This is a genomic window from Thiobacillus sp., assembly GCF_018780105.1.
Lineage (GTDB): Bacteria > Pseudomonadota > Gammaproteobacteria > Burkholderiales > Thiobacillaceae > Thiobacillus.
Genome location: NZ_JADMKC010000005.1, coordinates 57,257 through 167,702, shown reverse-complemented (window position 1 = coordinate 167,702; position 110,446 = coordinate 57,257). Strand labels below are relative to the sequence as shown.

At 61.4% G+C, this 110,446-nt stretch carries 125 protein-coding genes (2 of these 125 cut by a window edge); 48 read left to right on the top strand and 77 right to left on the bottom strand.

Features of this window, described 5'->3' with window-relative positions; all coding sequences use genetic code 11:
• From folP to IV098_RS05120, 3 genes are all read right to left on the bottom strand, one after another.
• Positions 1-251 carry the beginning of a dihydropteroate synthase gene (folP, locus tag IV098_RS05130; protein WP_296886746.1) on the bottom strand. Its footprint begins 577 nt before the window's first position, so only the first 251 of its 828 coding nucleotides appear in the window; the start codon lies at positions 249-251; its stop codon lies beyond the left edge, outside the window.
• A gap of 56 nt (positions 252-307) precedes the next feature.
• On the bottom strand, positions 308-2,203 hold the full coding sequence (gene ftsH, locus IV098_RS05125) for an ATP-dependent zinc metalloprotease FtsH (protein ID WP_296886745.1): 1,896 nt from the start codon (positions 2,201-2,203) through the stop codon (positions 308-310).
• A 64-nt stretch (positions 2,204-2,267) separates the two neighbouring features.
• The gene (locus IV098_RS05120) at positions 2,268-2,945 is read right to left on the bottom strand and encodes an RlmE family RNA methyltransferase (RefSeq protein ID WP_296886744.1); all 678 of its coding nucleotides are present in this window, start codon (positions 2,943-2,945) and stop codon (positions 2,268-2,270) included.
• Between the two features lie 40 nt (positions 2,946-2,985).
• Here IV098_RS05120 and yhbY point away from each other — a divergent pair, with 40 nt between their 5' ends.
• Entirely contained in the window at positions 2,986-3,282 is a 297-nt protein-coding gene (gene yhbY, locus IV098_RS05115; RefSeq protein WP_296886743.1) for a ribosome assembly RNA-binding protein YhbY, read from the top strand.
• A 16-nt stretch (positions 3,283-3,298) separates the two neighbouring features.
• On the opposite strand, the gene IV098_RS05110 is transcribed toward yhbY, so the two are convergent.
• The 7 genes from IV098_RS05110 to IV098_RS05080 all read right to left on the bottom strand — a co-directional run bounded on the left by IV098_RS05110 (position 3,299) and on the right by IV098_RS05080 (position 10,242).
• Entirely contained in the window at positions 3,299-3,757 is a 459-nt protein-coding gene (locus IV098_RS05110; protein ID WP_296886742.1) for a DUF4149 domain-containing protein, read from the bottom strand.
• Between the two features lie 2 nt (positions 3,758-3,759).
• Positions 3,760-4,236, bottom strand: coding sequence for a transcription elongation factor GreA (gene greA, locus IV098_RS05105; protein WP_296886741.1), 477 nt, complete (start codon positions 4,234-4,236; stop codon positions 3,760-3,762).
• 17 nt (positions 4,237-4,253) lie between these two features.
• A complete protein-coding gene (gene carB, locus IV098_RS05100; protein ID WP_296886740.1) occupies positions 4,254-7,460 on the bottom strand; it encodes a carbamoyl-phosphate synthase large subunit in 3,207 nt (1,068 codons plus the stop codon).
• A 2-nt stretch (positions 7,461-7,462) separates the two neighbouring features.
• Positions 7,463-8,602, bottom strand: coding sequence for a glutamine-hydrolyzing carbamoyl-phosphate synthase small subunit (gene carA, locus IV098_RS05095; protein ID WP_296886739.1), 1,140 nt, complete (start codon positions 8,600-8,602; stop codon positions 7,463-7,465).
• Between the two features lie 155 nt (positions 8,603-8,757).
• Entirely contained in the window at positions 8,758-9,012 is a 255-nt protein-coding gene (locus IV098_RS05090; protein WP_296886738.1) for a glutaredoxin domain-containing protein, read from the bottom strand.
• Between the two features lie 19 nt (positions 9,013-9,031).
• Positions 9,032-9,835 carry a 4-hydroxy-tetrahydrodipicolinate reductase gene (dapB, locus tag IV098_RS05085; protein ID WP_296886737.1) on the bottom strand — a complete coding sequence of 268 codons (804 nt, stop codon included), beginning with the start codon at positions 9,833-9,835 and terminating at the stop codon, positions 9,032-9,034.
• A complete protein-coding gene (locus tag IV098_RS05080) occupies positions 9,832-10,242 on the bottom strand; it encodes an outer membrane protein assembly factor BamE (RefSeq protein ID WP_296886736.1) in 411 nt (136 codons plus the stop codon). The genes dapB and IV098_RS05080 overlap by 4 nt, the downstream gene beginning before the upstream one ends.
• 109 nt (positions 10,243-10,351) lie before the next feature.
• Between IV098_RS05080 and fur the strand changes: the two genes are divergently transcribed.
• Positions 10,352-10,798, top strand: a complete 447-nt coding sequence (fur, locus tag IV098_RS05075; protein WP_296886735.1) for a ferric iron uptake transcriptional regulator — start codon at positions 10,352-10,354, stop codon at positions 10,796-10,798.
• Here the strand turns inward: fur and IV098_RS05070 are convergent.
• Genes IV098_RS05070 through IV098_RS05055 form a run of 4 tightly spaced genes read right to left on the bottom strand, consistent with a single transcriptional unit; the run spans position 10,789 to position 13,875 of the window.
• Complete coding sequence (locus IV098_RS05070) at positions 10,789-11,607, bottom strand: cobalamin-binding protein (protein WP_296886734.1); 819 nt, start codon at positions 11,605-11,607, stop codon at positions 10,789-10,791. The genes fur and IV098_RS05070 overlap by 10 nt on opposite strands.
• A 56-nt stretch (positions 11,608-11,663) precedes the next feature.
• A complete protein-coding gene (locus tag IV098_RS05065) occupies positions 11,664-12,260 on the bottom strand; it encodes a histidine phosphatase family protein (protein WP_296886733.1) in 597 nt (198 codons plus the stop codon).
• A complete protein-coding gene (gene proB / locus IV098_RS05060) occupies positions 12,257-13,381 on the bottom strand; it encodes a glutamate 5-kinase (RefSeq protein ID WP_296886732.1) in 1,125 nt (374 codons plus the stop codon). Before proB ends, IV098_RS05065 begins: the two co-directional genes overlap by 4 nt.
• Positions 13,378-13,875: a CNP1-like family protein gene (locus tag IV098_RS05055; RefSeq protein ID WP_296886731.1), complete on the bottom strand. Its 498-nt coding sequence runs from the start codon at positions 13,873-13,875 to the stop codon at positions 13,378-13,380. The genes proB and IV098_RS05055 overlap by 4 nt, the downstream gene beginning before the upstream one ends.
• Before the next feature lie 262 nt (positions 13,876-14,137).
• Between IV098_RS05055 and IV098_RS05050 the strand changes: the two genes are divergently transcribed.
• Entirely contained in the window at positions 14,138-14,956 is an 819-nt protein-coding gene (locus IV098_RS05050) for a nidogen-like domain-containing protein (RefSeq protein ID WP_296886730.1), read from the top strand.
• 76 nt (positions 14,957-15,032) lie between these two features.
• On the opposite strand, the gene IV098_RS05045 is transcribed toward IV098_RS05050, so the two are convergent.
• From IV098_RS05045 to IV098_RS05030, 4 genes are all read right to left on the bottom strand, one after another.
• Entirely contained in the window at positions 15,033-16,238 is a 1,206-nt protein-coding gene (locus IV098_RS05045; RefSeq protein WP_296886729.1) for a cyclopropane-fatty-acyl-phospholipid synthase family protein, read from the bottom strand.
• Between the two features lie 56 nt (positions 16,239-16,294).
• A complete protein-coding gene (locus IV098_RS05040; protein ID WP_296886728.1) occupies positions 16,295-16,879 on the bottom strand; it encodes a DUF3501 family protein in 585 nt (194 codons plus the stop codon).
• A 22-nt stretch (positions 16,880-16,901) separates the two neighbouring features.
• The gene (locus tag IV098_RS05035; protein ID WP_296886727.1) at positions 16,902-18,233 is read right to left on the bottom strand and encodes a heterodisulfide reductase-related iron-sulfur binding cluster; all 1,332 of its coding nucleotides are present in this window, start codon (positions 18,231-18,233) and stop codon (positions 16,902-16,904) included.
• Positions 18,234-18,324: 91 nt separating this feature from the next.
• Positions 18,325-18,744: a rubrerythrin family protein gene (locus IV098_RS05030; protein ID WP_296886726.1), complete on the bottom strand. Its 420-nt coding sequence runs from the start codon at positions 18,742-18,744 to the stop codon at positions 18,325-18,327.
• Positions 18,745-18,999: 255 nt separating this feature from the next.
• Here IV098_RS05030 and msrB point away from each other — a divergent pair, with 255 nt between their 5' ends.
• From msrB to IV098_RS05015, 3 genes are all read left to right on the top strand, one after another.
• Complete coding sequence (msrB, locus tag IV098_RS05025) at positions 19,000-19,416, top strand: peptide-methionine (R)-S-oxide reductase MsrB (protein WP_296886725.1); 417 nt, start codon at positions 19,000-19,002, stop codon at positions 19,414-19,416.
• 3 nt (positions 19,417-19,419) lie between these two features.
• On the top strand, positions 19,420-20,124 hold the full coding sequence (locus IV098_RS05020; RefSeq protein ID WP_296886724.1) for a ferredoxin--NADP reductase: 705 nt from the start codon (positions 19,420-19,422) through the stop codon (positions 20,122-20,124).
• 86 nt (positions 20,125-20,210) lie between these two features.
• Complete coding sequence (locus tag IV098_RS05015) at positions 20,211-21,146, top strand: MBL fold metallo-hydrolase (protein ID WP_296886723.1); 936 nt, start codon at positions 20,211-20,213, stop codon at positions 21,144-21,146.
• A 6-nt stretch (positions 21,147-21,152) separates the two neighbouring features.
• Here the strand turns inward: IV098_RS05015 and IV098_RS05010 are convergent, their stop codons facing one another.
• Genes IV098_RS05010 through dapA form a run of 5 tightly spaced genes read right to left on the bottom strand, consistent with a single transcriptional unit; the run spans position 21,153 to position 25,724 of the window.
• Complete coding sequence (locus IV098_RS05010; protein ID WP_296886722.1) at positions 21,153-21,497, bottom strand: DUF3301 domain-containing protein; 345 nt, start codon at positions 21,495-21,497, stop codon at positions 21,153-21,155.
• Positions 21,494-22,903, bottom strand: a complete 1,410-nt coding sequence (locus IV098_RS05005) for a DEAD/DEAH box helicase (RefSeq protein ID WP_296886721.1) — start codon at positions 22,901-22,903, stop codon at positions 21,494-21,496. The genes IV098_RS05010 and IV098_RS05005 overlap by 4 nt, the downstream gene beginning before the upstream one ends.
• A gap of 40 nt (positions 22,904-22,943) precedes the next feature.
• Positions 22,944-23,702 (bottom strand): MBL fold metallo-hydrolase, encoded by a 759-nt coding sequence (locus IV098_RS05000; protein WP_296886720.1) that lies wholly within the window; start codon positions 23,700-23,702, stop codon positions 22,944-22,946.
• Between the two features lie 16 nt (positions 23,703-23,718).
• A complete protein-coding gene (bamC, locus tag IV098_RS04995) occupies positions 23,719-24,828 on the bottom strand; it encodes an outer membrane protein assembly factor BamC (protein WP_296886719.1) in 1,110 nt (369 codons plus the stop codon).
• Positions 24,829-24,848: 20 nt separating this feature from the next.
• Positions 24,849-25,724 (bottom strand): 4-hydroxy-tetrahydrodipicolinate synthase, encoded by an 876-nt coding sequence (gene dapA, locus IV098_RS04990; RefSeq protein WP_296886718.1) that lies wholly within the window; start codon positions 25,722-25,724, stop codon positions 24,849-24,851.
• Between the two features lie 278 nt (positions 25,725-26,002).
• Between dapA and IV098_RS04985 the strand changes: the two genes are divergently transcribed.
• The 11 genes from IV098_RS04985 (at position 26,003) to IV098_RS04935 (ending at position 36,097) form a co-directional block, all read left to right on the top strand.
• Positions 26,003-26,665, top strand: a complete 663-nt coding sequence (locus IV098_RS04985; RefSeq protein ID WP_296886717.1) for an HAD family phosphatase — start codon at positions 26,003-26,005, stop codon at positions 26,663-26,665.
• A 20-nt stretch (positions 26,666-26,685) separates the two neighbouring features.
• On the top strand, positions 26,686-27,654 hold the full coding sequence (locus IV098_RS04980; protein ID WP_296886716.1) for a PDC sensor domain-containing protein: 969 nt from the start codon (positions 26,686-26,688) through the stop codon (positions 27,652-27,654).
• Between the two features lie 145 nt (positions 27,655-27,799).
• Positions 27,800-28,375: an electron transport complex subunit RsxA gene (gene rsxA / locus IV098_RS04975; RefSeq protein WP_296886715.1), complete on the top strand. Its 576-nt coding sequence runs from the start codon at positions 27,800-27,802 to the stop codon at positions 28,373-28,375.
• Complete coding sequence (gene rsxB / locus IV098_RS04970) at positions 28,375-28,941, top strand: electron transport complex subunit RsxB (RefSeq protein WP_296886714.1); 567 nt, start codon at positions 28,375-28,377, stop codon at positions 28,939-28,941. The genes rsxA and rsxB overlap by 1 nt, the downstream gene beginning before the upstream one ends.
• Positions 28,938-30,611, top strand: coding sequence for an electron transport complex subunit RsxC (rsxC, locus tag IV098_RS04965; protein ID WP_296886713.1), 1,674 nt, complete (start codon positions 28,938-28,940; stop codon positions 30,609-30,611). Before rsxB ends, rsxC begins: the two co-directional genes overlap by 4 nt.
• Positions 30,611-31,678, top strand: a complete 1,068-nt coding sequence (locus tag IV098_RS04960; RefSeq protein WP_296886712.1) for an RnfABCDGE type electron transport complex subunit D — start codon at positions 30,611-30,613, stop codon at positions 31,676-31,678. Before rsxC ends, IV098_RS04960 begins: the two co-directional genes overlap by 1 nt.
• Positions 31,675-32,322: an electron transport complex subunit RsxG gene (gene rsxG / locus IV098_RS04955; RefSeq protein ID WP_296886711.1), complete on the top strand. Its 648-nt coding sequence runs from the start codon at positions 31,675-31,677 to the stop codon at positions 32,320-32,322. Before IV098_RS04960 ends, rsxG begins: the two co-directional genes overlap by 4 nt.
• Entirely contained in the window at positions 32,319-32,996 is a 678-nt protein-coding gene (locus IV098_RS04950; protein WP_296886710.1) for an electron transport complex subunit E, read from the top strand. The genes rsxG and IV098_RS04950 overlap by 4 nt, the downstream gene beginning before the upstream one ends.
• Before the next feature lie 10 nt (positions 32,997-33,006).
• Positions 33,007-33,645, top strand: a complete 639-nt coding sequence (gene nth, locus IV098_RS04945) for an endonuclease III (RefSeq protein ID WP_296886709.1) — start codon at positions 33,007-33,009, stop codon at positions 33,643-33,645.
• A gap of 24 nt (positions 33,646-33,669) precedes the next feature.
• Positions 33,670-34,107, top strand: coding sequence for a DUF1841 family protein (locus IV098_RS04940; RefSeq protein ID WP_296886708.1), 438 nt, complete (start codon positions 33,670-33,672; stop codon positions 34,105-34,107).
• Positions 34,108-34,222: 115 nt separating this feature from the next.
• Positions 34,223-36,097 (top strand): diguanylate cyclase, encoded by a 1,875-nt coding sequence (locus tag IV098_RS04935; protein ID WP_296886707.1) that lies wholly within the window; start codon positions 34,223-34,225, stop codon positions 36,095-36,097.
• A gap of 76 nt (positions 36,098-36,173) precedes the next feature.
• Here IV098_RS04935 and IV098_RS04930 read toward each other — a convergent pair whose 3' ends face one another.
• From IV098_RS04930 to rpoE, 8 genes are all read right to left on the bottom strand, one after another.
• Positions 36,174-36,497, bottom strand: a complete 324-nt coding sequence (locus IV098_RS04930; RefSeq protein WP_296886706.1) for a cytochrome c — start codon at positions 36,495-36,497, stop codon at positions 36,174-36,176.
• Between the two features lie 14 nt (positions 36,498-36,511).
• Complete coding sequence (locus IV098_RS04925; RefSeq protein WP_296887077.1) at positions 36,512-36,847, bottom strand: cytochrome c; 336 nt, start codon at positions 36,845-36,847, stop codon at positions 36,512-36,514.
• Between the two features lie 138 nt (positions 36,848-36,985).
• The gene (locus tag IV098_RS04920) at positions 36,986-37,264 is read right to left on the bottom strand and encodes a glutaredoxin family protein (RefSeq protein WP_296886705.1); all 279 of its coding nucleotides are present in this window, start codon (positions 37,262-37,264) and stop codon (positions 36,986-36,988) included.
• Positions 37,264-38,655 carry a DegQ family serine endoprotease gene (locus IV098_RS04915; RefSeq protein ID WP_296886704.1) on the bottom strand — a complete coding sequence of 464 codons (1,392 nt, stop codon included), beginning with the start codon at positions 38,653-38,655 and terminating at the stop codon, positions 37,264-37,266. The genes IV098_RS04920 and IV098_RS04915 overlap by 1 nt, the downstream gene beginning before the upstream one ends.
• Before the next feature lie 5 nt (positions 38,656-38,660).
• Positions 38,661-39,101, bottom strand: a complete 441-nt coding sequence (locus tag IV098_RS04910; RefSeq protein WP_296886703.1) for a SoxR reducing system RseC family protein — start codon at positions 39,099-39,101, stop codon at positions 38,661-38,663.
• A complete protein-coding gene (locus IV098_RS04905) occupies positions 39,098-40,072 on the bottom strand; it encodes a MucB/RseB C-terminal domain-containing protein (protein ID WP_296886702.1) in 975 nt (324 codons plus the stop codon). Before IV098_RS04905 ends, IV098_RS04910 begins: the two co-directional genes overlap by 4 nt.
• The gene (locus IV098_RS04900) at positions 40,072-40,605 is read right to left on the bottom strand and encodes a sigma-E factor negative regulatory protein (protein WP_296886701.1); all 534 of its coding nucleotides are present in this window, start codon (positions 40,603-40,605) and stop codon (positions 40,072-40,074) included. Before IV098_RS04900 ends, IV098_RS04905 begins: the two co-directional genes overlap by 1 nt.
• A 2-nt stretch (positions 40,606-40,607) precedes the next feature.
• On the bottom strand, positions 40,608-41,204 hold the full coding sequence (rpoE, locus tag IV098_RS04895) for an RNA polymerase sigma factor RpoE (RefSeq protein ID WP_296886700.1): 597 nt from the start codon (positions 41,202-41,204) through the stop codon (positions 40,608-40,610).
• Positions 41,205-41,343: 139 nt separating this feature from the next.
• On the opposite strand from rpoE, the gene nadB reads away from it, so the two are divergent.
• The gene (gene nadB, locus IV098_RS04890) at positions 41,344-42,969 is read left to right on the top strand and encodes an L-aspartate oxidase (protein ID WP_296886699.1); all 1,626 of its coding nucleotides are present in this window, start codon (positions 41,344-41,346) and stop codon (positions 42,967-42,969) included.
• Here nadB and IV098_RS04885 read toward each other — a convergent pair.
• Positions 42,905-43,348 carry a protein YgfX gene (locus IV098_RS04885; RefSeq protein ID WP_296887075.1) on the bottom strand — a complete coding sequence of 148 codons (444 nt, stop codon included), beginning with the start codon at positions 43,346-43,348 and terminating at the stop codon, positions 42,905-42,907. The genes nadB and IV098_RS04885 overlap by 65 nt on opposite strands.
• Before the next feature lie 31 nt (positions 43,349-43,379).
• Here IV098_RS04885 and IV098_RS04880 point away from each other — a divergent pair, with 31 nt between their 5' ends.
• Genes IV098_RS04880 through IV098_RS04870 form a run of 3 tightly spaced genes read left to right on the top strand, consistent with a single transcriptional unit; the run spans position 43,380 to position 45,111 of the window.
• Complete coding sequence (locus tag IV098_RS04880) at positions 43,380-44,408, top strand: folate-binding protein (RefSeq protein WP_296886698.1); 1,029 nt, start codon at positions 43,380-43,382, stop codon at positions 44,406-44,408.
• Positions 44,409-44,702 carry a DUF4936 family protein gene (locus IV098_RS04875; RefSeq protein WP_296886697.1) on the top strand — a complete coding sequence of 98 codons (294 nt, stop codon included), beginning with the start codon at positions 44,409-44,411 and terminating at the stop codon, positions 44,700-44,702. It begins immediately after the preceding gene.
• A 46-nt stretch (positions 44,703-44,748) separates the two neighbouring features.
• The gene (locus tag IV098_RS04870) at positions 44,749-45,111 is read left to right on the top strand and encodes a TusE/DsrC/DsvC family sulfur relay protein (protein ID WP_296886696.1); all 363 of its coding nucleotides are present in this window, start codon (positions 44,749-44,751) and stop codon (positions 45,109-45,111) included.
• 7 nt (positions 45,112-45,118) lie between these two features.
• On the opposite strand, the gene alr is transcribed toward IV098_RS04870, so the two are convergent.
• The 12 genes from alr to IV098_RS04810 all read right to left on the bottom strand — a co-directional run bounded on the left by alr (position 45,119) and on the right by IV098_RS04810 (position 55,320).
• Positions 45,119-46,186 (bottom strand): alanine racemase, encoded by a 1,068-nt coding sequence (gene alr, locus IV098_RS04865; RefSeq protein ID WP_296886695.1) that lies wholly within the window; start codon positions 46,184-46,186, stop codon positions 45,119-45,121.
• A 4-nt stretch (positions 46,187-46,190) separates the two neighbouring features.
• Positions 46,191-47,591 (bottom strand): replicative DNA helicase, encoded by a 1,401-nt coding sequence (gene dnaB / locus IV098_RS04860; RefSeq protein ID WP_296886694.1) that lies wholly within the window; start codon positions 47,589-47,591, stop codon positions 46,191-46,193.
• Between the two features lie 118 nt (positions 47,592-47,709).
• Entirely contained in the window at positions 47,710-48,159 is a 450-nt protein-coding gene (gene rplI, locus IV098_RS04855; protein ID WP_296886693.1) for a 50S ribosomal protein L9, read from the bottom strand.
• A 10-nt stretch (positions 48,160-48,169) separates the two neighbouring features.
• Entirely contained in the window at positions 48,170-48,460 is a 291-nt protein-coding gene (gene rpsR, locus IV098_RS04850) for a 30S ribosomal protein S18 (protein WP_296886692.1), read from the bottom strand.
• A gap of 2 nt (positions 48,461-48,462) precedes the next feature.
• Positions 48,463-48,753, bottom strand: coding sequence for a primosomal replication protein N (priB, locus tag IV098_RS04845; RefSeq protein ID WP_296886691.1), 291 nt, complete (start codon positions 48,751-48,753; stop codon positions 48,463-48,465).
• Positions 48,754-48,757: 4 nt separating this feature from the next.
• On the bottom strand, positions 48,758-49,156 hold the full coding sequence (gene rpsF, locus IV098_RS04840; protein WP_296886690.1) for a 30S ribosomal protein S6: 399 nt from the start codon (positions 49,154-49,156) through the stop codon (positions 48,758-48,760).
• A 135-nt stretch (positions 49,157-49,291) separates the two neighbouring features.
• Positions 49,292-51,559, bottom strand: a complete 2,268-nt coding sequence (locus IV098_RS04835; protein ID WP_296886689.1) for an arginine/lysine/ornithine decarboxylase — start codon at positions 51,557-51,559, stop codon at positions 49,292-49,294.
• A gap of 69 nt (positions 51,560-51,628) precedes the next feature.
• Entirely contained in the window at positions 51,629-52,195 is a 567-nt protein-coding gene (dcd, locus tag IV098_RS04830; protein ID WP_296886688.1) for a dCTP deaminase, read from the bottom strand.
• A complete protein-coding gene (gene apbC / locus IV098_RS04825; RefSeq protein WP_296886687.1) occupies positions 52,195-53,283 on the bottom strand; it encodes an iron-sulfur cluster carrier protein ApbC in 1,089 nt (362 codons plus the stop codon). The genes dcd and apbC overlap by 1 nt, the downstream gene beginning before the upstream one ends.
• 166 nt (positions 53,284-53,449) lie before the next feature.
• Positions 53,450-53,809, bottom strand: a complete 360-nt coding sequence (locus tag IV098_RS04820) for a hypothetical protein (protein WP_296886686.1) — start codon at positions 53,807-53,809, stop codon at positions 53,450-53,452.
• Between the two features lie 21 nt (positions 53,810-53,830).
• Positions 53,831-54,385, bottom strand: a complete 555-nt coding sequence (locus IV098_RS04815; RefSeq protein ID WP_296886685.1) for an RNA pyrophosphohydrolase — start codon at positions 54,383-54,385, stop codon at positions 53,831-53,833.
• Between the two features lie 164 nt (positions 54,386-54,549).
• Positions 54,550-55,320, bottom strand: coding sequence for a polyamine aminopropyltransferase (locus IV098_RS04810; protein ID WP_296886684.1), 771 nt, complete (start codon positions 55,318-55,320; stop codon positions 54,550-54,552).
• Between the two features lie 87 nt (positions 55,321-55,407).
• Here IV098_RS04810 and IV098_RS04805 point away from each other — a divergent pair, with 87 nt between their 5' ends.
• The 3 genes from IV098_RS04805 (at position 55,408) to IV098_RS04795 (ending at position 58,285) form a co-directional block, all read left to right on the top strand.
• Positions 55,408-57,150: a proline--tRNA ligase gene (locus IV098_RS04805; RefSeq protein WP_296886683.1), complete on the top strand. Its 1,743-nt coding sequence runs from the start codon at positions 55,408-55,410 to the stop codon at positions 57,148-57,150.
• A 1-nt stretch (position 57,151) separates the two neighbouring features.
• The gene (locus tag IV098_RS04800; protein WP_296886682.1) at positions 57,152-57,787 is read left to right on the top strand and encodes a lytic transglycosylase domain-containing protein; all 636 of its coding nucleotides are present in this window, start codon (positions 57,152-57,154) and stop codon (positions 57,785-57,787) included.
• A 279-nt stretch (positions 57,788-58,066) separates the two neighbouring features.
• The gene (locus IV098_RS04795; RefSeq protein ID WP_296886681.1) at positions 58,067-58,285 is read left to right on the top strand and encodes a hypothetical protein; all 219 of its coding nucleotides are present in this window, start codon (positions 58,067-58,069) and stop codon (positions 58,283-58,285) included.
• A 45-nt stretch (positions 58,286-58,330) separates the two neighbouring features.
• On the opposite strand, the gene IV098_RS04790 is transcribed toward IV098_RS04795, so the two are convergent.
• Genes IV098_RS04790 through IV098_RS04775 form a run of 4 tightly spaced genes read right to left on the bottom strand, consistent with a single transcriptional unit; the run spans position 58,331 to position 61,130 of the window.
• Entirely contained in the window at positions 58,331-58,846 is a 516-nt protein-coding gene (locus IV098_RS04790; RefSeq protein ID WP_296886680.1) for an efflux RND transporter periplasmic adaptor subunit, read from the bottom strand.
• The gene (locus IV098_RS04785) at positions 58,843-60,108 is read right to left on the bottom strand and encodes a TolC family protein (RefSeq protein ID WP_296886679.1); all 1,266 of its coding nucleotides are present in this window, start codon (positions 60,106-60,108) and stop codon (positions 58,843-58,845) included. The genes IV098_RS04790 and IV098_RS04785 overlap by 4 nt, the downstream gene beginning before the upstream one ends.
• Positions 60,108-60,614: a thioredoxin family protein gene (locus tag IV098_RS04780; protein WP_296886678.1), complete on the bottom strand. Its 507-nt coding sequence runs from the start codon at positions 60,612-60,614 to the stop codon at positions 60,108-60,110. The genes IV098_RS04785 and IV098_RS04780 overlap by 1 nt, the downstream gene beginning before the upstream one ends.
• 24 nt (positions 60,615-60,638) lie before the next feature.
• On the bottom strand, positions 60,639-61,130 hold the full coding sequence (locus IV098_RS04775) for a TlpA disulfide reductase family protein (RefSeq protein ID WP_296886677.1): 492 nt from the start codon (positions 61,128-61,130) through the stop codon (positions 60,639-60,641).
• 13 nt (positions 61,131-61,143) lie between these two features.
• On the opposite strand from IV098_RS04775, the gene IV098_RS04770 reads away from it, so the two are divergent.
• Positions 61,144-62,544 carry an aspartate ammonia-lyase gene (locus IV098_RS04770; protein ID WP_296886676.1) on the top strand — a complete coding sequence of 467 codons (1,401 nt, stop codon included), beginning with the start codon at positions 61,144-61,146 and terminating at the stop codon, positions 62,542-62,544.
• On the top strand, positions 62,544-63,395 hold the full coding sequence (locus IV098_RS04765) for a PA4780 family RIO1-like protein kinase (RefSeq protein ID WP_296886675.1): 852 nt from the start codon (positions 62,544-62,546) through the stop codon (positions 63,393-63,395). Before IV098_RS04770 ends, IV098_RS04765 begins: the two co-directional genes overlap by 1 nt.
• A gap of 104 nt (positions 63,396-63,499) precedes the next feature.
• On the opposite strand, the gene IV098_RS04760 is transcribed toward IV098_RS04765, so the two are convergent.
• From IV098_RS04760 to IV098_RS04735, 6 genes are all read right to left on the bottom strand, one after another.
• Complete coding sequence (locus IV098_RS04760; protein WP_296886674.1) at positions 63,500-64,717, bottom strand: ABC transporter permease; 1,218 nt, start codon at positions 64,715-64,717, stop codon at positions 63,500-63,502.
• A complete protein-coding gene (locus tag IV098_RS04755; protein ID WP_296886673.1) occupies positions 64,714-65,424 on the bottom strand; it encodes an ABC transporter ATP-binding protein in 711 nt (236 codons plus the stop codon). Before IV098_RS04755 ends, IV098_RS04760 begins: the two co-directional genes overlap by 4 nt.
• Positions 65,421-66,632, bottom strand: coding sequence for an efflux RND transporter periplasmic adaptor subunit (locus IV098_RS04750; RefSeq protein WP_296886672.1), 1,212 nt, complete (start codon positions 66,630-66,632; stop codon positions 65,421-65,423). Before IV098_RS04750 ends, IV098_RS04755 begins: the two co-directional genes overlap by 4 nt.
• The gene (locus tag IV098_RS04745) at positions 66,629-68,056 is read right to left on the bottom strand and encodes an efflux transporter outer membrane subunit (protein ID WP_296886671.1); all 1,428 of its coding nucleotides are present in this window, start codon (positions 68,054-68,056) and stop codon (positions 66,629-66,631) included. The genes IV098_RS04750 and IV098_RS04745 overlap by 4 nt, the downstream gene beginning before the upstream one ends.
• Positions 68,053-68,922, bottom strand: coding sequence for an ATP-binding protein (locus IV098_RS04740; RefSeq protein WP_296886670.1), 870 nt, complete (start codon positions 68,920-68,922; stop codon positions 68,053-68,055). The genes IV098_RS04745 and IV098_RS04740 overlap by 4 nt, the downstream gene beginning before the upstream one ends.
• A 242-nt stretch (positions 68,923-69,164) precedes the next feature.
• Positions 69,165-69,881, bottom strand: coding sequence for a response regulator transcription factor (locus IV098_RS04735; protein WP_296886669.1), 717 nt, complete (start codon positions 69,879-69,881; stop codon positions 69,165-69,167).
• Positions 69,882-70,235: 354 nt separating this feature from the next.
• On the opposite strand from IV098_RS04735, the gene IV098_RS04730 reads away from it, so the two are divergent.
• Positions 70,236-71,021, top strand: a complete 786-nt coding sequence (locus IV098_RS04730; RefSeq protein ID WP_296886668.1) for an EF-hand domain-containing protein — start codon at positions 70,236-70,238, stop codon at positions 71,019-71,021.
• A 77-nt stretch (positions 71,022-71,098) separates the two neighbouring features.
• Here the strand turns inward: IV098_RS04730 and IV098_RS04725 are convergent, their stop codons facing one another.
• Positions 71,099-71,566, bottom strand: a complete 468-nt coding sequence (locus IV098_RS04725) for a nuclear transport factor 2 family protein (protein WP_296886667.1) — start codon at positions 71,564-71,566, stop codon at positions 71,099-71,101.
• A gap of 83 nt (positions 71,567-71,649) precedes the next feature.
• Between IV098_RS04725 and IV098_RS04720 the strand changes: the two genes are divergently transcribed.
• From IV098_RS04720 to IV098_RS04705, 4 genes are all read left to right on the top strand, one after another.
• Positions 71,650-72,213, top strand: coding sequence for a TetR/AcrR family transcriptional regulator (locus IV098_RS04720; protein ID WP_296886666.1), 564 nt, complete (start codon positions 71,650-71,652; stop codon positions 72,211-72,213).
• Positions 72,214-72,421: 208 nt separating this feature from the next.
• Positions 72,422-73,936 (top strand): ATP-dependent RNA helicase DbpA, encoded by a 1,515-nt coding sequence (dbpA, locus tag IV098_RS04715; protein WP_296886665.1) that lies wholly within the window; start codon positions 72,422-72,424, stop codon positions 73,934-73,936.
• A gap of 99 nt (positions 73,937-74,035) precedes the next feature.
• Positions 74,036-74,443 (top strand): MbcA/ParS/Xre antitoxin family protein, encoded by a 408-nt coding sequence (locus IV098_RS04710; protein ID WP_296886664.1) that lies wholly within the window; start codon positions 74,036-74,038, stop codon positions 74,441-74,443.
• The gene (locus IV098_RS04705; RefSeq protein ID WP_296886663.1) at positions 74,440-75,147 is read left to right on the top strand and encodes an RES family NAD+ phosphorylase; all 708 of its coding nucleotides are present in this window, start codon (positions 74,440-74,442) and stop codon (positions 75,145-75,147) included. The genes IV098_RS04710 and IV098_RS04705 overlap by 4 nt, the downstream gene beginning before the upstream one ends.
• 30 nt (positions 75,148-75,177) lie before the next feature.
• On the opposite strand, the gene IV098_RS04700 is transcribed toward IV098_RS04705, so the two are convergent.
• The 4 genes from IV098_RS04700 to IV098_RS04685 are packed head-to-tail and all read right to left on the bottom strand — an operon-like array spanning position 75,178 to position 78,021.
• Positions 75,178-76,422 (bottom strand): hypothetical protein, encoded by a 1,245-nt coding sequence (locus IV098_RS04700; RefSeq protein WP_296886662.1) that lies wholly within the window; start codon positions 76,420-76,422, stop codon positions 75,178-75,180.
• A gap of 14 nt (positions 76,423-76,436) precedes the next feature.
• Positions 76,437-77,180 carry a hypothetical protein gene (locus IV098_RS04695; RefSeq protein ID WP_296886661.1) on the bottom strand — a complete coding sequence of 248 codons (744 nt, stop codon included), beginning with the start codon at positions 77,178-77,180 and terminating at the stop codon, positions 76,437-76,439.
• Between the two features lie 35 nt (positions 77,181-77,215).
• On the bottom strand, positions 77,216-77,746 hold the full coding sequence (locus IV098_RS04690; protein ID WP_296886660.1) for a hypothetical protein: 531 nt from the start codon (positions 77,744-77,746) through the stop codon (positions 77,216-77,218).
• Positions 77,743-78,021 carry a DnaJ domain-containing protein gene (locus IV098_RS04685; protein ID WP_296886659.1) on the bottom strand — a complete coding sequence of 93 codons (279 nt, stop codon included), beginning with the start codon at positions 78,019-78,021 and terminating at the stop codon, positions 77,743-77,745. The genes IV098_RS04690 and IV098_RS04685 overlap by 4 nt, the downstream gene beginning before the upstream one ends.
• A gap of 153 nt (positions 78,022-78,174) precedes the next feature.
• Here IV098_RS04685 and ylqF point away from each other — a divergent pair, with 153 nt between their 5' ends.
• Positions 78,175-79,170 carry a ribosome biogenesis GTPase YlqF gene (gene ylqF / locus IV098_RS04680; RefSeq protein WP_296886658.1) on the top strand — a complete coding sequence of 332 codons (996 nt, stop codon included), beginning with the start codon at positions 78,175-78,177 and terminating at the stop codon, positions 79,168-79,170.
• 233 nt (positions 79,171-79,403) lie between these two features.
• Here ylqF and IV098_RS04675 read toward each other — a convergent pair whose 3' ends face one another.
• The 16 genes from IV098_RS04675 to IV098_RS04600 all read right to left on the bottom strand — a co-directional run bounded on the left by IV098_RS04675 (position 79,404) and on the right by IV098_RS04600 (position 92,820).
• Entirely contained in the window at positions 79,404-79,925 is a 522-nt protein-coding gene (locus IV098_RS04675; RefSeq protein WP_296886657.1) for a hypothetical protein, read from the bottom strand.
• Complete coding sequence (locus IV098_RS04670) at positions 79,915-80,784, bottom strand: hypothetical protein (RefSeq protein ID WP_296886656.1); 870 nt, start codon at positions 80,782-80,784, stop codon at positions 79,915-79,917. Before IV098_RS04670 ends, IV098_RS04675 begins: the two co-directional genes overlap by 11 nt.
• Before the next feature lie 361 nt (positions 80,785-81,145).
• Entirely contained in the window at positions 81,146-81,901 is a 756-nt protein-coding gene (locus IV098_RS04665; RefSeq protein ID WP_296886655.1) for a DUF4197 domain-containing protein, read from the bottom strand.
• Positions 81,902-81,934: 33 nt separating this feature from the next.
• On the bottom strand, positions 81,935-82,699 hold the full coding sequence (locus IV098_RS04660; protein ID WP_296886654.1) for a GAF domain-containing protein: 765 nt from the start codon (positions 82,697-82,699) through the stop codon (positions 81,935-81,937).
• 15 nt (positions 82,700-82,714) lie between these two features.
• Positions 82,715-83,500 carry a flagellar biosynthetic protein FliR gene (locus tag IV098_RS04655; protein WP_296886653.1) on the bottom strand — a complete coding sequence of 262 codons (786 nt, stop codon included), beginning with the start codon at positions 83,498-83,500 and terminating at the stop codon, positions 82,715-82,717.
• 201 nt (positions 83,501-83,701) lie between these two features.
• Positions 83,702-83,956 carry a flagellar biosynthetic protein FliQ gene (locus IV098_RS04650; RefSeq protein WP_296886652.1) on the bottom strand — a complete coding sequence of 85 codons (255 nt, stop codon included), beginning with the start codon at positions 83,954-83,956 and terminating at the stop codon, positions 83,702-83,704.
• Positions 83,956-84,732 (bottom strand): flagellar type III secretion system pore protein FliP, encoded by a 777-nt coding sequence (fliP, locus tag IV098_RS04645; RefSeq protein WP_296886651.1) that lies wholly within the window; start codon positions 84,730-84,732, stop codon positions 83,956-83,958. Before fliP ends, IV098_RS04650 begins: the two co-directional genes overlap by 1 nt.
• The gene (gene fliO / locus IV098_RS04640) at positions 84,729-85,067 is read right to left on the bottom strand and encodes a flagellar biosynthetic protein FliO (protein WP_296886650.1); all 339 of its coding nucleotides are present in this window, start codon (positions 85,065-85,067) and stop codon (positions 84,729-84,731) included. Before fliO ends, fliP begins: the two co-directional genes overlap by 4 nt.
• Positions 85,068-85,101: 34 nt before the next feature.
• The gene (locus IV098_RS04635) at positions 85,102-85,572 is read right to left on the bottom strand and encodes a hypothetical protein (protein WP_296886649.1); all 471 of its coding nucleotides are present in this window, start codon (positions 85,570-85,572) and stop codon (positions 85,102-85,104) included.
• The gene (locus IV098_RS04630) at positions 85,572-86,021 is read right to left on the bottom strand and encodes a flagellar export protein FliJ (RefSeq protein ID WP_296886648.1); all 450 of its coding nucleotides are present in this window, start codon (positions 86,019-86,021) and stop codon (positions 85,572-85,574) included. The genes IV098_RS04635 and IV098_RS04630 overlap by 1 nt, the downstream gene beginning before the upstream one ends.
• Entirely contained in the window at positions 86,018-87,412 is a 1,395-nt protein-coding gene (gene fliI / locus IV098_RS04625) for a flagellar protein export ATPase FliI (RefSeq protein WP_296887073.1), read from the bottom strand. Before fliI ends, IV098_RS04630 begins: the two co-directional genes overlap by 4 nt.
• A gap of 309 nt (positions 87,413-87,721) precedes the next feature.
• Positions 87,722-88,330 carry a flagellar assembly protein FliH gene (locus IV098_RS04620; RefSeq protein WP_296886647.1) on the bottom strand — a complete coding sequence of 203 codons (609 nt, stop codon included), beginning with the start codon at positions 88,328-88,330 and terminating at the stop codon, positions 87,722-87,724.
• The gene (locus tag IV098_RS04615; protein WP_296886646.1) at positions 88,327-89,292 is read right to left on the bottom strand and encodes a FliG C-terminal domain-containing protein; all 966 of its coding nucleotides are present in this window, start codon (positions 89,290-89,292) and stop codon (positions 88,327-88,329) included. The genes IV098_RS04620 and IV098_RS04615 overlap by 4 nt, the downstream gene beginning before the upstream one ends.
• Positions 89,289-90,647 carry a flagellar basal-body MS-ring/collar protein FliF gene (fliF, locus tag IV098_RS04610; RefSeq protein ID WP_296886645.1) on the bottom strand — a complete coding sequence of 453 codons (1,359 nt, stop codon included), beginning with the start codon at positions 90,645-90,647 and terminating at the stop codon, positions 89,289-89,291. Before fliF ends, IV098_RS04615 begins: the two co-directional genes overlap by 4 nt.
• 75 nt (positions 90,648-90,722) lie before the next feature.
• The gene (locus tag IV098_RS04605) at positions 90,723-91,175 is read right to left on the bottom strand and encodes a histidine phosphatase family protein (RefSeq protein ID WP_296886644.1); all 453 of its coding nucleotides are present in this window, start codon (positions 91,173-91,175) and stop codon (positions 90,723-90,725) included.
• Between the two features lie 97 nt (positions 91,176-91,272).
• Positions 91,273-92,820, bottom strand: coding sequence for a CYTH and CHAD domain-containing protein (locus tag IV098_RS04600; protein ID WP_296886643.1), 1,548 nt, complete (start codon positions 92,818-92,820; stop codon positions 91,273-91,275).
• A gap of 64 nt (positions 92,821-92,884) precedes the next feature.
• Here IV098_RS04600 and ppk1 point away from each other — a divergent pair, with 64 nt between their 5' ends.
• The 3 genes from ppk1 to IV098_RS04585 all read left to right on the top strand — a co-directional run bounded on the left by ppk1 (position 92,885) and on the right by IV098_RS04585 (position 96,966).
• The gene (ppk1, locus tag IV098_RS04595) at positions 92,885-94,945 is read left to right on the top strand and encodes a polyphosphate kinase 1 (RefSeq protein ID WP_296886642.1); all 2,061 of its coding nucleotides are present in this window, start codon (positions 92,885-92,887) and stop codon (positions 94,943-94,945) included.
• A 90-nt stretch (positions 94,946-95,035) separates the two neighbouring features.
• A complete protein-coding gene (locus IV098_RS04590; protein ID WP_296886641.1) occupies positions 95,036-95,953 on the top strand; it encodes a UDP-2,3-diacylglucosamine diphosphatase in 918 nt (305 codons plus the stop codon).
• On the top strand, positions 95,950-96,966 hold the full coding sequence (locus IV098_RS04585) for a glycosyltransferase family 1 protein (RefSeq protein ID WP_296886640.1): 1,017 nt from the start codon (positions 95,950-95,952) through the stop codon (positions 96,964-96,966). Before IV098_RS04590 ends, IV098_RS04585 begins: the two co-directional genes overlap by 4 nt.
• Positions 96,967-97,092: 126 nt before the next feature.
• On the opposite strand, the gene IV098_RS04580 is transcribed toward IV098_RS04585, so the two are convergent.
• On the bottom strand, positions 97,093-97,290 hold the full coding sequence (locus tag IV098_RS04580; RefSeq protein ID WP_296886639.1) for a DUF1059 domain-containing protein: 198 nt from the start codon (positions 97,288-97,290) through the stop codon (positions 97,093-97,095).
• 165 nt (positions 97,291-97,455) lie between these two features.
• Between IV098_RS04580 and htpG the strand changes: the two genes are divergently transcribed.
• From htpG to IV098_RS04525, 11 genes are all read left to right on the top strand, one after another.
• The gene (gene htpG / locus IV098_RS04575; protein ID WP_296886638.1) at positions 97,456-99,354 is read left to right on the top strand and encodes a molecular chaperone HtpG; all 1,899 of its coding nucleotides are present in this window, start codon (positions 97,456-97,458) and stop codon (positions 99,352-99,354) included.
• Positions 99,355-99,473: 119 nt separating this feature from the next.
• Entirely contained in the window at positions 99,474-99,773 is a 300-nt protein-coding gene (locus IV098_RS04570) for a type II toxin-antitoxin system RelE/ParE family toxin (RefSeq protein WP_296886637.1), read from the top strand.
• A gap of 3 nt (positions 99,774-99,776) precedes the next feature.
• The gene (locus IV098_RS04565) at positions 99,777-100,064 is read left to right on the top strand and encodes an addiction module antidote protein (protein WP_296886636.1); all 288 of its coding nucleotides are present in this window, start codon (positions 99,777-99,779) and stop codon (positions 100,062-100,064) included.
• 43 nt (positions 100,065-100,107) lie between these two features.
• On the top strand, positions 100,108-101,463 hold the full coding sequence (locus tag IV098_RS04560) for a hypothetical protein (RefSeq protein ID WP_296886635.1): 1,356 nt from the start codon (positions 100,108-100,110) through the stop codon (positions 101,461-101,463).
• 67 nt (positions 101,464-101,530) lie between these two features.
• On the top strand, positions 101,531-101,926 hold the full coding sequence (locus tag IV098_RS04555) for a rhodanese-like domain-containing protein (RefSeq protein ID WP_296886634.1): 396 nt from the start codon (positions 101,531-101,533) through the stop codon (positions 101,924-101,926).
• 190 nt (positions 101,927-102,116) lie between these two features.
• Complete coding sequence (locus IV098_RS04550) at positions 102,117-102,659, top strand: flavin reductase family protein (protein ID WP_296886633.1); 543 nt, start codon at positions 102,117-102,119, stop codon at positions 102,657-102,659.
• 72 nt (positions 102,660-102,731) lie between these two features.
• Positions 102,732-103,118 (top strand): hypothetical protein, encoded by a 387-nt coding sequence (locus IV098_RS04545; RefSeq protein ID WP_296886632.1) that lies wholly within the window; start codon positions 102,732-102,734, stop codon positions 103,116-103,118.
• Positions 103,119-103,385: 267 nt separating this feature from the next.
• Positions 103,386-104,105 (top strand): PEP-CTERM sorting domain-containing protein, encoded by a 720-nt coding sequence (locus IV098_RS04540; protein ID WP_296886631.1) that lies wholly within the window; start codon positions 103,386-103,388, stop codon positions 104,103-104,105.
• A 212-nt stretch (positions 104,106-104,317) separates the two neighbouring features.
• Positions 104,318-105,043: a hypothetical protein gene (locus tag IV098_RS04535; RefSeq protein ID WP_296886630.1), complete on the top strand. Its 726-nt coding sequence runs from the start codon at positions 104,318-104,320 to the stop codon at positions 105,041-105,043.
• A gap of 275 nt (positions 105,044-105,318) precedes the next feature.
• Entirely contained in the window at positions 105,319-105,699 is a 381-nt protein-coding gene (locus IV098_RS04530) for a hypothetical protein (RefSeq protein WP_296886629.1), read from the top strand.
• Positions 105,700-105,905: 206 nt separating this feature from the next.
• Positions 105,906-107,960, top strand: coding sequence for an autotransporter domain-containing protein (locus IV098_RS04525; RefSeq protein WP_296886628.1), 2,055 nt, complete (start codon positions 105,906-105,908; stop codon positions 107,958-107,960).
• Between the two features lie 133 nt (positions 107,961-108,093).
• On the opposite strand, the gene IV098_RS04520 is transcribed toward IV098_RS04525, so the two are convergent.
• Positions 108,094-108,918: a PEP-CTERM sorting domain-containing protein gene (locus tag IV098_RS04520; RefSeq protein ID WP_296886627.1), complete on the bottom strand. Its 825-nt coding sequence runs from the start codon at positions 108,916-108,918 to the stop codon at positions 108,094-108,096.
• A gap of 188 nt (positions 108,919-109,106) precedes the next feature.
• Here IV098_RS04520 and IV098_RS04515 point away from each other — a divergent pair, with 188 nt between their 5' ends.
• Both IV098_RS04515 and IV098_RS04510 read left to right on the top strand, forming a co-directional pair.
• Positions 109,107-109,964 (top strand): putative RNA methyltransferase, encoded by an 858-nt coding sequence (locus tag IV098_RS04515; RefSeq protein ID WP_296886626.1) that lies wholly within the window; start codon positions 109,107-109,109, stop codon positions 109,962-109,964.
• A protein-coding gene (locus IV098_RS04510) for a DNA-deoxyinosine glycosylase (protein ID WP_296886625.1) crosses the window boundary here: on the top strand, positions 109,957-110,446 show its 5' portion. 62 nt of this gene lie beyond the right edge of the window; 490 of the gene's 552 nt are visible here — the first part of the coding sequence; its start codon is at positions 109,957-109,959; its stop codon lies beyond the right edge, outside the window. Before IV098_RS04515 ends, IV098_RS04510 begins: the two co-directional genes overlap by 8 nt.

Below are 110,446 nucleotides of genomic sequence, written 5' to 3'. Positions count from 1 at the left end.
TCGATGACAGGCACCACACGGCTGATTTCTTCGTTCACGGGCACGCGCTCTGCACCCGGGCGGGTGGACTCCCCACCGACGTCGAGGATATCGGCACCTTCGTCACGAAGCTGAAGGGCATGCTGAATGGCAGAACGCGCATCCTGGCAGCGTCCGCCATCCGAAAACGAGTCCGGCGTGGCATTGACGATGCCCATGATGAGCGGCTTGAGCAGGGAAAGGCGGTACGGGCCTGCGTGGAGAACGGACATAAAAATAGAGGAGCCGAAGCCCCTCTATTGTAGTGCGTCAAACCCGATCGCGCCGTTCAGGTTTCCTGTGCCGGCTGAACGGTTGGCGCAGGGGCGCTGGGTTTATCGCCGCCGCTTGCCGGCGGCTGGGGCGTTGCAGAGGAGGGCTTGGGCGGACGCACCGTGCGGCCGGCCATGATATCGCCGATCTGGTCGGCATCGATGGTTTCAAATTCCAGCAGAGCGGCAGTCATCGCCTCAACCTTGTCGCGGCTCTCGGTCAGGATTTTGGTCGCCAACGCATACTGCTCGTCGAGAATGCGGCGAATTTCAGCATCCACCTTCTGCATCGTGGTTTCGCTCATGTTCTTGTGCGTCGTCACCGAACGCCCCAGAAACACTTCGCCTTCATTTTCGCCATACACCATCGGACCCAAGGCAGCCGACATGCCATAACGCGTCACCATGTCACGCGCAATATTGGTTGCGCGCTCGAAGTCGTTGGATGCGCCGGTGGAAATGCTGCCGACAAAAATTTCTTCCGCCACGCGTCCGCCGAACAACATGCTGATCTGCGCCAGCATCTGATCCTGATACAGGCTGAAGCGATCTGTTTCCGGCAGCGACATTGTCACGCCCAACGCACGACCGCGCGGAATCACCGTGACCTTGTGCACCGGATCGCAGCCCGGCAGGGTCATGCCGATCACAGCATGACCCGACTCGTGATAGGCGGTTTTTTTCTTGTCTTCAAGCGTAATCACCATGGACTTGCGCTCGGCGCCCATGAAGATTTTGTCCTTGGCCTGTTCGAAGTCTTCCATATCGACCAGCCGCTTGTTGCCACGCGCGGCAAAGAGGGCAGCTTCATTGACCAGATTGGCGAGGTCCGCACCCGACATGCCCGGCGTACCGCGCGCCAGAATGTCTGCGCGCACATCAGGCGCGACCGGCACCTTGCGCATGTGCACCAGCAGAATCTGCTCGCGGCCACGAATATCCGGTAGCGCAACCACCACTTGGCGGTCAAACCGGCCAGGACGCAACAAGGCCGGGTCAAGCACGTCAGGGCGGTTGGTTGCCGCAATCACAATGACGCCGCTCGCCCCCTCGAAGCCGTCCATTTCGACCAGCAGCTGATTCAATGTCTGCTCGCGTTCGTCATTGCCACCGCCCAAGCCCGCACCGCGCTGGCGACCCACCGCATCAATCTCGTCGATGAAAATAATACAGGGCGCACTCTTTTTAGCCTGCTCAAACATATCGCGCACACGCGATGCGCCCACGCCGACAAACATCTCGACGAAATCGGAACCTGAAATGCTGTAAAACGGCACCTTGGCCTCACCCGCAATCGAACGGGCAAGCAGGGTTTTACCGGTACCGGGCGAACCGACCAGCAGTACGCCGCGCGGAATCCGGCCACCAAGCTTCTGGAATTTTGTGGGGTCTTTCAGAAAATCGACCAGTTCAGCCACATCCTGCTTGGCTTCGTCGCACCCCGCCACATCCGCGAACGTGACCGGATTGGTGTTTTCGTCGAGCAGACGGGCACGGCTCTTGCCGAACGAAAACGCACCGCCTTTGCCGCCGCCCTGCATCTGCCGCATAAAAAAGATCCATACCCCGATCAGCAACAGCATGGGGAACCATGAAATAAACAGGCTCATCAGGAAAGAGGGCTGCTCTTCCGGCTTGGCTTCAACCGACACGCCGTTTTTAAGCAGGTCAGACACCATCCAGGGATCGCTCGGCGCATAACTGGTGAAACGCTGGCCGTCAGCCCGCTCACCCTTCAGCACGTTGCCTTCGATCACCACCTTGGTAATTTCCTGCGAGCGCACCGCCTCGATGAACTGCGAATACGGCATCTGCGTCTGCGCAGTACGCTGAGCACCAAACTGATTGAACACCGTCATCAGGACAACGGCAACGATCAGCCAGATGGCGATGTTTTTAGGCAAATTGTTCAAAATCACTCCTTCGTGCCATGTTCAGCACATCTCATACAAGCAGATATTTAGACTCATTCTAAGCCTACTCCTGCAAATTTGTCACGATCGCTTCATCGACTGCCGCGGCGTTTTCAAGCGGCCCCCGCCCCAGCAAATACACCTCAGTGCTGCGATCGCGCGAGGAATCAGGTTTGCGGATATGCACTTGCCTGAAAGCCTGTCGCATCTGCGTCCGGAAATCTTCAAAGCCAACGCCTTGAAATACTTTGACCAGAAACGCCCCGTCTGGTTTCAACCAGCTTTTCGCAAAATCCAGCGCCAACTCGCACAATTCATAATGCCGCGCCTGATCCCGCAGCATCACTCCGCTGATATTGGGTGCCATGTCACTTAATACAAGGTCAACCCGCCCGGATTTCAACTTGTCTTCCAGCCAACCCAGAGCGGAAGGCTCGGTAAAATCACCCTCCAGACTCTCGACGCCCGGCATCGGCGCTACTGGCAGCAAATCGATCGCCAGCACCCGCCCCTGTTTTTTAAGCTTTTGTACTGCAACCTGGCACCAGCTTCCTGGCGCCGCCCCTAAATCCACCACCGTCATGCCGGCACGCAGCACATGGTCGCGCTTGTCAATTTCCAGCAACTTGTATGCAGCGCGTGAGCGATATCCGTCCTGCTGCGCTTTTTTCACATAGGGATCGGTTACGTGCTCGTGCATCCAGGCGCTGCCCGATTTGGTTCGCTTCGCTTTCTGGCCCATCTCTATCGGCTACAATCCCCGCTCAGTTTAAGGAACATGCATGAAAACGCTTACCACCGAACAAAAGCAGTATCTAAAAGGTCTGGCGCACAATCGCCAACCTGTCGTCATGATAGGAAATCACGGCCTGACCCCTGCCGTTTTAAAGGAAATCGAGCTTGCACTCAATGCGCACGAGCTGATCAAGATCAAGGCGGCTAGCAATGAGCTTGAAACACGCCGTGCATGGATGGCGGAAATCTGTGCCTCAAGCGGGGCTGCGCCGGTACAACAAATCGGCAAAGTTCTGGTGATTTATCGCGCAGGCAGCAAACCCGCGATCACCCTGCCCAAGTAAACACAATCAGAGGGGCTTATCGCGCCAGTCCCGAACGCCAGATCAGCAGCAGTCCCAACGCACTCTGGATCAGATAAAGAATGCTCGACACGCCATGCCAGCGCGCGAAACGGTCGGCAAACACACTCTGCATCACTGCATGCGGCATGGCCTGGTCTTTCAGGCTTTGCATGATTGGCTGAATGCCGAAATGACCTGCCAGGGTCAATGCCAGCATCAGCGCCACCGCCCAGAAAAAAAATGTTTTCAGTGCAGTGCCCCCGTCGCGGACAACCCGATAAATCAACAGGTAGCTCGCTGCCGCAATTGCGATCCACGCCATCAACTCAAACAATTTCCCAGCCAGCAAACCGGCCAGCTGCTTGTCATCCAGGTTGGCAAACAACACCGGCGCAGCAACATAGCCGATCGCCCACATGCCGCCGATCCACAGAACCAGCGCCACCCCGGCCAGGCCATCCCAGAATCGCCGCATGCCTATTTGTAAATGACGTCGAGCACTTCGTACTGACGGATCCCGCCTGGCGCCTGCACATCGACGTTGTCACCGGCATACTTACCGATCAGGGCGCGTGCGATCGGCGATGACACGGAAATCTTGCCTTCCTTGATGTCCGCCTCGTCTTCTCCGACGATCTGGTAAGTCACGGCATTACCGGTATTGACCTCTTCAAGCTCGACCGTTGCACCGAAAACAATCCGGCCTTCCGCATCAAGCAAGGTTGGGTCGATGATCTGGGCGTTGGCCAGCTTGCCTTCCAGATCGGCAATGCGGCCTTCGATGAAACCCTGCTTTTCCTTGGCAGCGTCGTACTCGGCATTTTCCGACAGATCGCCCTGGGCCCGTGCTTCTGCAATTGCCTGAATCACAGCGGGACGTTCGACACTTTTCATGTGCTGCAACTCAACACGGAGCCTTTCCGCGCCGACGACGGTGAGAGGAACTTTATTCACAGGCTTACCTTTTCAGTTCATTGCAGGCGCTGGTGCAGCGCTTGCAGGGAATACACTTCGAGTTCCTTGCCATGTTGCATGCCCATGCAAGCGGCATGAGCCCCCGCAAGGGTGGTGAAATACACCACCCGGCGCACCAGCGCCTCGGCGCGAATGGTGTAGGAGTCCTTCACGGCTTTTTTGTCTTCCACGATATTGACGATGAAGTCGATATCGCCGTTCTTGATCATATCGACGATATGCGGACGGCCTTCCTTGACCTTGTTGACCACCGCAACGGGAATGCCGGCCGCCTCGATGGCCTGCGCAGTACCGCGCGTTGCCACCAGTGAAAAGCCCAAATCCCGCAACGCCCGGGCCAGTTCGATGACCACGGCACGATCGCCCGCGCGTACGCTGACAAATGCCCGGCCACCCGGCTTGGGCAGGTCGGAACTGGCGCCCATCTGCGACTTGACGAAAGCCTCGCCGAAATTGTCGCCTACGCCCATCACTTCGCCGGTCGATTTCATTTCCGGGCCCAGGATGGTATCCACACCCGGAAATTTGCGGAACGGGAAAACGGCCTCTTTCACCGAGAAATACGGCGGAATGATTTCCTTTTCGAAACCCTGCGATTTCAGGGAAATGCCGGCCATCGCCCGCGCGGCAATTTTGGCCAACGGCGCGCCGATGGCCTTGGATACATAGGGTACGGTACGCGATGCGCGTGGATTCACTTCGAGTACATACACCGTGTCACCCTGAATCGCGAACTGCACGTTCATCAGGCCGACCACCTTGAGCGCCTTCGCCATCGCGACCGTCTGCCGCCGCAACTCGTCCTGCACGTCCGCCGACAGGCTGTATGGCGGCAATGAACACGCCGAGTCGCCTGAGTGCACGCCAGCCTGCTCGATGTGCTGCATGATGCCGCCAATGACCACTTGTTCGCCGTCCGACAAGGCGTCGACATCAACCTCGATTGCATCGTTGAGGAAACGGTCAAGCAGAACGGGAGACTTGTTCGAGACCTTCACCGCCTCGGTCATGTAACGACGCAGATCGGCTTCTTCGCGGACGATTTCCATTGCACGACCGCCCAGCACATAGCTTGGGCGCACCACCAGCGGATAGCCAATTTCCTCGGCCATGCGGATCGCACTTTCGGGATCGCGCGCGGTGCGGTTTGGCGGCTGTTTCAACGCCAGTTCGTGCAGCATGTTCTGGAAACGCTCGCGGTCTTCCGCGGCATCGATCATGTCGGGACTGGTGCCGATGATGGGCACGCCATTGCGCTCCAGATCGCGCGCCAGCTTCAGCGGCGTCTGGCCGCCGTATTGCACAATCACGCCAAACGGCTTTTCGATACGCACGATTTCGAGCACGTCTTCAAGCGTCAACGGCTCGAAATAGAGACGGTCGGACGTATCGTAATCGGTTGAAACGGTCTCCGGATTACAGTTGACCATGATGGTTTCGAAACCGTTTTCTCGCAGCGCCAGTGCTGCATGCACGCAGCAGTAATCGAATTCGATACCCTGCCCGATACGGTTCGGTCCGCCACCGAGCACCATGATTTTCTTCGCATTGGAAGGCGCAGACTCGCACTCTTCCTCGTACGTGGAATACATGTATGCAGTCTGAGTGGCGAACTCCGCTGCGCAGGTGTCCACCCGCTTGTAAACCGGATGAATCGCCAGCGCGGCACGGCGCGCACGCACAGCATGCTGGTCGGTATTCAACAGTTTGGCCAGGCGGCGATCGGCGAAGCCGGCGCGCTTCAGTTGCAGCAGTTCATCACGATCAATGTCGGACAAAGCACGGCCGGCAAGCGAGGCCTCCATCTCGATCAGTTGCTGGATCTGATCGAGGAACCAGGGATCGATTTTCGAATGGTCGAATATCTCAGGCCGGCTCATGCCGACGCGAAAGGCATCAGCGACATACCAGATTCGCTCGGGACCTGGCGACATCAACTCCGACTCGATTTCGTCGCGGTCGGTCGTTTTCGGATCGAAGCCATCCACACCCACTTCGAGTCCGCGCAACGCCTTTTGCAGTGACTCCTGGAAGCTGCGGCCGATGGCCATCACTTCGCCCACCGATTTCATCTGGGTAGTCAGGCGGTCGTCGGCCTGCGGGAACTTCTCGAAGGCAAAGCGCGGAATCTTGGTAACAACGTAATCGATCGACGGCTCGAACGAGGCCGGGGTCGCACCCCCCGTGATGTCGTTCTGCAACTCGTCGAGGGTGTAGCCGACCGCCAGCTTGGCAGCCACCTTGGCGATGGGGAAACCCGTCGCCTTCGACGCCAGTGCCGAAGAACGCGATACCCGCGGATTCATCTCAATCACCACCATGCGCCCGTCTACCGGGTTGATGGAGAATTGCACGTTGGAGCCGCCCGTTTCGACGCCAATTTCACGCAGCACTGCCAGCGAGGCATTGCGCATGATCTGGTATTCCTTGTCGGTCAGCGTCTGCGCCGGGGCGACGGTGATCGAGTCGCCGGTATGCACGCCCATCGGGTCGAAGTTCTCGATCGAGCAAATGATGATGCAGTTGTCATTGCGGTCGCGCACCACCTCCATCTCGTACTCTTTCCAGCCGAGCAGCGATTCTTCGATCAGCAGTTCTTTGGTCGGCGAGGCTTCGAGTCCGCGTTCGCAGATGGCGATGAACTCATCGCGGTTGTAAGCAATGCCGCCGCCCGAACCGCCCATGGTGAATGACGGCCGGATGATCGACGGAAAACCCAATGCGGCCTGAACCTGCAAGGCTTCTTCCATGCTGTGCGCAATCGATGAACGCGCCGAGCTCAGGCCGATCTTGGTCATTGCATGCTTGAATTTTTCGCGGTCCTCGGCCTTGTCGATCGCCTCTTTGGAGGCGCCGATCATCTCGACAGCGTATTTCTCCAGCACGCCATGCTTGGCCAGATCAAGCGCACAGTTGAGCGCAGTTTGCCCCCCCATGGTCGGCAGCAGCGCATCGGGGCGCTCCTTGGCGATGATCTTTTCGACGATCTGCCAGGTAATCGGCTCGATATAGGTGACGTCCGCCATGTCTGGGTCGGTCATGATCGTCGCCGGATTGCTGTTGACGAGAATGACTTTGTAACCCTCTTCACGCAGGGCCTTGCAGGCCTGCGCACCGGAGTAGTCGAACTCGCACGCCTGCCCGATGACAATAGGGCCGGCGCCGATGATGAGAATGCTTTTGAGGTCAGTGCGCTTAGGCATGGTCAGGATACCGGGGCGTGGTCGGCCATCAATTGAATAAACCGGTCGAACAGATAACTCACGTCGTGCGGACCGGGGCTGGCTTCAGGGTGGCCCTGAAAGCTGAATGCCGGCGCATCGGTGCGGGCAATGCCCTGCAGCGAACCGTCGAACAGGGAAACGTGGGTGCTGCGCAGATTGGCCGGCAGGGTCGCCGCGTCAACCGCAAAGCCATGGTTCTGGCTGGTGATCGCCACCCGGCCGCTATCGAGATCCTTGACCGGATGGTTCGCGCCGTGGTGGCCGAATTTCATTTTCACGGTCTTGGCGCCCGAAGCGAGCGCGAGCAACTGGTGGCCAAGGCAGATTCCGAAAACGGGGATCTTTGCTGCGACCAGTTCGGCAATCGCACGGATTGCGTAGTCGCAGGGCTCGGGGTCGCCCGGGCCATTGGACAGGAACACACCATCAGGCTTGAGCGCCAGCACGTCGGCCGCAGTCGCGGTGGCAGGCAATACGGTCAGACGACAGCCGCGCTCGGCCAGCATGCGCAGGATGTTGCGTTTGACGCCATAGTCGAACGCGACCACATGAAAACGCGGTGCGTCCTGCTTGCCGTAACCACGCCCCAGACGCCATTCGGTTTCGCTCCACTCGTATGCCGTTGACACGCTGACCACCTTGGCCAGGTCCATGCCGGCAAGCCCGGGAAATCCGCGCGCAGCTTCGAGCGCCGCCGCCTCGTCCAGATTGCCCGCCATGACGCAGCCGCTTTGCGCGCCTTTTTCCCGCAACACACGGGTCAGGCGCCGCGTGTCGATATCGGTAATGGCCACTACATTCTGGCTTTTGAGATATTCCGGCAGCGGCTGGTTTGCACGAAAGTTCGAATGCAGGCGGGGCACGTCGCGCACGACCAGGCCTGCCGCATGGATGCGAACTGCCTCGATGTCTTCGGTATTGATGCCGCTGTTGCCGATATGCGGATAGGTCAGCGTCACGATCTGGCGCGAGTAGGACGGATCCGTGAGGATTTCCTGGTATCCCGTCATGGCCGTGTTGAACACCACCTCGCCGACAGTCATGCCTTCCGCACCGACCGAGTGACCGCGAAATACAGAACCGTCAGCTAGAACAAGGATGGCGGGCTGGGTACGTGGCAAGGGGAGACTCCAGAAAGACGGTGATCGTGGCGCAGGTGACAAAATTCAGGCGGGCCGCTTGCGCAACCCGCCTGAAATTGAATGCCAAAATTATAGCCGATTCGTGAGCCCGCTTCAATCGCCAGTGGCGCCAAAACGGGCATACGGCCGACTATTCAGGGCTGCAGATGATCCAGTTCGCCGTCCATATCGAGTTCGGTCAGCTCGGTAAACCCGCCGATGCACTTGCCCTCGATCACGATCTGCGGGACCGTGCGCGCACCATTGGTGACGACTGCAAACTCTTTCATGGCTTCACGATCGAGGTCGATTCGAACCTCGTCATAACCGATGCCGCGCTTGTCGAGAAACGCTTTGGCTTTGACGCAAATCGGGCACGTTCCTGTGCTGTATACCTTGACGACGTTCATGGGGTTTCCTGGATTTCACTTATTTGAGATTGAGCACATCGCGCATGTCATACAGGCCCGGGGCACGGCCCTGCAGCCATTTGGCCGCACGCAGCGCACCCTGCGCAAAAGTGGCACGACTGCTTGCCTTGTGGGTGAGCTCGACACGTTCGCCGATGCCGGCAAACAGCAGCGTGTGGTCGCCCACGATGTCGCCGCCGCGCACGGTGGCAAAACCGATGGTTTTGGGGTCGCGTTCGCCGGTCATGCCTTCGCGACCGTACACAGCGCACTGCGCCAGATCGCGTTGAAGTGCCCCGGCAACGGCCTGCCCCAAGCCGAGCGCCGTTCCTGAAGGCGCATCAACCTTGTGGCGATGGTGGGCCTCGATGATCTCGATGTCATAGCCATCTTCCAGCACCTGCGCGGCAAGCTCGGCAAGCTTCATCAACAGATTCACGCCCACGCTCATATTGGGTGCAAAAACAATGGGGATCTGCCGCGCTGCTGCGGCAATACGCGCCTTGCCGGCCTCATCGAACCCCGTCGTGCCGATGACCAGCGGCACGCCAGCCGCCGAACAGGCGTCGAGATAGGTAAATGTCGCCTCGGGACGTGTGAAATCAATCAGAACGTGCGCATTGTGCAGCGCAGCCGCGAGCTCGTCGGTTACCCGCACATTGCTGGCCGTGCCCCAGGCCGCACCCGCATCCTGGCCCAGCAAGGGGCTGGCGGGACGATCGATCGCCGCATGCAAAGCGCACCCTGCGTCCGCAGCAACTGCCTCGATCAGGGCACGCCCCATCCGGCCGGACACGCCGGCGATGGCAACCTGCACCGTCACGGCTGTACGCCCGGTGAGGGAGGAACCGGCGTCGCAACGGGAACGGCTGGCGATTGGGGCTCTACCGAAGAAGTTGTGCCCGGCACGTCAGAAGTCGGGGCAGGAGGCGCAGGCATATCCCCTTCGATACGTGCGAGCGTATCGCCCTCAAAAAACAGGCTGATGCGCTTTTGCTCGACCAGGCTGCCCGCTTCATAGTAGACGTACACGTAGTCCCAGCGATCGTTGCGGAAGGGGTCCACCACCAGCGGCGTTCCCAACAAAAAGCGGACTTGCGAACGGCTCATTCCCGGTTTCAGGCGGGCGACGCTTTCGGCATCGAGGGCGTTGCCCTGCTGCACATTGACACGATAGGGTCCAAACTTCTGGACGCGCTCAACCAGCGAACACCCGGCAAGCAGGCTCAAACATATTACGGGAAGCAAAACACGACGCATAGCCAAGTAGCCAGAAGGGATAAGGCGGGGGTGAAAAGACGTATCATAACGTATTCGTGTTCCCATTCTGGAGCCCCCATTGAGCAACCCCTCCGATCTCAAAAACATCGGTCTCAAAGCCACGCTGCCACGGCTGAAAATCCTCGATTTATTTGAGCAAAGCGACAAGCGTCACATGACGGCAGAAGAGGTGTATCGACTGCTGACTGACGATGGCCAGGATATTGGCCTGGCAACGGTGTATCGCGTGCTGACGCAGTTCGAACAGGCAGGTTTGTTGATGCGCCATCATTTCGATAGCGACAAGGCGGTTTTTGAACTCAATCACGGCGACCATCACGACCATCTGGTTTGCATGCAATGCGGCAAGGTCGAGGAATTCATCGACGCCGAAATCGAGAAGCGCCAGCACCGGATCGCCAAGGAACGCGGCTTCGCCATCCACGATCATTCGCTGCAGATCTACGCCGATTGCATCAAGGAAAACTGCCCCAACCGCAAGCCGAGCCCAGCGCGTCAACGCTGACCGGAGTGCCGTATCGCGGGCTGGAGTACATTGCACAGCGCGGCCACCCCCTCAACCAAACGTGGCGTCGGACGGTGCAGACGATCCGCATCAATGCGCACGAAGGCCTGCCTTTTCACTGCAGGCAGCCCCGGAAACCCTTGCCACTGCGCGCGCATGTCCGGCGCATCGCTGCCACTCACGACCACCTCCGGCGCACGCTGCAACACAGCCTCGCGTGACACCACCGGCGACAACCCGGGCAGATCGGCAAACACGTTGAGTGCGCCACACAGCTGCAGCGCATCGCTGATCCAGTGCGCCCCGCCCACCGTCATCAGCGGCCGATCCCACACCTGATAAAACACCTTGAGCGGAGGCTGCCCGGGATTTCTCATTTGCAACGCAGCCAGCCGTGTCCGGTATGCCTTTGCCGCAGCCTCGCCCTGTTCCTCATGGCCGGTCGCCACGCCAAGCATACGCAGCAGGCGTGCAACGTCGTCAAGCCGGGTGGCACGGGTTTGCAAAACCGGCACCCCCATTTTCTTCAGGCCATGAATATCGACGGCGCGATTGCCGTCCAGCCATACAAGCACCAGGTCGGGTTTCAGCGCCAGGACGCGTTCGAAATTCACCCGGCTGAAATCACCGATGCGTGGCAACGCCTGAGCAGCGGGCGGATAATCGCTGGCACTATCGACGCCCACGATCTGCGGGCCCGCGCCAACGGCAAACAGCAGTTCGGTCAGGTGGGGCGTCAGGGAAATAATGCGCTGCGGCGGGCGGGCAAATGCGAGCATCTGTCCGGCATCGTCGCGCACTTCGATCATCGCGGCCTGCGCTGGCCATGCCAGCAACGCGCACAGGCAAACAAACAGGAAGCGGATCACCGCCCGGGCAAGCTTCCGCCGTGGAAGATCAGGCTGGCGAATCCTCTACTGAAGCGCAGACGCGTCATCGATGCGCTTGCCACTTCAATCCGGTAGGCATGCTGCAGCGGGATATGCAGCGCCCAGGCCAGCGCCATGCGCACCACACCGGCATGCCCCACCACCAGCACATGCTGGTCGGGGCTCTGCGACACCACGGCATCGAGGCCGGCGGCCACCCGTGCCTGAAAGTCTGCCAGCGGCTCGGCGCCTTGCGGGCGCGCGTGGACGGGATCACCCTTGAAACGCGCCAGGGTTCCGGGCGCCTCCAGTTCGATTTCGGCAGCGGTCTTGCCTTCCCACACGCCAAACCCCACTTCCTGCAAGCGTGGATCGAACGCAAGCGGCAGCTTGTGACGCTCGGCCAACATTTCTGAAAAGGCGCGGCAACGCGATAAAGGCGACGACACGATCCGCGTCCATGGCGCCTGATCGCCCACTGCCGCATGCATCTGCGCCCAGCCCTTTTCCGATAGTGGATCGTCGATCTGCCCCCGGTATTTGCGTCCACCCACTGGCTCGCCATGACGCATCAAGTCCAGCGTTACGCTCATGCCAGCACCACCAGATTATCGCGATGGATCAGCTCGGGTTCATCCATATAGCCCAGCTCGGACTCGATCGCGCTGCTGGGTTTGCCGGCTATTCGCCGCGCTTCGCTGGCGCTGTAATTGGCCAGCCCGCGCGCAATTTCGCGTCCGTTCATGTCGCTTACGGTAACGACTTCACCGCGCTCGAATTCACCGACAACGCATTTCACCCCAACCGGCAACAGGCTTTTTCCCTCGTCGCGCAAGGCTCGCACGGCCCCCTCGTCCAGCACCACGCCGCCATGCAATTGCAGATGGTCAGCCAGCCACTGGCGTCGTGCCGCGAGCGGCGCCTGGCGCGCCACCAGCTGGCTGCCGATCGTCTCCCCTGCAGCCAGACGCAACAACACGCGTTCTTCACGCCCGCTGCAGATCACGGTATGCGCGCCGCTACGCGCCGCACGTTTGGCGGCAAGAATCTTGGTCAGCATGCCGCCCGTTCCCACGCTGCTGCCTGCCCCGCCTGCCATACGTTCGAGTTCGGGGTCCCCCGCCAGGGCATCGCTCACCAGGGTCGCTGTCACATCGCGGCGCGGGTCGGCGGTATACAAGCCGGTCTGGTCGGTCAGAATGATCAGGCAGTCGGCCTCGATCAGATTGGTGACCAGCGCGCCCAGCGTGTCATTGTCGCCGAGGCGGATTTCATCGGTGGCGACCGTGTCGTTTTCGTTGATGATCGGCACCACCTTCAGTTCCAGCAATGTGCGCAAGGTTGAGCGCGCATTCAGATAGCGCGTGCGGTCAGCCAGATCTTCGTGGGTCAGCAAAACTTGTGCAGCATGTAGATTGTGGGTGCGAAAAATGGATTCATACGCCTGTACCAGCCCCATCTGGCCGACCGCAGCCGCTGCCTGCAGTTCATTGACTGCCTTGGGGCGCTTGCTCCAGCCCAGCCGCGCGATTCCCTCGGCAATCGCACCCGAGGACACCAGCACGACCTCCCTGCCCTGTTCGGCAAGCGCAGCAATCTGCTCGGCCCAACGCGCCAGGGCGGCATGATCGAGCCCGCGGCCCTCGGCGGTGACCAGACTCGATCCGACCTTGACGACAATACGCCGCGCATCCTTGACGATCGACGTATTCATCGCGCCCCCTGCTGCAGATTGCTCACGGCAGTTTTCACGTCTTTAACGGCAATCCCGTCGGGGCAGAAAAATCCCTCATACAGGGCTCTCTGGTATGAAAGCGGCGAACGAAACTGGATGTCCTTCCAACCGGCATCACGGGCCTTGGACCAGCTACCGTCAGGATGCCCATAAGCGTACAGACGGCTTTCGCCGGTTTCGCAGCGCAATCCTTCGAACGAAATGTTTTTTGCGCCACCAACCGTTTCGATCACGGCCGTATAGCGAACCACATGATCTTCGCTCACGCTGATCGATACCGCGTCGATGAAATAACGATGCCTGGTCGCGGCGGAAACGGAAAAAGGCAGCAGATTTTCGGTCCGGGGATAGGCTGGCAACTGCGCGGCCACCTCGACCCAGGGTTTGTCCTGTTCGAAATCCTGTTCGATTGTCCCCCACTCAGCGTGGGCTAGCAGGGGCAGATACAGCAAAAACATCAAAGGCTTTTTCATGCGCGCCAATTGTATGGGCTCGGCACGGGAAAGTCTTCGCCCAGATACCGGACTTGCGACAACAGTCACAAATAAGGCATGTCGATTTTTTTTACAGAAACGTGATTTCCTCACGCATAAAATTCAGCACAGAACTCTGCAACACCATGAAATAAAAAGACAAAATAACCACATTCCAGAAATGGCATGCTGCTTGCTAATGATTCGGATGTGGTCGCACAGACCATTCTCAATCAATATAAATAACGGAGTTTCTTAAAACATGAACCAAACCTTACTCAGCCTCGCGCTTGCGGGCATCACCCTGTTCTCTGCCGCACAGGCACAAGCCGGCGCAATCCACGACGCCGCCCTGTTCACCGACAACACGCTTGCACGCAACGACGACCAGTCGACAGGCTCCGTGGCGATTGGCTTCGCCCTGAATTTCAACGGCATCAATCACTCCAACCTGTTCGTCAACAACAACGGCAACGTCACGTTCAATGGGCCGTTGACCACTTTTACGCCGTTTGCGATTAAATCCGGCTCGACGCCCATGCTCGCCCCCTTCTTTGCCGATATCGACACCCGCAACGCAGCGAGCGGCGTCGTGCAATACGGCCAGGACGTCATCGGCGGCCACAACGTGTTCGGCGTGAACTGGATCAATGTCGGCTACTTCAGCAGCCAGGCCGACAAACTCAACAGCATCCAGCTCATCATCACCGAGCGCGCCGACACCGGCGCCGGCAACTTCGATTTCGAATTCAATTACGACACTATCCTGTGGGAAACCGGTAGCTCCAGCGGCGGCACTAACGGTTTCGGCGGCATCTCTGCCGCGGCTGGCTACTCCAACGGCGCATCCACCTTCTTCGAGTTCGTTGGTTCGCGGGTCAACCGCGCTTTCCTCGACTCCAGCGCAAGCGGCCTGATCCACGGCTCGCGGAACTCGAACACCAACGGCCAATACATCTTTACTGTCCGCAACGGTCAGGTGGTCAACCCCAATCCGATCCCCGAGCCCGCTTCTCTTGCGCTGGTGGGGCTCGGCCTGGCCAGCATGGGCATGATGCGTCGCCGCAAAGCGCACGCCTGAGTCCAACCCGGCTTCAGCAAAACGGCAACGCATGTGCGTTGCCGTTTTTTTCGCCCTCGAACCTGCCCGCCCCGTATCAGCGGTATTGATATTCCCGGCTGAACCGATAGTTCGGCTGCTCGCCGCTCACACCCTTGCCGGCCAGCACCTGCCACAACTCCAGCCAGCCGCGATCGAAAGCATGAGCGGAACCTGCCAGGTAGACACGCCAGATACGGTACTTTTGTTCGCCTATCAGGCGGCTGGCGGCGTCGGCATGCTGTTCCAGCCGGGCCACCCAGTGCCACAGCGTTTTCCCGTAATGCGGGCGCAGATTTTCGGCATCCAGACATTCCAGGCCGCTGCCTGACGCGGTACGTAACACGTCCGACACATGAACCAGTTCACCGCCTGGGAACACATAGTCTTCGACGAACTCGGCAATACCGCTGCCCAGACCGCCTGCTGCAGGGGTGGCTGCGGTGATACCGTGGTTGAGCGCCAGGCCGCCGGGCTTCAGCAGCGCGGCGATCTGATCGAAATACGCCATGAGATTGGCACGACCGACGTGTTCGAACATGCCGACGCTGGCGATCTTGTCATAGCCGTCCCGCTCCGGAACGTCGCGGTAATCCAGCTTGCGGACCTCGACGCGGCCCGTCAATCCACGTGATTCGATCAGCTGGCTGACATAGGCATGCTGGTCATCCGACAGGGTGATGCCCACCGCCTGTACGCCGTAGCGTTCGGCGGCATGCAGGACCAGCCCGCCCCAACCACAGCCGATATCGAGAAAGCGTTCACCCGATCTGAGGTCGAGCTTGCGGCAGATGTGATCGAGTTTGGCTTCCTGTGCGGCATCCAGGCTCATGTCCGGGGTCTTGAAATACGCGCAGGAATATACCCGCCGGGCGTCCAGCCACAGACCGTAAAAATCGTTGGATACGTCATAGTGATACTGGATGTTCTTGCGGTCCTGATTACGCGTGTGGCGCCACCACTTCCAGCCTTCCGAATCCGGTTTCGGCGTGCATGCGCTGGCGTTGCAGAGGCGATCGCCGAGCGCCAGGATATCGCGGATGTCGCCCTCCAGATCGAGTGCCCCCTCGACATACGCTCGCGCCAGGACGCCCAGGCTGGGATCGGCCATGGCCTTGAGACTGGTTGGACGATGCAGGCGCAAACGCACGCTGGCATCCGCAACCGCTCCGAGCCGTTCGCCATTCCACAGCTCAACCACCAGCGGCAAACCGGATGTTTCCAGCCGCCGCCGTACCTGATGAACCAGCAATTGATCCAGCATCGCGCCCTCCCGGAATAAAAGGCGCCAGGTTTGGGGTTTACGCGCCTGCTTTGAATTTAGGCCAGATCGGCCACCAGCGCAGCACGCGCGTTCTCTGCCAGGGTGATTGCTTCCACCGGATAGGCAACGAGGTCTATCCCCATGCGGATGGCCGCGCCCGACTTGGCTGCCGCGGCCGAGGTGGCATCGAGCTCAAAACGCAAGAAGTGCACCGCCGACGTTTTCTCCGCGTTCTCGCGTTCCATGTCTTCGTCCGCGATGGCGTAGACCCGCGGCTGATCCGCCACCTGAACCCACACCCTGTCCTCGATCCCCTTCAGTTTCCCGAGGGCGAGCTGGCGCTCGTCCGGATCGGGGTACTCGATCATCATGGTCGCCTTCCAGTTGCTGCCATCCGGAATCAGCGGGTTGTAGGCATCCAGTTCGTCCTGGATACCCGCGTCTTCGAAGGTTCGCTCGGCGCGCAGCATTTCCTGAATCTGGTAACGCATGGTTTTCTCGTCTTCGAAAATCAGCGTCACGTGCCCGCCCAACGCCACAGAGCGGTTTTTCTTGTGCGCGATCATCTCGCTGCGATAGGCCGGACGAACCTTGGCATAGCTTTCCAGGCTCATCAGGCTGTCACGGGTAATCTGGGGCATGTTCTTCTCCTGACTCAACGGATTATTCGAGGCCGTATGCAATGCGCAACAGCGTGATCGGGTGCCGCTTTTCGGCGGTGGCGCTCTCGCCCATTCCCTGCAGGATGTGGCGCGCGGCAATCGCACAGTCCGAGCTGACGTAATCAGGTTGCGGCTCGGCCATCTGGCGGAACACCGGCTTGCCAATTTTCATCGACTTGTCGAAATACTCCGATTTCACGCCCCAGGTGCCGTCGTGGCCCGAACAGCGCTCGACCATCGTTACCTTGGCGCCCGCCAGTTGCAGGGCGTCGCGCGTCTTGTTGCCGATGTTCTGCACCCGCTGGTGGCAGGGCACGTGATAGGCAACCTTGCCGAGCGGCGAGTTGAAATCGGTCTTCAACAGTCCGTCGACATTGCGCGCCATCAGGTATTCGAAGGGATCCCACATCGCGTCCCTGACGGCCAGCACATCGGCGTCATCGGGGAACATCAGCGGCAGCTCCTGCTTGTACATCAAGGTGCAGGACGGCACAGCGGCCAGGATCGCATAGCCCTCATGCGCCAGTTTCGCCAGATGCGGAATGTTGATTTCTTTCAGTTTCTGCACTGCGTCAAGATCGCCCAGCTCGAGTTTGGGCATGCCACAACAGGCTTCCTTATCCACCAGCACGGCGGGAATTTCGTTGTGCGCCAGCAGTTTCAGCAAATCATGGCCGATGTCGGGCTCGTTGTAATTCACATAGCAGGTCGCGTAGATCGCCACTTTGCCAGGCGTTTTCGCCCCGGGCTTGACCGCGAAATCACTGCGCGGTTTGGCAGTGGAACGGAATTTTTCGCTGTCGTATTCGGGCAGCTGGCGGTCGGGATGAATGTGCAGCACGCTAGCGACCATCTTGCGGATCGGTTTGCTCTTCAGGCTGGCATTGACTGCCTGCACGACGACGGGAATCGAAGCGAGCTTGCCCATCGCATCGGTACTGGACAGCAGCTTGTCGCGGAATGTCGTGCCGCCTTGCTTGAATTTGAGCGCCTTGGCACGCAGCATCAGGTGCGGAAAATCAATGTTCCACGGATGCGGCGGCACGTAGGGGCATTTGGTCATGTAACAGAGATCGCACAGGTAGCACTCGTCCACCACCTTCGCATAGTCGGCCTTGGCGACGCCATCCACTTCCTGTGTCGAGGAGTTGTCCACCAGATCGAACAGTGTCGGGAACGCGGTACACAGCGACACGCAACGACGGCAGCCATGACAGGCGTCAAAAACACGCTCCAGCTCGTGATTGAGCTTCCCTTCGTCATAGAAATCCGGAGCTTTCCAGTTGAGCGGGTGACGGGTGGGGGCTTCGAGGTTGCCTTCTCGAGTGCTCATGCGAACTCCTGTGTCATTTTTGCGGGGTGGCTTTCAATTTCCGGAATTAAAAAAGCGGGCCGAATCCGACCCGCTTTTTGCGTGGACAGAATTACGCGCCCAGAGTGTCCAGCGTTTTCTGGAACTTGTTGGCGTGCGAACGCTCGGCCTTGGCCAGCGTCTCGAACCAGTCGGCGATTTCGTCGAAACCTTCGGCACGTGCATCCTTGGCCATGCCCGGATACATGTCGGTGTACTCGTGCGTTTCGCCTGCGATCGCGGTCTTCAGGTTGTCGGCGGTGGGGCCAAAAGCCATGCCGGTAGCGGGATCGCCGCATTTTTCCAGGTATTCCAGGTGGCCGTGCGCGTGGCCGGTTTCACCTTCAGCCGTGGAACGGAATACCGAAGCGACATCGTTATAGCCTTCCACGTCAGCTTTTGCTGCGAAGTAAAGGTAACGGCGATTGGCCTGTGATTCGCCCGCGAAAGCGGCTTTCAGATGATCTTCAGTTTTTGAGCCCTTAAGTTGCATAACCCTATCTCCTTGATTGATGTGCTTGGTTGAGATGCCTGAAGCAGATGCTTTTCAGCCCTGAAATGCTCATCCCCTGACTGGTTCCCCAGTTGAGGATGGATGGTTTTTAGACTAAGTCTAATACCTGAACGAAGAATAGACCCGACGCAATGACGCTGTCAACCGCGCAACAAACATCCATTCCTGGCATAGGGATAAAGCGGCATGCGGCCTGCCTCAAGAGGTAAACTTCCGCCACAGCAGGAGACTGACATGACTTTCGATAAAACTAAATCCGACGCCGAATGGCGCGCCGAACTGAGCCCCGAGCAATACCGCATTCTGCGTGAGCATGGCACCGAACGCGCTTTTACCGGCCAGTACTGGAACAACCACGCGGCCGGAGAATACCGTTGCGCCGCCTGCGGCGAGCCGCTCTTTGCCTCCGGCACCAAATTTGATTCCGGCACCGGCTGGCCGAGCTTTTACCAGGCGATCAACGCCGACGCGGTAGCGGAAAAAACAGACGCCAGCCACGGCATGACGCGCACCGAGGCCTTGTGCCGCCGCTGCGGATCGCATCTCGGCCATGTTTTCCCGGACGGCCCCGCACCCACCGGCATGCGCTATTGCATCAACTCGGCCTCGCTGAATTTTGAAGCCGAACACCCGACGCCGAAACAGGACTGAACCTTGCATATTTTTGACGCCCGCATCACGGCGATCTCCCCCGCCACGCCCAGCATTCATGCGCTACAGCTGGCCATCCCCGACGCCGGCTTCCGCTTTCTGCCGGGGCAATGGGTGGATCTGAGCATCTCGGTTGATGGCAACGTCCACACGGCCGGCTACTCCATCACCACCTCGCCCCTGCATCAGGGCAGCATCGAACTGGCGATCAAGGCCAGCGCACGCCACCCCGTGGCACGCTGGGTGCACGAAAAGGCGCGCGTCGGCGACCCGGTCAAAGTTTCGCAGGCGCAGGGGCCCTTCGTTTACCTGCCGGAAATGAGCGACAACGTGGTGCTGATCGGCGGCGGCGTCGGAATCACCCCGCTGCTCTCGATCTTCCGCCACGTACGCGATGCCAGGCTGACCACCCGGGCGCATCTGGTCTACAGCGTGTCGGACAGCAGCGAGATCCTGTTTCGCGACGAACTCGAGCAGGCCGCCCACACTCACGACAACCTGCATCTCAGCATCACCGTCACCCAGCCCGACCCGCACTGGCATGGCCTCACCGGCCGCATCGACCCGGTCAAGCTGCATGCGCTCGACGTACCGGACGACACGTTGTATTACTTGTGCGGCCCCAAGGGCATGGTCGAAGACATGAGCACGCTGCTGCATGGGCTGGGCGTACCGATGAGCCGGATCATTTTCGAAAAGTGGTGGTAGCGGTTTGACCGGGCCAGCCTTTCGTACCATCGCCCGATCGTCCCCTCCACACTAATCTAGCAACACATCACAACCTGGAGTTTGCCATGCGCCTGACTGCCCTCCTCTTCGCCGCCAGCCTCGCCCTCAGCGCCCACGCCGGCCCCACCGATAGCGTCAAACCCCACCCGGCCAAACAGGTCGCGCCCGACACCTGGGTCATTACCGGTCCGCTGGGCGAGCCTTCGGTCGAGAATCAGAGTTTCATGAACAATCCCGCCTGGATCATCGCCGGCGACCAGGTCATCGTCATCGATCCCGGTTCCAGCGTTCAGGCCGGGCGCATGGTGGTGAAAGCGATCCAGAAAACCACCCGGTTGCCCGTTACGGCCGTGTACAACACCCATGTGCACGGCGACCACTGGCTGGGCAATCAGGCCATCCTCGAAGCCTGGCCCAAAGCCGTGCTGATCGCGCATCCCGACATGATCGCCAAAGCTCACGCCGGCGAAGCAGCCAACTGGGTCAACCTGATGAGCAGCCTGACCAAGGGCTATACCGACGGCACCCAGGCCGTGATTCCCACGGTCGCCACCACCGACGGCATGGTCAGGAAACACGGCAACCGCACGTTCAGGATCTACTCGTCCAACGACGCCCACAGCAAGACCGACATCATGATCGAGATCGACAACGGCGTGCTGTTCACCGGCGACAACGTGCTCAACCAGCGCGTTGCGCGCATGGACGACGGCACCTTCAGCGGTAACATCAAGGCGATCGAGCGGGTGCTGGATTTGCCCGTCAAAGTGGTGGTCCCGGGGCACGGTAATCCCGGCAAGCCCGCCATACTGAAAGCCCAGCGCGATTACTTCCAGGCGCTGCTCGATGCGGTCAGGGTTGAATACGATGCCGGCAAGAGCGACTTCGAAATGAAACCGGATGTGGTCAGGAAACTGGCCGTTTACCAGAAATGGAACGGCTTCGATGATGCGGTCGGCAAGCAGATCAGCCTGGCCGTGCTGGAGATCGAACAGCAGTGAGGCGAGTCAGTCGGGCAGGCGGGTAACGCTGGCGGTTTGCCCCGGCTGCCACTCCCCATCCAGGCTCACCCATTCGACGCGGTTCCCCAGCATGCGCACCACACCGGGACGGCGGTTGTTGCCCGTGTCCGAAAACTCGAAACGGTAGTCGCGCAGGAATTGCAGCTGGCCGAGGCTGTTGCGGGCAAAACGGGTGCGGCTCAGGGCGACACTGTCATCGAGAAACTGCAGTTTGCCCTCGCTGCAGGCGCGACGCCCTACGGCAACAGCCTGTTCGCGCACGTTCATCCCGTCATACCAGTACCAGGCCACTGCGCCTGAGCCGACCAACAGGATGATTTCCCAGCTCATTGCTCGGCAGATTCAGGTTTGACCGGACTACGGAACAAGGCCGCCACCTGCTTCTTGGGCGGCTGACGGTTTGCCACCGGCGCGACAGTTGCTGCCGTGCCCGGAACATAGGGCGCATCGAACAAGCTATCGCGCGATGCGGCGGGCTTGCTGCGCGGCGCACTGCGTTGCTCGGGGGCGCGCTCGATCGGTCGTTCGACTACGGGCTCCACTGCGCGCTCAGGACGCGGCGAACGCGGCTGATACGCGGGCACATCGGCTGCTCCCGGCTCGAAACCGGGAACGATAGTGGTTGCCAGCGGCGAGCCGATCAACTTTTCGATATCCCTCAGATAGCGCGTTTCCGATTCGCTCACCAGCGAGATCGCCTCACCCATGGCGCCCGCGCGGCCGGTACGGCCGATGCGGTGCACATAATCCTCGGCGCTGTGCGGCAGATCATAATTCACCACAAAAGGCAGGGCTTCAATGTCGATCCCACGCGCGGCGACGTCGGTGGCGACCAGCACGCGCAGCGTACCGGCCTTGAACGCGTCGAGCGCCTTGATGCGTTCCTGCTGGGTCTTGTCGCCATGGATGGCGTCCGCATGCAGGCCAAGCTTGTTGAGTTCGTTGGCGAGCCGGTTGCAGCCCAGCTTGGTACCGGTGAACACCAGCACCTGCTTGAGGTCGCGCGTCTTGATCAGATGCGTCAGCAATTGCCGCTTGCGCTCGTGGTGCACCGGGTGCACTACCTGCGTCACGTTCACCGCTGTGGCGTTGCGCGCCACTTCGATGAAGGTCGGATTGTTGAGGATGCTGTCGGCAAGCTTGCGGATTTCTTCCGGAAATGTGGCCGAGAACATCATGTTCACGCGCTGCACTGGCAACAGCGCAACAATGCGTTTGAGATCGGGCATGAAGCCCATATCGAGCATGCGATCTGCCTCGTCGAGTACCAGGGTGTTCACCTGGTTCAGCATCAGGGTCTTGTTTTGCACGTGGTCGAGCAGGCGGCCGGGCGTCGCCACCAGGATCTCGATGCCGGTTTTCAGGATTGGAATCTGCGTATTGATATTGACCCCGCCGTAAACCACCAGCGAGCGCAGCGGGATGTGCTTGCAATACGCCTTGACGCTCTCCTCGACCTGAATCGCCAACTCGCGCGTGGGGGTCAGGATCAGGGCGCGAATCGGGTGCTTGGCCGGTGAGGTGCCGTTGTTGGCAAACGGCAGCAGGCGCTGCAGCAAGGGCAGCGCGAAAGCAGCCGTCTTGCCGGTTCCGGTCTGCGCTGCACCAAGAATGTCGCCCCCCTGCAGCGCAAGCGGAATCACCTGCTCCTGAATCGGCGTTGGCGTGGCGTAGCCCATGTCGTCGAGGGCACGCAGGATGTCGGGCGCAAGTCCCAGTTCAGCAAAAGTGGTCAAAGTCCATCCAGTAAAATTCCAGCAGGGAACACCCCCAGCCTTAAATACAGATCCAGTCAAAGCCCGCCGTCTGGCAGGCGACCCGCACTTCCTCGTCCGCGCAGTTCAACACTTCGGCCAGTGCACGCCGCGCCAGCGCATCGGTGTTGTTGGTGCGCGAAACATGCGCGGCCATCACGCATTGCAACTTGTCGTGGCGCAGCGTGTGCAGCAAGGCAGCCGACTGCGCGTTTTCCAGATGGCCGAAGCGTCCGCCCACCCGCCGCTTGAGCCCTGCGGGATACGGCCCCTGGTCCAGCATGGCCGCGTCGTGGTTGCATTCCAGCACCAGCGCGTCGACGCCGCTCAAGGTCGCCTCGATATGTGGTGTACTGCATCCCACATCGGTCAGCACACCAAGCCTGCGCTGACCGTCGCCAAAGACGAACTGCACCGGCTCGCGCGCATCGTGCGGCACTGGGTAGGGCTGGATTTCCAGGTCGTCGACAGCAAAGGCCGCATGGCTGTCGATAACCTGCACGGCCACGCCGTCGAGATCTTGCGCCATGGCCAGCGTGCCCGCGGTCAGCCACACCGGCAAGCGGTGCTTGCGCGCCAGCCGCCCGACGCCGCCGATATGGTCGCCATGCTCGTGCGTTACCACGATACCCGCCAGATCCGACACTTCCAGCTTCAGCCGTGCCAGCCGTGCAATGCTGTCGGCCAGTCCGAAACCACAATCCATCAACACCCGGGTGGAACCGGCCTCGACCACCAGGCCATTGCCATCGCTGCCGCTACCGAGACTGGCAAACCGCATCACACCGGCTTTCGCGTCACTTCAGATCCATGTACAGCAGTTTGATGATGCGGTTCCGCGTCTCCGCCTCGAGCGTCTTGCCCTCGGCTGGCGCTACGGTCACGCGGCTCTTGTCGCCCGTCTCGGTGACCACGATCTGCAATTGCGGCGAGGTTTGCAGCTTCTTGCTGTTCCAGAAGGCCAGGCTGCTCAGAAAGCCTTCATCCTTCTTGCTGGCGTTGTCGATTTCCGGGTCAATGTAGCGTACAAAATAGATGCCCTTGGAACGGTCGCGGTCTTCCACGGCGAAACCGATCCGATCCAGCGACAGTCCGACCCGACGCCAGGCGCGATCGAAGCTTTCGTCCATTTCCAGCACCGATCCGCCGGCTTGCGTGACGATGCGCGCCTGCTCGGGCGTCTGCTGCTTGGCCAGCAAGGCATCCGCCTGTTGTTCTGCGACGCCGAAGCGCGCCATCAGACGACGCAGCATTTCAGCTTCGAGATCGGGATCGGGCGGGCGCGGCTGCCACTTGGTCTGATCCTTGAACTCCGTCGTGTAAATTTCCATCATGCCGCGATGACTGACGTAGATCTCGGTGCTGGGCAGCCCCGCCCCGCCCGCACCGGCCTCGATGCGGGTGCGGAATTTGTCGCGCTCGGGCGTGGAATACATGCCTTCCATCACCTTGCCCAACAGGTTCCTGATCCCGTCCTGCGGAATCTTGGCGCGGTTTTCCGCCCAATCGGTTTCCATCACGCCGGTTTCGGGCGATTCCAGATTGATGATGAAGCCGTTTTCCTGCCAGAAATCCTTGACCACCGGCCACACCTGCTCCGGTGTGGCCTGCACCACCAGCCAGCGCTGCGAACCCGATTTTTCGATCCGCACCTTGTCCTGCGCCGGCAGCAGCGCCCCTGCAGTGGCTGGCGTGGTCTTGCGGTCCTTGCTGTAGGTCGACAGCGTCGCAGCGCCTCCCGGTGCATCGGGAATGGTGTAGCGGTTGTCGCCTGTCGGCGCCGTCAGGTCGGGCGGCAGTTCCAGGGTGGGCAGCTTTTCGGCTGATTTGTAATCGATTTTTTTCGATTCCATGCTGCAGCCCGAAACGATCAAGCTGGCAAACAAAAATAGGGGCAGTAAACGCATAAGAGTCCTAAAGCAAATTCTCAGAGCAGCCCTGCGTGACGCATCGCGCTGCGCAGGGTCTCGTGTAATCCGGCTGACAAGGGGGTAAGCGGCAAGCGCAAACCGGCGGGTATCAATCCCAGTTCCGCACAGGCCCACTTGACCGGGATCGGATTGGCCTCGACAAACAGCTTGTTATGCAGGGGCAGCAACGCGTTATTGAGTTCACGCGCACGCACCAGGTTCCCTGCGAAAGCGGCGACGCACATTTCATGCATCAGCTTCGGTGCAACGTTGGCCGTCACCGAAATCACACCATGCCCGCCCAAAAGCATGAAGGGCATCGCCGAGGCATCGTCGCCGCTGTAGAGCGCAAAGTCTTTCGGCGCCTGTCGCAGGAAATCGCCGGCGCGTTCCATACTGCCGGTGGCATCTTTCAAACCGATGATGCCGGGCACGCTGGCCAGACGCAACGCCGTTTCGTTGGACAGGTCCGCGACCGTGCGTCCGGGAACGTTGTAAAGGATCAGCGGCAAATCGACCGCTTCGGCGATCTTTTTGTAATGCTGGTAAAGGCCTTCCTGCGTCGGTTTGTTGTAGTACGGCACCACCGACAAGCCGGCCTGGGCGCCGGCACGCTTGGCGCACTCGGTCAGTTCGACCGCCTCGGCCGTGGAATTCGCGCCGGTGCCCGCGATCACCGGCACCCGGCCGGCCGCCTGCTCCACCGTAGCGCGAATCAGCTGGCAATGCTCGTCGAACGTGACCGTAGGCGATTCGCCGGTGGTGCCGACGATCACGATACCGTCCGTGCCTTCCGCAATGTGCCAGTCCACCAGGCGGCGCAACGCATCGAGATCGAGCGCACCGTCGTCCGTCATGGGGGTGACAATCGCAACCAGACTGCCTCTGATCATATTTATTTCCGCCATCCTGTTTTCACCGCTGTTTTCAGTATCCACGCCGTTACATGCCGGCGGAGTAAAACCAAGCTCGGCATTCTAATCCATCTCACCGGGTGAGCCTATCCGGCCGACGTGTCCAATCCTGCTCATGGCTGCCGGTTGCTGACGCCACAGCGGGGGAAATGAACGACGCGGTGTTTGAGCGCATCCGAGGTGTTCTACAATCCGCAGTCGCAACACGAAACAGCCCACCGCTGTGCCGGTTACCCATAATTTTTATCCTGCCTGAAATGAACCTCGTCCTCTTCGACCTCGACAACACGCTGCTGGCCGGTGATTCCGACTACGAATGGGGGCAGTTCCTGATTGCCAAGGGCGCAGTCGACGGCGCGCACTACGCAGCCAAGAACAAGGCGTTTTACGAAGATTACAAAGCCGGACAGCTGGACATCTATGCTTTCCTTGCATTTGCCCTGCGCCCGCTTGCCACTCACTCACGCGTGCAACTCGAAGCCTGGCGTGCCGAATACGTGGAAACACGGATCAAGCCCATGATGACTCCGGCCGCGCGCGATCTGGTGAAGCGCCACCTCGACGAAGCCGATCTGGTTGCAGTCATCACCGCCACCAACAGTTTTGTGACCGCGCCCATCGCCCGCGAATTCGGCATCGCCCACCTCATCGCCACCGACCCCGAGGAAATCGATGGCCGTTTCACCGGCGAGGTCCACGGTACGCCCTGCTTCCGCGAGGGCAAGGTCGCCCGCTTGCAGCATTTTCTCGCTGGTCTGGGCACGCAACTGGACCAGCTCGACAGCAGCTGGTTTTACAGCGACTCGCATAACGACCTGCCCCTGCTGGAAATCGTTCAGCACCCAGTCGCCGTCGACCCCGACCCCACCTTGCATGCGCATGCGCAGGAAAAGGGCTGGCCGGTCATTTCGCTACGATAAATCCAGACCGCCCTGCCTCCATGCCCTCCTCATCCGGCACTCTTGCAGAAAGCATCACCCGCCAGCGCGAGGCGCTGAAAACCCTGCTGCGCGAGCCGCTGGCGCAGACCGCCCAAGCCTGCAGCCAGGTCTGGGGCGACCGCCAGGCACTGAACGCCATCCTCAGCGAGAGCCTGGCGCAGCAAGCCATCTGCAAATACATGTATGCCCTGGACACCCAGGCCATCCAGATCAGCGACACCCTCGGCCGTGACGGCGCAGTCGTGCCCGATTTCGGCCGCAACCGCGCTGATCGCCCCTACATGAACGAGCGCGTGCCCAGCGAAGGTTTCCTGCTGTCGCAGGCCTACATCAGCCTGCGCGCCAAGCGTCCCTCGCTCACCGCCATTCAGATCGTGCGCGACGCCAACGGCCGCGTGCTCGGCTTCGTCGGCGCCGATTTCGACCTGCGCAACCTGCCGCTGACCGGCAAGCTCTACGACGAGCCGACTCACTGGCGACAGATCAAGGGCGACCCCGCCATCCGCGGCACGGTGTTCCACCAGACCCGCAGCGACAGCCAGATGGACATCAACATCGATACCGTGCTGGGCGTACTCGAAGAGTTGATGACCGGTCACGGCGTGTATCACGTGATCCTGCACTTTTCCAGCAGCCGCGCCGTCATCTGGCTGTTCGACGATCCCTACCGCTACCGCCTGCTCGATATCGACGCGCTGACCGATCCCAACATCTGCCTGGTGTATCCCGAACGCGCCTATCCCGCCGACGCCCTCGTTCCGCGCGACCGTATCCGCGCCGTACTCGACGGCCTGCGCGACCTGCGCTTCATGGACGAAATGTTCTACCTGCGCAGCGGCACCCTCAACATTTTCAACGGCGTTGTCGGCCTGACTTTCTCGTGCGACGGCTCGCACTATCTGCCGTGGGGCGAGTTCCTCGGCAAAGGCTACGATTTCTGGGCCAGCGACAAGGCTATCGGCAGATAAGCCGGGCTTCGCTGCACGCGCCCACTCGAAATACCGGAAAACAAGCTGTTTACCCCGTCGCCCCACATCAATCACGTTGCGTGGTCAGGGTTGAACCGCAGCGCCACATCGGCGGATAATGCGCCATTGTCCCGGATCGCCTGTTTTGGAAACCTACCTCCTCATCCTCATTTCAACGGTGTTTGTGAACAACATCGTAATGGCCAAGATTCTGGGCCTATGCCCCTTCATGGGCGTGTCGAAAAAATTGGAAGCCGCGATCGGCATGGGCCTGGCGACGACTTTCGTGCTGACGCTGGCCTCCGGTGCCAGCTATCTGGTCAGCGAATACCTGCTCGGCACCGACCTCATCTATCTGCGCACGCTGTCGTTCATCGTGGTGATTGCCGGGATCGTGCAGTTCACCGAAATGTTCATCCACAAATCCAGCCCGGTGCTATATCAGGTGCTGGGCATTTACCTGCCACTGATCACCACCAACTGCGCGGTGCTGGGCATTCCATTGCTGAACGCGCAGGAACAGCACGGTTTCGTCGAATCGCTGTTTTTCGGCGCAGGCGGGGCTATCGGCTTCACGCTGGTGCTGATCCTGTTTGCCGGCATCCGTGAACGACTGGAAACCTGCGATGTGCCCGCGCCATTCAAGGGCACCAGTATCGCGATGATTACCGCCGGACTGATGTCGCTCGCCTTCATGGGCTTTTCCGGGCTGGTCAAGTAATGCTCACTGCGATTCTGGTGATGGTCGGCATCGCGGTCGTAACCGGGCTGGTGCTCGGCTGGTCGGCAATCCGCTTCAAGGTGGAAGGCAACCCGCTGGCGGAAAAAATCGATGCCATCCTGCCGCAAACCCAGTGCGGCCAATGCGGCTTTCCCGGTTGCAGACCCTATGCCGAGGCGATTGCCAAGGGCGAAGCCGACATCAACCAGTGTCCGCCCGGCGGCGAAGAAGGCGTCAAAAAACTGGCCGACCTGCTGGGCGTCGAACCGAAATCGCTGGACGAAACCCACGGCACGTCCAAGCCCAAATCGGTGGCCTTCATCGACGAACAAACCTGCATCGGCTGCACGCTGTGCATCCAGGCCTGCCCAGTCGATGCTATCGCCGGCGCGGCCAAACAGATGCACACCATCATCGCGGCTGAATGCACCGGCTGCGAACTGTGCCTGCCGCCCTGCCCGGTCGACTGCATCTCGATGGTGCCGATCGCCGAAGACTTGCCGCACTGGAAATGGAAGCATCCGGTGATCGAAATTAAGCCCGTTGAACTGAAGCGCGTCGCATGAGCCGCGAACTGTTCAAATTCAAGGGCGGCATTCACCCGCCCGGGCACAAGGCGGAATCCACCGGCCGTCCGATCCACCCCGCGCCGCTGCCCAAAAAACTGGTCATTCCCTTGCGCCAGCACATCGGCAATCCGGCCAGGCCCATAGTCGATGTGGGCGAACGGGTGCTGAAAGGCCAGCTGATCGCGGCGGCCGACGGCGCCATTTCGACGGCCGTGCATGCATCCAGCTCGGGCATCGTCAGCGCGATCGGGCCGGCACGCGTACCGCACATTTCCGGCCTGCCGGATGAGTGCATCACGATCGAAACCGACGGCCGCGACGAGTGGATCGCCCACGGCCCGCTCGACTATCAGGCCATGACGCGTGCCGACCTGCTCGCCCACTTGCGCGACATGGGTCTGGCCGGACTGGGCGGCGCAGTGTTCCCCAGTGCCGTCAAGCTCGATCCCGGTGCCGCACAAACCTGTCCCACGCTCATCATCAACGGCGGCGAATGCGAACCGTGGATCACCTGCGACGACATGCTGATGCGCACCCAAGCGGACGCCATCCTGCAGGGCGTGGCGATCATGCGCCATCTGCTCGGCAGCAGCGAAATCCTGATCGGTATCGAAGACAACAAGCCGGAGGCCATTGCGGCCATGCAAGCTGCAACTGCAAAGACTGATTTCGCCGTCGAAACCGTCAGCCTGCCGACACGCTACCCCGGCGGCGGCGCCAAGCAGATGATCGAAACGCTGACCGGCAAGCAGGTGCCGTCGGGCAAGCTTTCCACCGACATCGGCATCCAGGTCTTCAACGTCGGTACCGCCTATGCCCTGGCGCGCGCCGTGCACCACGGCGAGCCTTTGATCTCGCGTCTGGTCACGGTGACCGGCCATGTGCTGCGTGCACAGAATGTCGAAGCCCTGATCGGCACGCCGTTCGACACGCTGATCCAGCTGGCCGGCGACCGCGACGGTACAACGGGCGTTCTGATGGGCGGCCCGATGATGGGTTTGCCGATCCCCGATACGAGCGTACCGGTGGTCAAAGCCACCAACTGCATTCTGGTCGAATCCGCCGAACTGTTTCCGCCGCCGCCGAAGGCGCTGCCTTGCATCCGCTGCACCCGCTGCGCCGATGCGTGCCCGGCCGAGCTGCAGCCGCAGGAGTTGTTCCGCTTCGCCAAATCGGATGATTTTGGCCGCGCGCAGGAATACCACCTGTTCGACTGCATCGAGTGCGGCTGTTGCAGCTATGTCTGTCCCAGCCACATCCCGCTGGTCGATTTTTACCGCTATGCCAAAAGCGAAATCTGGGCGCGTGAACGCGACAAGCGCGCGGCCGATCTGGCGCGCGAACGCCACGAATTCCGCCTGTTCCGTCAGGAACGCGAAAAAACCGAAAAGGCCGAGAAGCTTGCCGCCAAGGCGCAGGCCAAGCGCGCGGAGCTCGCCGCCGCGCCGACCGAGGCCGGCAACAGCGGGACCAGCGAGGCCGATGCCAAAAAGGCCCTGATCGCCGCCGCACTGGCCCGCGCACAGGCCAAAAAAACCGAGACCACGCCGCAAAACACCGACAACCTGTCGCCCGACACCCAGCAAGAGATCGCGGAGATCGAAACGCGCCGGGCTAAAATTCGCGCGCTGGCGAGAAAGCCGCTGGAATCCGAAGAGACCCCCTGATGCCCTCCCCCTTCATCATCGACCGCAGCAGCGTGACCCAGATCATGGCGTGGGTGCTGGCGGCCCTGCTGCCCGGCATTACGGCATATGTCTGGCTGTTCGGCCCCGGCATCCTCGTCACGTTGACCCTGGCCAGCGTCACTGCGCTGGCGGCCGAGGCCGCAATGCTGAAAGCGCGCGGCTACCCGGCCAAACCTTTCCTGGCCGACCTGTCGGCCATCGTCACCGCCTGGTTGCTGGCGCTGTCCCTGCCCTCGCTGGCGCCGTGGTGGCTGATCATCACTGGCACCCTGTTCGCCATCGTGGTCGCCAAGCATTTGTACGGCGGGCTCGGGCAAAACATTTTCAACCCGGCAATGGTCGGCTACGCCGTATTGATCGTGTCGTTCCCGGTTCAGATGACGCAATGGGCGGGGCCGCTCGAATTGACCCTGGTCGAGCCCGGCGCCGTACAGCTTTCCCTGGCGCAAAGCGCCGCCGTCATTTTCGGCGGCGATCTGCCCAAGGCCACGCTCGACGCCATCACCATGGCCACGCCGCTCGATGTGCTGCGAACCGGCCTGTACCAGCAGCTCACCGTTGACGAAACCATGACGCAAGCCATATTCGGCCACTACGGCGGCGTCGGATTCGAATGGCTGGCGGCGGCCTTTCTGCTGGGTGGCCTGCTGTTGTGGGCCTTGCGCATCATCAGCTGGCAGGTACCGCTGGCATTTCTGGCCGGCATCTGGCTCACCGCGGGCTTCCTGCATTTCTTTGACGCCGGCCGTTTCGGTGCGCCGTGGTTCCACCTGTTTTCACCGTCTGTCATGCTTTGCGCCTTTTTCATTGCCACCGACCCGGTATCGGGCGCGACCACGCCGCGCGGCAAGCTGATTTTTGGTCTGGGCGCGGGTTTTCTCACTATCGTCATCCGCACATGGGGCGGTTTCCCAGACGGCGTGGCCTTTGCCATTCTGCTGATGAATCTATGCGTGCCGCTGATTGATCAATACACCCAGCCGCGCGTGTATGGCGAAGCCATCGTTAAACGTGACGACGGCACACGCAAGGAGCCGCGCACGTGAGCGCCAACATAGCCAGCCGCAACGCGCTGCGTACCGGCATCATCCTGCTGATATTTGCCTTCGTCGGCACCGCAATTCTGGCGTTTACCCACCAGTCCACCGAACCCACCATCGTGCGCGGCCAACAGGCCGCAAAGCTCGCATTGCTGAGCCAGGTTTTGCCCGCCACGCTGTACGACAACAACCTTCTGAGCAGCAAAATAACCGTAGCGCCCGACGACCTGCTGGGTAACCAACAAGATTCTTCTCTATGGCTGGCGCAGCGCAATGGCCTGTTCACCGGCGTGGTACTGGAAGCCATCGCGCCCGATGGCTACAGCGGAAACATTACGCTGTTGATCGGCATTGATGCCAACGGCAAGGTCACCGGCGTGCGCGTCACCGCCCACCGCGAAACCCCGGGCCTGGGCGACTACATTGAGCGTACAAAAAGCGCCTGGATCGACCAGTTCGCTGGTAAATCGCTCACCAACCCACCGCCCAAAAACTGGAAAGTCGTCAAGGACGGTGGTTCGTTCGATGCCCGCGCCGGTGCCACCATCACCCCGCGCGCGGTAGTCAGGGCCGTCAAAAATGCGCTCGAATACTTTGCCAAGCACCGCGCGGAATTCAACGCGCCACCAGCCAAGGAGCCACCAGCATGATTTCCATGTCCGAATTCCGCAGCCTTTTTCACAATGGCCTCATCAAGCAAAACACCGGGCTGGTGCAACTGTTGGGCCTGTGCCCGTTACTGGCGATCAGCAACAACGTGATCAACGCCTTGTCGCTAGGCATCGCGACCGCGCTGGTGATGGCGGCCTCCAGCGGCGCGGTGTCGTCGGTGCGCCATTTCGTGCCAAGTGAAATCCGCATCCCGGTCTTCGTCCTCATCATCGCCGCACTGGTCACCGTGATCGATCTGGCCATGAACGCCTACGTCCACCCCCTGTATCTGGTACTGGGGATTTTCATTCCGCTCATCACCACCAACTGCATCGTGCTGGCGCGTGCCGATGCGTTCGCCGCTAAAAACCATCCGCTGCACAGCGTGATCGATGCGCTGGCGATGGGACTGGGACTGACGCTGGTGCTGGTGGTGCTGGGCGGCATCCGCGAAATCATCGGCCAGGGCACGCTGTTTTCCGGCATCGACCTCGTCTTCGGCGAATCCGCCAAAGCCTTCATCCTGCATGTGCTGCCGAACTATCAGGGATTTCTGCTGGCCGTTCTGCCACCCGGCGCATTTATCGCGCTGGGCCTGCTGATCGCGGCAAACAACAGCTACAAGGCGCGCAGCGCACAACGGGCGCGGGCTGCCGTAGCTGCTGCAGTGTGAACCCGGCAAGATGAATCCAGCCAAACGCCACGCGATCTTCAGCCGCCTGCGCGCAGCCAATCCCCATCCCACCACCGAACTGGAATACAGCACCCCCTTCGAATTGCTGGTGGCGGTGGTGCTGTCGGCACAATCGACAGACAAGGGCGTGAACCTCGCTACGCGCCGTCTGTTCCCGAAGGCCAATACGCCGGAAGCCATTTACGCCCTGGGCGAGGCGGGCCTGGCCGACGCCATCAAGACCATCGGCCTGTACAAGAGCAAGGCCCGCCATCTCATCGCCACGTGCCGCATGCTGATCGAGCAGCACCACAGCAGCGTGCCGGCCGATCGCGCTGCGCTCGAAGCGCTGCCCGGCGTGGGACGCAAAACCGCGAACGTCATCCTGAACACGGCATTCGGCCAGCCGACCATGGCGGTCGATACGCACATTTTCCGGGTGGCCAACCGTACCGGTCTGGCGCCCGGAAAAACGGTGCTGGAGGTGGAAAAGAAACTGCTCAAGACCATTCCGGACGAATTCCGCATCGATGCCCACCACTGGCTGATCCTGCACGGGCGCTATACCTGCCAGGCACGCAAGCCGAAATGCGCGGAATGCATCATTGCCGATCTGTGCGAGTTCAAGGGCAAACTCGGCCTGGTTTGAGCCACGTCCTGTTTAATTCACATCATGTTTAACCCCAGCCGCGATCAGGTGCGCCAGTTCTTTTTCGGCGTATGGGCGAAATATCGGACTGGACAGCCCCTTGCGGGAGCCGAGCAGCCTGCGCTCGACGCGATCCTTAGCCATCCCGAATACCACGTCCATCTTGATCATCCCGAGCGCTATCAGGAACGCGACTACCTGCCCGAGGCAGGTGAAACCAATCCGTTTCTGCATTTATCCATGCATCTTGCGATCAGTGAACAGCTGTCGGTCGACCAGCCGCCCGGCATCCGCGCGCGTTACCAGCAACTGCTTGCACTGCACGGCGACGCGATGGCCGCACAGCATGCGGTGATGGAATGTCTGGCCGAGATGATCTGGCAAGTGCAGCGCCACCAGACTGCATTTGACTCAGCTTCGTATTTGCATTGCCTTGACCAACAACTGGGGCTGGCTGGGTAAAATCCGTCCAACCAACCGGCCTGGCGGATGGCCGGTTTTCAGTTTGTCGAAATGTTGTCGATATAACTGGGGTACCCCCCTATTTCGAGCCGTATCGCACTTCGCAAACTGATCGATGAACACCGCTGAACAACTAAACATTAGCGGCCAGCTTCCCTCCCCCAAGGGCGTCGCGCTGGCTGTACTCGAATTATCACGTCGCGAAAACGCGACCCTGGGCGAGGTCGCTCGCGTAGTACAAACCGATCCCGCACTGTCCGGGCGCCTGATCAAGCTCGCCAACACTGCGTCGCACATCTCGCGTCCGGTGGTATCGGTGCAGGAAGCCGTCGTGCGGCAGGGCATGACCTCGGTCCGCCAGCTTGCTCTGGGGTTTTCCCTGCTCGACCAATACCGCTCCGGCATCTGCGTGGGCTTCGACTATCAGGCTTACTGGTCGCATTCCCTGTTGATGGGGCTGGCCATGCAGGCGCTCGGCGCGCGCGTGCGCTCGGCGGCCCCCGACGAATTGTTTATCTGCGGTTTGCTGGCACAGGTCGGACAACTCGCGCTGGCAACTGCCTATCCCAGTGAGTACAGCGGCGTGCTGGCTGGCTATCAGGCTGACCGGACGCAGTCATTGCTGGCGCTGGAGCATGTGCAACTGGAAACCGATCACACCGAACTGGGCGTCGTGATGATGGCCGACTGGGGCTTGCCCAAGGTCTTCACCGAACCCCTCGCACATTATGAAGACCCCGAACATGCCAGCTTCGCCAGCGACTCACGCTCAAACAGCCTGATGCTGATTTTGCGTCTATCGCATCTGCTGGCCGATTACGGGCTCGCCACCGCAGATGCGCGGCCGCATCTGGCGCAGGAATGGATCAAACAGGCCGAAGCAATTGACATCACGCCCGAAACCGCAGGCGGCTTCATCGACAAGGTGACGGCCAGCTGGCGCGAATGGGGTGAGCTGTTGAAGATTCCGACCACGGCGCTGCCGCCTTTCGAGGACATCAGCAAGGGGCAGTCCGACATCAGCGAAGAACAGTTGCCGCTGCGCATCGTGGTGGCTGACGGCAATGCCGCAAGCCGCCGCCAGATCATGAGCTTGCTGGTGGAAAACAGCGCCCATATCGTGTATCCCGCCGAAAACGGCAATGCGGCCCTCGCCCTGGCCATGGAGATTCTGCCGCACGTCATCATTGCGCAGGTCAAGCTGCCCGAGCTTGATGGCTCGGAGTTGTGCCACGCCTTGCGGGCAACGGAAGAAGGCCGCCGCATGCATATCCTGCTGATGGGTGATGAGAATGGCGAAAATCAATCGATGCGCACCTACGAATCCTGCGCGGACGGTTATCTGCCCAGCTCGGTCGATGCACAAGGACTGCGCATTCGCCTGTTCGCCGCGCAGCGCCTGCTGCAATTGCAGAACAACTGGGAAAAGGACCGCGCGCAATTGCGCCAGATTGCCGCCGAACTGGCGGTCGCCAACCGCCGCCTGGCTACCGCCGCACTGACCGATTCGCTGACCGGCTTGTCCAATCGCCGTTCGGCGATGGATCAACTGCAACAAATCTGGAGCGCGACCACCCGTTCCGGTATGCCGCTTTCACTGATCGTGCTCGATATCGATCACTTCAAACAGATCAACGATACCTACGGTCATGCCGTGGGCGATATCGTGCTACGGGAAACCGCCGAGATCCTGCGCAAGTCGGCGCGCCAGGGCGACACCGTCAGCCGCATCGGTGGCGAAGAATTCCTGGTGATCTGCCCCAACACCGACATCAAGGCAGCCACGCAAGCGGCTGAACGCCTGCGCCTCACGCTGGAGTCCAGCAAGATCATGATCGGACGGGAAAACAAGTCCATTACAGTCACCGCGAGCTTCGGTATCTCCAGCAAGCTGGCCAGCACCGCCGACATCGACGCGCTGGTCAACACCGCTGATCTCGCGCTGTATGCGGCCAAGCAGGAAGGCCGCAACCGCTTCTGCGTCCGTTAGCCCGATTCACTGACCGCTGAAAAAAAAACGGGGTGGCCATTTGTGTGGCCACCCCGTTTTTGCTTGGCCCTGCCTCTCAATATTTGAGATACAGGCCTTTTTGCTTGGAAAAATACAACGCCAGGTCCTGCATGTCGGCGTCGCTCAGGCTTTGCACCTGACCGGCCATGATGGGGTTTTTCCGTTTTCCCGCCTTGTAGGCCTTGAGCGAGTGATACAAATAGTCCCGATTCTGACCTGCCAGATTGGGGAACGAAGGCACCGTGCTCACGCCCTCCGCCCCGTGACAGGCCGCACAGGTGGTCGACTTGGCCTTGCCCGCTTCAGCATTGCCGGCAGCCTGACTCGGCAGCGAAATAACCAGCGCAAGACCTGCAAGAACGAATAAAGTACTTTTCATGGGGGTCTCCGCGATCATTTGGCTGGGCCGCTATACGACGATGCGTAATAGGCTGCAAGGTCTTCCATGTCCTGCTCGCTCAGGCTGCCCACGATGCCATCCATGCTGGGATGACTGCGCTCACCCGACTTATAACCCTTGAGGGCCGCCACGATGTACTCGGCATGCTGGCCGCCCAGCTTGGGCACGCTGTACACGCTGGGATAGGCCGTACGCCAGCCCGCGATGCCGTGGCAACCCGCGCACATCGAGGTTTTGGTTTGTCCTGCTTTGGGATCGCCTGCTGCCTGGGCCGGCAGCGCCAGGAACGTCAATACACTTGCACACAGCGTCATCGCGGTAAATTTCATCATCCTCGCTCTTTCTGGTTGGATTGCTGAACCCTGTTCCACGCAGGAGTTGTTCGCAATTATGACCCGTAGCATCTGGACAATGCGTACCCGTGAGGCAAAAAATCCTTTTATGACAATGAGTTATAACATTATTCACTAATATGCTTCTGGACCGTTTGCATCAGCCAGCCTCAAGCCGCCGAGCCACGCAGCAAAGGCAACCGCATCGAATTCGTGCCGGCAAATCTCGTTTTCGCCGTCGAACAACAACGGAACATCCCAGCCGAACCGGTCTTTCAGCGCAGGATCATCATCCACGTCCACCGCCTTGAGCTGGTGCACGCCTGCGCGTGCCCGCACCTGTTCCGCCATGTCCTCGCACAGCGGGCAGCCGGTCCGCGTGTAGAGCGTAAGTTGACGCCCAGGCCTGTCCATCAATCGGCAGATATCTTTAGCGGGACATACAGCGAGCCGTCTCCGCGTTTCACCAGAATAGCCGCAGCCTTTCCAGCCGGTACAGCTGCAATGGCTTTGCGAAAAGCCTCCACTGTTGCAACCTTGCCGTTGTTGACGGCCAGGATCACATCACCGCTGCGAATGCCCGCCCGCAAGGCATCGCCCGTCGCATCCTGCACCAGCAGTCCATAGTCAATCCCGATCTCGCGCCGCTGCTCGGCGGTCAGTTCGGCCAGCGCAAGACCGCCGCGCGAATAGGCCTTGCCGGATTTGCTGGCCACCTGCTCTTCAGCCGGCAATTCGGTCAGCACCACGTTGATGGTCTGCGCCTTGCCCTTGCGCCAGATTTCCAGCGGGATGCTGCTGCCCGGTTTGACGGTGCCGACCATGCGCGGCAAATCGCCGGAGTTTTCCACGGGTTTGCCGTTGAATTTGAGAATGACATCGGCAGCCTGCAGGCCGGCCTTGGCTGCCGGCCCATCCGGTTGCACCTGGGCGATCAACGCGCCGCGCGGGCGATCGAGACCGAACGACTCGGCCAGATCGCTGCTGACTTCCTGGATCACCACGCCCAGCCAGCCGCGCGAGACCTTGCCGCCGGACTTGAGCTGGCTCACCACTTCCATGGCGACATCGATCGGGATGGCAAAAGAAACACCCTGATAACCGCCGCTGCGGCTGTAAATCTGCGAATTGATGCCGACGACTTCACCCTTCATGTTGAACAGGGGACCGCCGGAGTTGCCAGGGTTGATCGCCACGTCGGTCTGAATATAAGGCACGTAGCTTTCCGACGGCAGCGAGCGCCCCTTGGCCGAGACGATGCCGGCAGTCACCGAATTCTCGAAACCGAAAGGCGAACCGATCGCGGCAACGGCTTCGCCGACGCGCAAGGCATCCGGATTACCGAGCTTCACGGCAGGCAGGTTTTGGGCGGTGATTTTCAGCACGGCGACATCGGTGCGCGCATCGGTTCCAATTACTTTGGCGGTGAACTTGCGCTTGTCGGTCAGTTTGACGATGACTTCGTCGGCCCCGCGCACCACATGCGCATTGGTGAGGATGGTGCCGTCGCTTCCGACGATAAAACCGGAGCCTGCGCCATGGCTGGGCGTATCCGGCATCGATCCGCCCGGCATTCCGGGCATGCCGGGGAAAAAGCGGCGGAAGAATTCCTGCATGTCTTCGTTGTTGCCAGGCATATCGGGCGACATGCCATTCGTGCTGCGCTTGGCGAGCGTCGTGGTGCTGATATTGACCACGGCCGGACCCTGCGATTCGACCAGATCAGCCACATCCATCACAGCTGCTGCCCATGCGGATGTAGACAAGGCACCCAGCATCGCGATCGTAGTCAAAACCTTCCGCATACACTCTATCCTTTCATCAAATGAATCATCTCTTCCCGCCGCAGCACAACCGGACGCGCGGCCTGACTGTTGCGCGCCCATACCCAGCTGGCTGCAGCGCCCATCAAAGCGCCAAGCAATGCGGAGCCATCACCCGGCGTGATTGCCTGCGACAGCAATGCACCGGCCAAAATCAACGCCAGGGGCTGGCCGTAGGCTCGCAGCGCAGCATTCAGCACACTGCCATTGGCGATCCCGACTACTGCACGATCACCCGGCGCCAGCGCCAGGTCGCAATCCACCCGAAACAAGCGGGGTTTGCGCTGGAACAGTTCGGCGATCCGTCGCGACGAACACCCCTGGCCCGCACAGGTTCCGCACCCCGAGGGCTCGACCGCCTGAACCCAGATACCGTCCGACGCAGTCTTGATCACCTCGACGGTTTGCTCAAGCATGGTCTGGCTCATTGTTTTTCCACCGAGTTACCGGTTTCGATCAGGGCAGCGTTCGGCACCTCGCCCAGCGTGGTCACCGAATAACCCGCCACCTCGCGCGCATACACTCCGATCGCACCCTCATCTGCCAGCCCCTGCATTTTCGGCATCTGCGGGTTGACCGGCTCGAGGAACATCGACAACACACTCAGTCCATCGGAATACACCAGATGGGTGACCGGCATCTGCTTGCCCGGCAGTGCGCGCACCGCTGCCTGCACCTGGACAAAACCGGGCGGCGGTGTAATTTTCCAATCCACACTGACAGCCTGATCGAGGCTTGCGCGCTGGATGACTTTCCCGCTTAGATCATTCTGGAAATACTGGGCGTCCGGGGCCTTGCCAATCTGGATTTCCGAGAAGACGTACATCGACACCACATTGCCATTGCCGTTCACGATGCGGGACTTGAGCGGCAAACCGGTCTGCCGGTCGAGCCAAAGGTTGTAGGCATAACGATAGCCATCACGCGGCTCCAGCAACATCACCTGGCTGGGGCGTCCCGCCACCCGCTCGGCCCCGCCCAGTTTCGCGTTGTAGTACTCCAGCAAGCCGGCGGGGTTGGCAGGCAGCAGGGCGGGAAAAAAACGGCGCGGCGCGTTGCGCTCCAGTCGAACCTGTTTGCCGCCTGGGAAATGGCAGTACACATCGTTGTTGATGCGCAAAAACTGGCGCGGAATGCCATCCAGCACCTCGACTTTCTCTTGTTCCCCTTTCGCGTCGACGCGATGCAAAACGCGCAACACTTCCATGTGTTCGCCATGGTGATAGACATACACACCACTGTAATTTTGCTGCCTGGCAGCGGCTTCTGCCCGCTTGAGCCATTCGAGTGCAACATCGGCATGCGCCGTTCCCGTCAGTGCCCACGCAGACAGCGTCAGCAGCCCCGCAAACACGACGAACCTGTTGTCGCCCAGCCAATCCACCCCAAATGTCCGCATCAACGCGGTTCCTCCGCAAGCGCGACCGTACGTTGATAGGGCGAGGCCACGGCCATCGGAGCAAACTCCTGATGCGCCACCAGATAAGGCGCCAGGCGCGCTTCATCGCGCATCTGTGCGCTGGCCTGCTCGGCCATCTGCAAATTTGGCGCCGCCGCCATCGGTGCGCTCGCCGGCGCATCCTGTTGCCAGTTACTGAGCGACACCATGCCCCACACGGCAAGCGAAGCAAACGAGGCGACGGCCACGCGTTGCGGCCACACGCTACGCCGCGGCGCGAGCACCGTCGGCTCAGTCGCCAACTGCGCAGAAAAGCGCGTCATGAAATCATCCGACAGCAGAGCTGTCCCGCGCATCAGGTCGCCAATCAGGTGATATTCGGACCAGTCCTGTCGCAAGGTTTCATCGCGTTTCAAGGCCGCGATACACGCCTCGGTTTCAGCGTCGGACGCCGCACCGTCCAGCAGCGCAGAGAGCAGCTGCTTGTCGTCGTCGATCTGGGATGAGAAATCGGGTTTACGAAGTGCTGACATGGTTACCACCTTTTATCCTGACTGGTGCCCAACATCGGGCGTATCCTGGTTGCAATCGCCTCGCGCGCACGGAAAATCCGCGAACGAACCGTGCCGATCGGGCAGTCCATCATCTGCGCGATGTCCTCGTAGCTCATGCCCTCGATCTCGCGCAGCGTAATGGCCGTACGCAGTTCCTCGGGCAAGGCGTCGACCGCTTCATTCACTGCTTGGGCGATTTGTTTGGTTTGAAGTTCCGCATCCGGTGTAGCGATTTCACGCAACAAATCGCCGTCCTCATAGTTTTCGGCATCGTCCGCCTGCACATCCGACGACACTGGCTGCTTCTTGCGTGCCACCAGATAGTTCTTGGCCGTATTGACGCCGATACGATACAGCCAGGTATAAAACGCACTCTCGCCACGAAAGCCCGGCAACGCACGATAGGCCTTGATGAAGGCCTCCTGCGTGATGTCTTCTACCTCGGCCGCATCGCGCACCATGCGCGACAGCAAACGTCCAAGCTTGCGGTGATACTTGATCACCAGCAACTCGAATGCCCGCTTGTCCCCTTGCTGGGCGCGTTCGACCAACACCTGATCCAGTTCGCGATCCGACATAACTCCCTAGCTGCTTTTATTGTGGTTGGAAGTATACGTGACCGCACATTCCGGACCTCTGAGCCTGCTGCAATGAAAAAGTTCATCCCGAACCGGGTTATTCTTGCCCGGTATGAGCCTGCTATCATCCCCCGCCACCATGCATAAATACGATGTCCTCATCCTCGGCAGCGGCCTCGCCGCGCTGACTACCGCGCTCAAGCTGGCCGATCAGCGCAGGATTGCAATCGTCACCAAGCGGCAGATGACCGACGGCGCCAGCGATTGGGCGCAGGGCGGCATCGCGGCGGCAGTCGACACCGGCGATTCGGTTGAGGCCCATGTACGTGACACCCTGATTGCAGGCGGCGGGCTGTGCGACGAGGCTGTCACCCACCGGGTGGCCAGCCAGGCGCGCGAGATGATCGCCTGGCTGACTGCCAACGGCGTCGCTTTCACCCCCGATCCGGCCACGCCGGGCGGCTTGCACCTTGCGCGCGAAGGCGGCCATTCGCAGCGCCGTGTCGTCCACGCCACCGACGCCACCGGCCATGCCGTGCAGACCAGCCTGCTCGACAAGGTACGCGCCCATCCCAACATCGACACCTTCGAACAGCACGTCGCCATCGATCTCATCAGCGGCAAGCGTGCCGGCGGCTCCGACCGGCAAATCCACGGCGCCTATGCCCTCAACAAGGACACCGGCGAAGTCGAAACCTTTGCCGCCGGCCATACCGTGCTGGCTACCGGCGGCGCCGGCAAGGTCTACCTCTACACCACCAATCCCGACACCTCGACCGGCGACGGCATTGCCATGGCCTGGCGCGCAGGTTGCCGCGTCGCCAACCTCGAATTCGTGCAGTTTCACCCCACCTGCCTGTTTCACCCGCACGCCAAGTCCTTCCTCATTACCGAAGCGGTGCGCGGCGAAGGCGGACATTTGCTGCTACCCGACGGCAGCCGCTTCATGCATCTGCATGACGAACGCGCCGAGCTCGCACCACGTGACGTGGTGGCGCGTGCGATCGACTTCGAGATGAAAAAACGCGGCCTTGACTGCGTCTACCTCGACATCAGCCACAAACCGCCTGAATTCGTGCGCGAGCATTTCCCGACGATCTACCGCCGCTGTCTCGAACTCGGCATCGACATCACCCAGCAGCCGATCCCGGTGGTGCCCGCCGCGCACTACACCTGCGGCGGCGTGGTCACCGACATCGACGCCCGCACCGACTTGTGCAACCTGCATGCGGTCGGCGAAGTCACCTTCACCGGGCTGCACGGCGCGAACCGGCTGGCGTCGAACTCGCTGCTCGAGTGTCTGGTGTTCGGCCATGCTGCGGCTGCGGACATCCTGCATACGCCGCCGGCACCTGCACTGGAACTGCCGGCATGGGATGCCTCGCGCGTCACCGACGCCGACGAGGAAGTGGTCATCTCGCATAACTGGGACGAACTGCGGCGTTTCATGTGGGACTACGTCGGCATCGTTCGCACCAACAAGCGACTGGTTCGCGCGGCCCACCGCATCCGCCTGTTGCGCGCCGAAATCGACGAGTTCTACCGCAACTTCCGCGTCACCAACGACCTGATCGAGCTGCGCAATCTGGTACAAAGCGCCGACCTCATCATTCGCTCAGCCCAGTTGCGGCAGGAAAGCCGCGGCCTGCATTTCAGCCGCGACTACCCCGACACCATGCCGGTTGCCGGCAACACCGTGCTCAACCCGCGTCCGGGGACGATGTGTCCGAGCGTGTGCGGCGTATCCAGCGCAGAGCCACTCTGAGCCGGCGCAAGTCGTCCGCCGGGGCACTGTCGGGCAACAGGGTCAGGCTGCGGCGACCTTGCCTTTCCAGGCGATAGCTCAGCACGATCAAAGCGGTTGTGGCAAAGCTGTCGCCCAGCACCTCGACAGTGCACCACGCGTCCGTATCGTCCAGCACTTGCAGCGCGCCATCCGCGGCAATCCGCAGCCGTGGCAACCACGATGCCCGCAGCCAGGCCCAGCCAGGCATGACCCCTATTCCGACCGCCAGCACCCATTGCATAGCGGCGGGCACCGCAGCGAGCGAAATGGCCAACCACGCCAGCAAGATCATGCCGGCCAGCAACAGCCCCAGCAGACGTGAGGGCTTGAGTTCAATCTCGCGCATCCGCGTGTACACTTTCAAGGGTTCAAGCTGCCGGAATAGTATCGTGATCGAATCCTGGAAATCCTTTTTGCAATCCCAAGGCGCGCTGATCGAAGCCCACAGCGTGCTGCACTTTGGCAACCCAACACGCGAACGCGCGGCGGCGACAGATGGCACCATCGTGGCGGACCTGTCGCAACTCGGCGTCATTGCCTTCAGCGGCGACGATGCGGCCACATTTCTGCAAAGCCAGCTGACCAACGACGTGCGCAGCCTGCATCCCGACAGCGCGCAATGGAACGGCTACTGCAGCCCCAAGGGGCGCCTGCTCGGCAATTTCCTGATGTGGCGGCAGGCCGGCGACTATTGTCTGCAACTATCGGGCGACATTCTCCCCAGCGTGCAGAAACGCCTCGCCATGTTCATCATGCGCGCCAAGGTGCAAGTGCGCGATGCCAGCGATGAGCGGGTACGTCTGGTGGTTGCGGGCAAGGAAGCCGTCACGGCTGTCACCGCCGCGATGGGCGCGATTCCTGAAGCAGCGATGCGCTCGCTTGCCGTTGAAGCCGGCCAGGTGATTCGGGTCGGCGAGGACAAGTTCGTGCTGTCGGTTACGCCCGAGCGCGCCGCCGACGTGTGGCAGATCCTGTGCACATCCGCCCTGCCGGTCGGCGCGCCGGTATGGGACTGGCTGCGTCTCAATGCCGGCATTCCGATGATCGTCAGCGCAACCCAGGAGCAGTTCGTGCCGCAGATGGTCAACCTCGAAGCCATTGGCGGCGTGAGTTTCCAGAAAGGCTGCTACCCCGGCCAGGAAATCGTTGCACGCAGCCAGTATCTGGGCAAGCTCAAGCGTCGCATGTTCCTGGCCCACGTCGATGCCGAAGCTGCTCCCGGCGATGCGCTTTACAGCGCCGACATCGAAGGCCAGTCCACCGGCACCGTAGCGAACGCGGCGCCGGCCCCCGGCGGTGGCTTCGATGTGCTGGTGGTCGCCCAGGTCGAGAGCGCTGCGACGCAGACCCTGCATCTGAAAGCCGCCGATGGCGCGGCCCTCACCCTCAAACCTTTGCCTTACACGCTGCCTGAGTAAGTGCGGCACGTGTATGTCTATTACCGGATCGATCCGGCGCAGGCCACACTGGCGTGCAGCCGGATCGACGCTTTGCTGGCTGCGATGGCCCCGCATTGCGGCCAGTCGCCCCAACGCATGCAGCGCTGCGACGATGCATCGACCTGGATGGAAACCTACCTGGACATTGCCGATTTGGGTGCGTTCACCGACGCCCTGAATATGTCATGCGAGGCGCTCGACTGCGCGGCTTTTGTCGCGGGGGAACGCCATCTCGAATGTTTTGCGCTCCCCGGCGATGCACTTGGAATTTAAGCGGAACCCGCTATAAAAAAGTCCCCGGTCATCCAAGGAGCACACCATGCAGGACATCAACAAACTGGTTGCGCAGGAAAACGGCGATGCCTCGATGCGCGGCCATCTCGTCGAACTGGATGCGTGGTCGGAAGAACAGGCCATCGCGCTGGCGAAGCAGGATGGCTTGGAACTCGGCGACGACCATCTGGCCATCATCCGCTATTTACGCGACTGCTACGCCGACCACGGCGGCACGATCAACGCCCGTATGCTGACGCATACGCTGGAAGAAGAATTTGCCGGATTGGGCGGCCATCGCTATCTCTACACCCTGTTCCCGCTTGGACCGGTAGCCCAGGCTTCGCACTATGCCGGCCTGCCGATCCCGCCGGGCACGCGCGACCCGTCATTCGGCACCACGCATTGAACCCGCCTCAGTCGGTTTCCTGTACGGCAACCCGGGCCGCCAGCGCACACAGCAACTCATAACTGCTGGTGTGGGCGGCAGCGGCCACCGAATCTACCGACAGCCCCTCACCCCACAGTTCGACCGGCGTTCCGACCCCGGCGTCGGGACATTCGCTCAAATCCACGCTCAGCATGTCCATCGACACCCGACCGAGCGTGCGGCTGCGACGGCCGTTGACCAGAATCGGCGTGCCGGTTGGCGCGTTGCGCGGATAGCCGTCAGCGTAGCCGCATGCCACCACCCCCACCCGCATTGCCTGCTCGGCCCGATACAACTGGCCATAGCCCACGCCTTCGCCTGGCTGCACTGTCTGCACGCTGATGATTTCAGAGTGCACGCTCATCGCTGGCCGCAAGCCCAATTGGCTGGCAGGCACCTCGGCAAAGGGCGATGCGCCATACAACATCAGTCCCGGACGCACCCAATCGCCCTGCGTGATGGGATAACGCAGCAGCGCCGCAGAATTGGCGCTGCTCCAGGGCAAGCCGTGGTCGGCCACTTCACTCAGGAACGGCTGCAATTGCCAGTCCACCCCGGCCGCTTCGTCCGCCTGCGCAAAATGGGTCATCAGGGTGACTCCGGCCACGCCGGGCAGGCTGCGTACCCGCGCAACGATGGCGGCATGATCCGCCAGCGGAAACCCGAGCCGGTGCATGCCGCTATCGAATTTGAGGAACACCTGGAGCGGGCGGGCGGGCGGCAGGCGCTGCAGCCAGTCGAGCTGTGCAACATGGTGCAGCACCGGCCACAAACCCAGCTCGGCGCAGGTCGCCACTTCGTCTGCGCCAAACAGACCTTCGAGCAGCAGGATGGGCTGCTGCACACCCATCAACCGCAGATTGGCGGCTTCTTCCAGTGTCAGTACGGCAAAGCCGTCGGCTGCAGCCAGCGCCCGCCGTGCGCGCGACAGCCCATGGCCATATGCATTCGCCTTGACCACGGCGAATACGCGCGCCGCGCCCGCGTGGTCACGCGCCACGCGCAGGTTGTGCGCCAGCGCACCTAGGGAAATACGCGCCTGGATGGGCCGCATGACGTCAGTAGGAGCCGGGCTGCGCCAGCGATTCGAAGCGCGTGTACTCGCCGATGAACGCCAGCCGTACCGTGCCGATCGGGCCGTTACGCTGTTTGCTGATGATGATCTCGGCCGTGCCCTTGTCCTGGGTGTCGGGGTTGTAGACCTCGTCGCGGTAGATGAACAGGATGACGTCGGCATCCTGCTCGATGGCGCCCGATTCGCGCAGATCCGACATCACCGGGCGTTTGTTTGGGCGCTGCTCCAGGCCCCGGTTCAACTGCGACAGCGCGATCACCGGCACCTGCAATTCCTTGGCCAGGCCTTTCAGAGCGCGCGAGATTTCGGAAATCTCGGTTGCCCTGTTCTCGCTGCCGCCGCCGCTGCCGCTGCCCGACATCAGTTGCAAATAGTCGATCACGATCAGGCCCAGCTTGCCGCACTGGCGCATCAAGCGCCGCGCACGGGCGCGCAGCTCCAGCACATTGAGCCCGGGCGTCTCGTCGATGAAGACCGGCGCCTCGTTGAGTTTTCCGAGCGCATACGTGAGCCGCTGCCAGTCGTCCTCGCCCAGTTTTCCGGTACGCAGGCGATGCTGGTCCAGTTTTCCGACCGAACCGATCATCCGCATCACCAGTTGCGCACCGCCCATTTCCATGGAGAATACCGCCACCGGCAAGCCGGTATCCAGCGCCACGTTTTCAGCAATATTGATCGAAAATGCGGTCTTGCCCATCGAGGGGCGCCCGGCGACGATCACCAGATCACCCGGCTGCAGACCCGAGGTTTTCTGGTCCAGATCGTGGAAACCGGTCGGCACGCCGGTGATGCCCGAGTCGTTGTCGCGGTGATACAGCTCGTCGATGCGCTCGACGACCTCTTTCAGCAAAGGCTTGATTTCGACAAAGCCGACCTGGCCGCGACTGCCGGACTCGGCGATCTCGAACACCTTGGCCTCGGCTTCGTCGAGCAATTGCGAGGCACTACGCCCGCCGGGCGAATAGGCGGTATCGGCAATGCCGGTCGCGACTTCGGCAAGACGACGCATCACCGAACGCTCGCGCACAATTTCGGCATAGCGGCGAATATTGGCGGCCGATGGCGTATTGCTGGCCAGCGCCACGATATAGGCAAGTCCGCCCACGCTTTCCAGCTGGCCCATTGACTGCAGCGCCTCCGCCACCGTCACCGCGTCGGCCGGTCGGTTTTCCGCAATCTGCCGCACGATCGCACGCAGGATCTGGCGATGATCCTGGCGGTACAAGTCGCTTTCCGATACCACATCGCCAATCCGGTCCCACGCGCTGTTGTCAAGCAGCAAGCCACCCAGCACGGCCTGCTCGGCTTCCAGGGAATGGGGCGGCAGGCGCATCTGCGCCAGCTGCGGATCGGAACTTGCGGATAAGGGGTAGATAGTGGCCATCGCAGAATTTTAGTCTTCGCGCCTGTGCCGACCAAGGGATAAGCCTGTGGATAAAGGCTGAACGACGCGGTATAAAAAAGGGAGCCATCGGCTCCCTTTTTCGACGTATCCGGCGTGCTTACTGCTCGCCGACCACCACTACCTTGATGCTGGCAGTCACATCGGTATGCAGCGCCAACACCACGCTGAATTCGCCGATCGACTTGAGCGGACCGTCGGGCAGGCGCACATCCGCCTTGGCAACGGTATGGCCTTGTGCTTTCAGTGCATCGGCAATGTCTGCGTTGGTAATGGAACCGAACAGACGGCCATCCACACCGGCTTTCTGGCTGATCGTAACGCTGAAGCCTTCCAGCTTCTCGCCGCGGCTTTGCGCGTCGGCAAGCTTCTCGGCAGCAACGCGCTCCAGTTCGGCTTTCTGCGCTGCAAACGCATCCATGTTGGCCTGCGTGGCACGGCGTGCACGGCCGGAGGGGATCAGGAAATTACGGGCATAGCCGTCCTTGACCTTGACCACATCGCCCAGATTGCCCAGGTTGACGACCTTATCCATCAGAATGATTTGCATGGTCGTCTCCTTAGTGCAGGTTGGTGTAAGGCATCAGCGCCAGGAAGCGCGCACGCTTGATCGCGGTGCCGAGCTGACGCTGGTAATGCGCCTTGGTGCCGGTGATACGCGCCGGGATGATGCGGCTGTTTTCAGCGATGAATTCCTTCAGCACTTCGATGTCCTTGTAGTCAACTTCAACCACCTTGTCGACGGTGAAGCGACAGAACTTGCGACGCTTGAACAGACCACGATTGCCGCTGTCGCGACCCCCTTTTTTGGCGAACTTGCCGCCTGATTTACCACCCATGGGACGTGCCATGATTATTCCTTTTCGATTCGATTCAATATCAAGATCAACTGTCGGCTGTTCACACTGCGTCGATTCAACGCGCCTTCCAGTTTGACCTGCGTACCCACGGTGAGTTGTGTGAGCTGATTTGCCAGCGATCCACTCGCCTGCACGGTCAACTCACATTCCACCTGTCTGGCTTGGTTGGCGAGGGTCTGACTGCCGCGGTGATGAACCACTGCTTCGGCAATCGGCACGCCAGCCGGGCTGTAACGCAAAGTCTCTATCTGGTTAAGCGTTCCGCTGATGACCAGCCTATTCACACATTCAGGCTTCGGCGGGCTGCTCGGCGGCAATTTCTGCCTTGGCCGATTCAGGCTTGGCGCCTTCCATCATATCGCGCGATTTTTCTTCCTTCATCATCGGCGATGCCGTGGTCTCGGCAGCTTTACGCTTGATGGTCAAATGACGCAGCACGGCATCATTGAATTTGAAGCCATGTTCGAGTTCGTCCAGGGTTTCCTGGTCGCATTCGATATTCATCAGCACGTAATGCGCCTTGTGAATTTTCTGGATCGGGTAAGCCATCTGGCGACGGCCCCAGTCTTCCAGACGATGGATGCTGCCGCCGCGCGTAGTGATATTGGCGCGATAGCGTTCGATCATGGCGGGCACCTGCTCGCTCTGATCCGGATGAACGATAAATACGATTTCATAATGCCGCATTAATATTCCTTTCGGTTAAGCCCCCCGCTGCGGTGCGGTGGAGCAAGGTTATTGGCCTGAATTGAACCAGCCAAAGTCAAAAAACAATCCCCGGCAAACCGGGGACTGCGCATATTACGCTTTTTACCTGATTAATCAAGCGCACGGCGTATCCGGAGCATCGTTGCAGATCACGCAATCGACGTAATACTTGCCTTCACCCCCGTTCTCGACCAGGCCGTGCACATCGGTCTCGAAACCCGGGAAACGCCCGTTGAAATCACGGGTAAATTGCAGATAACGCACAATGGTGGAATTGAAGCGCTCGCCCGGGATCAGCAAGGGAATGCCCGGGGGATACGGAGTCACCAGCATGGCGGTGATGCGGCCTTCGAGCTTGTCGATTTCGACGCGCTCGATCTCCCGGTGCGCCATCTTGGCAAAGGCATCAGCCGGCTTCATCGCCGGATCCATCTCGGACAGATACATTTCGGTGGTCAGGCGAGCGACGTCGTTTGCCTTGTAGACCGTATGGATCTGGTCGCACAGCTCTTTCAGGCCGGTTCGCTCATAGCGCGGGTGCTTGACGACGAACTCCGGCAGCACGCGCCACAACGGCTGGTTCTGGTCGTAATCCGACTTGAACTGCTGCAGGGCGGTCACCAGCGTGTTCCAGCGGCCTTTGGTGATGCCGATGGTGAACATGATGAAGAAAGAATACAGCCCGGTTTTTTCGACGATGACGCCGTGTTCGGCCAGGTATTTGGTCACGATCAGCGCCGGAATACCGGTGTCGGCAAACGCGCCATCCACATCCAGCCCCGGGGTAATGAGCGTGGCCTTGATCGGGTCGAGCATGTTGAAGCCGGGCGCGATATCGCCGAACTCGTGCCAGCGGTCGTTGGCGGTGAGCACCCAGTCGTCACGCTCGCCGATGCCTTCCTCGGCAAAGTCGTTCGGACCCCACACCTGGAACCACCAGGAGTCGCCGAATTCGCCATCGACCTTGCGCATGGCGCGGCGGAAATCGAGCGCCTCCTTGATCGATTCCTCGACCAGCGCCGTGCCGCCGGGCGGCTCCATCATCGCCGCCGCAATGTCACACGAGGCGATGATCGCGTACTGTGGACTGGTCGACATGTGCATCAGATAGGCTTCGTTGAAGCGATGAAAGTCGAGTTTGCGGTTCTGCGCATCCTGCACCAGGATTTGCGAAGCCTGGCTCAAGCCGGCCAGCAGCTTGTGGGTCGACTGGGTGGCGAACACCAGCGCATTTTCGGCACGCGGCCGATCCTTGCCGATGGCGTGCATGCCGCGATAAAAATCGTGGAAGGTTGCATGCGGCAGCCAGGCTTCGTCGAAATGCAGGGTATCGACGGTGTCGCCAAGCAATTCCTTGATCATGTCGACGTTGTACAGGATGCCATCGTAGGTCGACTGCGTAATCGTCAGAATGCGCGGACCGCCCTTTGCATGTTTGGCGAAGGGGTGCGCGGCGATCTTCTTCGCAATGTTCTCCGGACGGAACTCCTCCATCGGAATCGGCCCGATGATGCCGTAGTGGTTACGCGTCGGTGTCAGGAAAATCGGGATCGCGGCGCACATGATGATCGCGTGCAGGATCGATTTGTGGCAGTTGCGGTCGACCACCACGATGTCGCCTGCCGCAATGTTGGCGTGCCACACCATCTTGTTCGACGACGAAGTGCCATTGGTCACGAAAAACAGATGGTCGCAGTTGAAAATCCGCGCCGCATTGCGCTCGGAAGCCGCCACCGGACCGGTGTGGTCGAGCAGTTGTCCAAGCTCATCCACTGCATTGCAGACGTCGGCACGCAGCAGGTTCTCGCCAAAAAACTGGTGGAACATCTGGCCGATCGGCGACTTCAGGAACGCCACTCCGCCCGAGTGGCCGGGACAGTGCCAGGAATACGAGCCATCGGCAGCATAGTGGGTCAGCGCACGGAAAAACGGCGGCACCAGCGAGTCAAGATAGGTGCGCGCTTCACGCAGGATATAGCGCGCAAGAAACTCCGGTGTGTCTTCCAGCATGTGGATGAAGCCGTTGAGTTCACGCAGGATGTCGTTGGGAATGTGGCGCGCGGTGCGGGTTTCGCCATGCAGGAAAATCGGGATTTCGGCATTGCGGAAGCGCACTTCCTCAACGAATGCGCGCAACTTCTGCAGCGCAGCCTGGGCGTCTTCCGCGCTCCCCGCAAGCTCCTCGTCGTCAATTGACAGTACAAATGCAGAGGCGCGGGCCTGCTGCTGCGCGAACGAAGTCAGGTCGCCATAATTGGTGACGCCCAGCACTTCGATGCCTTCTTTCTCAATGGCATCAGCCAGCGCGCGAATACCCAGACCCGAGGCATTCTCGGAACGAAAATCTTCGTCAATGATGACGACGGGAAAACGAAAGCGCATGGCGTAACCCTTGTAAGGCCGAAAGAAAAGCGCGGATTGTACGGCCTGAAGGTTAAATCTTTGCCGGCTTCAGATTTTGGGCAGAGTGACGCCCATCTGGCCCTGGTATTTCCCGCCACGATCCTTGTACGAGGTTTCGCATATCTCGTCGGATTCCAGGAACAGCATCTGCGCCACGCCCTCGTTGGCGTAGATGCGTGCAGGCAGCGGCGTGGTGTTGGAAAACTCCAGCGTCACGTGGCCTTCCCACTCGGGTTCGAGCGGCGTCACGTTGACGATGATGCCGCAACGCGCATAAGTGCTCTTGCCCAGACAGATCGTCAGTACGCTGCGCGGAATGCGGAAATATTCCACGGTACGCGCAAGCGCGAACGAGTTCGGCGGGATGATGCAGGACTCGCCCTTGACCTCGACGAAGGAATTCGGATCGAACGCCTTGGGATCGACGATCGTGCTGTTGATGTTGGTGAACAGCTTGAATTCATCTGCACAGCGCACGTCGTAGCCATAGCTGGACGTGCCGTAGGAAACTATCGAGCGGCCGCCGACCGCTTTGACTTGACCGGGTTCAAAAGGCTCGATCATGCCGTGATCCGTCGCCATGCGACGTATCCAGCGGTCGGACTTGATGCTCATCAGGTATTGGAAATGACGATGTTGGGGAACTTGGCGGAGTGATCCACAGCGGTTTCGCCGATTTTCACCGCCACACGACGCGCGATCTGCTTGTAGATTTCAGTGACGCGGCCATCCGGATCCGACACCACGGAAGGCTTGCCGGAATCGGTATCGGCACGGATTGCACCATCAAGCGGCAGGGCACCGAGGAACTCGACGCTATAGTCCTTGCACATGCGCTCGCCGCCGCCTTCGCCGAAGATGCGTTCTTCGTTGCCGCACTTGGAACAGATGTGCAGGCTCATGTTCTCCACCACGCCGATGATCGGAATACCGACTTTCTCGAACATTTTCAGACCCTTGCGCGCATCGATCAAAGCGATGTCCTGCGGCGTGGTGACGATCACCGCGCCGGTCACCGGTACGCGCTGAGCCAGGGTCAGCTGGATGTCGCCGGTGCCGGGCGGTAGATCGACCACCAGATAATCAAGATCTTTCCAGTTGGTGTTGTTGAGCAACTGTTCCAGCGCCTGGGTGACCATCGGGCCACGCCACACCATCGGGGTTTCGACATCGATCAGGAAACCGATCGACATCGCCTGAATGCCGTGGCCAACCAGCGGGTCGAGATTCTTGCCGTCGGTCGACTCAGGCTTGTCGGTGATGCCGAGCATGGTCGGCTGCGACGGGCCATAAATATCGGCATCCAGCATGCCGACGCTCGCGCCTTCGGCTGCGAGCGCCAAGGCCAGGTTGACGGCCGTAGTCGACTTGCCGACGCCACCCTTGCCGGACGCGACTGCAATGATGTTCTTCACGTTGGGAATCAACTTCACGCCGCGCTGGACGCTGTGCGACACGATCTTGAAGCTGACGTTGGCGGTTGCGCTGGTCACGCCTTCGATGGCCTTGATGCCGTCTTCGACTTGCTGCTTGATGCTGCCCAGCTGGCTCTGCGCGGGGTAGCTCAGCAGGATATCAAGCGAAACGGCGCCGCCGTCGATCTTGATGTTGCGGGCCGATTTGGTCGAGACGTAATCCTTATGGGTATTGGGATCAATCAAGGCTTGCAGTGCGGTGTGCACCTGAGTTTCGGTAACGGCCATATTTGCTCCAGCGGGTTGTTTATAAGTAATCGCGCATTTTAACGAAATCCGTCGAATTAGGTAGGACTCAATTTCAGAGGTTCGTAGGAAATGCGCGGGATTCCATGCCGTTTGCATGGACATTCGCGGTTTTTGTCGAGTTGGGAAGCGACGCGCCGGGATCGACTCAGCGAGGTTCGACGTAATGAGCGACAAGCACAGCTTCGGGGACATTCAGACGAATTGCTGCTGCCAGTTCGCTGATCGCGCCGTGCCGCGGGCGTAGCGATACCCACAACAAATTCAATTTCAGATTAAGGTCGGCAAACACCACATCCTGATGCCGGCTCAAAATCGACTGAATCCGCAACGAAACCCGTTCGATCTCGATGGGCGGGCGGCTGCGCAAGCGCGGAATCAGCATCATGAAATCGGTCAGGCGCTGTCCGTTGCTGTCACGGGTAGGCGCGACTTGCCACAAAGGCAATCCGGGCTCGGTTTCCGGATTGACGGTCAATGTGGTTGACGCATAGGCACAGATCTTCATCACGCCTCCGCAATCGGGGAGTCAGGGCTTGAGCTGCAAATCCAGTGCTACGCCACGTCGATCGCCCGGACGGCGTGGATGCTGTGGACGCAAATGGCGCACATCCTTATGCAGGAAGCGTTCCAGCTCTTCCAGCGCGAGCCGATAGACCTCCCGCTTGAAGTCGACCACGGCATCCGTCGGAACCCAGTACTCGTTCCAGCGCCAGGCGTCGAACTCGGGATGGCTGCTGGCACGCAGCGCCACATCGCAATCGCGTCCGGTCAAGCGCAACAGAAACCATATCTGCTTCTGACCACGATACAGACCGCGATTGTCACGTCGGGTCCAATGCGCGGGCACGTCGTAACGCAACCACTCACGTGTACGTCCCAAAATACGGACGTGTTTGGGCAACAGCCCTACTTCTTCCTGCAACTCCCGGAACATGGCCTGTTCCGGCGTTTCTCCGGCGTTGATGCCGCCTTGGGGAAACTGCCAGGCGTGCTGATTAACGCGCTTGCCCCAGAAAACCTGGTTATTCGCATTGCACAGGACAATGCCTACGTTCGGGCGGTAACCTTCTCGGTCGATCATGGCCGCCACCATCTGTAAAGTTTGATTAGCTGCATTCTTTCACACCCACCGGAAATTGCAAACCGGACGCGGCGCGAAAAACGCCCTTAAGCATTGTTTATATTGAACTAAATGTTGGCAACCCAATTGACTGGGCAATGTTCGTGCGAATGCGCTTGGGATCGTCAATCCAGCAAAGGTGCAATCCCCGCCGCCCACTGAAAATCCCGCGCAAAACCGCGCAAGTCCAGACCGTATCGCGTCGACAGTTCGGCCAGCCGCGGGCGGGCGGTGTCGAGCCGCGCCATCGCACCCGGCTCGGAAAAGGCATACACGATGATGTTGGTCTTGTTCTGTACCGAAAGCCAGCCCACTTCGCCGTCGAACGCGCGCGTCAGCCGCGCAAAGTATTCGGCAAAATCACCGTCGCGCCCCCACAGATTCACCACCAGCACCCCGCCGGGGTGCAATGCGCGGCGGCAGGCCGCATAGAACGTTTGCGTCGCCAGCGCCTCGACCTGATTGCCCGAATCGAAGCCGTCAAGCAGGATGATGTCGGCGCTGCTGGCGTGCTGGCGCATGTAGAGCGCACCATCCGCCTCCACCACGGTCAGCGTCTCATCGTCCGGCGGCACCTCGAAATGCGCGCGGGCAGCTGCAATCACCCGGGGATCGATTTCCACCGCGGTGATATGGGTCTGCGGGCGCTGCTTGCGGATGAACTTGGCGAGCGAACCGCCGCCGAGGCCGATCATCAACACGTCTTGCGGCGTCGAATTGAACATCAGGAAGCCCATCATCGCGCGGGTATAGGCCAACTCCAGATCCCACGGCCGAGTGATCCGCATCGCACTCTGGATCGCGCGGCTCCCCAGATGCAGCACGCGCATGCCGCGTTCCTCGGTCACCTCCAGCCCGGCGTCGTCTGCCCGGCGTTTGCCTATTTTCAAGCGCATGGCCATTCCATCCCCAAAATCGAGCGCGGAAGATTACACGTCCGCGCGGTAAAATGCCGCCCTTCGTGTTTTTGCCCTGTTTCCACCATGCGCGCCAGCCAGTTTTTCATTTCCACCACCAAAGAAGCCCCTTCCGAAGCTGAACTGATCAGCCACAAACTGATGCTGCGCGCCGGGCTCATCAAACGTCTCGGTTCCGGTCTGTACACCTGGATGCCGCTGGGCTTGCGCGTGCTGCGGCGGGTGGAGGCGGTGGTGCGCGAGGAAATGAACCGCGCCGGCGCGATCGAACTGCTGATGCCCGCAGTTCAACCGGCCGAATTATGGGAAGAAACGGGCCGCTGGGCGGTGTTTGGCCCGCAGATGCTGAAAATCAAGGATCGCCACGAGCGGGATTTCTGTTTCGGCCCCACCCATGAAGAAGTCATCACCGACGTTGCACGCCGCGAAATCAAGAGCTACCGACAACTGCCGGTCAGCTTCTACCAGATCCAGATGAAGTTCCGCGACGAGATCCGCCCGCGCTTCGGCGTCATGCGCGCGCGCGAATTCCTGATGAAGGACGCCTATTCCTTCCACGCCAGCCGCGACAGCCTGATCGACACCTACCAGACCATGTACGCCGCCTACACCCGCGTATTTACCCGGCTGGGCCTGTCTTTCCGCGCAGTGGCGGCCGACACCGGCGCCATCGGCGGCTCTGGTTCACATGAGTTTCATGTTCTGGCCGATTCCGGCGAAGACCTGATCGCCTATTGCCCCGAATCCGACTTCGCCGCCAACGTCGAACTGGCCGAGGCGCTTGCACCCATCGCGCCGCGCGCCGCGCCGCAGGAAACGCTGCGCGAAGTGGACACGCCCAAGCAGACCACCTGCGAAGACGTCGCCGCCCTGCTCGACATCCCGCTCGCCCGCACCGTCAAGCTCATCGCCGGAATGGTCAACAACGGCGCCGGTGACAAAATGGTGATCCTGCTGCTGCGCGGCGACCACATGCTGAACGAAGTCAAACTCGGCAAGCTGGAAGGCATGGCCGAATTCCGTCTGGCAAGCGAGGCAGAAATCCGTGCGGCCTTCGATTGCCCGCCGGGGTTCCTGGGACCGGTCGGAATTGATCGCGCGAACATCCACGTCATTGCCGACCGCACAGTCGCAGCAATGAGCGATTTCGTGTGCGGCGCAAACAAACCCAAATTCCACCTGGCCGGGGTTAATTTCGGGCGCGACCTGATGGAACCCGATTTTGTAGCCGATATAAGGAATGTTGTCCCGGGCGACGCCAGCCCGGATGGCAAAGGCACGCTGCAACTGTGCCGCGGCATCGAGGTCGGCCACGTGTTCCAGCTCGGCAACAAATATTCGCAGGCAATGAACGCCACCTACCTGGACGAAGAAGGCAAGTCGCAGGCGATGGAAATGGGCTGCTACGGCATTGGTGTCTCGCGCATCGTGGCCTCGGCCATCGAACAGCACCACGACGAGCGCGGCATCATCTGGCCGACGAGCATGGCACCGTTCTTGCTGGTGATTGTGGCTATCGGCCTCGGCAAGAGCGAGCTGGTTAAAAACGCCGCCGATACCTTGTATGCTGATTTGACGGCTGCCGGATTCGACGTCCTGCTGGACGACCGCGACGAACGGCCGGGCGTGATGTTCGCCGATGCCGAACTGATCGGTATTCCGCACCGCGTTACGATCGGCGAACGCGGCCTGAAAGACGGCGTGATCGAGTATCAACCACGCCGGCCGGAGGCTGGCGAAAGTGGCGAAGCGCAAAAAATTGCGCTCGCCGATGCGAAAGATTTTTTGACAGGATTGTTGAAACGCTGACATGCACAAAACCAAGCACATCGGACTGCTGCTCGCCGCCCTGCTGCTGAGCCTGCCCGCCCATGCGGGCGGTCAGCGCGAGGAGGCGTTGTCGGCCAATGTGCGCGCATCCCTGCAGCGCGGCCTGGCCGATACCCCCATCACCCGCACTGCTTTTACCCATGCTGCGGACGAAAACGCCTGGTTGAAGGAAATGTCGCGCCGCCTGGCCAAGCGCATGCCGGACGAAGCCGAGCGCCTTGAGTTTCTCACCACCCTGCACTGGGAGGCCTCGCGTGCCGGGGTCGACCCGCAATTGCTGCTCGGGCTGATCCAGGTCGAGAGCGGCTTCCGCAAATACGCCGTATCGCCGGTCGGCGCCCGCGGCTACACCCAGGTGATGCCGTTCTGGGTCAAGGCCATCGGCAACCCCGATCACAACTTGTTCCAGCTGCGCACCAACCTGCGTTACGGCGCGCTGATCCTGCGTCATTACATCGACATCGAGCGCGGCGATCTGTATCGCGCACTGGGCCGTTTCAATGGCAGCCTGGGGCGTCCGGAATATCCCAATCTGGTGGTGGGCGCCTGGAAACGCCATTGGGACTACGTCCCCAGCACCCGTTCAGCCGAGCGCTCCACCGCCTCACGCAGCTGATCCCGCAGCACGCGCGCGTGTCGCCATCCGGCACAGCGCGTATCGTTACGGCTCACGTATCCGCTCCACCGTCACACAAATCACGCCTGCCGGCCTGTCGGTTTTTCAACTTTCTGCCAGCCCTTCGGCGCAACGGCGAAGGCCTTCAGTCTTCCCGCCTCCGGGAAACAAACACAAAACCGTTAACAATCAATCAGATGCACATCACACCCTGATTGGCACGGGCTATGCAAGGGAGTGGGCACAGGGCAAACCCTGCTCACTTTCAAGGAGACGACCATGGAAATGATGATGCAATTGAGCCGCACCGAAAAAGGCCAGGACGAAATATTCAATCTGGGTCACACCCTGCGCCCGCGGTTTCGCCAGATTCTTTTCAGCATCGGCGGCGGCATTTCATTCGGCGAACTATGTCGCAAAATGCCCAACTGCGCCGAGCTGGAAAACATGGTGAACGACCTGCTGCAAAACGGCTTTATCCAGGCACTGCGCAACTAGCCGCCTGGCGGGCGCCTTACCGCCCGGAAAATCGCCGCCGCGCCCTTATTGCGGCGAAAACACGATCAGGGGTTTGGGTTGACATTCCGCTGTCACCACCGTCCCCGGACCGCCCGGCACCGCCTTCACCACCCCATCGAAGGGCGCTTTGAGCACGGCATCCTGCAGGTTCTTTTGCGCAATCGCGCTGCGCGCCTTCGCAACGCCAAGCGTCGCTTGCGCCCGCGCATCCGCCAGCATGGCCGCATCGAGTTCGCTGGTCGATGACACCGTGCGCTTGTACAACTCCTGCGCCCGCTCCCGCTCACGCCTGGCCTCGCCGGCATCCGCCCGCGCCCGCGCCAGTTCAGCCGTTGCCTCGGCCAGCTGCGCCTGCAGGATCGTCCGTTCCAGCCGCAACAGCGCCGTTCCCTTCTTTACCTGCTGACCGGGCTTGACCCACACGGTCTCGACCACACCGGATACCCGGGTGCTGAGTTCGACCGGATCAGCCGCCCACAAGGGGCTGCCTGCTGCCCCCAGACATCCCGTCAACATCATGGCGGCCATACGCTGCATCATTTCGCTGCTCCCTCAAGCGACGGCAGACTACCGCCAGACATGGCTTCCAGTCGCGCCAGCGCCAGGGCCAATTGATACTCCACCTGCTTGCGGCGCAAAGCCGCTACTTGCGTATCCGCCATGCTGGTACCCAGGTTGGTTTTCAATTCGAGTTCGTATTCGGCGCGCGAACGCTCCAGCGCCCAGTCGCGGTATTCGATCTGCTTGTCTGCTGCAACACGGCCGCTGCTGCGCAGCCATTCGATTTCCTGCAGGGTGAGCAGCAGGCTGTCGGCCAGTTCGAGCTTGAGCTTTTCCAGTTCAGCAGCGCTCCGCTCCTTCTGCGCCATCTCGCGCGCTACCAATGCATCCACGCGTCCACCCTGATACAAAGGGATCAGAAACACCACGCCCGCGCTGATGTTGTCGCGCGTGTTGGAAATACGGCTGAAGTCGGCACCCACCACTTCGGCATCCAGCATCGGATTCGCTTCGGCACGCATGGCGGCGATGCGCGCGTCGGCCGCAGCAAGTTTCGACTGCAAAACCTGCACGCGCGGATTCTTTTCCATGACCCAGGGCAGCAGGGATTCGTATTCCGCAACCGGACTGGCATTCGACGGCAAGTCCGGCTCGGCGAGTTCGGTCGGCAGGTTGCCGGGGCGGTACATGGCATGCGCCAGCTTCTGCCGGCTGCTGCGCACCTGTTTCAGGCTGGCCTCGCGGCGCTCGCGACTATTCTGGAAATCGGCTTCCAGCTTGACCAGCTCCGGCTGGCTGATTTTCCCCACTTTGAAGCGATCCTGCGCGTTCTCCCAGGACACATACGCCACCGCCATGAATTCGTTGTCGGCGGCGTACTGCATGTCGGCCAGCAGCACATCGAAAAAGCGCGCCATGATGTCGATGCGGCGCAGGCTCTGCACATGGAACAAGGCCGTCTGACTCGCGGCGACATTCTGGTCGGCCGCCGCCACGGCCTGACTGCTGCGTCCGAAATCGAACAGCGGCTTGCGCGCGACGATGCGCCCCAGATTGTTGGCACGCCAGCCGCCGAATTCGCCCTCGCCGCCGGCCAGGGTGCCATCGAGAAACAGACGGAAATCCTGGATGCTGGCCATCTGGTCGCGATCGGCGCGCGCCAGTGCCAGATCGCTCTCCGCGATCTGGCGGTCGGGATGGGGCGCCGCCACCGTGGCCAGGGCTTCTTCCAGCGTCAGCGGCTCAGCCGAAGCGGAAGCGAGCCATGTCCACGCCAGCAATGCGACCCAGACTTCACGCATTATTTTCCTTGCTTGTATTGAGTGAACGTCCGGGTCGCATACGCCCCATCGCTGACATAGCGGCCAAGCAATAAAAACTCGGCCTTGTCTTTGGTCGGGCCGGTAAACCGCGTCACCAGTTTACCGTCGAGATTGAAGAACAGCAGCGTCGGCGTGGCACGCACCCGGTTTTCCAGCGCAAAGGCCTTCTCGGTGGTTTCCCGACCCTGGAAATCGGTCAGCGCGGAATCGCCGTTGACGTCGATGGTGTAAACCAGAAACGCTGCGCGATACGCATCCTGTGCGTCGGTCTGATTGAGGATGGTGGATTTCATGCGGGCGCAGAAGGGGCAGTCATCCATCTCGAAAAACAGGAAGACGCCTTTTTTGCCCTGCGCTTTGGCGGTCGCCAGTTCAGCCTTGAGATCGCCGAAATTCGACTGGAAAAAATGCGTTCCGGGATCGCGCGTTTCTGCCCAGGCAGGTGCAGTAAACAGCAGCAGAAGTGCAATCAGGATATGGCGCATATCGTGTCTCTCGTTTACAGCTGATTATTTTTTGCTGACTTTTTTCTGGTCGGCAAGAAAGGATTCCACCGACTCGCGCGTGATGGCACCCACCTGCTGGGCCACCATCTTGCCTTCCGGATTGAACAGATAGGTGGTGGGCAAGCCCTGTACCGGGCCGATCTGGTTGGTGATTTTAGGGCTGCCCAGCACGATCGGATAGCTGACCAGCAGCCCATCGGCAAATTCCGTCACCTGTTTGGCGCTGCGGTAATCCAGCGCGATCCCCAGTACCACCAGGTTGTTCTTCTTGTTTTCGTGCAGGGCAATCAAATCGGGGATTTCCTCCAGGCAAGGCGGGCACCAGGTCGCCCAGTAATTGACCAGCACCCATTTGCCCTTGTAACCCGAAAGCGAATGCGTCTTGCCGTTGGTATCGGTCATCCTGAAATCCGCCTGCGCCCAGGATGCAGTCAGCGCCAGCAGCAGTGCGGCCAGCCACATCGGATAAAATCGCTTTCTTTGTAAGTTCTGCATTGGATGTTCCGTCATGAATGAATTTCGTATCGAGAAGGACTCGCTGGGCGAGGTCCAGGTTCCCGAGCAGGCCTGGTACGGCGCACAAACTGCGCGTGCGGTTGCCAATTTTCCCATTTCCGGACGGCTTCCGGATAAGGATTTCGTACTAGCGCATGTTCGCATCAAACTGGCCGCCGCGCGCGCCAACTGCCAGCCGGGCTGGCTGGGTGAAGACAAGCGCGACGCCATCGTCACCGCCTGCGAAAAAATCATCGACGGCGCGCACCTCGACCAGTTTGTCGTCGACCGCTTTCAGGCGGGTGCCGGCACCAGCCACAACATGAACAGCAACGAAGTCATCGCCAACCTCGCCAACGTGGCACTGGGCGGTGAAAAAGGCGCCTACAAACCGGTCAACCCCAACGACGACGTCAACATGGGGCAGTCGACCAACGACACCATCCCCACCGCGATTCGCCTCACCGTGCTGGCCAAGCTGCCGCGTCTGGTCGCCGCGGTGCATGCCATGGCCACCGAGTTCACGCGCCTGGCCGAACGCGAAAAAGACACCGTGAAATCCGGCCGCACCCACTTGCAGGATGCGGTGCCGACCACGCTCGGTCAGGAATTCGCCGGCTATGCCTGGACGCTGGATCGCTGTGCGGGCGCGCTGGAAGCGGTGCGCCCCGCTCTGTGCGAAACCGGGCTGGGCGGCTCGGCTGCCGGCACCGGGCTCAACACCTCACCCGACTACCCGGCGCGCGTCGCCGCCGAACTGGCCACACTCACCGGCGAACCGATCCGCGTCGGCCAGCTGGTCGCACAGATGCAGTCGATGAACGACCTGGCACGGCTGTCGGGTGAAATCCGCAATCTGGCGCTGGAACTCACGCGCATCTCCAACGACCTGCGCCTGCTCGCCAGCGGCCCGCGCACCGGCCTTGGCGAAATCCAGCTGCCGCCCGTGCAACCGGGCTCCAGCATCATGCCGGGCAAGGTCAACCCGGTGATGTTCGAGATGCTCAACCAGGTGTGCTTCCAGGTACTGGGACAGGACGCTGCCGTCTCCTACATGGTGCAGGCCGGGCAGATGGAACTCAACGTGATGATGCCGGCGCTCGGCTCCGCGCTGTTCGACGCGATGGACTGGCTGACCAATGCGATGAACGCCGCCACCGAAAAGAACCTCAAGGGCATCGTCGTCAACCGCGAACGCTGCGCCTTCTTCATTCACCAGAGCGTCGCGCTCGCCACCCTGCTCAACACCCGGATCGGCTACAACCAGGCCGCCGAAGTCGCCAAGGAATCGGAAAAATCCGGCCGCCCGGTGCGCGACATCGTCGCCGAGCGCGGCCTGATGGGCGCGGCCGAATTCGACGCGCTGGTGCTCGCCGCCGCCCACGGCGTGGGCAGCGGCGGCGGTGCGGGGTAATGAAGGCACATAAGCGACTCGAACCCCTGCTCGAAGACGGCCTGATCGACGACGTCGTACGCCAGCTCATGAGCGGCAAGGAAGCGATGGTGTTCGTCGTGCGCTGCGGCGACGACATCCGCTGCGCCAAGGTCTACAAGGAAGCCAACAAGCGCAGCTTCCGCCAGGCCGTCGACTACACCGAAAACCGCAAAACCAAGAACAGCCGCCAGGCACGCGCCATGGCCAAGGGCAGCAAATTCGGCCGCGAGAAGCAGGAAGAAGCCTGGCAAAGCGCCGAAGTCGATGCGCTCTACCGGCTGGCCGCCGCGGGGGTCCGCGTGCCCACGCCGTACAACTTCCATGAAGGCGTGCTGCTGATGGAACTGGTGTGTGACGCCGACGGCAACGCCGCACCCCGCCTCAACGATGTGTCGTTCACCGCCGAAGAAGCCCGCCAGCACCATCACACCCTGATCATGGAAGTCGTGCGCATGCTGTGCGCCGGCATCATCCACGGCGACCTGTCCGAGTACAACATCCTCGTCAGCGCAGACGGCCCGGTCATCATCGACCTGCCGCAAGCGGTGGACGCCGCCGGCAACAACCACGCCCAAGCCATGCTGACGCGCGACGTCAACAACCTGACCACCTATTTCGGCCAGTTCGAACCCGCGCTGTTAAGCACGCAATACGCGCAGGAAATCTGGTCGCTGTATGAACACGGCGAGCTCAACGCGGACGTCCAACTCACCGGCCGCTTTGAATCCACCTTACCGCCGGTCGATCTGGAAGGCGTGATACGGGAAATCGACGACGCGCGTGAGGCCGAGGCGGCCCGTTTATTGCGCCTGCAGGAGCTGAATGAGTGATGCCGGTAGCGCCTGTGACGCTTGAATCCGCCTGACTAAATGGACATCCGTCTCGCAAGATCTGCCCCAGGTGAAGCTTGCGAGGTTGCTCAATGCCAGGACGCTCACTCGTACCGCAGGGCCACGATCGGATCCAGACTCGCGGCACGGCGCGCCGGGATGTAGCCGAATACCACGCCGATCACCGCGGAAAAGCCGAAAGCCAGCAGGTTGATTCCAGGATTGAACAGGAATGGTATGCCCATGACAGCGGTCAGGCCCAGGCAGGTGACAAAGGCCAGCGCGATGCCGATCAGGCCGCCGAGTGCGGACAGCACCACGGCCTCAATGAGAAACTGAAGCAGGACTTCATGCTCCAGCGCCCCGATGGCCAGCCGTATGCCTATTTCCCGCGTACGCTCGGTGACCGAGACCAGCATGATGTTCATGATGCCTATGCCGCCGACCAGCAGGCTCACCGCCGCCACCGCGCCCAGCAGGCCGGTCATGGTCTGGATGGTGCCGGACAGGGTTTCGGCGATCTGCTTGGTATCCATGACGTGGAAGTTGTCGTCCTCGTTGTCCGACAGCTTGCGACGCTCCCGCATCAGACGACGCACCTGCTCCATGACCTGCGCGCTACTCGCGCCGTCGCGCATCGACAGCATGATGGTCGACACATCCTGATTGCCGGTGAGCCGCCGCTGCACTGTGCGAATCGGCATCAGGACCACGTCGTCCTGATCCTGTCCCATGGCGCCCTGGCCCTTGGCGGCGAGCAGGCCGATCACCTCGCAGTTGAAACTCTTCACCCGTAGTTCGGCGCCAAGTGGCGAGCCGCCACCGAAGAGCTGCTTGCGTACCGTGTTGCCGATGACACACACCGCTTTTCCGGTCGTTTCCTCTTCCTCTTCGAACATGCGTCCCGCACCGATCTTCCAGTTACCGGCGACGAAGTAGGCATTGCTGGTGCCGCTCACTTGCGAAGACCAGTTCTGCCCGCCAGCGACCAGCGTCACGCGACTGCCGGCGACCGGGGCGATGGCTTTCAGTGAAGGCACCTGCTGCGCAATGGCCTCGGCATCGGCCATACGAAAGTTGGCGGCGCCCGCGCTATCGCGGCCTGGGCCGAGTTGCTGGCCGGGGCGCAGCATCAGCAGATTGCTGCCCAGGCTCGATATTTGATCGGAAACCATGCGCGTGGCGCCATTGCCCAGTGTCACCATGGTGATCACTGCCGCAACGCCGATGACGATGCCGAGCACCGTCAGGAAAGAACGCATCAGGTTGCGCCGGATGGCACGCCAGGCCAGTTGCATGGCATTCAACAGCATCTGATTCATGCTTGGGTTCCTGTATCGCTCTCGACGTGACCATCGGCGAAGCGCACGGTACGGCTGGCATACGCCGCCATGTCAGGCTCATGCGTCACCATGATGATGGTGATGCCCTGCTCGCGGTTGAGCGAAACCAGCAGTTCCATGATCTCGTGCCCGCGCTTGCTGTCCAGGTTGCCGGTCGGTTCGTCGGCCAGCAGGACGAGCGGCTGCGTGACGATGGCGCGGGCAATCGCCACCCGCTGCTGCTGGCCGCCGGAGAGTTCCCCTGGGGTGTGGTGTTCCCAACCCGCCAGACCGACCTGGGCCAACGCCTGGCGTGACGCGGCATGACGCCTGACTGCTTCTTCGCCACGATAGAGCAGCGGCAATTCCACGTTCTCCTGAGCCGACGTTCGCGACAGCAGATTGAAGCCTTGGAAGACGAAGCCGAGGTAATGACGCCGCAACAAAGCGCGCTGGTTGCGGTCGAGTTCATCAACGCGGATGTCGCGAAAAAGATATTGCCCGCTGCTGGGCGCATCGAGACAGCCGAGAATGTTCAATGCTGTGGATTTGCCCGACCCGCTCGGCCCCATGATGGCAACGAACTCGCCCGCGGCGATATCCAGGTCAACCCCCTCCAGCGCGGCGAAGGCAGTCGTCCCGCTGCCGTAGATCTTGGTGACGCCACGCAGGGAAATCAGTGCCGTCCCCTCAGTGCCGGTGCTCAAGGCTTGGCTTCCTGATATTCAACGATCACCGGCATGCCGGGCTTCAAGTCGCCGCCGGTAACCTCGGTCTGGCGTCCATTGCTCGGCCCAATCTGGACAGGGGTTGCCACCGCTTGCCCATCCCGTAACACCCAAACCTGGGGCGTGCCGGGTGTGGCGGCCTGTGGTTTATTGTTCGAAACGGGCGGACGAGGCATCAAGCGCAAGACGATGCCACCCGAGGGTGCGTTGCCGACGACCGGCGGGGTGAAACGCAGGGCTGCATTGGGAACCAATAAGACATTGTCGCGCTTGGCGGTGACAATGCGTGCCGTGCCCGTCATGCCCGGACGCAGGGCCAGGTCGTCGTTGGCAACCCTGAGCACGGTCTTGTAGGTGACGACGTTGTCGGTGATGGTCGAGCCGATGCCGACCCGTTCGATCGCGGCCGGGAAACTCCGGCCGGCCCAGGCAGACACGGCGAAACTGGCGTCTTGTCCGAGCTTGACGCTGCCGACATCCGCCTCATCGACTTGCACCTGCAATTCCATCTTGGTCAGATCCTCGGCGATCGTAAATAGCACCGGCGCATTCATGGCAGCGACCACCGTTTGCCCGGGTTCCACCTTGCGGGTGAGGACCACGCCATTGATCGGGGAACGGATCACGGACTTGCTGATATTGGTCTCGTCGGACTTGAGCGTGGCACGGGCGCTGGTTTCGTCGGCGATGGCGCGGAGCAAAGCCGCTTCAGCCGTTTCCAGTTCGCTCTTCGCCGGGACTTTGCCGCCAGATAGTTCGGCCACGTGGCGCAAGCGCGTCAGATTGGCCCGTGCTTCGGCCACCGTCGCCTCCATTTGCGCCACAACAGCGCGCGACTTGGCGACCGCATCCTCCAGCTTCGACGTATCGAGGCGGGCGATGATTTGACCCTTGACGACACGATCGTTGTCATTGGCCAGGACTTCGGTCAGCGTGCCTGACAGCTCGCTACCGACATCTACCGAGCGCGTCGGTTGCAGGGTACCGCTCGCGGAGATGGTGACAACCAGATTGCCGGTGACCGCATCTTCGGTCAGGTATTGCCCTGATTGTTTCCCGCCAGAGGACAGGAGCATGAAAACGACGAGTGCCGCTGCGGCGAGTCCGCCAGCGATCCAGCGCAGACGTTTACCCAGGGTGCTTGACCTGCCGGCGTTGAGAATGTCGGGCGTTGGGTTGGTGTTCATGACGTGCCATCCTGTGTTGATATGCCGGCCTGCCAGCCTCCGCCCATGGCTTTATAAAGCCGGACGACGGCAGTGAGTAAATCACCTTCGGCAGTGGCGAGAGATTCCTCGGCCGTGAGGCGGGAACGCTGAGTGTCGAGGACTTGCTGAAAATCGACGGCACCGGCTTCGAACAGCGTTCGGGCCAATTGCGCGGCATTGCGGGCCGACTCGACGGCGCGGCGGCGCGTGTCCAGCCGCTCGCGGCTGCGCGCATAGTCGACCAGCGCATTCTCGACATCTTCCAGTGCCGTAAGAACGCTGGATTCCCAGGCGATCACGGCTTGTTCCTGCACGGCATCCTGCAGTGCAATGCGGGCGCGCAGACGGCCGCCGTCGAACAGATTCATGGCCAGGCTGCCCAGCAGCGAGCCGACCATGGCATCGCTGCCACCCAATGCGGTGGCGCTGAAGGCTTTCCAGCCCCAGGAGCCGCTCAATGTCAGACTGGGATAGCGCTCGGCACGTTGGGCGTCGCTCCGCGCCATCTCGGCCTGTACCTTGAGCTCCGCAGCCCGGATGTCCGGACGCTGGCGCAGCGTATCGGCGGGAATGCCGAGCGCCATGCTGTCAGGGGCGACCGGCAGGGACTTGACCTCGCTGAGCTTGCCGGCGAGTGCGCCGGGCGCCTGTCCGGTCAGGATGGCCAGGCGATGCCCGGCGGCTGCGCGGTTGATTTCGATACCGGGAATCAGGGAGCGGCTCTGCTCCAGCGTGGTACGGGCCTGCTCGACGCTAAGGACGGTGGTCAACCCGGCCTGTTGCCGCCATTCGGTGATTTGTAGGGTTTCCGCCTGGCTGGCGACGTTGTCGCGGGTAATGGCCAGTTTTTGCTGAGTGGTACGGAGCGTGATGTATTCAAGCGCGACCTCTGCCGCGAGCGAGACTTGGGCCGCGGCCAGGGAGGCTTCGCTGGCCGCCAGGTCGGCGACGGCTCCGGCGGCGGTATCGCGCTGACCGCCAAAGATGGAAGGCTCCCAGCTTGCGTCGAAGCCCGCCGCATAGAGCGTCTGAGTATTGCCCGATCCGCCGGCATCCGTCCCGACCCTGGAACGGGTCGCCGAAGCGGATACGCCAAGACTGGGCAAGAGGCCAGCGACCTCAAGATCGCGACTGGCACGGGCCTGCCGCAGCTTGGCTTGTGCCGTCCGGATGTCCGGGGCGGATGTCATGGCCATCGCGATCAGTTCGTCGAGCAGCGGGTCGTTGAACTGGCGCCACCACTGTTCCAGCGCTTGTAGCGATGAAGCTGCCGGGGTGGCGGCATTACTCCACGTTTGCGGCACAGCCACGGTCGATACGGGCAGGGACGGATTGCCAACGGTCGCACAGCCGGCGAGCATCATGGCCAGAAACGCGATTGGGTGCAAGGCGACGTTTTTCATGCGGCAAGGGGCAAACGCAGGGTGACGGCAAACCCTCCCGACGCCCGGTTCGCAGCCTTGATACTGCCTTCATGCAATTTCATGACTTGACGCGCGATAGTCAGGCCGAGTCCGTAGCCTTCAAAAGGCCTGGAGTTTTCAGCACGGTAGAAAGGCTCGAAGATGGTTTCCAGATCGGTATCGGCCACCCCGGCGCCGGCATCGATGACCTCCACCACGACGAATCCCTGCTCGTGCTTTCCGGTCATGGTGACGATGGTTCCCTCTGGGGTATGGCGTACGGCATTGCGCAGGACATTCTCCAAGGCCCGCCGCAGCATCTCGATGTTGCCCGTGACGTGGAGGTTGTTTTCGAGCGCAAGGTCGAGCATGCCCTCCTTGGTCATGGCCTCGAAGCGCACATCCTCGGCCAGGTCTTCAATCAACTCGGCCAGATCGAATGTTTCCCGGAGGTTGGCGTCCATGCCGGCATCCAGACGGGCCAGCGTCAGAAGTTCACCGACCAGGGTGTCGATACGACCTGTATCACGCTGGATACGCTCAAGGAATTCCTCTGCACGCTCCGGTTGCTGTTGCAACAGGCCAGCGGCGGCTTGCAGTCGTGCCAGTGGAGAACGCAACTCATGCGAAACATCATGCAGCAGTCGACGCTGACCTTCGACCAGTGCCTGCAAGCGTTCCGCCATACGGTCAAAGTCTTTCCCCAGGTCTGCCAGTTCGTCCTGTCGCATTCCCATTTTCGCCCCGATTCGGGTATCAAGCTTGCCGCCAGCTTCGGCTTCGAATGCGTCTTGAAGCGTTCGTATCGGGCGCGAGAAATACAAAGCCAACAGCCAGGCGAAAAGCAGGCTGACGATGCCTCCCATCACAATAGGCATCAGCGGCGGGAGTATTGACCTGTGAGGCTGCGGTGGCCTCGGCCTCATTCCGGCAGAGGGCTCGCCTGTTTCGGAGCGGAGTTCATGGGGCGGAGGGGGCGGAGGGAAGCCACCGGGATACTCATTACGATGCGTCCAGATCATCACGCCAACACCGATAGCCGTAACCAGTTGAGCCAACCACAAAAAGATAAAGAACTTCCAGAACAAACGTCCCAATTTCATGATGGCTACCCCGATATCAATTGGTAGCCCTTGCGGATCACCGTCTGGATGCGAGAGCGACCGTCAGGTAACGGTTTCAGCTTGTTACGGATGCTATGGATGTGGACATCGATGCTGCGATCGAATCGCGTCAGTGGGCGGCCAATGGCTTCGGTGGAAAGGTCCGCTTTGCTGACGGGATGTCCGACATGGCGTGCCAGCACTTCAAGCAAACCGAACTCGGTGCTGGTCAACTCCATTGGCGTGCCATTGTCCTCGGCACGCCGCAAGGTCGGCCAGAGTTTCAGCGTTCCAGCAATCAGGGGTTGTGCTGCTTGTGTATCGCTGGCTGCTTGCTTTTGGAGACGCTTGAGAATGACGCGTAGCCGGGCGGCCAACTCGCGCGGAGAGCAGGGTTTTGGCACATAGTCGTCGGCGCCATGTTCAAGGCCGGCAATCCGGTCAGCATCGTCACCCCGCGCCGTGAGCATGATGATCGGCATGGTGCTCGCCGTACGAATTCTTGCCAAAGTCTGAAAGCCATCAAGTCCCGGCATCATGACATCGAGGACGGCGATATCGTAGTGGCCACTCAGTGCAGCATCCGCCCCGCTTAGACCATCATATTCACACCTGACCGCAAAACCATCTCGTTCGAGGTAGTCGCGCAGCATATCAAGTAGCTCCTGGTCGTCATCGACTAGCAGGACGCTTGGTCTGGCAAATGCTTCAGTCGTGTTCATGGCGTGATGTTAAGGCAGCAGTGTCGACCTACACGCCACATTTACAGGAATTAACCCAATACGCAGGCAGTCTTTGCTGCTGCGAATTGCGCAGGGTCATGCAACTATTTATTTCTGCGATGGATTAACACGTCTTAACGCGGTGCGGCAGCGGCACCCTTTGCGGGCAATCCCGGGATGGGAATGGCAAACCTGCGCAATGATAAAACCCGGGGGTGCTACTTAACGGCAATTAACCCAGTTTTACACCGCGGCACCTGAATTCCTGAAATTGTTCGCCGATGTATCCCATAGCAACTTGCAGTGCGTCCGTGAAGACGGGAAATCCGAACAACCAGGAAAAAGGAGCAAATCATGAGCAGCATAAGCAGTATCGGCAGCAGCAATTCGATGATGATGCAAAGCATGAACGCCATGCGTGGGACGAGGCAGCGCCCCGATCCTGCCGAGATGGCCGAAAACCTGTTCGCGCAATTGGATACTTCGGGACAGGGATACATCCAGAAATCGGACCTTCAGGCAGCCTACGACAAGGTTTCGTCCTCCACTTCGACGTCGAACGCGTCGAGTGCATCGAGTAACGTTGATGATCTGTTTGCCCAACTTGATACGGATAGTGACGGCAAGGTCACCAAACAGGAGCTCTCCGATTCCCTGAAGAAACTACAAGATGCGCTTGAGCAGCAGTTACAGGACAGCCGGATGCAGATGGCCATGCAAGCCGGCGGCATGGATGGCATGAACGGAATGAGTGGAATGCCACCGCCTCCGCCACCACAAAACGGTGATGATCAGGGTTTTACCAAAGAGGAGTTGTCGAGTCAGCTCGAAGAGATCGGCAGCAGTGACAGTGAGCGATCAAGCATGATTTCCAACGTCATCAAGAACTTCGAAGCTGCGGATACGAATGGCGACGGCAAGGTCAGTTTCCAGGAGGCGATGGCCCTCCAGCAGTCGAGCAGCAATTCCAGCAGTTCTGACGCGACAACATCATCCACATCCAGCTCAACCTCATCTTCCTCCGCGAGCAGTAATTCGGAAGCGAAGGTCATGATTCAGATCATGAAGTTGATGCAGGCCTATATAACCAACAACAGCAGTAACGCTGAAGCGACGACAACCCTATCGGTCACTGCCTAATATGAACGGCCTCATTCGGCAATTCATAGGCCCGGGATGCCTACTGAACACCGGGAAGTCCAGTCCTCGCAATGTGCCTAAAAACCCAGATCGCTCAACCCTGGATGGTCGTCCGGGCGCCGACCCAGCGGCCAGAAGAATTTGCGCTCGGCTTCCGCAATGGGCTGGTCGTTGATGCTCGCGTAGCGGCGCATCATGAAGCCCTGCTCGTTGAATTCCCAGTTCTCGTTGCCGTAGGAGCGGTACCAGTGGCCCGAGTCGTCGTGCCATTCGTAGGCGAAGCGCACCGCGATACGGTTGCCGGTACAGGCCCACAGTTCCTTGATCAGGCGGTAGTCGAGTTCGCGCGCCCACTTGCGTTCGAGAAAGCGCTGTACTTCCGCGCGGCCAACCGGGAATTCGGCGCGGTTACGCCAGCGCGTATCTTCCGTGTACACCAGCACCACGCGCGCGGGGTCGCGCGTGTTCCAGGCATCTTCGGCCATGCGCACTTTCTGTCGTGCGGTTTCCTCGGTAAAAGGGGGTAGGGGCGATTTGGTTTCCATGGGCTCTCCTCGGTTGATGTAGACAAGTCTGTCTACACAAGCCCAGTCTAGCCCGTGTAGACAGATCTGTCTACAATGCCGGCATGACATCTGATTCCCAGACCACTGACACGCCATCCGCCCGTGACCGCATCCTGCGTACCGCGCACGATCTCTTCTACCGCGACGGCGTGCGCGCCACCGGCGTCGACCGCGTCATTGCCGAATCCGGCGTCGCCAAGCTCACCTTCTACCGGCATTTTCCGAGCAAGAACGATCTGATCCGCGCCTACCTGGATTACCGCCACCAGCGCTGGATGCGGTGGTTCGAGGAGGCGCTGGCTCGTCACGGCGGAGGACCGGACGCCATCGTACCGGCGGTAGGGGAGTGGCTGCGCGATCCCGGCTATCGCGGCTGCGCTTTCATCAACAGCGTGGGGGAACTGGCCGGCAGCATGCCCGAGGTGGCCAGCATCGCACAGGCGCACAAGGCTGCGGTAACCACCGCCATCACCGCCGTGCTGCCTGCCTCGCGTCAGCGCGCGAAGCTGGCGCAGGCCATTGCGCTATCCATCGACGGCGCCATCGTGCGCGCGCAGTTCGACGCCACACCCGACGCGGCGTTGGATGTGCTGAAGCGCATCGTCAAATCCTTGTTGAGGGAATAGTCGGTTCGCCGCCGTGCAACCACACGGCGGCTTCGAGCGCGTCGCCCGAGCCGGCCGCACTAAAAGGGTTTTGAATAATTTCCCAAGCAGATAGACATACCCTGCCACCTCTGCATCAATCTAGCAGGCGTGCCACGGCTGTCGTCCAGCGCAGCATCAAGTCAGTGAATTAGAACCGCCAGATTATGACGCACCCTTATAATCCCGCATGACCGATCCCCACCCGCCCTCCCCCGACTCACTGTCCACCCCTGCTGAAACGACCGATCCGGCTTTCAGCACCTCGTTCGATCAGCTGCCGTTGCCGCCCGCGGTACTGGCGAATCTGCGGTCGCTTGGTTATCTCAACATGACGCCGATCCAGGCGGCCAGCCTGCCGATCACGCTGGAAGGTCATGACCTGATCGCACAGGCCAAGACCGGTAGCGGCAAGACCGCGGCCTTCGCGTTGACGCTTCTGGCAAACCTGGACCTGCGCTACTTTGACGTGCAGGCGCTGGTGCTGTGCCCGACGCGCGAGCTGGCCGATCAGGTGACGCAGGAGATCCGCCGCTTGGCGCGCGCCGAGGACAACATCAAGGTGCTCTCCCTGGTGGGCGGCAGCACGATGCGCCCGCAGCTGGCCAGCTTGGAGCATGGCGCGCACATCGTGGTCGGCACGCCGGGCCGCATCATGGATCACCTGCAACGCGGCAGCCTGAACCTGGATACGCTCAACACGCTGGTGTTCGACGAAGCCGACCGCATGCTGGACATGGGCTTTTACGACGACATGGTGTTTGTCGCGCGGCAGTGTCCAATAAAGAGGCAAACCCTGCTGTTTTCCGCCACCTACCCCGAAGGCATCGAGAAGCTGGGGCGGCAGTTTTTGCACCAGCCGCGCACCATCAAACTGCTGGAGCAGCACGAGAGCGACAAGATTCGCCAGCGTTTCTACGAAGTGGCCAACGAGGACCGACTGCCGGCCGTGGCCACGCTGCTGCGCCACTATCGCCCGGTCAGCACGCTGGCGTTTTGCAACACCCGCCAGCAATGCCGCGATCTGCTCGATGTGCTGCGCGAGCAGGGTTTCCAGGCGCTGGCCCTGCATGGCGAACTGGAACAGCGCGAGCGCGACCAGGTGTTGATCCAGTTCGCCAACCGCAGTTGTTCGGTGCTGGTGGCGACCGACGTCGCCGCGCGCGGGCTCGACATCGCCCAGCTCGAAGCGGTGATCAACGTCGATGTCACGCCCGATCCCGAGGTCTACATCCACCGCATCGGCCGCACCGGGCGCGCCGATCAGGACGGCTGGGCGCTCAGCCTCGCCAGCCACAACCAGATGCGGCGCGTCGACAACATCGCCAAGGAAACCGGCACCGAAGTGGAATGGCACCCCATCGCCGAATTGTCCGATGCCAGCGACGAACCCCTGCTGCCGCCGATGGCGACGCTGCAGATACTCGGCGGCCGCAAGGAAAAGATCCGCCCCGGCGACGTGCTGGGCGCGCTTACCGGCGAAGCAGGCTTCAGCAGCGCCCAGATCGGCAAGATCAACATCACTGAATTCCACACCTATGTGGCGGTGGCGCGCGAGATCGCGCAGCAAGCCTTGCGCTGGCTGGCGTCCGGCAAGATCAAGGGGAAGACGGTGAAGGCCCGCATCCTTGGCATGGATGACGACGCGCAGGCAGGCGAACGGTCGCGTGCCAATGCTGGCATACGGCGGCGACCGCAAGGCTGAATTTCCCCAGCCAGGCTGGTAGTCCAATCCAAGGAAGATTGGTTGCAATTAAATCAATACTTGTTATATTTGTAACAAGCATCCACGGAGCAGCCCGCCATGAACCAGCCTGCCTTCATCAGCTCACCCTCGCCCCAGGAAGAACCCGACACGCGCGGCGCCTTGGCGCGCATGGTGACGACGCTGTTCGAACACTGGAAGCTCTCCAGCAACGACCAGCTTGCCCTGCTGGGCTTGTCCGCAGGCAATCGCCCGGCGCTGGCGCGCTATCGCAAGGGCGAGCCGCTGGCCAACTCGCGCGACCTGCTGGAGCGCGCGGGGCATTTGCTGGCGATCCACAAAAACCTGCGCCTGCTGTTCCCGCATGATCGCGATCTGGCCTACGCCTGGATGACCACCGCCAACCGGGCATTCGCTGGCAAAACACCGGTCGAGCTGATTGCCGAATGGGGATTCGCGGGCTTGCTGCAAACCCGCGCCTATCTCGACCGGGCGCGTGGGGTTTGAGTATCGGCAATCTATTCGACGCGCTGCGGCTGGCGGACATCCATCAGAACCTGGCGCGCAATATCGTCTCCATCCGGCAATCGCAGGATCTGTTCGACGATTTGAGCCCGGACCCGCAGGACTGGAACGTGGCCATCCGTCACGAGCTGTCCACGCAACCCAAGCCGTACACGTCGGACTCGCCCGCCATCAACCGGCCCTTTGAAGAAGCCGTCTGGATCGAGGCGGTCACTTACCCCTTCCAGCCGCCGAACTGGTCCAGGAGCCGTTTTTCGGACGGCACCTTCGGCATCTGGTACGGCGCGGACGCCATCGAAACCACGGTCCACGAGACCGTCTGGCATTGGCGCAACGGACTACTGGCCGATGCGGGCTTCGACCGGGAAGGCGTGCGCATCGAGCGCAAGGTGTATTGGGTGCGCGGGGATGCCGCGCTGGTGGATTTCAGACCGGAAATCAAACGCATGCCCGAACTGGTTCATCCCACGCGCTACGACGACACCCAGCCCATCGGCAAGCGGCTGCACCGGGAAGGGTTTCCGGGACTGGTGTCGCGCTCGGCGCGCTGCAACGGCCACACCTTTGGCATTCTCAATCCGGCGGTGCTGTCGAATCCGGTTCAGGCCTGCTCGCTGAGCTATCGCCTCGAAGCCGGCCATGTCGCAGTCGAAAAAGAAGTGGGCGTGGACTGGCTGACGATTTGATTCACCTGCCTCATCGGCAAGCCAACAGACTTAGCGTCTGCCGCTTTTCCAGGTCGCCCGGCACGCCCCATGCAAATACGCGAGGGCGCGTTCCATATAGGAATCGGGCCAGTTTGGATCGGTGTCGGCGAGACGGTCTTCCGCTTCGCGCCGGATGTCGTCCGACCAGGCACGGCGCAGGTCGGCGCGTTGCGATTCGGGCGCATTCTGCTCAACGAACGCAAGCACTGCATCCGAATCGAAGCCGCTGCTGCGAAAAATCCGGGTGACTTCCTTGGCGTCTTTCAGCAGCAGCGTCGCCTTGGGCGGCAGCCCGGTAGCCAGCAGCAGGAATACGGTGGCCAGCACCTGCGGATCGTCCGACTCGCCGCGCGTCACCCGCTGCCATTCCTTGGCCACCAGGCGGTCGTATTCGCTGACGTCTTCGTCCAGGCTTTCGCTGACGAAATAGGGCTGGGCGGTATCGCCATACAGCAGCCTGTCCGCCGTGGTGTCTTCCGCGCGAATCTGCGCCAGGTCCTGCTCGATGAAACGCGCCATCGCGCGCTCCGCCTGCTGCTGGAACGCGGCGGTAGCGTCGGCCAGAAAAGCCTGAAAACGCGCTGTATCGAGTTTGGCCTTGGGGCGTTTGGCGGCTTTGAGCAGATGCACGAACGCGCTGCGCGTCGGCAGAGTCAGCGCCGCCTTGTCGACGAACAGCACCAGCATGGCGCTGCGGATCAAGGCCTCGGCATCGTCGTAATCGCCGCGCGCGACGCCCATTTTTTTAGCCAGCCACAGCGAAAAGTCGAGCGTATCCTGGCTGCGCTGCCGCACCGCACGCTCGGCGCGATACTCGGCCAGCGTCATCGGATGGGCAGCGGTCTTCTCGTCCAGATACGCACGCTGGCTCTCGGGCGACACGGTATTGCCGAGCATCAGGCTGCTGTCGGGCATCGCCTGCAGGCGTTTGAGCATGTCCGAACCGCCCTTTGAATGCGACAGCAGGCTGCTGTCGCGCAGCGACGCAGCAGCCCGGGGCAGGTCGCCGCCCGAAAACTCTTCCAGATACAAACTCATCAGATGCACCATGCGGCGCACCGCGAGTTCGAGATCGGGGCGCAGATAGGCGGTGCCGAAATAATTGGCGATCTGCACGATGCCCTTCGCGAAATCGGCCTGGATGACGCGCAGGCGCTCGGGTGCGATCATTCCCTGCTTCACCCCGTGATGCAGGGCCTTGTCGAAAAACGGCCGCCCGTCGTACGCGGCCAGTCCGCTCAGGCCCGTCGCCATCGGTTCAGCCGTCATCAAATGGCGGACTCTTCTTCGTCATCGGCGGGCTCACCGGCTTCGGCAGCCAGCAGCATGGCGTTGAGCGCTTCCAGATGCTTGGCCACGCGCGTGCGCAGCACGCCCATCAGTTCCTCGAACGCATCGGGCAATTCGTAACGCAGGATCCAGGCCGTTTCCATCCAGTCGCCGTCGGCCACTTCGGTGCGCTGCAGCAGCGGCCGCGATTCTTCGATGGCGTTGCCGAAGCCCAGGCTTTCGTCCAGTTCATCCAGCTTTTCCATCAACCAGGTGGTGTGGACCTGCACCCCGCCGTCCTGCTCGTATTCAGGCGCAAAGCGGCCGCCGGTGGCAAAGCTCAGCAACTCGTCATAGCGGTCTTCGAAGTAGTCGGCCAGCGTATTGATGCCACCTTCGGTATTGACGAGCGTATCGAGGTATTCGCCGACCGTGTTTTCGTCGCGGTAGATGACGGCGTTCACCATGGCGCGCAGGCGCTCGCTGGTGCGCTCGCCGTACTGCCGTTCCAGCACGATGGAATGGGCGAACTGCTCCGGCGTCACCAGCATGTTGACGATGGACTCCTTGGACGAATCGAACTCGCGCATGATGGCGAGCAGATCCTTGGAAGGCAGTTCGTCGAGCAGGCTGACCAGCGCATGGTCACCATGCTGCTCGGCCACGGCCACGAGCGTGCGCTCGGCGCCCTCGATGTCGCCGGAAAGAATCAACTCGGAGGATTTCAAGACTACCGGGTGCATGCTGCGTCCTTCTACTGATACAGGTGGGGTGAGGGTCACTCTTCGCGGGTGTCGAAGCCTTGTTCGACCAGCCAGTCCGAGCCGGCATCGCCCAGATCGTCTGCTTCGTCTTCCGAGTCATCGTCGTCGCCACCCGATTCGTCGGCCGCCTCCGATTTGGATGCCGTGAACGCAGCCTTGGTTCGCACGAATTCCAGCGTTGCGGCCGTCACCAGAAACGCATCGCCGCCCGCGACCTTGAGCGTGGTGGCAATCAGGGGCTCGGCCCAGGGGGCGATGCTCAGGCTTTTGCGCAAAACGTCCCACTTCAGGAAGTCGCCGAGCTCGGGTTCGCTTTGCAGCAGTCTCTGCATGACTTCGGCCGACTGAAAGCCGAACGCGTCATAAAAAATCACCGCCACCATTTCGGGGCTGTAGTCGATCATTGCAAGCAGGGCGTCCATTTCGCCGCGCTTGTCCTTCAAGCGTCGCTGCAGCACCGACTTGCCTTCGGAATCGGTGACCAGATCGTCGATTTCTTCGAGGTAACTTTGGGCCAGATTCGTAAAGTAACGCGAAATTTTCAATTGAGTATTCCCTGGATATATTTTGCCGCCATCTCCTGCGCCACCGCGACCGGGTCGTCGATCAGACTGCGCTGGCGGTATTCGTCGTACGCTTTTTTCCGCTCGGGATCGGACAGCACTTCGTACGCATCCTGGATCTCGCGAAAGCGCATCGGCGCATCCGCAGCCGAGTTCTTGTCCGGGTGGTAGAAAGCGGCCTTTTTGCGATACGCCAGCTTGATCAGCTCGGGCGCGGCGGAAGGCGGGACGCCCAGCTTTTCGTAATGATCCTGCATTCAGTTCCTTGTCATGACCCTGCGGCCACACGTTCCGGAGAGCCGCGAATTATAGGGGGATTCACCCCGCTCAGTCGTTATTTGATTGATGAAACAAAGCGTTAAGCCTGTGGCTGGGGGATAATCCCGCCTTTCCCCCCTTTTCCCTCCCCCATGGCGATCCAGTGGTTCCCCGGTCATATGACCACCGCACGCAAGAAGGCGGCCGAAACGATGGCGCTGATCGACGTGGTCGTCGAAGTGCTCGACGCGCGATTGCCCGAGGCCGGCAGCAACCCGATGATTCACGAGTTGCGCGCGCATCGCCAGCGCCCCTGCCTCAAGCTGCTCAACAAGGTCGATCTGGCCGACCCCGAGGCCACGCGCGCCTGGATCGACTATTACAACAGTCTGCCGAACGTGAAAGCGGTGGCGATTTCCGCCAAGAAGCCGGGCGATGTCGCCAAGCTGGCCGCCGTGGCGCAGAAACTCGCGCCGCATCGCAACGATCCGATCAAGCCGCTACGGCTGATGATCATGGGCATTCCCAACGTCGGCAAATCCACCCTGATGAATACCTGGGTCAAGCGCCGGGTGGCGGCGGTGGGCGACGAGCCCGCAGTCACCAAATCGCAGCAGCGCATCAACATTTCCCCGCTGCTGTCGCTGGTCGACACCCCAGGCATGACCTGGCCCAAAATCGCCCACGACTCCGACGGCTTCATGCTCGCCGCCAGCCACGCCATCGGCCGCAATGCCGTCATCGACGAACAGGTGGCGGTGTTTCTTGCAGAAATTCTGCTCGAACGCTACCCGGCCCTGCTGAAGGCGCGCTACGGTTTTGCACTCGAAGACCTGGATGCGACCGGTGTGCTGGAAGCCGTCGCCAAACGGCGCGGCTGCGTGATCAAGGGTCGCGGTGGCGAACTCGACCTGGAAAAGGCGGCGATGATCCTGCTGACCGATTACCGCACCGGCACCCTGGGCCGCATCAGTCTGGAAACCCCGGAGACCCGCCAGGTGATGCTGGATGTAGAGCGTAGCAAAGCGGCGCTGGAAACCGCACGCAAAAAAGCGATCCTGGATGCAGCCCGCAACCAGGCGGCTCTGGACGCCGAACATAACAAAGCGACGCCATCCATGGACAACGATCCTGATGCAATGGAGTGATTGCAACCTGCGCTATTGCGACAGCCAGATGAGCAAAACGCAGGCGTAGTACCAAGCCCTTGGTCGAGGGCCCATGTTAAAAAACACTACTCAACGAAAGTTATAACCCCGAGTGGAAGATCAGGCTGTTTGTAGCGACCGACTCTTGTTCGGCCGAAGCGGCCGGCCAGGCTGGCCGTTCCATTTGGCCGGTGTTCGGCGCTTACCGGTCATGTGCTATTCAACGTGCTAGCTCAGGGACGCGCCGCTTGTCGGCGCGACCCTTGGAACGTCTGGTTAGCCAGGACCTTCAATGAATACAGTTGCCCGAAAAATGCACTGTAGGCCAACAAGCCAAATCCCCCTGGCACGGTTGAGGGAAATGCGGAACCATCGCTCTTTGGGATTGAGCCTAACGATTCAAATAATGCGGGCATGAAGAACAACACGAGCCCCGCAATCATGAGGCCATAGCAAGCATACCTCATCCACGGAGGACAGCCACGGTAACCCCATTTTTGTACCTCTCGTGGAGTTGTATCCTGAGTGAGGTTGTTATAACGAAGGACAAATGCTCCTCCGACAGGAAACAGCCCGAACATCACGCCTTTGGAAACACTGTCGGCGAGGCCAGTAAGTGGCGCAGGGGCCACAGCAACTCCAACCACAGCCAGCACTACGCTTGCGAGTAGACCAATCAGGCTACCTGCAAAGATACTCGTGTCGATCAATCGTGACATCATGTTTGTCCGTTTGAACGAGGGGTTAGGCGCCATTTTCTCTCCAGGCCTGGACTGCGCGTTTTAGATCTACCGCGGACGTGCCTAAACCGCGAAGAACCACTGGGCGTTTAGACTTTGTATGGCTGACCAACACCTGAGGGTGGAGAGCGCTGTTTACGACTAGGTCAGACATCTCGACGGACGTAATGTCCGCACGAAACAACGTAAGCCTACGCACCGGCCAAGAAACTACCATCCCCGTTGCGAGCAGCTCAACTTTGCAAGCGGTAGTGAAGTACTCCCATGATCCGAACCCGACAACGGAAAGTAGCAAGACACCACTGAGCACAGGGTTCGTAGGCCAGAGGTAGATGCTGAGCGCGACAAAGCCGACAAGGGCAGCCGCGTTAAAGATGTGATACGCGTAGCTCTTTGCAAACGCTTTACCCAAAGGGCTTCGAACAGGCGCGAGCGCCGACCGTTCGAGTACGAGACTGCGGAGCCTCGGGAAGTCTCGTAGCTGATACTCGAGTTTCAGGAGCAACTCACCAGATCCATTGAACAGCTCCAGGCGTTGGAGGTACGGGCGTTCTCGCACCTGTGTGATGGCCGACCAATGGATTAAAGATGTTTCGCGAGGGTGGGCGGTTCTCCAGATGCCGTACCTGTCCACGGACACGGGGGCGTTCGGCAACTCCCGAACAACACGCCTAGAGATCCAAGCCAGTGCTCCGAAGAAGATCACCACCATAAATGAAAGATACATCTCGAACTTAGAGTTCCTCGGCTTGCCGTCATCAGGCAGGAACGGCAATGACAAACCGAGCAGTGCGAAGGCGATGAATATCCATGGCGCGGCCATGAACAACCATCGCATGAAGCGCTCTAGGTCGAAGTGTTCGGTCTCAGTCATGCCGCCTAACAGTTAATAGAGAGACCCATGGGGCCGGACGTTTTTTAATATAGAGACAGGCATTTTCTCGGTCTATAGTCTTGGCTCTTCAGTGGATGTTTGTCAGGCCGTCTCTTTATCACGTTATGCAAAAGGAGATAGAGGCTGCCGGATTATGCGCCTGATTTTTTACCTGAACCATCAGGAGCGAGCCTCATGGAAGAACGACGTCTTCCATGTCGCTTGGGTCGGCTTCACTGGCTGCTCTTGGTCATGAAGTTGACGTGATGAGGGAGTACAGCACGGACCGCTTCGGCCGAACAAGAGACGGTAGCCCTACTCCGCTTGACCTTTTATTCCAGGCCAAAAGCACCCGCGCTACTCACTTCACTGCGCCAAACACCTGCCGCAATAAATCGCTGCCTGCCTGCATCGGACTGGCACGGATCGCCTGCTCCTTCTCGCCGATCAGGCGATACAGGCGATCGAGTGATTGCCGGGTGACGTACTGCTCGACACTAGCCTGGTTTTTATCAATCAGATCGAACTGCGCAGCCTGTCCGGCGTAGCGGTTGTATTGCTGCGCCAGGCTGGTTTTATCGGTGACGGCCTTGACGATGGGGCCGAAGCGTTCGGTCAGTTGCGTTTCGGTTTTGCTGCGGAAAAAGTCGGTGGCCGAGGTGGAACCGCCGGTCAGAATGCCCCTGGCATCGTCCAGCGTCATCGCTTTTACCGCGCCAACCAGCAGGGTCTTGGCCTCGGGCACGGCAGCCTCGGCGGCGCGGTTCATCGCCAGCACCAGCTCATCGGCCTGGCTGCCCATGCCGAACATGCGCATGGTCTTGTCGATTTTTTGCAGGTTTTTCGGCAGCGGAATTTTGAGCGCGGGATTGCCGTAGAAGCCATCCTTGACGCCCAATTGCGCGACCGCAGAATCGGCACCCCGCGTCAGCGCTTCTTTCAATCCCGCGTTGATGTCGGCGTTGGACAGGGCATCCACGCCGGGGCTGGCTGCGGTGCCTGCCGGCTGGCCGCTGGTTTTACCCATCGCGTCCTCCAGCGCCTTGTTCCAGTCGAAAGCCAGCGCTGGCGGCACAAGAACCAGTCCTGCGATAAAAAAAACGATGCCGTGCTTCATGATGCGTGCCTGTATCGGGTTGATGTGCATCGCTCAAACGCCCTTGTCTTTCGGCTTTTCCATGCGCTTGCTATGCCGGTTCAAACTGCTGGATAGCTGGGCAATGATTTCGGACGAGGCCTGGATGATCTGGCTGGTGCTGAAGCCGGTAGTGGTCATTTCGCGGAAGAAGGATTTCGCCAGGATGCGCGCCAGCTGATCCGGGTTTTCCACCGCCTTTTCCAGCGCGACGCCGAGGTTGGCCTTGGCTTCGCGCACCAGCGCCATCTGGGCGAAGCGGGACGACAGCACGTTCTGCAGTTGCACCACCTGCATGGTTTTGCCGATCAGCATGCCGATCATGCCGAGCCATTCCAGATCGCGCTGGTCCAGCGGGCGACCCGATTTGTGGCCGCTGGCAGTGAGGATGCCGACGACCTTGCTGTTGATATGAATGGGCGCGGCAATCAGGCTGTTGAAACCATCCCGCTGCGGATGCCTGAGATTTGCGTAATCGGCCTCACCCAGATTCCCGATCAGTTCCGGCGCATCCACAGTGACCACCCGGTCGAACACGACCGCATGCTGGTTCTGCGAATCGTTGCTGATGCAGACGGCCTGGTCTGCGCCGATGGCGAACACCTTGAGCATGGGCACGTCCTCGCCTGCTTCGGCCTCGCCGAACAACAGGATGGTGCTGCCGTGCACATCCAGCAATACGGCCGTCATCGCCACGCACTGTTTGAGACTGTCCTCCAGACTGGTCGGATGTTCAGGCAATGCGGCAAGATGCTGCAAACGGCTCAAGAGGGTGTCCATCGCTTAGTTCCTGTTTTATTGAAGCCAGCCTATCCACAAACCCAGTTGTGCCAGCCCTTGGCTCACTCCCTGCGCGACGAGCGGCATCGCCCAGATCCAGCCGGCCATCAGGCCCAGCGAAGCGATGCCCAGTCCCACCGAAAACATGTCGAGACCGGGCGTGGTGCGCGCCACGATAGCCCAAGCCAGCTGGACCAGCAGCGCCAGCGCCAGCAAGGGCAAAGCCAGTTGTACGCCCGCGGCAAACAGCCAGCCGCCCGCCTCGCCCAACTGGCGCAGATCGGCTGCCGCCGGCAGCACCGCCAGCGGCATCGCGGTGAAACTGTCGCGCAAGGCATCGACCACCAGTAGATGGCCACTGCCGGACAGGAATGCAAGGGCTGCCAGCCACCCGGCCAACGCGCGCCAGGCGGCGTCGGCCGGCGCGGCCTGCTCTGCAGTCAGATTCAGCAGGCCGCCACTGGCGGTATGGCCGCTCCACAGCAGCGCGGCACTCACCGCCGCGAACACCAGCCACACGCACAGCGCCAGCGCCGCGCCCCAGGCGAGCTCCATGCTCAATGCGAGCACGCCCTGCACGGTAAAGGGTTCGACGCCCGGGAGAGCCAGTGCCGGCGTCAGCACGGCCGCCAGCACCGCGGCCATCATCAGGCGCAGCAGCACCGGCAGGCGACCGGTGAGTGGATCGAACAGCGTCCACCCGGCGAGTCGGGCGAAGGCAAACAGCCAGGCGGTCAGGCTTGCTTCGGCCAGCGGCATGGCTTTACCCTGGAAACGGCAGTTGACCGCTTGCAAACGCATGAGAAGACACATGAGTATTGAGTTCTCACGTCACGTGCACCTTCACCTTATGGGTGAGAACGCTACGCACCCGATTGCACGATTTTCGGGTCATCTGGCCGCGTTGCTCTTCGTTGCAGGGAGCAGCCATGCGCCTCATCGCGCCTTGCCAGACAACCCGAAAACCGCACACTCGAATGCGTCCAACTACCGTTCCCAGGGTCACTCAATCAGCCCCGGAAACTCGGTCAGCATGCTGCGCGCGAACTCGACCAGCTGCCCGCCCATCCAGCTGCCCAGAACGGCCAGCACCAGCAGCATGACGATCAGCTTGGGCACGAAGGACAGGGTGGGTTCGAGGATGCGTGTGGCGGCCTGAAACACGCTGATGCCGAATGCGGTCAGCAGGCCCGCCAGCAACACCGGCGCGGCCAGCAGGGCCAGCAGCCAGAGCGCGTCGCGCAGCAGCCCGTCCATCAGAAACTCCCGATCAGCGAGCCGACCAGCAGATGCCAGCCATCCACGCTGACGAACAGCAGCAGCTTCAGCGGCAACGACACCAGCTGCGGCGGCAACATGATCATCCCCAGCGCGGTAAGCACGGCGGCCACCACCAGGTCGATCACCAGGAACGGCAGGATCACCATGAAGCCGATCTGGAATGCCGTCTTCAGTTCGCTGGTGAGGAAAGCCGGCGCCAGCGCGGCGAGCGGCACGCTGTCTATCTGCCTGAGGTCAATGCTGGCAGGGTCGATGGGTTTGCCGCCCGCGCCGCTGTTTTCGAGGAACAGGCTCAGGTCTTCGGCGCGGGTCTGCCGCAGCATGAAGGATTTGAGCGGCTCAGCAGCCTGCTCGGCGGCGGCATTGAAGCTGAGCGACCCGGCCAGGTAGGGCTGGTAGGCCTCGGCATTGATGGTTTTCAAGGCCGGCGACATGACGAAGATCGTCAGCAACACCGCCAGTCCCATCAGCACCAGATTCGGCGGCGCAGTCTGGCTGCCCAGCCCCTGCCGCAGCAGGAACAGCACCACGGCAATACGGGTAAACGCGGTGAACGCCAGCAACAGTGCCGGCAAAAAAGGAAACAGCAACAGCCACGGCAGGCTGGTCCCCGGCACGCCGATGATCTGCCCGCCCGCGCCGGGCGTCACGCTCAGCAACGGCACGCTGGATTCCGCGGCGAACGCCGGCAGGCTCAAGCCGAGTGCCAGCAGGGCCAAACCGCGCGCAAGCCGCACGCCTGTCGATTTCATAGGGAAGACTCCGTGGATGAAGCGGGCTGTTCGGGCTTGGGCAGGGTGTGCAGCAGGCGCACGTTGCCGCCGCCCACGCCGAGCAGCAGCCAGGTCTGTTCGATTTCGACCACCACGACCCGCTCGCGGCTGCCGACCGCGGTGCTGCCCACGACCTTGACCGCACCTTGCGCGCCCATGCCGGGCAAATAGCGGCGAGCCATCCAGGCCACGGCGACAAAGCCGCCGAGGATCAGCCCCAGGCTGAGCAGCATCGTGAACAGGCTGCCAGCGGTGTCGGGCGCGGCGAACGCCCAGCCCGGCATCAGCAGGCAAATGCCGGCTACCAGGCTCACGGGGCCGGCGGAAGGGAAATCATGTCGTCTCGAATTAATGACCATGCCGGATCACCTCTCGCGCCCAGCGCGTCATGTCTGTCGGTTCGGGCAACAGTTGCACACCGAGCGTGGCCGCGCCAAACGGGGTTTCAAGCTGCCAGCTCAGCGCAGGAGGCGGCTTGGCACCTGGCGCGTCGAGCCAGCATTCCGCCAGTGATGCATCCAGCGTCAGCAACAGGCTTTTCGGCACGAACGACGAAGCATTTCCCGTCATCCGCTGGCCGCCGAGGCGGCGCGTCAGCCATAGCGTGGCCAGCGTGCCATCCGGTGCCCAGCGGGGCGTGCCCGTTGCGAACTCGGCGCCCTCCGGCGCACGACGCAGCTGAACCTGCACCGGTAACTGCAGGCGTGCCGTCAATGTCTGAGCGAGCTTGCGGGTAAAGCGCGCGCATACCGGATCGGACTCGCCAGCGGGCGCGCTCAGGAAGGCGATTTCGGCGGAGGTCAGGGCAAGCAGCTGCATCAGCTCAGATGTCCGGGTTCACGGTAATGCGCCAGTTCCACCAGCTCGTCATGCTGGCGCTGCTCGATGCGCCGCTGTTGCACGGAGACTTGTGCCTGATGGCGCTGTTCCAGCAGACGCAACGCCTTGACGCGCTGATCGAGCTTGATCCATTCGGCCAGCTGCGCCTGCCAGTCGCGGTGGGCCGCATCGATGCTCGCCTGGGCCACCTCCATTTCGGCAGCCTGCGCGCATTTCAGACGGTTTTTTTCCTGCAGCTGCGCGGCCGATACGCCCTCGCGCAGTTCCAGTGCCAGCTGCGCGATGTGGGCGTCGCGCAAGGCCATCAACTGCACCTGGCGGCCGCGCGCGCGCAGCCAGACACCATGCGCCAGCTTGACCGTGCGCGCCTGCGTCTCGCTGCGCCGCACCGCCAGCTGCAACACCCGCGCCAGCGCAAACGGTTTCATCCAACCACCTCTTCAAGACCGCTCCGCGCAGATTCCATCGACGCCCGCTCGCGCATGCCCTGCATCAGATAGCCCTGCATGCGCGGATACAGGCGCACGCCTTCGTCCAGCACCACGTCGGCGCCCGGCACATAGGCGCCGACCGCCAGCAGGTCGCGGCTGCGCATGTAGCGCGAATAGAGATATTTGAAGCGGCGCGTGCGTTCCAGCGCCTCGTCGTTGAGCAGGTCGGGCTGCACCCGGCTGATCGAGGCCTCGATGTCGATGGCCGGGTAATGCCCGGAATCGGCGAGGTCGCGGGAGAGCACGATGTGGCCGTCGAGAATCGCGCGCGCGGCGTCGGCGATCGGGTCCTGCTGGTCGTCGCCTTCCATCAGCACGGTGAAAAACGCCGTGATCGAGCCGCTGCCGTTGCGGCCGTTACCGGCGCGTTCAGCCAGTTGCGGCAGCTTGGCGAACACCGACGGCGGATAGCCTTTGGTGGCCGGCGGCTCGCCGATCGCCAGCGCCACTTCGCGCTGCGCCATCGCGTAGCGGGTGAGCGAATCCATGATCAGCAGCACATGTTTGCCCTGGTCCCGAAAGTGTTCGGCAATCGACATTGCATAGGCCGCGCCGTTCAGCCGCATCAGCGGCGGGTGGTCGGCGGGCGCGGCCACCACCACCGCACGCGCCATGCCTTCGGCGCCGAGGATGGTGTCGATGAATTCCTTGACCTCGCGGCCGCGTTCGCCGATCAGGCCGACCACCACCACGTCGGCTTCGGTGTAGCGCGCCATCATGCCGAGCAGCACGCTCTTGCCGACGCCGCTGCCGGCAAACAGGCCGAGCCGCTGGCCGCGCCCCACGGTCAGCAGGCCGTTGATGGCGCGCACGCCGACGTCGAGCGTCTGCCGGATCGGCGCGCGCTCGAGCGGATTGATCGGCCGGCTGTACAGCGGCACGCGGCGCTCCAGCAACAGCGAGCCGAGACCGTCGAGCGGCCGCCCGGCGCCGTCGAGCACCCGCCCCAGCAAACGCTCGCCCACCGGCACCTGGCGTACCCGGTCCTGCGCGCGGCGCCGCATGATGTAGCGCACGCCGAGGCGCGGCGGCTGCGCTGCCATCGGATTTTCGGGCACCACCCGCGCGCCCGGCATCACGCCGTAAATATCGGAGGCCGGCATGATGAACAGATGGTCGCCGGAAAAACCCGCCACCTCGGCTTCGATGTTCTGCCCGCCCGGCACCTGGATCTGGCACTGGCTGCCCACCGGCATGCGCAGGCCCACCGCTTCCATCACCAGGCCGGACACGCGGGTCAGGCGACCGCTGCCGGAGATCGGCGTGGCGCCGCTGACGGCGCGCCGGCACGCCGCCAGGTATTCGCGTAAACGGACGGTGCGTTCCATCATCCTAGAAACCGCAGTTGGACGCGCCCGATGGTGCGTCTGATCGGGTGTCTGCCGCGAAGCAACGACGCTGCGGGCCGGGGCCCGCAAGGAGGCGCGAGAGCGGATTCGTTGCCGCTTCAGCGGCTTTACGAATCCGGCCTCCCCCTCGCGGGGACAAAGGCAGGCGCACGAGCGGGCGTGCCAGCGGGTGCGTAGCGGACTCACCCAGATAGTGAACGTGATCGGAGGCAATAAACTCAGTATTCATGCGGCATTCCTCAAGGTGACAAGCGGTCAACTGCGGTTTTTAGGATCATCCTCTGCCGCTTACTCAAGCCAGTTCTGGTTGGACCCCAGCACCTGCACCACCTGACGCCAGCGCGAGACCAGGGTGGCGTCGAGGTCGCCCTGCGGGGTTTCGATCAGGCAGCCGCCGCGCACGATGCGCACGTCCTCGACGATGCGCAGCCGGTTCTTGTCGAGCACCTGATCGAGGTGCGGCCGCACCAGCGCGGCATCCTCCGGATTGAGCAGCAGGCGGGCGCCGCGGCTCGACTCGGCCATCAATTTCAGCGCCTGGTTCACCACGTCGAGAATGTGTTGCGGGCGCACCGCCAGTTCGCCGGCGATCACCTGGCGCGCCACGTCGAGCGCCAGTTCCAGCACCATGTCGGCCAGATGGAAGTCGAGGTTGTCGAGCGTGTTGTCGAAGCTTTCGGCCAGCTGCTTGAACTGCGCGCAAGCCTGCTCGGTTCTGGCTTGCCCGGCGGCCAGACCTTCGGCATAGCCTTCGGCGCGGGCCGTGTCGCGCAGTCTGGCCAGCTCGGCGGCCTGCGTATCCGTAGCCACTTGCGCCGCGGATGCTGCCAGTTCCACCACTTCCCACTGCTCGAATGCGGTGGCTTCCTGCCTCGTCTGTTCGTCGTGCGTATTCATGCGGCCTCCTCTTGCGGGAGCAGGATCGCCCCCTCCGCCGCCAGCCGTCGCAGGGTAGCGCTGGCTTCCTCCTGCGCAAGCTGCACCTCGGTCACGGGCACGGCGCCCAGCGTATCCAGATCATCGCGCATGCGCTGCGCCGCGGTCGGGCTCATCACGGCAGCCAGCGCGTCCAGCACCCGGCCGTCGTTGCCTTTCAGGGCCAGCAGCAGCGCGCGCGCGCCGACGTTGCGCAAAAAGGTTTTACGGCTGGCCTCGGGCAGACGCGCCAGATCCTCGAACGCCAGATGCCGCACCCTCAAGCGCGCGGCCAGCTCCGCATCGTCGTGATCGATCTGGCTCAGCGCGGCGGCGGCGCTGCCCTCGCTCATCTGCCCCAGCAGGCTGGCGACGGCGGCTTCGCCCTGCGAGGAAGCCGGCGCATCGAGGCTGGCCAGCCACTCGTCCAGTTCGGTCAGCATGTCGGGGTGCGGCGCATCGCTGTGCGCCAGACTCAGCAGCGTCCCGGCCCGCGCGCTGCCGGGCAGCGCATCCAGCACCGCAGCGGCGACATCGCGCGGCAGTTGTGCCAGCACCATGGCGATCAGTTGCGGCGGCTGTTCTTCCAGCAGACCGGCGATCTGCGCCGGCTCGCGTCCGGCCAACTTTTCCTGCGCCTGGCCGGCGGCCCCGCCCAGCCGCTGCAGCACCGCCTGCGCGCGTTCCGGGCTCCAGGCCAGCTTGAGGCTGTCGTCCAGAAAGCGGCCGGCATCGGCGGCGAAGCCGGTCTGCTCGGCCGCCTCGGCGGCGTAATCGCGCAGAATCAGGCGGACCCGCTCGCGCGGCAGCACGCCCATCTCGCGCATCGCCGTGCCCAGCCGGCTGACTTCCAGCGGGCTCAGGTAGCGGAATACCGCAGCGGTTGCCTCTTCGCCCAGCGCAAGCAGCAGGGCGGCGGATTTTTCGATGCCGGCCTGACTCATGCGCGCATCCATAACTTGATGACATCGGCCGTCACGCGCGGATCGAGCAAGGCTTGATTACGGGCGTTGTCGAGTTCGACCTCGAAGTCGTCCACCGACAGTTCCAGCGCCGGCGGCTGACGCCGGCGCCACCAGCCGGCTGCGCCGAGCAGCACCAGGCTGCCCAGCCCGGCCGCCAGCCAGCCCAGCGGCAATTCGGACGCCGTGCCGGCGGGCGATGCATCGGGCTGGACACGCACCTGCGGGATGGAAACGGGGGGCAAGGCAGCCGGCGCCTGCGGCCGCGCGATCATGCCCGCTTCAGCGGGCGCCGCAGCGGCGGTGCGCGGCAGCGCATAGACGTTCACGCTGTCGCCCCGCGCCGGCACCACGCCCAGCGCCTGACGCGTCAGCTGCCCGGCGCGTTTCAGCTCGGCTGCGCTGGCGTCGAAGCCCAGAATCACGATGGCATGCAGGCGCTGGATACGACCTTGCGGAATCCGCGTGGTGAGCACGGTGGTTTCCTGCGGGCGCGCCTGGCCGCCCACCACCCCAAGGCGCACGCGCTCGACGGTCTGCCGGCTTTCGCTGTCGTCCAGCGTCGCCGTGATCTGCACGCTGACCCGATCCTGTCCCAGCCACGGTGTCAGCACCGCCAGCGCGCGCCGTGCCAGATCCTGTTCCAGCACCAGCTGCTGCGACTGCACCGGCTCGGGGACCGCAGCGCCCAGCACTACGCCGTTCTGGTCCAGCACCTGCACTTCGGTGCGCTTCAGGCGCGGCACGCTGGCCGCCACCAGGGTCTGGATGCTGGCCACCTGCTCGGCCGACAGCCGTGCGCCCGAACGCAGGCGCAGCAAAACTGCAGCCGTGGCCAGTGGCGCATCGCGCAAGAAAGGCGACGCCTTGGGCAGGGCGAGATGCACCCGCGCCAGTTCGATGGTTTGGATCTTCTGGATCGACCGCGCCAAGTCGATTTCCAGCGCGTGCTGGTAGCGCTGCTGTTCCTGCAGCGACGACGCGCCGAAGCTGGGCGCGCGGTCGATGGCATCTTCGGCTTCGGCATCCGACTTGGGCAGTCCCAGCGCAGCCAGCCGGTAGCGCGCCAGATGCAGTTGATCGGCGGCGACTTCGACGCGGCCGCTGTCGGCCGCCAGGCGATAGGGAATATCGAGTTGTTCGAGGGCGGCGATGACCTCGCCGCTGGCGCGGTCGGAGAGTTGCGGATACAGCACGCGGTAGGCCGGCGGGTTGAGCCACCAGTACGCGCTGGACAACATGAGCAGCGGCAGCAAGACCAGCAGCGCCAGCATGAAACGTCGCCGCGGCGACGCGTCCACGATCAGGTCGCGCAGCGCGCTCAGCCAGCCCGACACAGGAAAAGCCTCGTCGGCATGGCCGTGTACTGCGGGTTGGCCCGATGCGGGATGGGTGGAATAGTCACATGGCGATTATAACCAGTCAGGCCCCGCCACAGCGCGCAATACCACCTGCAATTCGCCCGCGCGCTCGCGGCTCACAAACCACCAGATGCCGCCTTTTTTAACCGGCAGATCGCCGTCCTGCCTGGCCAGCAACTGCATCGCCACCCGACCCAAGCTAGGTTGATGCCCCACGATCAACACTGGATAGGACGAATCCGGCCAGTTGGCCACGCGCAGCAGATCGTCTGCACTGGCGTTCGGCGCCAGTTCGGGCACCAGTTCGTAATCGCGCCCCAGCGCCTGCGCGGTTTGCCAGGCGCGCGTGGCGGGGCTCGCCAGCACCCGGATATCCGGCGGCAAACGCGGGTTGAGCCAGTCGGCCATGCGCGAAGCCTGCTTGCGTCCGCGCCCGGTCAGCTTGCGTTCCATGTCCGGCGTCGTGTCGTCCGCCTCGGCGTGCCGCCATAAAATCAGTTCCATCCTGCTTCCTCACAAATATTCATCGCTTGAATTCAACCGGCCATTGTCCGCCCGCTATGCGACCAAAGCATGACAATCTGGCCGCCACTGGCGTGCGCTACAGCCCATCCGGCAACTTCAGCGCCAGCAAGGCCTGCACGGCGGCCGCGCTCTCGGTCGGGATGACCTCCGTCTGGCGCGCGGCCAGCCAGCCGCGGGCAAACTCCGCCATCGCGCCTGCATCGGCCTGCCACAGAAAATCGCTCGCCACCTGCGCATCGCGATAGCACCCGAGACTGTCCTGCGCGCAGCGCAACGCCGCCTGATAGCGGACATAGCGGCGACCGCCGAACAGTGCCTGAAAAAACTCGGTGGCATAGCGGTGGCGCTTGATGGCGATACGCAGGCGATGCCGTTGCTGCGCGTTCAACTCGCCAAACACCTGCGCACCGCGCATTACCGGGCGCCGGCCTTTCCGCAGCGCCCGCTGTGCCCAGGGCCGCAGCGCCGCCAGCTGGACGAAACGCTGCGCCTCGCTGGCCATCCCCCCGGCGGAATTGCGACGCCAGCCGCGCTGCAATAGCCAGCGCTGAAACGCCAGCAGCCAGGCGCCCGGATGCGCCTGCAGCAGCCGCGTCCGCATGTTGGCGCGCACCTCGGCGCGCAGCGCTTCCAGCCGGCTTACCCCCTGCTGCCAGGCCGCCGCGTCCGGAAAATGCTCAGCCACCTGCGGCAGCGTTTCGCTCATCAGCACATCCCAGTCGCGCGCGGGGCCGAGCGTACCGGCCAGCTCGCGCAGTTGCGCCAGCAAGTCGGGCGACACCGCGCACACCCGGCGAAAGATGCGCAACGCTGCACGCAGGCGTCGCAACGCCACCCGCGCCTGATGGACGTACTCGATGTCATCCTCCTCCAGCACGCCCGGCAGGTTGGCCTGAAACTGCGCCAGACAATCCTGACATACCGCGGCAAAACCATCTTCGACGCTCATGTTCTTGTCGAGCGTCAGCGGCAGCGACTTCACCGGCTCCAGCGGCTGGCGCAGCGCCAGCTGCACGCCGCGATCGGCCTTGCTGATATCCAGCGGCAGCAGGTCCAGCTGCGATGCCCAGTCCAGCGCCAGCGTGAACAGCTCTTCCGGCTGGCCGCTTTTCAGTTCCAGCTCGATTTCGCAAATCGGTTGGCGCAGCGCAGCGTCGCCGGAATCGTCCGGAACGCGCACTTCGCCCACATCCAGCGCCACTTCGATCGCCGCGCCCTGCCCGCCCGCCAGCAGCCAGGCAGTACGCTTGAATTCGGTTTCAAACACCGGCACCAGTTGCGCCCGCAAGGCTTGCGGCACCCAGGCCTGCGCTTCGGCCGGAAACCGGCTCCAGTCCGGTACACGGCCGCTGATCGGCACCTCGTATTCGGCGCGGCGCGACAAACCGCCGTGGCGCTCGCCTTCGGTTTTCAGCGTCTGCACCCAGCGGCGGCCGATGCGCCGCACCCGCAGAGCGATTCCCTGCCGGCTCAAGGAAAACGCCGGCGTGTCGAAATATCGAGTCAGCAGGCTTTGCTGCTCGGGCGCGACACGCCGCCGCACCATCAGCCGCAGAAATGCTGCGACCTGCGGCGGCGGCAGGGCCAGCTTGAGTTCGACCTCAAGTGGGTGGGGCGTGTTCATAGAATTGTCATATTCACTATCAATGCAGCCGTTTATCATGCGTGACCCCTACGGATACTAGACCATGAATCTTCCCAGTCCCGACACCCTGATCAACCGCGAACTCGGCATTCTGGCCTTTCACCGCCGCGTGCTGGCCCAAGCCGAAGACACCGATGTGCCGCTGCTGGAAAGACTGAAGTTCCTCTGCATCGTGTCCAGCAATATGGACGAATTCTTCGAAGTACGGATGGCCGGGCTCAAGGAACAGATCCGCGCCAACTCCACCCAGCGCTCGGACGACGGGCTCACCCCGCTGCAGCAATACCGCGCCGTATCCGCCATGGCGCACGACCTGGTCGCCAAGCAATACGAACTGCTCAACCGCAGCGTGATCCCCGCGCTGGCCAAGCGCGACATCCACTTCTTCCGCCGCACCCACTGGACCGAAGCCCAGGCGGCGTGGATCCGCGAGTATTACCTGCGCGAACTGATGCCGGTACTCACCCCGGTGGGGCTCGATCCCTCGCACCCGTTCCCGCGCGTGCTCAACAAGAGCCTGAATTTTGCCGTCGAGCTGTCCGGCCGCGACGCCTTCGGCCGCAGTTCCGGCGCCGCCGTGGTGCAGGCGCCGCGCGCGCTGCCGCGCTTCATCCGCATGCCCGAAGAAATCGCCGGCTGCGAATACGGCTTCGTCTTTCTGTCGTCGATCCTGCACGCCCACGTCGGCGAACTGTTCACCGGGATGACGGTGGAAGGCTGTTACCAGTTTCGCGTCACCCGCAATTCCGGCCTGTTCGTCGACGACGAAGAAACCAAGAACCTGCGCCAGTCGCTGCAGGGCGAACTGCCGCAGCGCCATTTCGGCGCGGCCGTGCGGCTCGAAGTGGCGGACAACTGCTCGGAATCGATGGCGGCCTTCCTGCTCGAACAGTTCGAACTCGAACGCGACGACCTCTACCAGGTCAACGGCCCGGTCAACCTGGTGCGCCTGATGCAGGTGCCCGACTGGGTCGACCGCCCCGAACTCAAGTACACCCCGTTCACCCCGGCCCTGCCCGCGCGGCTGGACAAGCAGGAAGACATCTTTGCCCAGATCCGCAAGGCCGACATCCTGCTGCACCATCCCTTCGAATCCTTCCAGCCGGTGATCAGCTTCATCGAGCAGGCGGCGGCCGACCCCAACGTGGTCGCCATCCGCCAGACGGTCTACCGCACCGGCACCGATTCGCAGCTGATGATGGCGCTGATCCGCGCGGCGCAGTCGGGCAAGGAAGTCACCGTGGTGGTGGAACTGATGGCGCGCTTCGACGAAGAAGCCAACATCAACTGGGCCTCGCGGCTGGAAGAAGTCGGCGCGCACGTCATTTACGGCGTGCTCGGCCACAAGACCCACGCCAAGCTGGCCCTGGTGATCCGCCGCGAAGACGGCCAGCTCAAGCGCTACGCCCACCTCGGCACCGGCAATTACCACGCGCGCACCGCCCGCATGTACACCGACTTCGGGCTGATGACCTGCGACGAAGCCATCACCGCCGACGCCAACAGCCTATTCACCCAGATCACCGGGCTCGGCAAGGCCGGCAAGCTCAAGCGCCTGTGGCAGGCGCCGTTCACCCTGCACAGCGAAGTGATCGCTGCGATCCAGCACGAAACCGAGCTGGCCGTCGCCGGCAAGCCTGCCGCCATCGTCGCCAAGATGAACGCGCTGCTGGAACCGCAGGTGATCGCCGCCCTCTACGCCGCCTCGCAGGCTGGCGTCAAAATCGACCTCATCATCCGCGGCGTGTGCGCGCTGCGTCCCGGCATTGCCGGGCTGTCGGAGAACATCCGGGTGCGCTCCATCGTCGGCCGCTTCCTCGAACACACGCGGATTTTCTACTTCAGGAACGACGGCGACGAACTGGTTTATCTGTCGTCCGCCGACTGGATGGACCGCAACTTCTTCCGCCGCATCGAAACCGGCTTCCCGATCCTCAGCCCCAAGCTCAAAAAGCGCGTCATCGCCGAAGGCCTCAAACCCTATCTGCGCGACAACGTGCAGGCTTGGGAAATGCAGTCCGACGGCACCTACCGCTGCAAGAAGCCCGGCCGAGCCAAGGCCTACCAGGCGCAAACCGCACTGCTGGAACTGTTTTCACGCTGACCGCCAGCCGCCCCGCGCGGGGGTGAAAAGGTCAACAAAGCTTCACCGGGCTGCCACGCCGCTGTCATCTGGGCGTGGCTTCATAGCGCCATGCTGAATCGCGTCACGAATCTGCTCCGCGCACGCCCGGATGCCCTGCCTCAAGCCCCCGTGGGTACGCCGCCCTGGTCTCCCAGCCTCTCCGCTTCCCCGCCCGACCAGACTGCAGCTGACAGTCCCTCCCGCCACTACCGCACGCTGTGGATCTCCGACGTCCACCTCGGCACCGCCGGCTGTCAGGCGCGCTACCTGCTCGACTTCCTGAAGCACAACGAATCCGACACGCTCTACCTGGTGGGCGACATCATCGACGGCTGGCAGCTGCGCAAAGGCTGGTACTGGCCGCGCGCGCACAACGACGTGGTGCAGAAGCTGCTGCGCAAGGCGCGCAAGGGCACCCGGGTGATCTACGTGCCGGGCAACCACGACTCGATGGCGCGCCAGTTCATGGGGCTGGCGTTTGGCGACATCGAGGTGGCGGATGAAGTGATCCACGTCACCGCCGACGGCCGGCGCTTCCTCGTCACCCACGGCGACCTGTTCGACGGCGTGATGCAGCACGCGCGCTGGCTGGCCTATCTGGGCGACTCGGGCTACACCCTGATCCTCGCGCTCAACCGCTGGTTCAACGGCCTGCGCACGCGCATGGGTTATCCCTACTGGTCGCTGTCGCAATACATCAAGCACAAGGTCAAGAATGCGGTCAGCTTCATCACCGCGTTCGAAAAAGTGATGACCGACGAAGCGCGCCGCCGCGACTGCGACGGCGTCATCTGCGGCCACATCCACAAGGCTGAGATCCGCATGCTCGACGGCCTGATGTACTGCAACGACGGCGACTGGGTGGAAAGCCTCACCGCGCTGGCCGAAACCGCCGACGGCACGCTCGAAATCATCCACTGGACGCACTGCCTGGATGCCCACAAGGCGCCCGTCGAAGCCGTCGTCCCCGTTCTGGAGATGCCATGAAAGTCATGATCGTGACCGACGCCTGGGCACCCCAGGTCAATGGCGTCGTGCGCACCCTCACCACCACGCGCCGCGAAATGGAAGCCATGGGGCATCAGGTGGACATCCTCACCCCGCTCGAATTCCGCACCCTGCCCTGCCCCACCTATCCCGACATCCGCCTGTCGGTGCTGGCCGGCAACGCGGTGCACCGGCGCATCCGCGACTACGATCCGCACGCGCTGCACATCGCCACCGAGGGACCGCTCGGCCTCGCCGCGCGCCGCTACGCCATCCGCAACGGCCTGCCCTTCACCACCGCCTACCACACGCGTTTTCCCGAATACGTCAAAGCCCGCACCGGCATTCCGCTGGCCTGGACCTACCGCTTTCTGCGCTGGTTTCACGGCCCCGCCAGCGCGGTGATGACGCCCACCCAGGCGGTCAAGACCGACCTCGAAACCTTCGGCTTCGACAACGTGGTGCTGTGGTCGCGCGGGGTCGATCTCGACGTGTTCCGGCTGCAGCCCTCGCATCGTCTCGACAGCGAACACCCGATCTTTCTGTATGTCGGCCGGGTGGCGGTCGAAAAGAACGTCGAGGCCTTCCTCAAGCTCGACCTGCCCGGCTCCAAATGGGTGGTCGGCGACGGTCCAGCGCTGGCTGGCCTGCGCGCACAGTATCCCGACGCCCACTACCTCGGGGTGATGAAGCAGCCCGAACTGGCCGAAATCTATGCCGCCGCCGACGTCTTCGTGTTCCCCAGCAAAACCGACACCTTCGGCCTGGTGCTGCTGGAAGCCATGGCCTGCGGCCTGCCGGTCGCGGCCTACCCGGTCAGCGGGCCGATCGACGTACTCGGCAACTCGACCGCCGGCGTCATGCACAACGACCTGCGCATCGCCTGCCTCGCCGCGCTCGACATCGAACGCGGCCACGCCCGCGCCCACGCCGAAAAGTTCTCCTGGCGCGCAGCCACCGAGCAGTTCGTCGGCCATTTGCGGCCGTTTCGCCTGGAAGCCGCGGCGGCCTGAGGAACGGTAGGCGCTATCTCCATGCAAAATCACCGCCCGGGGCGGATTCTGCAATCCGCCCCACTCTCCAGCATACTGCAACAGGCCACAAACCGCCGGGCGCACCGCCGCCCGATGGCGAAATGCTCAGGCAGCTTTCCTGAGCTCCTCTTTGAACATCGAGCGTAGCGTTTCGCGCAGCTCAGGTGTGTCGGTGTGGCCGTGAACGGCCACGGCATGCTGAACGGCCGCTTCCAGCAGTTCGTCTTCGCGGTCTGCCGACATGAATACTGTGCAGTTCATTTCGCTCGGATATTCCCGGCAATCGATAAATTTGCGTGCCATGCTGTACCTCCTTAGCCCCCTCGATCCGGCACTTCCGGATACCCAAAATGGGCTTTTATTTATAGATCATTCGACCAGGAAATCGTGACCAGGCAGGGCTTGAAACCCACGCCCCATGCCCCAATATGCCGTCCCATCGTTTCAACCATGATGGAGAAAGAAGGCATGTCCGCCACCACCAAAGAAACCCTGGGCTTTCAGGCCGAAGTCAAACAACTGCTGCAGCTGATGATCCATTCCTTGTATTCCAACAAGGACATTTTCCTGCGCGAACTGATTTCCAACGCCTCCGACGCCGCCGACAAGCTGCGCTTCGAAGCGCTGTCCGACCCCGCCCTGTTTGAAGGCGACTCCGAGCTGAAAATCCGCGTCGCCTTCGACCGCGACGCGCGCACGCTGACCATCAGCGACAACGGCATCGGCATGAGCCGGCAGGAAGTCATCGACCACATCGGCACCATCGCCAAGTCCGGCACCCATGAATTCTTCTCGCAGCTGTCGGGCGACCAGAAGAAAGACGCCGCCCTGATCGGCAAATTCGGCGTCGGCTTCTACTCCGCCTTCATCGTCGCCGACCGCGTGACGCTCACCACCCGCCGCGCCGGCCTCACCCCCGAACACGGCGTGCGCTGGGAATCCGAAGGTGCCGGCGACTACACCCTGGAAACCGTCGAAAAGCCCACGCGTGGCACCGAGATCGTGCTGCACCTGCGCGAAGCCGAAGACGAGTTCCTCTCCGACTGGAAGATCAAGTCGGTCATCCGCACTTACTCCGACCACATCACCCTGCCCATCGTGATGAAGCAGACCGAATGGAAAGACGGCGTCGAAACCCCCACCGACGAAGACGAAACAGTCAACCGCGCCTCGGCCCTGTGGGCGCGCGCCAAAAAGGACGTAACGGAAGACGAATACAACGAGTTCTACAAGCACGTCGCACACGACTCCGAAGCGCCGCTGGCGTGGTCGCACAACCGCGTGGAAGGCAAGCAGGAATACATCTCGCTGCTGTATCTGCCGGCACGCGCGCCGTTCGACCTGTACGACCGCGAACACCGCCACGGCATCAAGCTTTACGTGCGCCGCGTCTTCATCATGGACGACGCCGAACAGCTGATGCCGCAATACCTGCGCTTCGTGCGCGGCGTGATCGACTCGGCCGACCTGCCGCTCAACGTCTCGCGCGAAATCCTGCAGCACAGCCGCGACATCGAATCCATCAAGGCCGGCTCGGTGAAAAAAGTGCTGGGCCTGCTGGAAGACCTGGCCGAAAACCAGCCCGAGAAATACGCCGAATTCTGGAAAGCCTTCGGCAAAGTGATGAAGGAAGGCCCCGGCGAGGACTACGCCAACAAGGACCGCATCGCCGCCCTGCTGCGCTTTGCCTCCACCCACTCCGACAGCGACGCGCAGATCGTCTCGCTCAAGGATTACGTGGCGCGCATGAAAGAAGGCCAGACCGCCATCTACTACATCACCGCCGACAGCTTCGCCGCCGCCCAGCACAGCCCCCACCTCGAAATCTTCCGCAAGAAAGGCATCGAAGTCCTGCTGCTGTCCGACCGCGTCGACGAATGGCTGTCCGGCAACCTCAGTGAATTTGACGGCAAGCCGCTCAAGTCCGTCGCCAAGGGCGGCCTCGATCTGGGCGAACTGGAAGACGAAGCCGAGAAGACTGCGCAGAAAGAAGCCGAAGACGCCATGAAGCCGCTGGTCGAGCGCGTGAAAACAGCCCTCGGCGAGCGCGTCAAAGCAGTGCGCGTCACCCACCGCCTCACCGACTCGCCCGCCTGCCTCGTCACCGGCGAAGCCGACATGAGCGCCAACCTCGAGCGCCTGCTCAAGGCCGCCGGCCAGTCCGCGCCCACGGTGAAACCGACGCTGGAAATCAACCCGTCACATGCATTGGTCACGCGGCTCAACAGTGAAACCGACGACGCCCGCTTCGCCGACTGGGCCAACCTGCTGTTCGAGCAGGCCCTATTGGCGGAAGGCGGCCAGCTTGATGACCCAGCGAGTTTTGTGCGGCGCTTGAATGGGTTGTTGGCGATGCTGCCGGGCTGAACGCCAATCACCAACAGGATCAAGCTGTAACCAGGCGCGACTGAGCAATCAGTCGCGCTTTTTCATGTCTGCCCCAAATATTCAGTTGCAATCCGGTATCCGATTGGATACATTGAGACATGAACACCTTTCTGCGCTCGGAAGAATTCGGCGCTTGGCTTGCGGCGCTAAAGGACAAGGTCGGACGTGCCCGCATCATTCATCGCATCCGTTCCGCCGAGCATGGCAACTTTGGCGACTGCGAACCCATTGGCGAAGGCGTTTCCGAAATGCTCATCCACGCCGGGCCAGGTTATCGGCTCTACTACACCCGGCGCGGCGAGGTTATTTATCTGCTCCTGCTAGGCGGCGACAAGTCCTCGCAGAAGCGCGACATCAAACGTGCCATGGAAATGGCGCGAACGCTAAACAAGGAGTGAATCATGACCAAATTTTCCACCTTCGACGCCGCCGATTACCTCGACAACGAGGAAACCATCGCGGAATACATCACCGCCGCACTGGACGACCCTAACCCCGATGTCTTTCTGACCGCTGTGCGTGACGTAGCCCGTGCCCGCGGCATGGCGCAGCTCGCCAAGGATGCCGGGCTGGGACGCGAAAGCCTGTACAAGGCGCTGACACCCGGCGCCAAGCCCCGCTACGACACCATGCTCAAGCTGCTGCACGCGCTGGGGGTCAGGCTCTCTGCTACGCCGGTTCACCAATGATAAATATGGTGTCCACCCCCCATTTGTTCTGAGGAGTGATTCTTTGACCAACGACATCAGAAAAACAACTTTCCTTCAGGCTGCCGAAGCGTGGGTGTGTAACGGCTATTCGCTCGATGTTAGATTTCTAGCTAGTCCAGACGGAATCATGGACGCGTCAATCGCACTAAATCCGCTTCCGTCCGAGAAGGACACATCGTTTCAAATTGATGGGGACGGCTGGCATGTTGGGCACATACAAGAGTTCCCGCGCAACAAGAGGGTTCTATTAACGCTGCTCTCAAACGCGGTCGATGGAGTACTCACCCTCCCTGGTAAGCGATTGACGTTGCCGTTGCCTGAGCGGGCATCTCTTGATCTTTATTCGAACACGAGTCATAGCGAACCGTGGTACTCCCCCCTCCATCTTCGAATCAGCGGCGGCCGTATCCCACTCCCGGCTCAAACTCAGCTTAGAGGTTTCGACAATGCGCTCCGCGTGGCCAACAATCCCTTTGATGGGATATCAGACGTTACCGCTTGGCTAGGTCTCGTATCGCCGCTGGCCAATTCAAATCCACCATCTATCAATATTCACATTGGCCCGCCTGTCGACATAATTTTCGAAAAGTGTTCTCTCATTGACGACCGGCTTCAAGTAACCCTCCATGCACATCCAAAATTCAACGTGAATGATGTCGCGCTGATGATACGCACAGTACCTGGTGCGGGGCTTAACGCACGCCAGCAAATCGCTAGTCAAATCCGTTGGGGGCGCGTCAAAGATGGCCTTCGGGTGGGCACTGCAAACATTGTTTTGACTCACGCTGACAGCGTGTTCGGCGTACTAATGATTAAGTCGTCCCCAGTGCGAAGGCAATGGTTTATCGACGCAACGAAGGCGAGAAACAATAGGTTTCTTGCTATTCAACACTTCGATAAAGACTTGCGCATGGTTAGAAACGCACTTCTTGAATCAGCAGACTCATCGAAGTTTGAACAAGGTATCGCCGCGCTTCTTTTTTTACTCGGCTTCACACCGGTAATTCCTATCGAAACAAACTCCCCTGACATTGTCGTAACAACGCCAGGAGGGAAACTAATCGTTGTGGAGTGCACCACTCGAATAGCCGACTTCGCCTCAAAATTGGGTAAGCTCGTGGATAGACGCGGTTCACTTTCAAAATCATTGGCGAGCAGTGGGCACCCAGCATCGGTTTTCGCTGTACTTGTGTGTCGACTGCCGCGCGACCAGATTGCCGCTCAAGTAGATCAACTGGCTACGCATAATGCACTGCTCGCGACTCGAGAAGATATTGAGTCTGGCTTGGACAAAATTCGGTACCCAAACGACCCCGATCAAATGCTAGATAAAGCGAATGCGAGACTTAGTAATTTAATGGTTCGCCTCAACACATAACAACGAGTTAAAGGGGCCAGGCTCGAATATTTCTAATGAACCCCGCGCTTCCTATCCCATCCTGAACATGAACGATCAGATCAAGCATTACTCCGACAAACTGGCCTACGAGATCGATTCGTGGGACCTGAAGGTAGCCCTCGAGAACAGCGAGTCCGTGATCGTGATCGACACACGGTCGCCCCAAGCCTATGCGGCGGAACACATTCCGGGTGCCGTATCCATCCCGCATCGCACGATGGACGCGGCCACGACCGCCGGCTTCGACAAGGCGAGCCTCATCGTGACCTACTGCGATGGCATCGGCTGTAACGCCTCGACCAAGGGCGCGCTCAACATGACCAGGCTCGGCTTCAAGGTCAGGGAACTGATCGGGGGACTCGACTGGTGGAAGCGCGACGGCCACCCGACCGAAGGCAAAAGTGCCGGCACGCCCGCAAGCGGCGCATGCGGCTGCGCTTAGGTCAGGGGAATCAAAGGGCTGGCTCGAAAGGTAAATGAGGTCAGACTCCATTTTTCCTGTAGCCGCCGGTTTCACGCATGACACCTGAACACCCATCCCTCAACGGTGACAGGCTTACAGCAGGCTTCGCCTCGCAAAGGGGTCAGCTTCCGATATCGTCGATGCCAAAGGAATATCACGAGGAGCTCTCATGCGGCAGTTGAAACTGAACAAGGCCTTTACCCTGATGGAATCAGGGCCTGTTGTCCTCGTGACGACCCATGATGGGCAGAAAGACAACATCATGACTATCTCCTGGACCATGGTGATGGATTTCACTCCGCTATTTGCCATCACCACGGGTGAATGGAATCATTCTTTCGCGGCGTTGCGAAAGAATAGGGAGTGCGTCATTGCCATTCCCACGGTTGACATGCTGGATAAGGTCGTCGGTATAGGGACGTGCTCTGGGGCTGATACAGACAAGTTTGCCAAGTTCAAGCTCACACCTGTGCCGGGCAAATTCGTCACGTCGCCCTTGATCAAGGAGTGCCTCGCCAACATGGAGTGCAAGGTCATAGACATCGTCAAGAAGCACAACATCGTCGTGTTACAGGCGGTTGCCGCATACATCGATACCGCACGCAAGGAGAAGCGCACGGTTCACGCTGTCGGCGACGGAACGTTCATTGTCGATGGGCGCAAGCTTGACCGGAGGAAGATGATGGCCTCCAAACTCCCATACGGCGTTTAGCGTTGCATTGGACAGCTACGAGAAAGAGGCAACGCGACGACTTTCAGCTCACACGTTCTAAAGAAAATACGCATGGAATTTTTTAGCGAAATCCAACACCCTCACCTCGACATCCCTGCGCTCAAGAATCTCCTGACCATCGACAATCTGCCAAGTCTGTGCGCCTCCATCAGCTCGGCCACGTCGGACAGCAGCAACGCCGGCAATATCTACTGCCTCTGGGGTGCGTTCAGTCTGCGACGCGACGAGATTCGGAAAGGTGTCCGTTATGCGCTGCTCGACTGCCCGCATGCGCTGACATGGACGCTCACCGCAGATGAGGCGAATGAGGCGCTGATCGTTCACTGTACGATCGACAAGACGCAACCCGATCCTGAATTCGCCGAGTCAATCGAGGTGTTCATTTCGGACTGGTCTGATGGCATGCGCAACGCGCTGGCCAAGCAAGCAGGCTGCTAAACGCCCGGCGCGGCAGGATCATTTACCCGTCAGGCGATCGCTACAAAATCAAAGGGGCCAGGGTGACCCCATTTGTTCCCTGACCAGGCCCAAGTGTCGGATTTTTTGCCACTTGTGTAGGCCCTGGCCGATGGGTGACGCACAACATCATGTTTTATATCGGTATTTTTATACTGGCATTTTACTTGCTTGTATACAACGAACATCCTCGGCCGCGAGCTTGGCGGACGAACCCAATAAGAGCAGTACCCCTTTCAGGAGAGAGTCATGGGAAATCGGTTGGTCCAGGCCCTGCTAAGCAGTTCGGCCATTTGCTGCACTCTGGCGTATGCCGGCCTGGTCCAGGCGGCCCCCAACGCGTTTACCGACCGCGGCACCTACGATGCGGCGGTGGCGGGGCTGAGCAATGTGAGCATCACCACCCTGAACTTCGACGGCCTGACGGCGGGTGACCTGATCGCTAGTGGCGACACCGTGGACGGGATCAGCTTCAGCTACGACCTGGGCGGCGTGAGCCTGCAGGTCACCGACGGGGCCGACACCACCTCGGCACCCAACTTCCTCGGCACCAATGACCTCGGCATGCTTCAGGACGGCGACGATTTCCAGCTGGGCTTTGGCGCGCGCAACGCCGTGGGCCTCTATGTGATGTCCCTGGACGGGCTCATCGACGACGACTTCCAGCTCACGGTAGGTTCGTTCTCGGCCAGCCTCTCCAGCGCGGACCTGCAGTACACCCTGAACGACGGCACTTCGGTCTACTTCCTGGGCATCGTCGATCCCACAGCCACCTTTACTGCGGCTAGCGTGACCACCTCCCATGACGGCCAGAGCGGCTATTTCCTATGGAACGCCGATGACGTCGTGACCGCCGTGGCCCAGGTTCCGGAACCGGGCACCTGGGCCATGCTGATGGCCGGCCTGGGCCTGCTGGGCGTCCGCACCACGCGGCGCGCAGTGCGTAGAGGTTCTGACGGCCTGGCTTGAAGCCGGCGCGGCAATTCACGTATTCCATTCGATCGGAGGCGCTCACGGGAGCGTGCATTGGTCCCTGCTGGAATGCGTAGAGCCTCTTCACAGCGTTATCAGCCATAGAACAGTGACAGCCGGCCTCCCCCAGGGGGCTGTTTTTTGATGCGTGCCGCGTGGGCGGCACGTTTGTGTTTTGAACCATACGACCCATCACAGAGGAGCGGACCATGAAAGAAAAGAACGGATACTCAGGATTGATGTTGAAGGCGCTGGTTGGCGCGCTGTTTCTGGCCCACGCGGCCACAGCCACCAGCGCGGAGCGCCTCTCGCTGACCTCCCTGAAGGCCGAGATCGACAGCCTGAACACGACCCTGACGGCGGCGCAGGCCACCATCACTCAACAGGGCGCTGCCCTGGCCTCGGCGCAAAACACCATCAACCAGCAAGCCGCCGCCATCACGGCCCTGCAGGCGTCAGTGAACACGGGGGTAGCGGATGCCAAGACCTATTGCGACAACAAGGTGGCGCCGGTGGCCGACAAGCTGGTCTACTTCAGCCGCATCGGCACCGATGTCTACATCACCGGCGCCAATCTGCACCTCCGCAATGGCAAAGGCGCTTCCTTCGCTGCCGGGGTGAACGGGCTCGGCAACCTGACCATCGGCTACAACGAGTTGCGTTCCGGCGCCGGCGTGGTGAACACCCGAACCGGCTCCCACAACCTCATCATGGGACTGCAGAACAACTACTCCAGCGCCGGGGCGATCATCGCAGGCTCCAACAACATCAGCACCAACTACATGGCATCGGTCTATGGCGGCACCGGCAACACAGCTGGGGGCTATTACTCGGCGGTGGTCGGCGGCTATAACAATTCAGCCACCGGCAACTGGTCCACGATACTCGGCGGTAGGGACGTCTCTGCCCCGAACCAGTTGGACCACAAGCCCTGATCTCGGCCTAGCCCCCGGTGGCTGTAGGCTGACACCACCCGCGTAAGCCTGTGCAAGCTGGCTGGGACCGGTTGTCCGGCCTCCGGGCAAGGCTTTCGCCTCCGGAGGCCCCTGCCGAGGGTGGCATTTGCGTAATTGGGTGCGTGATAAGAACCACGGTTTCCTTCGTGGACTAAAGGGGTCAACATCGGAAATAAAAATGAGCATCTCGCTCCATTTCCGGCGCCAGCCTGTCAGGACGATAATCAACGCGTTCCGATGTAAACGCCCGCAACATGCCAACACTTTTCTCCCTGACCGAATCCCCCTTCCCTCCCGACTTCAGTGCCCTGTACCAAAAGCTGGGCATTACGGCGGAGCGCTTCGACACGGCCCGCAATCTCCATCGGGCGTTGCAGAAGCAGCCGCCGGGTTTTTTCGTCGGGGAATTCGTCTACGGCTGGGGCAACAATTACGCCGGCGCAAACGTCTCGAACCTGGACGTCACGATCCGCACCCTGCAACGCTTTGCGCCACAGGCGAAGGTGATCGTGTTCATGCATCCGCGTGAAGAACCGCATATCGGCAAGCTGCTGGAACTGTTTCCCATCCATGCTGTGTTGACCTACCCGGTGAGCGAGCAGGCGATGCAGGCGGCATTGCAAACCCCGGCGTAAATTCGTTATCGACCCATGCATGCATGGGTGGCGGGCCCTTGCCCCTATGCGGTTTGGGGAGATGCTAGCGGGCTTAGCTCCGCCCGGCCTTTGTCAGATGCCTCAAGTACGCCGTGATTGAAGCGTTATATCAAGCATCTGCAACGACGCCGCCAACCGACGGCATCGTGTCCCCGGAAGTTCTTTCCCTTCAAGCCAGGAAACTCATGCACCCCATCCGTTCTACCGGCTTGGCTTCTTCATTCCAGCCCAAACTCACCCTGCCCTTGTTGCGGGCAGCACTGTATGTGGCCTGCCTTGCCCCGCTGGCAGTCGGCGCATCCGAATTCACGCCATTGGGCGATCTGACAGGTGGTGGGTTTGCGAGTTATGCCGCGGGCGTAAGCGATGACGGCACAGTCGTGGTGGGGCGCAGCATCGGTGCCAGTGGCTACGAGGCGATCCGATGGACCGAGGCGGGCGGCATGGTGGGCTTGGGCGATCTGCCGGGCGGGCTGTTCGAGAGTCTGGCCTATGGCGTGAGCGGCGATGGCGCAGTGGTCGTGGGACGCGGCCGCAACGCCAGCAGCCAGTTCGAGGCGTTCCGTTGGACGCAGGCGGGCGGGATCGTGGGCCTCGGCGATCTGCCGGGGGGACAGTTTGAAAGCACGGCTTTCGCCACGAACGGCGATGGGTCGGTGGTGGTGGGGTATGGCAACAACGCCAGCTTCAGCTCTGAGGCGTTTCGCTGGACCCAGGTGGGCGGGATGGTGGGCCTCGGCGACTTGGCAGGCGGCGGGACTTCCAGTTTCGCCCTCGGCGTGAATGATGATGGCTCGGTCGTGGTGGGAATGGGCAGCAGCGCCAGCGGCAATGAGGCGTTCCGCTGGACGCAGGCAGGCGGGATGGTGGGCCTGGGCGATCTGACAGGCGGGAGTTTTTTCAGTGAAGCCTTTGGCGTGAGTGGCAATGGCGCGGTAGTGGTGGGATATAGCACGAGCGCCAGCGGCCAGGAGGCGTTCCGCTGGACCCAGGCGGGCGGGATGGTGGGCCTCGGCGATCTGGCAGGCGGGATGTTCGACAGCGTGGCCAATGCGGTCAATAGCGATGGCTCAGTGGTGGTGGGACGCGGCGTTAACGCCAGCAACAACCAGCAGGCGTTCCGCTGGACGCAGGCGGGCGGGATGCAAAGCGTGACCGACTGGCTCGCGGCCGCGGGCGTGACGGTCGCGCCGGGCTATCTGCTGGCCAGTGCCAAGGACGTTTCGGCGGATGGCAGTACGGTGGTCGGGGAATCGTACGGCCCGTCCGGCGCCGAAGCCTTTCTGGCGCGCGTGTCGGCTGTGGGCAGCGGCGCGGTCAGCCTGGCCGGCTTGCAGCAAAGTCTGCTCGAAGCCAGCCGTGCGGGCGACATGACGCTTGGGATGAGCAATCTGGTGATGCATGGCGAGCACAGCCGGCCACTGGCACGCCGGGTGGCGGCCGGCCAGAAGGTGGTCTGGGTATCGGGCGATTGGGGCACGGACAACCACGACACGCGCAACGGCAGTCTGGGCGCGGCCGAGCTGGGGGGCGGGGCGAATCTGGGCAGCGTGCAACTCAATCTGTCGCTGGGGCAGGCCTGGGGAAAGCAAAATCTCTCGCTGGCTGGCGAAGCCCAGGCCGATGGCACCTATTTGATGGCCGAGGCCCTGCTGCCCCTGCCCAACAAGCTGTGGGCGACGTTTGATGCCTACGGCATGTGGGGCGAGGCGGATATTCGTCGCGGCTATCTGAATGCGGGCTTGCCGACGACGTCCGACGGCAATACCGATACGTTTACCTGGGGGTTGCGCGCCCGGCTCGACTGGGATGACGCGCTGGCATTCGAGCAGGTCAGCCTCACGCCTTATGCCGACTTGAGCCACAGCGAAACGCGCACGGATGCCTACACGGAAACCGGCGGCGGGTTTCCGGTGGCTTACGACGCGCGCACGAACAAGGCGACCGAGCTGCGCATCGGTGCCAACGCCAGCCGTCCGCTTGCCGGCACCATGCGTCTGATTGGCATCGTCGAAGCCGCCCACCTGTTTCAGGAAAATCAGGCCGACACCCATGGTCAGGTGGTGGGGCTGTTCAGCTTCGATATTGCCGGCACCGACAACAAGCAAACCTGGCTGCGCGCAGGGGGCGGCGTGGAAGGAAAACTGGGCGATGGCATGGCTTCGCTCATGCTGAATGTGACGACCGAAGGCGCTGCACCCAATATGTGGCTGGCGACGGCTTACCATATGGCGTTTTGAACGCTCGTCGTACGGTGAACCAGTCAATGAGCATCACCGGCGCTGGCCTACCCCTTGGACGGCAGGCCCTTGCATCCAGACGGCTCCGCCTGGCGCTGCGCGCAATGTGCTTCGCCTATTGATGCCCTGCGCCTTACGTGTACTGGTGACGCACACGCCATGCAAGAAGTCCCAGGCCCACGAACATCATCGCGCTAGTGCGTGGCTCAGGCACAGGCTGGAAAACCAATGGCAACCCCGATGAGGTGGCGGCCGAAAACCCAGACGGTAGTTGCATCGAAATCGATGCCGTATTGTAGAAATCGACGACACCCTCATTCAAGCCAGGCAGGGAAAGGCTGGCGATGACCTCGGCAGTCATCGGCAAGGCTGAACCTGGACCGAAATAGCGGAAATTCACATTGCCGTTGAAGGTTTGTGTAAACGCCCCGGTAGTGGAAATCGAGCCGTTAGCACTGAACAGGGTTGAGGGAGATATCCCTGCGTATAAATCACGTACCGACAAGCTGTAGTCCAGAAAACGGTTAAATTGAAAACCGTACAATGCCCCGGGAGAAATGTTGCCCTCCAGCGTGAGTGAGACGGGAATGCTGTACGTTCCATTAGCCAAACCTGCTGGTGGCGTAAGCAGCCAATGGTCGCTGTAATACACTTGCGCTGCAGCTTGACTGCTACCCAACCCGTTGCCACTCGACGTCGCGCGCAGGCCGATCGTACCGGTCGCCGCCTCTCCATGCAGATCGACGCTGGATGAAGTGCCCAGACAACCGGTCGCTCCGTTGAGCACAAAGGTATCCTGCTGGGTGTTGAGCGGAACCAGCTGGCTGAAATTACAGGCACCAGAGCCTCCGACGAGGGACACCACCCCGCCGAGTGTGGCGGTCGCATGGGCCTGATTGCCGACGAGAACTGCAACGGTAACCAGTGTGAATCCGAACAATGTTCGATGCAGTTTCATGGCGTGCCCCTTGAACAACGAACTGGCCCAATGCAACAGAAAAACCCAAATGCGAAATCAAGCATAGTTGGCGTAAATATGTTTACAAGCCCCATGACCAGTACATCGTTAAAGTTTCGAATAAGCCAGAAAAATGACGGTTTTCGCACTAAATTAGCGCACACCATAAGCTGTCTGGACCATAGTCAATGAGCATCACCCCATTCCAGGCACTGGCCTGTCCGCTGGACGGCACACCCTTGCATTGCACCGGTTCCGCCTGGCGCTGCGCGACCGGCCACAGTTTCGACATCGCCAGCCAGGGCTACACGAATCTGTTGCCGGTGCAAAACAAGCGCTCACGCGATCCGGGCGACAGCAAGGAGATGATCGCGGCGCGGCGGCGTTTTCTGGCGGCCGGCTTTTACCAGCCGGTTGCCGCTGCGGTGAGCCGGGCGGTGCTGGCCGATCTGCCTGCTGACGCAAGCATCAGTTGTCTCGATGCCGGCTGTGGCGAAGGCTACTACCTGCGCCAGTTGGCGGCAGCGGTGCCGGAGGGGCAAACGCTGGCGTTGCTGGGACTGGATATTTCCAAATGGGCGGTATTGTCGGCGGCCAAACAGGACCAGCGACCCAACTGGGTGGTGGGCAGCAACGCCAACCTCCCGGTGCTGCCGGGCACGCTGGATCGCGTGCTGTGCATGTTCGGCTTCCCGGTGTATGCGGAGTTTGCGCGGGTGTTGAAGCCGGGCGGTCGACTGCTGCAGGTCGATGCCGGGCCGGACCATCTGCGCGAGCTGCGCGAGATCATCTACCCCAGCCTGAAACCGGAACGCACGGCCGAGCCGCCCACCCCGGCAGGCTTCAGCCGCCTACCGACGGAAGCGCTGCGCTTCTCGATCGATCTGACTAGCGCCGAACAGATTGCCGATCTGCTGACGATGACGCCGCATCTCTACCGCGCCAGCGCAGAGGGCCGCGCACAGGCCGCTGCCTTGACGGCGCTGTCGCTCAGCGTGGATGTGCGGCTGACGTGTTTTGAACGGGGCGAGTCAGTCTATGCATGACAAGTGTTTCCCGCCCATCGCCGACGCGCACGCGCGCATTCTGATTCTCGGCAGCCTGCCCGGACAGGTATCGCTGCAGCGGCAGCAGTATTACGCCCAGCCGCAAAACGCGTTTTGGAAAATCATGGGCCGGCTGTTCGACGCGGGCCCGGAACGGCCTTACGCAGAACGCGCGCAGCGCCTTGTCTTGAACGGGATCGCGCTGTGGGATGTCTGCGCTTCTGCGCAACGGCCGGGCAGCCTCGACGCCGCGATCGTGCATTCGAGCGTGGTGCCGAACGACCTGACCGCGTTCCTTGCAAACCATCCGGGCATCGGCCTGATCGGCTTCAACGGCGGCAAGGCGGCCGACCTCTTCCGCCGGCAGGTGCTGCCCGGCTTGCCGGCCGGTCTGCGCGCCATCCGCACCGCAACGCTGCCGTCCACCAGCCCGGCCCATGCAGCGATGCCGTTTGAAGAAAAGCTGGCACGCTGGGCGGCCG

What these genes read in the sequence shown, in the direction of transcription:
- IV098_RS04515 (WP_296886626.1), top strand. Translation starts at nt 109,107, where the DNA reads ATGAGCATCACCCCATTCCAGGCACTGGCCTGTCCGCTGGACGGCACA.
- IV098_RS04540 (WP_296886631.1), top strand. Translation starts at nt 103,386, where the DNA reads ATGGGAAATCGGTTGGTCCAGGCCCTGCTAAGCAGTTCGGCCATTTGC.
- dcd (WP_296886688.1), bottom strand. Translation starts at nt 52,195, where the DNA reads ATGAGCATCAAGTCCGACCGCTGGATACGTCGCATGGCGACGGATCAC.
- IV098_RS04740 (WP_296886670.1), bottom strand. Translation starts at nt 68,922, where the DNA reads ATGGGAGGCATCGTCAGCCTGCTTTTCGCCTGGCTGTTGGCTTTGTAT.
- IV098_RS04905 (WP_296886702.1), bottom strand. Translation starts at nt 40,072, where the DNA reads ATGCGGACATTTGGGGTGGATTGGCTGGGCGACAACAGGTTCGTCGTG.
- IV098_RS04685 (WP_296886659.1), bottom strand. Translation starts at nt 78,021, where the DNA reads ATGCAGGATCATTACGAAAAGCTGGGCGTCCCGCCTTCCGCCGCGCCC.
- IV098_RS05000 (WP_296886720.1), bottom strand. Translation starts at nt 23,702, where the DNA reads ATGCGGTTTGCCAGTCTCGGTAGCGGCAGCGATGGCAATGGCCTGGTG.
- IV098_RS04710 (WP_296886664.1), top strand. Translation starts at nt 74,036, where the DNA reads ATGAACCAGCCTGCCTTCATCAGCTCACCCTCGCCCCAGGAAGAACCC.
- IV098_RS05110 (WP_296886742.1), bottom strand. Translation starts at nt 3,757, where the DNA reads ATGCGGCGATTCTGGGATGGCCTGGCCGGGGTGGCGCTGGTTCTGTGG.
- htpG (WP_296886638.1), top strand. Translation starts at nt 97,456, where the DNA reads ATGTCCGCCACCACCAAAGAAACCCTGGGCTTTCAGGCCGAAGTCAAA.
- fliP (WP_296886651.1), bottom strand. Translation starts at nt 84,732, where the DNA reads ATGAAATCGACAGGCGTGCGGCTTGCGCGCGGTTTGGCCCTGCTGGCA.
- IV098_RS04665 (WP_296886655.1), bottom strand. Translation starts at nt 81,901, where the DNA reads ATGAAGCACGGCATCGTTTTTTTTATCGCAGGACTGGTTCTTGTGCCG.
- IV098_RS04535 (WP_296886630.1), top strand. Translation starts at nt 104,318, where the DNA reads ATGAAAGAAAAGAACGGATACTCAGGATTGATGTTGAAGGCGCTGGTT.
- IV098_RS05120 (WP_296886744.1), bottom strand. Translation starts at nt 2,945, where the DNA reads ATGGGCCAGAAAGCGAAGCGAACCAAATCGGGCAGCGCCTGGATGCAC.
- IV098_RS04935 (WP_296886707.1), top strand. Translation starts at nt 34,223, where the DNA reads ATGAACACCGCTGAACAACTAAACATTAGCGGCCAGCTTCCCTCCCCC.
- alr (WP_296886695.1), bottom strand. Translation starts at nt 46,186, where the DNA reads ATGCGGCCCATCCAGGCGCGTATTTCCCTAGGTGCGCTGGCGCACAAC.
- IV098_RS04950 (WP_296886710.1), top strand. Translation starts at nt 32,319, where the DNA reads ATGATTTCCATGTCCGAATTCCGCAGCCTTTTTCACAATGGCCTCATC.
- IV098_RS04800 (WP_296886682.1), top strand. Translation starts at nt 57,152, where the DNA reads ATGCACAAAACCAAGCACATCGGACTGCTGCTCGCCGCCCTGCTGCTG.
- IV098_RS04520 (WP_296886627.1), bottom strand. Translation starts at nt 108,918, where the DNA reads ATGAAACTGCATCGAACATTGTTCGGATTCACACTGGTTACCGTTGCA.
- IV098_RS04805 (WP_296886683.1), top strand. Translation starts at nt 55,408, where the DNA reads ATGCGCGCCAGCCAGTTTTTCATTTCCACCACCAAAGAAGCCCCTTCC.
- IV098_RS04615 (WP_296886646.1), bottom strand. Translation starts at nt 89,292, where the DNA reads ATGAGTCAGGCCGGCATCGAAAAATCCGCCGCCCTGCTGCTTGCGCTG.
- rsxB (WP_296886714.1), top strand. Translation starts at nt 28,375, where the DNA reads ATGCTCACTGCGATTCTGGTGATGGTCGGCATCGCGGTCGTAACCGGG.
- nth (WP_296886709.1), top strand. Translation starts at nt 33,007, where the DNA reads ATGAATCCAGCCAAACGCCACGCGATCTTCAGCCGCCTGCGCGCAGCC.
- IV098_RS05040 (WP_296886728.1), bottom strand. Translation starts at nt 16,879, where the DNA reads ATGCCCCAGATTACCCGTGACAGCCTGATGAGCCTGGAAAGCTATGCC.
- IV098_RS04600 (WP_296886643.1), bottom strand. Translation starts at nt 92,820, where the DNA reads ATGAACACGCCCCACCCACTTGAGGTCGAACTCAAGCTGGCCCTGCCG.
- IV098_RS04785 (WP_296886679.1), bottom strand. Translation starts at nt 60,108, where the DNA reads ATGCGTGAAGTCTGGGTCGCATTGCTGGCGTGGACATGGCTCGCTTCC.
- dapA (WP_296886718.1), bottom strand. Translation starts at nt 25,724, where the DNA reads ATGATCAGAGGCAGTCTGGTTGCGATTGTCACCCCCATGACGGACGAC.
- IV098_RS04630 (WP_296886648.1), bottom strand. Translation starts at nt 86,021, where the DNA reads ATGAAACCGTTTGCGCTGGCGCGGGTGTTGCAGCTGGCGGTGCGGCGC.
- IV098_RS04530 (WP_296886629.1), top strand. Translation starts at nt 105,319, where the DNA reads ATGCCAACACTTTTCTCCCTGACCGAATCCCCCTTCCCTCCCGACTTC.
- IV098_RS04745 (WP_296886671.1), bottom strand. Translation starts at nt 68,056, where the DNA reads ATGAAAAACGTCGCCTTGCACCCAATCGCGTTTCTGGCCATGATGCTC.
- IV098_RS04760 (WP_296886674.1), bottom strand. Translation starts at nt 64,717, where the DNA reads ATGAATCAGATGCTGTTGAATGCCATGCAACTGGCCTGGCGTGCCATC.
- IV098_RS05050 (WP_296886730.1), top strand. Translation starts at nt 14,138, where the DNA reads ATGAACCAAACCTTACTCAGCCTCGCGCTTGCGGGCATCACCCTGTTC.
- rpoE (WP_296886700.1), bottom strand. Translation starts at nt 41,204, where the DNA reads ATGTCGGATCGCGAACTGGATCAGGTGTTGGTCGAACGCGCCCAGCAA.
- IV098_RS04720 (WP_296886666.1), top strand. Translation starts at nt 71,650, where the DNA reads ATGACATCTGATTCCCAGACCACTGACACGCCATCCGCCCGTGACCGC.
- IV098_RS04635 (WP_296886649.1), bottom strand. Translation starts at nt 85,572, where the DNA reads ATGCAGCTGCTTGCCCTGACCTCCGCCGAAATCGCCTTCCTGAGCGCG.
- IV098_RS04810 (WP_296886684.1), bottom strand. Translation starts at nt 55,320, where the DNA reads ATGCGCTTGAAAATAGGCAAACGCCGGGCAGACGACGCCGGGCTGGAG.
- IV098_RS04650 (WP_296886652.1), bottom strand. Translation starts at nt 83,956, where the DNA reads ATGGACGGGCTGCTGCGCGACGCGCTCTGGCTGCTGGCCCTGCTGGCC.
- IV098_RS04925 (WP_296887077.1), bottom strand. Translation starts at nt 36,847, where the DNA reads ATGAAATTTACCGCGATGACGCTGTGTGCAAGTGTATTGACGTTCCTG.
- IV098_RS04750 (WP_296886672.1), bottom strand. Translation starts at nt 66,632, where the DNA reads ATGAACACCAACCCAACGCCCGACATTCTCAACGCCGGCAGGTCAAGC.
- IV098_RS04820 (WP_296886686.1), bottom strand. Translation starts at nt 53,809, where the DNA reads ATGAAGATCTGTGCCTATGCGTCAACCACATTGACCGTCAATCCGGAA.
- IV098_RS04620 (WP_296886647.1), bottom strand. Translation starts at nt 88,330, where the DNA reads ATGAATACGCACGACGAACAGACGAGGCAGGAAGCCACCGCATTCGAG.
- IV098_RS04570 (WP_296886637.1), top strand. Translation starts at nt 99,474, where the DNA reads ATGAACACCTTTCTGCGCTCGGAAGAATTCGGCGCTTGGCTTGCGGCG.
- IV098_RS05030 (WP_296886726.1), bottom strand. Translation starts at nt 18,744, where the DNA reads ATGCAACTTAAGGGCTCAAAAACTGAAGATCATCTGAAAGCCGCTTTC.
- IV098_RS04915 (WP_296886704.1), bottom strand. Translation starts at nt 38,655, where the DNA reads ATGCGGAAGGTTTTGACTACGATCGCGATGCTGGGTGCCTTGTCTACA.
- IV098_RS05010 (WP_296886722.1), bottom strand. Translation starts at nt 21,497, where the DNA reads ATGAGCTGGGAAATCATCCTGTTGGTCGGCTCAGGCGCAGTGGCCTGG.
- IV098_RS04550 (WP_296886633.1), top strand. Translation starts at nt 102,117, where the DNA reads ATGCGGCAGTTGAAACTGAACAAGGCCTTTACCCTGATGGAATCAGGG.
- ppk1 (WP_296886642.1), top strand. Translation starts at nt 92,885, where the DNA reads ATGAATCTTCCCAGTCCCGACACCCTGATCAACCGCGAACTCGGCATT.
- IV098_RS04940 (WP_296886708.1), top strand. Translation starts at nt 33,670, where the DNA reads ATGTTTAACCCCAGCCGCGATCAGGTGCGCCAGTTCTTTTTCGGCGTA.
- IV098_RS05090 (WP_296886738.1), bottom strand. Translation starts at nt 9,012, where the DNA reads ATGAACGTCGTCAAGGTATACAGCACAGGAACGTGCCCGATTTGCGTC.
- IV098_RS04930 (WP_296886706.1), bottom strand. Translation starts at nt 36,497, where the DNA reads ATGAAAAGTACTTTATTCGTTCTTGCAGGTCTTGCGCTGGTTATTTCG.
- carB (WP_296886740.1), bottom strand. Translation starts at nt 7,460, where the DNA reads ATGCCTAAGCGCACTGACCTCAAAAGCATTCTCATCATCGGCGCCGGC.
- IV098_RS04960 (WP_296886712.1), top strand. Translation starts at nt 30,611, where the DNA reads ATGCCCTCCCCCTTCATCATCGACCGCAGCAGCGTGACCCAGATCATG.
- IV098_RS04920 (WP_296886705.1), bottom strand. Translation starts at nt 37,264, where the DNA reads ATGGACAGGCCTGGGCGTCAACTTACGCTCTACACGCGGACCGGCTGC.
- IV098_RS04815 (WP_296886685.1), bottom strand. Translation starts at nt 54,385, where the DNA reads ATGATCGACCGAGAAGGTTACCGCCCGAACGTAGGCATTGTCCTGTGC.
- IV098_RS04795 (WP_296886681.1), top strand. Translation starts at nt 58,067, where the DNA reads ATGGAAATGATGATGCAATTGAGCCGCACCGAAAAAGGCCAGGACGAA.
- IV098_RS04775 (WP_296886677.1), bottom strand. Translation starts at nt 61,130, where the DNA reads ATGCAGAACTTACAAAGAAAGCGATTTTATCCGATGTGGCTGGCCGCA.
- IV098_RS04655 (WP_296886653.1), bottom strand. Translation starts at nt 83,500, where the DNA reads ATGCGTTTGCAAGCGGTCAACTGCCGTTTCCAGGGTAAAGCCATGCCG.
- IV098_RS05055 (WP_296886731.1), bottom strand. Translation starts at nt 13,875, where the DNA reads ATGAAAAAGCCTTTGATGTTTTTGCTGTATCTGCCCCTGCTAGCCCAC.
- ylqF (WP_296886658.1), top strand. Translation starts at nt 78,175, where the DNA reads ATGGCGATCCAGTGGTTCCCCGGTCATATGACCACCGCACGCAAGAAG.
- IV098_RS04605 (WP_296886644.1), bottom strand. Translation starts at nt 91,175, where the DNA reads ATGGAACTGATTTTATGGCGGCACGCCGAGGCGGACGACACGACGCCG.
- IV098_RS04770 (WP_296886676.1), top strand. Translation starts at nt 61,144, where the DNA reads ATGAATGAATTTCGTATCGAGAAGGACTCGCTGGGCGAGGTCCAGGTT.
- IV098_RS05065 (WP_296886733.1), bottom strand. Translation starts at nt 12,260, where the DNA reads ATGAGCGTAACGCTGGACTTGATGCGTCATGGCGAGCCAGTGGGTGGA.
- IV098_RS05015 (WP_296886723.1), top strand. Translation starts at nt 20,211, where the DNA reads ATGCGCCTGACTGCCCTCCTCTTCGCCGCCAGCCTCGCCCTCAGCGCC.
- IV098_RS04985 (WP_296886717.1), top strand. Translation starts at nt 26,003, where the DNA reads ATGAACCTCGTCCTCTTCGACCTCGACAACACGCTGCTGGCCGGTGAT.
- IV098_RS04790 (WP_296886680.1), bottom strand. Translation starts at nt 58,846, where the DNA reads ATGATGCAGCGTATGGCCGCCATGATGTTGACGGGATGTCTGGGGGCA.
- IV098_RS05045 (WP_296886729.1), bottom strand. Translation starts at nt 16,238, where the DNA reads ATGCTGGATCAATTGCTGGTTCATCAGGTACGGCGGCGGCTGGAAACA.
- IV098_RS04555 (WP_296886634.1), top strand. Translation starts at nt 101,531, where the DNA reads ATGAACGATCAGATCAAGCATTACTCCGACAAACTGGCCTACGAGATC.
- IV098_RS04565 (WP_296886636.1), top strand. Translation starts at nt 99,777, where the DNA reads ATGACCAAATTTTCCACCTTCGACGCCGCCGATTACCTCGACAACGAG.
- apbC (WP_296886687.1), bottom strand. Translation starts at nt 53,283, where the DNA reads ATGGCCGTTACCGAAACTCAGGTGCACACCGCACTGCAAGCCTTGATT.
- nadB (WP_296886699.1), top strand. Translation starts at nt 41,344, where the DNA reads ATGCATAAATACGATGTCCTCATCCTCGGCAGCGGCCTCGCCGCGCTG.
- rplI (WP_296886693.1), bottom strand. Translation starts at nt 48,159, where the DNA reads ATGCAAATCATTCTGATGGATAAGGTCGTCAACCTGGGCAATCTGGGC.
- IV098_RS05070 (WP_296886734.1), bottom strand. Translation starts at nt 11,607, where the DNA reads ATGATCGAAGTGCGCGACGATGCCGGACAGATGCTCGCATTTGCCCGC.
- rpsR (WP_296886692.1), bottom strand. Translation starts at nt 48,460, where the DNA reads ATGGCACGTCCCATGGGTGGTAAATCAGGCGGCAAGTTCGCCAAAAAA.
- rpsF (WP_296886690.1), bottom strand. Translation starts at nt 49,156, where the DNA reads ATGCGGCATTATGAAATCGTATTTATCGTTCATCCGGATCAGAGCGAG.
- fliI (WP_296887073.1), bottom strand. Translation starts at nt 87,412, where the DNA reads ATGGAACGCACCGTCCGTTTACGCGAATACCTGGCGGCGTGCCGGCGC.
- rsxC (WP_296886713.1), top strand. Translation starts at nt 28,938, where the DNA reads ATGAGCCGCGAACTGTTCAAATTCAAGGGCGGCATTCACCCGCCCGGG.
- yhbY (WP_296886743.1), top strand. Translation starts at nt 2,986, where the DNA reads ATGAAAACGCTTACCACCGAACAAAAGCAGTATCTAAAAGGTCTGGCG.
- IV098_RS04735 (WP_296886669.1), bottom strand. Translation starts at nt 69,881, where the DNA reads ATGAACACGACTGAAGCATTTGCCAGACCAAGCGTCCTGCTAGTCGAT.
- IV098_RS04590 (WP_296886641.1), top strand. Translation starts at nt 95,036, where the DNA reads ATGCTGAATCGCGTCACGAATCTGCTCCGCGCACGCCCGGATGCCCTG.
- IV098_RS04835 (WP_296886689.1), bottom strand. Translation starts at nt 51,559, where the DNA reads ATGCGCTTTCGTTTTCCCGTCGTCATCATTGACGAAGATTTTCGTTCC.
- IV098_RS04900 (WP_296886701.1), bottom strand. Translation starts at nt 40,605, where the DNA reads ATGTCAGCACTTCGTAAACCCGATTTCTCATCCCAGATCGACGACGAC.
- IV098_RS04700 (WP_296886662.1), bottom strand. Translation starts at nt 76,422, where the DNA reads ATGGCGACGGGCCTGAGCGGACTGGCCGCGTACGACGGGCGGCCGTTT.
- IV098_RS04660 (WP_296886654.1), bottom strand. Translation starts at nt 82,699, where the DNA reads ATGGACACCCTCTTGAGCCGTTTGCAGCATCTTGCCGCATTGCCTGAA.
- IV098_RS04730 (WP_296886668.1), top strand. Translation starts at nt 70,236, where the DNA reads ATGAGCAGCATAAGCAGTATCGGCAGCAGCAATTCGATGATGATGCAA.
- IV098_RS04980 (WP_296886716.1), top strand. Translation starts at nt 26,686, where the DNA reads ATGCCCTCCTCATCCGGCACTCTTGCAGAAAGCATCACCCGCCAGCGC.
- IV098_RS04695 (WP_296886661.1), bottom strand. Translation starts at nt 77,180, where the DNA reads ATGCACCCGGTAGTCTTGAAATCCTCCGAGTTGATTCTTTCCGGCGAC.
- IV098_RS04585 (WP_296886640.1), top strand. Translation starts at nt 95,950, where the DNA reads ATGAAAGTCATGATCGTGACCGACGCCTGGGCACCCCAGGTCAATGGC.
- IV098_RS04725 (WP_296886667.1), bottom strand. Translation starts at nt 71,566, where the DNA reads ATGGAAACCAAATCGCCCCTACCCCCTTTTACCGAGGAAACCGCACGA.
- IV098_RS04910 (WP_296886703.1), bottom strand. Translation starts at nt 39,101, where the DNA reads ATGAGCCAGACCATGCTTGAGCAAACCGTCGAGGTGATCAAGACTGCG.
- IV098_RS04545 (WP_296886632.1), top strand. Translation starts at nt 102,732, where the DNA reads ATGGAATTTTTTAGCGAAATCCAACACCCTCACCTCGACATCCCTGCG.
- IV098_RS04870 (WP_296886696.1), top strand. Translation starts at nt 44,749, where the DNA reads ATGCAGGACATCAACAAACTGGTTGCGCAGGAAAACGGCGATGCCTCG.
- bamC (WP_296886719.1), bottom strand. Translation starts at nt 24,828, where the DNA reads ATGCGTTTACTGCCCCTATTTTTGTTTGCCAGCTTGATCGTTTCGGGC.
- IV098_RS04765 (WP_296886675.1), top strand. Translation starts at nt 62,544, where the DNA reads ATGAAGGCACATAAGCGACTCGAACCCCTGCTCGAAGACGGCCTGATC.
- msrB (WP_296886725.1), top strand. Translation starts at nt 19,000, where the DNA reads ATGACTTTCGATAAAACTAAATCCGACGCCGAATGGCGCGCCGAACTG.
- dbpA (WP_296886665.1), top strand. Translation starts at nt 72,422, where the DNA reads ATGACCGATCCCCACCCGCCCTCCCCCGACTCACTGTCCACCCCTGCT.
- IV098_RS04580 (WP_296886639.1), bottom strand. Translation starts at nt 97,290, where the DNA reads ATGGCACGCAAATTTATCGATTGCCGGGAATATCCGAGCGAAATGAAC.
- IV098_RS04780 (WP_296886678.1), bottom strand. Translation starts at nt 60,614, where the DNA reads ATGCGCCATATCCTGATTGCACTTCTGCTGCTGTTTACTGCACCTGCC.
- proB (WP_296886732.1), bottom strand. Translation starts at nt 13,381, where the DNA reads ATGAATACGTCGATCGTCAAGGATGCGCGGCGTATTGTCGTCAAGGTC.
- dnaB (WP_296886694.1), bottom strand. Translation starts at nt 47,591, where the DNA reads ATGGCCACTATCTACCCCTTATCCGCAAGTTCCGATCCGCAGCTGGCG.
- IV098_RS05035 (WP_296886727.1), bottom strand. Translation starts at nt 18,233, where the DNA reads ATGAGCACTCGAGAAGGCAACCTCGAAGCCCCCACCCGTCACCCGCTC.
- IV098_RS04525 (WP_296886628.1), top strand. Translation starts at nt 105,906, where the DNA reads ATGCACCCCATCCGTTCTACCGGCTTGGCTTCTTCATTCCAGCCCAAA.
- IV098_RS04675 (WP_296886657.1), bottom strand. Translation starts at nt 79,925, where the DNA reads ATGGCGCCTAACCCCTCGTTCAAACGGACAAACATGATGTCACGATTG.
- IV098_RS04670 (WP_296886656.1), bottom strand. Translation starts at nt 80,784, where the DNA reads ATGACTGAGACCGAACACTTCGACCTAGAGCGCTTCATGCGATGGTTG.